We start from the raw sequence: 115,054 nt of genomic DNA, 5'->3' as shown, positions 1-115,054 counted from the left end.
GCACGCCTTCCGGATCGTCAACGGCCGCTACGCGGCGCTGCTGGTCACGGGATCCCGCGTGCTGGCGGCCACCGACCACGCGGGCTCCGTCCCGCTGTACGTGCGCCCCGAACCGGGCCGCGTCCTGGTGGCCACCGAGGTGAAGGCCCTGGCGGGCGCCGGGGCCGTCGTACGCGGCGCACCCGTCCCCGGGGCCCGCCGCGTCCGGGGCCTGACCGGACTCCACCAGGTGCCCGCCGGAGCCGTGCTCGACGTCCGCACCGACACCGGCGCGGTCACCGTGCACCGGACCTGGGCGCCCCCGTCGCACCGGCTCCTGATGCCCGAGGACGAGGCCGTCGCCCGGGTACGGACCGCCCTGGAGCGGGCCGTCGTCCGCCGCCTCCCCGCGGTCGGCCGACCGCTGGTGGTGCTGTCGGGCGGGATCGACTCCTCGGCCGTGGCCGCCCTCGCGTCCGGCGCCCTCGCGTCCGGGATCGACACCCTGTCCATGGGCACGGACACCTCCGACGAGTTCCCGCAGGCCCGGGTGGTCGCCGCGCACCTCGGCTCCGCACACCGGGAGGTCACCATCGCCTCGGCGGACCTGCTGTCCCTGCTCCCGCACACCGTCCACGCCTGTGAGTCGACGGACCCGGAGGTCGTCGAGTACCTCCTCCCGCTGACCGCCCTGTACCGCAGGATGGGCGGGCCGCCCCGCAGGGTCCTCACCGGCTACGGGGCCGACATCCCCCTCGGCGGCATGCACCGCGAGGACCGGCTGCCGAACCTGGACACCGCGGTCGCCCACGACATGGACACCTTCGACGGGCTCAACGAGATGAGCCCGGTCCTGTCGACCGCCGCCGGCCACTGGTCCACCCACCCGTACTGGGACCGGGACGTCCTGGAGCTGCTGACCTCCCTGGAAGCGGGCCTCAAACGCCGCCACGGACGCGACAAGTGGGTCCTGCGCGCCGCCATGACCGAGCTGCTGCCCGCCGAGACCGTGAACCGGCCCAAACTCGGCGTCCACGAGGGCTCCGGAACGACTGCCTCCTTCTCCGCGCTGGTCCGTCGCGCGGGCGCCGCCGAGGAAGAGGTCGCCGCCTTCAAGGCCCGCGTGGTCCAGGCGCTCTTCGACCGGACCGTGGTCGGAGGGGTCCACCCGGACGAGGTCGACATCGAGGAGATCGTCGCGAAGGCCGTGGCGGAGGGACGGGGATGAGCGGGACGAACGAGGCGGGTGCGACACACGGGCCGAGCGCGACACACGGGCCGAGCGCCACCTACGAAACGAGTGCCACGCACGGAACGAACGGATACGAAGCCTTCGCGGGGCTGCGGCTCGCGATCGTCGAGTCCATGCTGCACGACGCCTTCTACGACGGCATCCACCGCGCCCGGGACTTCGGCTGCGAGGTGTGGCTGCTCGTCCGCGGCGAGGAGTGGTACACCGGCGGTCGCCCCCTGGCCGAACACCCCCTCGGCCGGGTCGACCGGGTGCTGCACGTGGACACCCACGACTGGCGCGCCGTCGCCGAGGCCCTCACCGACGAGGACGGAAAACCCGTGGTGGACGGGGTGTTGTCGTTCTCCGACTACCACACAGAGGTGACCGCGCGGGTGGCCGAGTCCCTCGGCCTGCCCTCCCAGGGGCTCGCCGCCGTACGCGCCGCCAACCACAAGCACCTGCTGCGGGCCGCGCTCGAAGGCGACCCCGCGAACGTCCGCTGGCGCCTGGTGACCGACGCGCGCGAACTCGACGGGGCCGTCGCCCACGTCGGACTGCCACTGATCGCGAAACCCCCCTCCGAGGCCATCTCCTACGGGGTCCGCAAGTGCGCCACCCACGCGGAGGCGGCCGAGGCCTGGCGGGAACTCTCCGAGATCCGGGAGTCCCTGCGCGGACAACCCCGCCCGGGACACGTCCTCTTCGAGGAGTACGTGTCCGGCACCGAGATCAGCGTCGAGTCCATGACCGCGCGCGGCGCCACCCACTTCTTCGGCGCCACCTCCAAGGACCTCCACAAGCAGACCGTGCTGGAGGAGGCCCACTCCTTCCCCGTCGCCCTCGCCCCCGCCGTCCGGGACGCGGTCCACGCCTGCGTGGACCGGGCCCTGCGCGCCATCTCCTACCACCAGGGACCGGCCCACACCGAGGTCATGCTCACCGCCGACGGGCCCCGCATCATCGAGGTGAACCCCCGCCTGCCCGCCCACATGATCTCCACGATGATCACCGACGTCTGCGGGACCAACCCCCACCTGGACGCGAAACTCCTCGCCCTCGGCGTGGACCACGTCCCCACCGGAGCACCCGGCCGGGGCCCCGTGGGAGGAGCCGCCGTGGTCGTCCTCTTCCCCGACGAGAGCGGCGAGTTCACCGGCATCGACGGCCTCGACGCCGCCGAGGCACTCGGCGTACGGGTCCACCTCCACCACGAGCCCGGCGACATGGTCGCCGACCGCCTCGACAACTCCGCCTCCGTCGGCTTCGTCCACGCCCACGCCGACACCGCCGAAGCCGCCCTGGCCAAGGCCCGCGCGGCGGCGGCACTCATCAGCATCCACACCCGGAGGACGGCTCCGTGAGCGGTCAGATCAACTCGAACGTCTCACCGCGCTACGCGCAGATCCCCACCTTCATGCGGCTCCCGCACGACCCGGCCCCCCGGGGCGCCGACGTCGTCGTCATCGGAGCCCCCTACGACGGCGGCACCAGCTACCGCCCCGGAGCACGCTTCGGCCCGCAACAGATCCGCTGCGAGTCCGGACTCATCCACGGCGTCGGCATCGACCGGGGGCCGGGCGTCTTCGACCTGATCGAGGTCGTCGACGGCGGGGACATCAACCTGACCCCCTTCAACCAACACCTGGCCATCCGGGCCGCGCAGGAGCACCTCTCCGCCCTCCTCGTCGACAATTCCGCCTTCCTGATGCTCGGCGGGGACCACTCGCTCACCCTGGCCGCGCTGCGCGCCGTACACGGCCGGCACGGACCGGTGGCCGTCCTGCACCTCGACGCCCACTCCGACACCAACCCCGCAATGATCGGCGGGGAGTTCCACCACGGAACGCCCTTCCGGCACGCCATCGACGAGGGCCTCGTCCGGCCGGACGCCATGGTCCAGCTCGGCATCCGGGGACACAACCCCCGACCCGACAGCCTCGACTACGCCCGGGGCCACGGCGTACGCGTCGTCACCGCCGACGAGTTCGCCGACCTCGGCGTCCGGGGCGCGGCCGACCTGATCCGCGAGCGGCTCGGCGACCGTCCGGTCTACGTCTCCGTGGACATCGACGTCTTCGACCCCGCGTTCGCCCCCGGCACCGGCACCCCCGCCCCCGGCGGCCCGACCAGCCGGGAGGTGCTCGCCCTGCTGCGCACGGTCGGCGAGCTGAACCCGATCGGGTTCGACGTGATGGAGGTGTCCCCGCCCTACGACCACGCGGGCATCACCAGCGTCCTGGCCACCGAGGTCGGCGCGGAACTGCTCTACCAGTACGCACGCGCGCACCAGCCGAAGAAGAAGGAAGAGGAGGAGTAGTCATGGCGACCCTGGACGTCACCGCGCACCGGGAGCAGATGCTGTCGCTCGCGTCGAAGCTGCCCGCCGTGCCCCGCCAGGACCTGTACCACTTCCTGGACGTGGCCCACAAACTCGCGCAGGAGCTCCCGTACGAGGTCAGCGACACGCTCGACGCCTTCAACCAGGTCGGCAACGAGGACGGCTACCTGCTGCTGCGCGGGCTTCCGGTCGAGGCCGACGAGGAACTCCCGCCCACCCCCACGAGCACCCCCGCCCCGGTCGGGCGGCCCCGGCTCAACATGGAGGCCTTCCTCGCGGTCTTCGGGCGGCGGCTCGGCCTGCACACCGGGTACGCGGAGCTGCGCTCGGGCACCGTCTACCACGACGTGTACCCCTCGCCCGGCGCCCACCACCTGTCCTCGGAGACCAGCGAGACCCTGCTGGAGTTCCACACCGAGATGGCCTACCACATGCTCCAGCCCAACTACGTGATGTTGGCCTGCTCCCGGGCCGACCACGACCGCAGGGCCCGGACCCTGGTCGGCTCGATCCGCAAGGCCGTCCGGCTCCTGGACGACGGGACCGTCGCCACCCTGTACGAGAACAAGCAGCCCTGCGAGGTGGACGTGGCCTTCCGCGGCGGGGTCGAGGACCCGGGCGCCATCGCGCGGGTGAAGCCGCTCTACGGCCCCCAGGACGATCCGCTGCTCGGCTACGACCGGGAGCTGCTCAAGCCCGAACCGGGGCCGGCCGACGAGGCCGTGGCGAAGCTGTCCCAGGCCCTCGACGACGTCACCGAGGGGGTCTTCCTCACGCCCGGAGACCTGCTCATCATCGACAACTTCCGCACCACGCACGCGCGTACGCCCTTCACCCCGCGCTGGGACGGCAGGGACCGGTGGCTGCACCGGGTGTACATCCGCACCAACTCCCACGGCCAGCTCCCCACGGGCGGAGAGCGCGCGGGCGACGTCATCACCTTCACGCCGCGCCGCTGAACGGTCGCCCGGGGCCGGGCGGGGGCCCTCCGCGCTCGGGCCGGGCGGGTTCAGGCCGCGTCCGGGCCCGGCGCGCCGGCGGCCACGGCCACCGCCGAACTCCGGTGCAGGCGCAGCATCCCGAGGCCAAGGACCACGGTCGCGCCCGTCAGCAGCCACCACAGCCCGGCGGGCGCGTGCGTCAGGAAGAAGGCCACCAGCAGCGGCACGACGGCCAGCGACAGACCGACGAGCACCTGGTTGAAGGCCTGGTACACGCCGAGTTCGCGCGGCGGGGCCAACTTCACCAGCAGCACCGACAGCGCCTGTGTGGCGAGGATCTCGCCGAGCGTGTAGACGGCCATGCCCAGCAGTAGCAGGGGGAGCAGCGCGGCGAAGGGCAACAGCCCGCCCAGCCCGAGCGCCACCAACAGGGCCGCGTGCAGCACGCTGCCCACGGCGATCAGCCGGAGCGGGGGCCGGCCCTCGACCCGTCCGGTGACCGGGAGTTGGAAGATCACCATCAGCACCGTGTTCACGGCGAAGAGCACACCCACGATCCACGAGGGCGTGTCCAACTCCTCGATCAGGTAGACCGGGAGCCCCGCCTCGGTGGCGACGATGACGGTGATGAGCAGGAAGTTCGTGAGCGAGATCCGCAGGAAGAGCCCGTCGCGCCAAGGGCGTCCGGAACCCTTCGCGGCGGGCGCCGCGGCCTTCGGGCGCCGTACGGTCGCCAACGGGAGGTAGAGCAGGGCGGCCAGGACGAAACTGCCCGCGTTGAGCAGGCCCATCGCCGCGAAGCCGGAACGGTCGCCGGAGCCGACGAACGCCACCCCCGCCAACAGGCCGCCCAGTCCCATGCCCGCGTTGAACACCACCCGGGTGAGGGCGAGCCAACGGCCGACCTCTCCCTCGGGGGCGGTCCCGGCGGCCAGCACCGGCATCGACACCTGCTCCGCCCGCTGCGCCACGGCCGCGACCACCGCCAGGGCGACGAAGGCCGGCAGGTCGTGGACGAAGAGGTAGGCCACGAACACGCCCGCCCTCAGCAGCGCGGCGCTGATCAGCACCGCCTTGGTGCCCCAGCCGTCCACCAGCCGCCCCACCAGGAACACGGCGGGCAGGGCGATCAGCGTGGCGATCGTGAGACCGGCGCCCACCGCGGTCAGCGAGAGATCGGTGACCGCGACGAAGAACAGCAACTGGTACGGGTAGAAGAAGCCGGTCCCGACCGCATTGACCAGCGCGGCGGCGCCGAACCAGCCCACTCCGGCCCCCCGGGGCAGCGACGATGCACGGGCCTTCGAGGCCCCGGCCGTGCCGGGTGGTTCGCGCGTACTGCCGCCGGACTTGCCCCCGTTGCTCGTGCTGCTCATGGGACCCCCCTCGGGTCTTCGGTGACGGGCACGCGGGCGCGCCCGTACGCGGTGCGGCGGTACGAGGTGCGGCGGTACGAGGTGCGGCGGTACGTGACGCGCGGTCGGGCGGAGGGGCGCGGGCCCCGCTCAGGCGGGGATGAGCGCGCTGTCCTGCCGCAGGATGGCCTGGGCCAGGGTGCGCAGGGTGGGCCCCGGGTCGATGCCGAGTTCCTCGGCCAGGGTCCGCCGTACGCCGTGGAAGACCTCCAAGGCCTCCGCCTGCCGGCCCGAACGGTAGAGCGCGAGCATCAGGTCGGCGTGCAGCCCCTCGCGCAGGGGGTGGAGGTCGACCAGCTCGAAGAGCTCCGAGATGACCTCTTCGTGGCGCCCCAGCTGGAGTTCGAGCGAGGCCCGGTAGTGCACCGCCGCGATGTGCTCCTCCTCCAGGCGGGTGGAACAACTGCGCAGCCCCTGCTGGGTGATGTCCGCGAGGGCCGGACCGCGCCACAGCTCGTTGGCCGAACGGACCGTCATCGCGGCCTCGTTGAGACGCCCCCAGCGGTGCAACTCCCGGGCGGCCGCGACCTTCGCCCGGTAGCCCGCGATGTCGACCGAACAGAAATCGCTGTTCAGGCGGTAACCGGTGACGCGGGACTGCACCGCCTCCGCCGGGCCGCCGGCGGCCATGAGGGCACTGCGCAACATCCAGATGCCCGTCTGGATCTGCCCCATGGCCGTCCGGGGCGGCTTGTCGTACCAGACGGCCCGGATCAGGTGGTCCGTGGGCACGATGCGGCCGCTCTGGAGGGCCAACGCGGCCAGGATGCCGCGCTGGCGACGGCCGGGAACGGTGATGTGCGTCGACCCTACGCGCACTTCCAGTGGGCCCAGTACGGCGATGTGAACTGGCCGGGACATGGCCTCACTGTCGTCTGCGTCCATCTTGACCCCTTCACGAGGTGACACGCGTCGACCTGCCGTCGAGTCGTGCGTGAGAAGTAGACGGAACTCCCGAGGGGTGTGTCAATGGACGCCCGTGCGCACGGTTCGAATGGCTGATTCGGCCTTGGCGCCGCAGGTGTGCGGCCCCGGGCACCGGAGAGCGGACAGCCCGCTCGTGCGATCGGACGCGCTCCGGCGGCGCTTCCCCGACCGCCCGGGGCGCGGGCGGCCGGCGGGACCGCGCCCCCTCGTGCCACGCCCACCGGTCGGGACCGTCCGGCGGACGGGTCGTCGTGCGTGGGGCCCGCGGCGGGATTGCGGACGTGCGCGCGCAACTCCGCCCCGGCGCCGCCGCGCGGGGCGCCCGCTGACGGACCGCACCTCATCCGGCATGCCCGGACCCGCTGGACCGGCGCCGAGCGCGGCAGGGGGCCGGTTCACTCCCGGGAACGGGCGGGGGAGCGCGAGGGGAGCGGCCGTCGGCCCCTTCGAAGATCGCCCCCGGGGCCGGCCGGCAGCCCCCGCCGGCGGGGCCTATCTCCGCTCCGCACGGCGTACGGCGGCGCCCGCGCGCCCCGACCCGTGCCCAGCCGGGGGCCGTGCGGGGCCGGCCGCGCCGGCGGCGGTGATCGCGTACGGCCGTGACCGGCCCGGCCCCCGCGCCGGTGGGCGGGGACGCCAGAGCGTTCTCGGCCAATCGGCCCCGCCCCTGGGCCGTCCGCGAACGCCCGCCGAACACGAACCGGCCCCGATGCGGCATTTCACGTACGTTCCCGCCCCGGAATCGATCGAACACCGGGGACGTCCGGCCGCAACTCCCGCAGAAACGGACACCCGACCGGGGCCTGAGCGGCCCTGGCCGGGTGTCCCGGGTGGGTGGAGGTCGTCAGGTCGTCCCTAGCCGGCCGAGTATCCGAAGGCCACACCGTTGGCCGGCAGGCCGCCCGAGCCGGGCTTGTAGGTGATCACCGGGGCGACCTTCCCACCCTGGGTGACGTTGGACATCGGCAGCGCGTACAGCGCGCCGGCCGCGTTCGGCCCGAAGGGCATCCCCACGTACAGCTTGGTCGCGGTGAAGTGGATGTTCTTGCCGAGCTGCTGGTTGGCCCCGGGCGGCCCGGGGATCCCGTCGCCGTCGCCCGCCTCGATCCAGCGGTCGTTCGGTCCGGCCGAACCGGCCATGGAGAACGTGTGGATCGCACCCGCCTTGATCGTGGTTCCCAGCGCCTCGCCGGGCGTACCGACCGCGAGCCGCATGGAGGCCACGGTGCTCACCGAACCCGGGGCGGTGTTGACCGCGGTCAACGTCTCGCCCATGCGGTCACCGGTCTCGGAGGTGCCCGAGACGTCGTCGTCCGCGGTGCCCTGCTTCAGCTCGCGCAGGTAGCTCCAGCTCCCGTCGGCCTTGATCCGGATCAGCACCACACGGCCCGCGTTGAGCCGGTTCTCGGCGCCCACGACCACGCCCTCGCCGGGCGAGCCGATCGCGAGGATCGATTCGGTGGGGGCCGGGGAACCCGTGGGCCGGAAGGGGGCGATGGCCAGCGCGTAGCCGAACTGGTCGCCCGCCTCGGCGTCACCGGAGATGGCGGCGCTGTCCTGGTCGAGTCCGGCCAGCGGGACCGGGCGGCCGTCGGCGTCGAACCTGTTGGCGTCGAAGAGGACGACACCGCCCGCCTTCGCCTTGGTGCCCAGCGCCTCGTTGGGGGAGGCGATGGCGAAGTAGTTGGCGTCCGCGGTCACGGCGAAGCCGAAGTTGTCGCCCGTCTCCGGGTCACCGGGGACGCCGGGCCTGTCCTGGCTGATCGCCAGGCTCGTGTTGCCGTAGACGTAGAAGGCGCTGCCCGCGCCGGCCAGGGTGCCGAGGGCCTCGCCGGGCAGCCCGATCAGCAGGTAGGGCCGACCGGAATCGTTGACCGCCACCGCGAGCGACTGACCCATCCGGTCGTTGGCCTCGGACGCCGACCCGGCGATCGCGCCGGTGCCGGCGCCCTGCTCGAAGTGCGTGGCTTTCAGGGTGCCCGCGCCCAGGCCGCCCGCGGCGCCGTACAGGATGTCGACCGTGCCCGCGTTGGAGGCCGTGCCGACGGCTTCGCTGGGGGTGCCGACGACCAGGTCGGTGAAGCCGTCCTTGTTCCAGTCGATGGTGGCGAGGGTCTCGCCGAAGTAGTCGTCCTTCTCGGAGCCGCCCGGCACCCAGTCCAGGTCCTGGCTGAGCTCCGCGGTGCCCTTGCCGGCGCCGTACACGACACGGATCAGGCCGGCGTTGGAGTTCGTGCCGACGGTGGCCTGGGTATCGGAGATCGCGATGTCCTCGGCGCCGTCACCGTTGAAGTCGCTCATGCCGACCGGCTTGGGGGTGTTGCCGCCGCCGCCGAGCGCCGAGCCGAGGTCGATGCGGGGCGTGGTGGCGCCCGTGTAGATGATGGGCCGGCCGCTGTTCTTCAGCAGCGCCGTGAGGTCCGCGACGCTCTTGGTCGGGTAGGCCTGCTTGAGCACGGCGAAGGCGCCGGCCACGTGCGGGGCCGCCATCGAGGTGCCGTTCTTGGAGGCGTAGTTCCCGCCGGGCACCGAGGAGACGATGCTCGTCCCCGGGGCGAAGAGGTCGAGCAGCGGACCCCGGTTGGTGAAGGAGGACAGCTCGTCGTCGTCGGTGGTGGAGCCGACGGTGACGGCGGAGGAGATGCAGCCCGGGACGCTCACCGCGTCGGCGTAGCCGTTGTTGCCGGCCGCGATCACGGTGGCGACACCGGCCGCGAGCAGGTTGTCGACGGCGGCCTTGCGCGGGTCGGCGTCACAGGCGGTCGTGTAGTGGCCGCCGCCCAGGCTCAGGTTCGCCGCGATGACCGGCGTGCCCGCCTGCTTGATCTTCAACACCTTTTCCAGACCCGCCAGTTGGGCACTGGGGAAGCTGGCCACGCAGGGCGCTTCGCCCGCGCAGGAATCTGCCGTGTTGAACTGCGAGAAGACCTGGATCGCGACGATGTCGGCGCCGGGGGCGACACCTGTCTTCGGGGCCCCGGGGGCGCCCGTGCCCTTGCCCGCGGCGATGCCGGCCACATGGGTTCCGTGGTCGCAGGCGGTCAGGGCCGCGCACGGCCCGGAGTCGGTGTCGGCGGAGCCGGGACCCTCCTGCTCGGCGGCGCCGTTGGGGCAGAGGCTGGTGGCGCCCAGATCCGGGTCGATCGGCGAGAAGCAGGCCTCGGCCTTGACCCGGCCCTTCAGGAACGGGTGCTGGGTGGCGACACCGGTGTCGAGAACGGCGACCGCGGTGCCCGCACCGGTCTTCCCCGCCTTGGCCGCCACGTCACCACCGATGAGCGGGACGCTCTCGTCCAGGCTCGCCGGTTCCGGCTTGTCCTCGGTGACGGCGAGCACGCCCGGCTGGGCGGCGAGCCGGTCCAGGCCCGCCTTGTCCACCTTGAGCGTGACCACCGGCAGCGAGTCGAAGTCCTGCTTCGTCTCACCCGCGGCGGCCGCCTCGGGGAGGTCGGTGCGGCTCTTGGTGAGCACGTTGACGCGGATGGTGCCGGTGTCGGCGGCCCGCGCGTACAACGGCGGGTCGACGACCCCGCCCGGGACCGTGGCCTTGACGGCGTCGGGGACGCTCGTCGGCGCGGCGGCCCGGGCCGGTATCGCGCCGAGGGTCGTGGTCATCGCGACGGCGACGACCGTGGCCCAGATCTTCTTCTTCATGGCGCCTCGGGGAGCAGGGGGCCTGGCGTGGCCCGTGGACGGGCGGGCACGGCCGACCCGTGGAGAGGGGGGGAGAGGTGTGGGGTGCGAAGAGCGGGGTGCGAACGGGCCGGGCGACGCTGCTGCGGCGCCACCCGGCCCGGTCCCCTCCCGAGGGTGTGCGCCTCAGGAGGTCGTGCGGGGGAACATCAGGAGTCCGCGCCCGGCATCAGGTGGCGTTCGCGCCGTTCTTGGCCCGGCCGAAGGCGGCCACCGCTCCGAAGTACGTGTTGGCGAGGGAGCGGCAGGTGCTCTTCCAGAAGTAGCCGGGGCAGGTCTTGCTGTAGAGCGTGCTGTAGAACACGGCGTCCACGGACAGGCCCTTGTTGCGCGACAGGTAGTACCTGTAGCCCTTGTACGAGTTGCCGATCAGACCGTAGCCGTAGTCGTGCATGTCGCAGGCGGGGACGAAGTTGTAGCCGAGCGGCTTGTCGGGGGCGTTGGTGCAGTGGTCGTGGTTGATACCCCGGACCCAGTAGCCGGTCCTGGTCTGCTCCCACTTGGGCGAGTGCCACCCGTAGTGGGCGACCTTGGTGCTGCAGCCGGCCTTCCAGCCGTACATCCAGTGCCGAGCCCAGCTGCACTTCGACGGGTACGACGTCGGGTCGGTGATCTCGCCGCCGGGGAAGTCGGAGGCGGGCGGCGGGGTGGTGACGCCGGTGCTGCCCTCCGGGGCGTCGCCCTCCATGGGCACGCCCGGGACCGGGACGGCCTCGCCGTCGAGGGTGGCGGTCGGCGCCGCGGAGTCGGCCGCGAAGCTCAGGTCCCAGCTGCCGTTGGTGGGCGAGCTGATGTCGGAGAGGCGCTTGGTGGCGTCGTAGGCGTAGGTGGCCTGCGGCTCGGCGGCCTCGCTCGGGTTGGTCACGGTGCGCAGCAGACCGGAGGAGTCGTAGGCGTACCGGGCGAGGGTCTGCGTGGTGGCGCCCTCGGCGACGGTGATCTGCTTGACGCGGCCCGCGTAGTCACCGAACGAGGTGCCGGCGGCGGTGGTCGAGGCAGCGTAGGTGACCGAGGTGGACGTCGCGAGCCGGTCGCCCGCCGCAGGGTTCGAGATCTTGAAGACCCGTCCCTGGGCGTCGTACTGCACCGTGGTGGCGTAGGCGTTGTTGCCGACGCTGGTGACCCGCCACTTGTCGGTGCCGGTCGCGGCCTGCTGCCACTTGTACGTGGGCTTGAGGTCCGCGGCCGGGATCGGCTTGCCGGCGGCGTCGGTGAACGCGTCGTCGCCCGAGGTGATCGTGGACAGGTCCACGCCGAGCACCTCGACGATGGACGTCACCAGGGTGCCGGTGGCGTCGTTCCACTTCGAGGTCGCCGTGACCTGGGAGCCGTCGGTGGTGGCGTACTTCTTGAGGCCACCGCCGTCCGGGTAGTCGATGCTCGACTTCAGCGCGTACGTGATCTTCTCCTCGACCCCGAGGTCGGTCACGACGATGCTGTCGCCCTTCTGCTCCAGCTTCCGGTTGAGCTGACCGCCGACGAACTCGGCTTCCCAACTGGGTCCGAAGACACCCATCTCGGGGCGCGTGGCGGGTGCGGACTCGGGCTTGGCGAGTCCGCCGTCGGGCTGCGCGCTGACCGTGTGGCGACGACCGATGAGGGCCGCGTCCACGTCGTTCTCGGCGACCTGGAAGGTCTTGTCCTCGGTCGAGTACTGACCGGGGCCGATCGTGGACAGCGTGCCTTGGGCCAGCGGCGGTTCGGGTACCTCGGCCGCCACCGCCTTCGGCTGCGGGGCGGTCGCGACCGCCATGGACTGCTGCGGAAGAAGCAGTGTCAGTGACAGTGCGGCGATGGCAGGAAGCGCAATTCTGCGCACGAGTCCCCCCTCGTGTTCGTTCTCGGCTGGTGATCGATGCGGACAGTAGACGGCTCCTGATCACGTCCACAAGGCACGTCTGACGGGCAAACAGCTGCCTCGCGCTTGCTCCCGTGAAGTCCGCCACCGCCGCCGAATACCCGAGTACGACTGAGTACAGGTACTCATGTGGTGCTCAGGCCGCCGCTCCAGACTGTGCGCATGACGCACCCCCCGATCCTGCTCGCATCACTCGCTCGACCTGCGTCGATCACGATCACCGCACGGCCCGCGAACCCCCTGCGCCAAAAGGTCGGAACACGCGGCCCGACGCAGCGCAAGGGGCCCTCGCTCACCCGCGGACAGCACCCCTCAAGCATTCTCTACAGCAAATAAAAAGATCCAAACTCCGGCCTCCAGTGACCCCCATCACTTATCCGACACTTACGTCGGAAGGGATCGCATCGACTTGCAACCGCCCCAAATCGGGCGTGAGTTCCAGAATTTCTCGCTCTCCGGGAGGTTCGGTGTGACGCGGGCCCGCCGCCTTCTGGCGTCCGGGCCGATTGGTATCCAGTTGCGTCCGCAATCACAGCGTCGTTCGGGACCTCCGGCGAGCAGCTGATGGAGCACGACATCACCACGAGCCCAGGGATGGTCGACATGATCGAAGTACGTCGCGCGGGCCCGCAGGACGGGGACGTGCTCGGTGAGATCCACGTCGCGGCCTGGGCGGCCGCCCACGTCCCCTTCTTCGAGGCGGAGTTCGCCGCCCGAGCGCTCCGGGACCGGCGCGGACGGTGGCACGCGCGCGTCGGCGCCGGACCCGAGACGGTCCTCCTCGCGACGCTCGACGGGCGCCCCCTGGCCCTCTCCTTCTTCGGGCCGTCCGCCGACCGGCCCGGCCTCGGGGAGATCCACAGCTTCTACGGCCACCCCGACGGCTGGGGGAGCGGCATCGCGGGCGCGCTCATGGACGAGACCCTGCGCGTGCTGCGCGAGGAGGGGGCCGACGGAGCGCACCTGTGGACCCTGCGTGACACGCCGCGTTCGCGCCGTTTCTACGTCAAGTCCGGCTTCACCGAGACCGGTGCGCAGCGCCCCCACGACTTCGGCGACGGCAGCCCGCTCACCCAGGTCGAGTACGGGATCCGAACGTGCCGAAGCCGCGCGGCCGTCGGTCGGTTTCCCGACTGACGCCCGCGCGGCCCGGTGATGCCCGGCGCGTTCCGGTCCCGCCGTGTCCGGCGCGACGCCCCCGTTGAACGCCACGCAGAACCACGTGCGCGCCGGGTCCCTCCTGCCGGCCGGGGGCCGTCAGGAGGACATGATGAACCGCAGGGCGAAGCCCGAAGCGGTCGACCAGTAGGTCACGCGGGCACCGTCGTCGGCCCACAGCCGGTCCACGCCGGGCAGGGCGACCGGGAGCGGTTCGCCCGGCTTGTCGCCGGGCGCCGGACCCCGGAGCGCGACGGTGAGGGTGAGCGCCTGGTACTCGTCCATGTGGCCACCGCTGACGAGCAGCGCGGCGTGCGCCTGCCGGCCCGGAGCGAGGGTGAGGAGCGCCTTCGGGTCGCTGTCCTCGATGACGCCGACCGGGGCCCGGGAGTCGGCGCCCAACCGGACGGTGGGGTAGGAGTGGACGGTGCAGGCCTCGGCGCCGGTGTTGGTGACGGTGAGCAGGACGTGCCTGACGGGTCGACCCGCCTCGTCCTCGTTCGTGGAGGAGGTCTTGAGGTCCGCGTCGGCGCAGGTGGCGGCGACGGCGCCCGGGCTGCCGCTCGCCTTCGGCGAACCGGTCGCGCCGGGCTTCGGGGTGTTCGGCCTGGTCGGAGCGGTCGCACCGGGCGCCGGGGAGTTCCTCGCCGTGGGGGACGTCCCGCCGGGCGTCGGCGAAGCCGATCCACCGGCCGCCGGGGAACCGGATCCACCGGGGGTCGCGGAACCCGATGCACCGGGCGTCGCCGCTCCGGTCGCGCCGGGCCGGCCGGAGGGCCGCCCGCCGTCCGAAGCGTCGCCCGTGTTCGGGTCGCACGCCGTCGACGCGAGCAGCGCGGCGAGCGCCACCGCCCCGAGTGCGTAGGTCTTCCGGCTCCTGTGGTGCGCGCGGGCCGTAGCGTTCATGGTGTTCCCCCGTTGTCGTGCGTACGGGTTGAACGCTACGGACAGACCCCGCGTGAGCGCGCCCATCCACGGTCGTATCCCGTCCGCCCACCGTGGGTGTACGAGGGCCTACCCCCACGGGTGTAGGCCCCGCGCGCCGGATTCCCCGCTCGCCGGGCGTGGTTCAGCGGCGCAGGGCGGTGTCGACGACCATCTGGACGTGCTGTGTGGTCGCCCCGTCGATCGGGACGGTCCTCACGGCGACATTCGCGAAGTCGCGGGCTCCGCGAAGGGTTGCCCGGGTACTGATCGTGGTGTTGGCTGCGGGGGCCACTCACCGGTGCCGACATCGGCTTGCCCGGTGAACTCCCGTTCGCTGAGGCGGCCTTGCGGGGTCCGCCGTGACCGTGAAGCCGAGGCCGCGCATGACCGTGCCGACGTCGCCCTCCCGTGCAGCAGCCGCGCTGGCCCTCCGGCACCGGCTGGGCAGCCTGGAGCACACCTTCCGCCCCGAGAGCGAGGTCGGGTTCCAAGGGAAGTACCGGGTCTGGTTCGTCGTGGGCTCTCTCGTCGGCATTGCCGCCCTGCTGGGCGGTGGCGTTCTGTTGTGGGTGGAGGTGCACTGGGGGGTCGCGATGTTCCCCCTGTGGATCGGCGTGATCGCCGCCGGGGTCGCGTCCGGCAGCCCGCTCTTCCGCAAGGGCCTGGCGGCCAGGCGGCTGCACCTGTACGAACACGGGCTGGTCGTGAACACCACCGGCGGCAAACTGTTCGCGGCGCGTTGGGAGCGGGTGGTGCTCTACCAGGAGACCGTCCAGGAGGTGATCGACCACAAGGGCACGCGGACGCCGGTGGGACGCTCCCACGCCTCCGTGCTCGTCGCACCGGGTGGGGAGAAGGCCCGGATCACGGACGTCTACGCGGGCTCGCCCACCTGGGGTCCGTTGATCGCGGAAGCCGTCGCCCGCGCCCAGGTGGACAAGGTGTGGAAGCTCGTCCGGGAGGGCGGGACGGTCGGCTTCGGCCCGTTCAAGCTGTCCGGCGCAGGCGTCACCAACGGCTCCGGCGAGATGGTCCCGTGGCGGGACGTGAGCGAGGTGGCCGTGCGCGGGGGCGCGGTCTGCGTCTGGCGGGTCGGCCGCACCAAGGCATGGCAGGCGCCCCAGGCCCGGAAGGTCCCGAACCTGCTCGTGTTCCTCACCCTCGTGGACCACCTCCGGCGCGGGTAGCCGACGCCGCGCGCCCGCCAGGGATTACGGGACAGCCCTCAGCTGCCGATCGGCACGGTCAGCCCGAGGTGGTCGCGCAGGGTGGTGCCCTCGTACTCCTTCCGGTACGCGCCCCGTTCCTGCAGGAGGGGGACCACGGTGTCGGCGAACGCGTCCAGGCCGCCCGGGGTGATGTGCGGGACGAGGATGAACCCGTCGGCGGCGTCCGCCTGCACCAGGGTGTCGATCGACTCGGCGACCGTGGCGGCGGAGCCGACGAAGGTCTGACGGGCGGTCGTCGCGATGACGAGCTCCCGGATCGACAGGTTCTTGGCCGCGGCCAGCTCGCGCCAGTCGCGGGCGGTGGCGAGCGGATCGCCGAACTGCCGTACGCTCGCGCGGCCGAGGGCGATGGTGTTCTCCCCCACCTCGGGGTCGACCTCCGGCAGCGGACCGTCGGGGTCGTACGCGGACAGGTCCCTGTTCCAGACGTGCTCCAGGTACTTGATCGCGGTGGCCCCGCTAACCTGGAGCCGCCGTACCTCGTGGGCGATCTCGTGGGCCTCGGCGTCGGTGTCGCCGAGGACGAAGGTCGCCGCGGGCAGGATCTTCAACTGGTCATGCGTACGACCGTACTTGGCGAGCCTGCCCTTGACGTCGGCGTAGAAGGCCCGGCCCTCGTCGAGCGTCCCGTGCCGGCCGAAGATCGCGTCGGCGTCGGAGGCGGCGAACTCGCGGCCCTCGTCGGAGTCCCCCGCCTGGAAGATCACCGGCCGGCCCTGCGGGCTCCGGGGCACGTTGAACCGGCCCTCGATGTCGAAGTGCTGCCCCCGGTGGGCGAAGGCGCCCGCCCGCGCGTCCCGGAGGAAGGCGCCCGATCCCGGATCGGCCAGGAGCGCACCGTCCGCCCACGAGTCGAACAGCTCGTGGGCGGTGGCGAGGAACTCCCGGGCGCGCGAGTAGCGCTCCTCGCGGGGCAGGAAGCCGCCGCGCCGGAAGTTCTCGCCGGTGAAGGCGTCCCAGGAGGTCACCACGTTCCAGGCGGCCCGCCCCTCCGAGAGGTGGTCGAGGGAGGCGAACTGCCGGGCCACCTCGTAGGGCTCGTTGAAGGTGGAGTTGATGGTGCCGGTGAGGCCGAGGCGCTCGGTGACGGCGGCGAGGGCGGCGAGCACCGTGAAGGTGTCGGGCCGGCCCACGACGTCCAAGTCGTATATTTCCCCGCCCTGTTCGCGCAGGCGTAGCCCCTCGGCGAGGAAGAGGAAGTCGAACTTGGCCCGTTCGGCCGTCCGCGCGAGGTGGACGAAGGAGTCGAAGTCGATGTGGCTCCCGGCCGCCGGGTCGCTCCACACGGTGGTGTTGTTGACCCCGGGGAAGTGGGCCGCGAGGTGGATCTGCTTGAGCGGCTTGGTGGTGCTCATGGTTCGTCCTTCCGGAGGGTCCGGGTCAGGCCGCGGAGCCGGCGGCGGCGTCGGCCGCGGGCCGGGTGGCGTAGCGGTTGGCGGGGCGGTCCAGGCCGAGCAGCCCGCGCAGGGTGTTCGCCTCGTAGGCACGACGGAAGGCGCCGCGCCGCTGGAGTTCCGGCACCAGGCCCCGCGTGAGGGCGGGCAGGTCGTGGGCGATCACCCCGGGCCGCAGCCGGAAGCCGGTCAGACCCGCCGAGCGCCGCTCCAGGAGCAGGTCGGCCAGCTCCGCGGGGGTCCCCGCGAAGACGGGGGCGTCCTCGTCCGCGTACGGCTCGCCCGCCAAGGCGTCGAGTCGCGCCAGGCGGTCCCGGGCGGCGGGGCCGTCCTCGTCCAGGAACACGGTCAGCTCACCGAACAGGTGCAGCGGATCCGAGGCCGCCCCCGAGGACTCCCGCGCGCGGCGGATCCCGGTCACGGCGGCGCGGACCGTGTCGGTGTCGTGCGCGGCCAGGTAACCGATGTCCGCGGAGCCGGCGATGAGCCCGTACGCGGCGCCGCCGTCCCCGGCGGAGCCGATCACGGGCAGCCCCTGCGGCGGGCGCGGGGTGATCGACGGGCCCCGGACGGCGAAGTGCCGACCCTGGAAGTCGATGTGGTGCAGCCTGTCGCGGTCGACGAACCGGCCCGTGGCCACGTCCCGGATCTCCGCGTCGTCCTCCCAGCTGTCCCACAGCCGCCGGACGACCTCGATGTGGTCGGCGGCCTCCTCGTACAGCTCGCCGTCGGCGAAGGGCGGCGTGCGGCGGCCGAAGAGCCGGGCCTCGTGGGCGAGTTCCGACACCTGCACCGACAGGCCGGCGCGACCGCGGCTGATGTGGTCGAGCGTGGCGATGGCCTTGGAGATGTGGAAGGGCTCGGTGTGCGTGACGGTGACGGCCGGGACCAGCCCGATGTGCCGGGTCAGCGGTGCGACCCGGGCGGCGGTGAGCACCGCGTCCAGCCGTCCCCGGACCCGGTCGGTGCGCTCGTCCGGGCCGATGGGGGAGGAGGACTGGAGCGGGAGGCCGTCCTCGAACGTCACGAAGTCGAGCAGTCCCGCTTCGGCCTCGGCGACGAGGCCGGCCCAATGACGGGCGGTGAACAGTTCGGCGGGCCGGGCTCCCGGCTCGCGCCAGGCGGCCGGGTGCCGGCCCGCGCCGTCGAGGGCGACGGCCAGGTGCAGGGGTGCGGGAGGGGCAGCGGGAACGGACACGTCGAATAACGCCTTCCTGATCGGCGCGAGGAATGGAAGCCGATGCGGGATCGCGAATTCAGCCCGTCATCAATTGCTCTTCGAAAACGCTACGCCCGATGGCGGTGTCGGACAATGAGCGCACTATGAAGAGAATTTGGCAGAATTGTTTCCCGCCGCCGCCCCGGTCCCCGCGCCCGCCCCCGCGTCGGTCCGCGCCGGAGCGCGGACGGCCGTGAAGGACGGCCTCCGGCGCAGGGTGAAGCCGATCGACTCGTAGAGCCGGATCGCACCGGTGTTGCTCGCGGCGGTGTGCAGGAACGGGACGTCACCGCGCTCCCGGATGCCCGCCGCGACGGCGCGGACCAGCCGGGTGGCCAGTCCGGCGCCCCGGTGCCCGGGGTGCGTGCAGACGGCGCTGATCTCCGTCCAGCCGGGGGGCCGCAGCCGTTCCCCGGCCATCGCGATCAGCCGGCCCTCGTGCCGGATCCCGAGGTACGTGCCCAGCTCGACGGTGCGCGGCAGGAACGGGCCGGGCTTGGTCAGCTCGATCAGGGCGAGGATCTCGGGCACGTCGGCGAGGCCCAGCCGGACCGCCTCCGGGGCCGGTTCGGCCCGGAGCGCGGTGTCGACCAGCTGGACCCCCTCGATCGAGGCGACGGTCTCCCAGCCCTCGGGGGGTGTGAGCACGCCGGCGAGGGAGGCGACGTTGCCCGCGCCGATCAGCGCGCCCAGATCGGACCACGCGCGCGGATCGTCCGGGTCGGCGAGCGCGGTGAAGGGCGCGACGTCCGGGGCGTAGCGGGCGGCGTACGCGTCCTCCCGCCGCCCCGGACGCTCGGCGAAGGCCGCGTGCGCGCCGGACAGCGAGGCCCAGGCGGGGTTGTCCAGGACGTGCGCGGACACCGTCGTGCGGGCGTCCTGGCTCACGAGTTGGTCACCGGCAGGCCGGGCGGGTTGACCTGGGAGGTGGTGACCGCCTCGTTGGACAGGTTCCAGGCGCTGAGCAGCTTCGCGTACTGGCCGTTGGCGATCAGGTGGTTGATGGCCTCCGCCACCGGCTCGGCCAGCCCGCTGTCCTTCTTGGCGGTCGCGGCGATCAGGCCCTGGAGGGACTCGCCGGCGCCGGAGAAGGAACCCGCGTTGCGGGTGGGCGAGGGACCGCTCGCGCTCTGCGTGATGTGGTAGGCGATGGAGGGGTTCGGGCCGAAGTTGATGTCGATCTTCTTGCCGCTCAGGGCCAGGGCGGTGCTGTTGGAGTCGGGGAAGTACTTGACGGTGATGTCCTTGCCCTCGCCCTGGAGCTTCTTCTGCCACTCCAGCAGGATCTTCTCCTGGTTGGTGCCCGAGCCGACGGCCACGGTCTTGCCGGCGAGCGCGCGGTAGTCGCCGCCGAAGTTCCAGGGGTTGTCCTTCAGCACCTCGAAGGCCAGGTTGTCCTGCCGGTAGGAGGCGAAGTCGTACTTCTTCTTGCGTTCCTCGGTGACCGTGACGTTGGTGAAGGCCACGTCGACCTTGCCGCTGTCGATGCCGACGAAGAGGTTCTCCCAGGTGGAGTTCTTCACCACCGGCTTGAGCCCGAGGGTCGCCGCCACGAGCCGTCCGAGGTCCGGCTCGGTCCCGGTGAGCGTCTTCTGGTCGGTGCCGACGTAGGTCAACGGCGGGTACCCGGCGGGCAGGGCGCCGACCCCGACGACCAGCTCGCCGCGCTCGCGCACGGCGGCCGGCAGCTTGGCGCGCAGCGTCTCGACGGCGGGAACCGTCAGCCGGGTCTCCCGGCCGGCACCGTTGGACACGGCGCCGACGGTGACCACGTCGCCGGTCTCGCCGGAGGCCTCCGCCGAGCCGCCGCACGCGGTCAGACCGGAGGCGAGGGCGACGGTGGCGGTCGCCGCGCCGAGGCCGCGGACGAGTCTGGAGCGCAGGTGGGGCAGGTGTCGCATCGGTCTTCCTTTACGGGGGTTCACGTGGGGTGAGGAGTGGTGGCGGGCGTGACGGTGGAAGGGAGAGGGGGAGGCGGGAGGGAGCCGGCGGGGTCAGAGGACCTTGCTCAGGAACTCCCGGGTACGGGGGTGGGCGGGCCGGTCCAGCACCTGCTCGGGCGGTCCCTGTTCGACGATGCGGCCCTCGTGGAGGAAGACGACCTCGTCGGCGACCTCGCGGGCGAAGCCGATCTCGTGCGTGACGATGACCAGGGTCGTGCCGCCGTTGGCCAGGTCCTTGATCACCGACAGGACCTCGCCGACCAGCTCGGGGTCGAGCGCGGACGTCGGCTCGTCGAAGAGGATGACCCCGGGCCGCAGCGCGAGGGCGCGGGCGATGGCCACCCGCTGCTGCTGGCCGCCGGACAACTGCCGGGGGTAGGCGTCGGTACGGTCCCCGAGCCCGACCCGCTCCAGCAGCTCGCGCGCCAGCTCCTCGGCCTCGGAGCGGGGCAGCCGGCCGGTGGCCACGGGAGCCGCGGCGACGTTGTCCAGCACGGTCAGGTGCGGGAAGAGGTTGAAGTTCTGGAAGACGAAGCCGATCCTGCCGCGCTGGGCCAGGATCGCGCGCTCGCCCAGCTCCTTGAGCCGCTCCCCGTGCCGCTGGACCCCGATCGGCTCGCCGCCCACGCTGACGTAGCCGGCCTCCGGCTTCTCCAGGTGGTTGAGGACGCGCAGCAGCGTGGACTTGCCGGAGCCCGAACGCCCCAGGATCACCGTGACCGTGCCCGGCCTGACCTCCAGGTTCACCCCGTCCAGGACCCGGTGGCCGCCGAACCACTTGTGTACGTCGTGCACCTCGATCGCGGCGGGCCGCGCGGTGGCGGTGGTGCTCATCGGGCCGTCTCCTTCCGCAAGCGGGCCCGCAGGTCGCGCACGCCGGCCCGGGCCCGCTGGGCGGGGGTGGCGGGCAGCGTGCGCAGCGCCCCGCGGGCGTAGTACCGCTCGACGTAGAACTGCGCGACGGAGACGAGGCTGGTGAGGACCACGTACCAGACGGTGGCCACCAGCAGCAGCGGCACCACGTCGCCGGGATAGGTGCTGCCCAGGCTCTGGACCGAGCCGAACAGGTCGAGCAGGGACACGTAGAACACCAGCGAGGTGGCCTTGACCAGGCCGATCAGCTGGTTCACGTACGCCGGGACGATGGAGCGCAGCGCCTGCGGAAGGACGATCCGGGCGAACTGGTACCGCTTGGGCAGCCCCAGGGCGGCGGCCGCCTCGTGCTGGCCCTGGTCCACGGACAGCACACCGGCCCGGACCACCTCGGCCGCGTACGCCGCCTCGCTCAGGCTCAGGCCGACGACGGCGACCACGATGTCGGTGGCGAGGCGGGACTCGTCGAAGGTGAAGAAGGCGGGCCCGAAGGGGATCCCGAGGCTGAGGGTGGGATAGAGGGCGCTGAGGTTGTAGAGGAAGAGCAGGACCACGATCAGCGGCACCGAGCGGAAGAGCCAGATGTACCCCCAGCTGACCGAGCGCAGCACCGGATTGGCGGAGAGCCGGCCCAGCGCGAGCAGCACACCGCCCGCCAGACCGAGGACGGCGCTGTACGCGGCCACCTGGAGGGTGATCCACAGCCCGTCGAGGACGACGGGTCGGGCGAACCAGTACGCGAAGCGGTCCCATTGGTAGAAGGGGTTGGCGAACAGCCCGTGCGCGGCCTGGGAGACCAGGACCAGCACGACGAGGGCGGCGATCCACCGCCCGGGCCGGCGCAGCGGGAGCACCCGCTCGGCGGCCGTGGGCGGGCCGGAGGAACGGGACGGGTCGGATGGGTCGGCGGGCGCGGTGAGGACGAGTGATTCGGTCATGGACACTCCAGCAGCTTCGATGAATCGAAGAATCGAAGAGCAGCCGTCATGTCGGGTAAGAGGCCGCTGATGTCTTTGTCTGCGGCGTAAGCTAGGCAGCGCCGAGAAGGGCTGTCAACGGGCCGGATATCGGTATTCGCGGAACCGTGCGCCATTGTCATCCGCCGTACACAAAACGCCTCCCGGTGAAATAAATCGAGGCGTCCGCGCGGCTTTTCCCGCAGGCGCGCACTCGCCGGCGGGTCCGCCCACCCGCCCGGCCGACGCACAGGTGGACCGCCTAGGGTGAGCCGCAGGCGCAGCGAAAAGGGAGCATTCGTGGTGAGTGGGCAGGGTGCGGCCGGAAGGGGTCGTCGGCGCGGGCGGCGGGCGGCCGAGGACGGCGGAAGGAAGCCGTCCGAGGGCCGCAGGCGCAAACCGGCCGGTTCCGGGCGCGGCCGAGGGGCGGCCGGCCGCGCCGGGAGTGCCGTACGGGCGGTCGGGCGGGCCCTCGGGCCCACCCTCGGACCGGTCCTCGAACGGGCCCTGAAGGCGACTCGCCCGCTCGCCCGACGCCTGCGGCCGGCCTATCCCCGCCCGGGGCGCAGCGGCCCGCGCCGGTGGATACCCTCCTGGCGCCAGTGGCTGGGGGCGTTCCTGTACGCGTTCCTCGGCATCGCCGGCTTCGTCGGCATCGCGTACGCGACCACCGAGATACCCGACGACCTCAACTCCTTCGCCACGCAGCAGGACAACGTCTTCTACTGGGCCGACGGCTCGGTGATGGCCCGGACGGGCTGGGTCAGCCGGCAGGAGATGTCCCTCGACAAGGTGCCCCCGAAGGTGCAGGGCGCGGTACTCGCCGCGGAGAACGCCAGCTTCTACTCCGACCCCGGTGTCTCCCCCTCCGGCGTCCTGCGCGCGTTGGGGGCCGCGGGGACGGGCGGCGAGACCCAGGGCGGCTCGACCATCACGCAGCAGTACGTGAAGAACGCCTACCTGAGCCAGGACCGCACCCTCTCCCGGAAGTTCACCGAGCTGCTGCTCGCGGTGAAGCTCGATCGCCAGTCGAGCAAGCGGCAGATCCTCCAGGACTACCTCAACACCAGCTGGTTCGGCCGCGGCACCTACGGCATCCAGCGCGCCTCGCAGGCGTACTACGGCAAGGACGTCTCGCAACTCAACGCCGGCGAGGGGGCGTTCCTCGCCTCGCTCCTCAAGGGCGCCGGCCTGTACGACCCCGCCCTCGGCAAGGAGAACCACGGCCGGGCGGTCGAACGGTGGAACTGGATCCTGGACCGCATGGTCACGACGGGCCACCTCTCGGCTGCCGAGCGCGCCGGCTACACGAAGTTCCCCGAACCCAAGGGCGGCTACCTGCCCGGCACCGCCAACGCCCAGGACGGCTACCTGGTGGAGCTGGCCAAGTCGTACGCGGTCAAGTCCGCCCACATCGGGGACTCCGACTTCGACCTCGGCGGCTACCAGATCTACACGACCTTCGACAAGAACCGCATGGCGGCCCTGACCTCCGCCGTCCAGGAGACGCGCAAGGACTTCGACGCCGAACGCCGCCCCACCACCGACACCCACGCGAAGATCGGCGCGGCGAGCGTCGCCACCGACGGACGCCTGCTCGCCGTGTACGGCGGCCCCGACTACCTCAAACAGGGCTTCAACGAATCGAACGCGACGACGGTGCCGGTCGGGACGGCCTTCACGCCCTTCGTCTACGCCGCCGCGCTCGACGACGGCGTGCTGCGCACCCGGGGCGCCGCCCGCAGCCCCCTCTCCCCGTCCGCCCTCTACAACGGCAACGACCAGGTCACCGTGCAGACGCCCGACGGCCCGTACTGGGACCGCGGCGGCAAGGTGGTGAAGGGGCGCAACGAAGGCGGTCGCGACTGGGGGCAGGTGACCCTGCGCAAGGCCGTCGCCGACTCCGTGAACACCCCGATGCTGCAGCTCGGCCTCGACGTGGGTCTCGACCACGTCGACGCGCTCGCCCGGCGCACGGGCCTGCTCGGATCGAGCCTCGGGCCGCGGATCCCCACCTTCGCCCTCGGGGAGAACTCCACGCCCAGCGCGATCCGCATGGCCGGCGCCTACGAGACCTTCGCCGCCGCGGGCATGCACACCGACCCCTACTCGGTCCGCACGATCACGCGCAACGGCACCGCGATCCCGCTCGACGCCCCGAAGCCCACCCGGGCGATGTCGGCCCGGGCCGCGAGCACGGTGACCGAGGCGCTCAAGGACACGGTCGCCGTGGGCTCGGCGAAGACGGCGCAAAAGGCCCACCCGGGTGCGGCGGGCAAGACGGGGACGACGGCCGGCGGCACGGTGGGCTGGTTCGTGGGCAACACCACGGGAGAGTCCACGGCCGTGGTCGTCTACCGGATGGCCCTCACGGACCTGATCCCGCTGTCCCTGGAGGGCCTGGGCGGCGACGCCCCCGGGACCCCCGGCTCCGAGCGGGCCGTGCGGCTGTGGTCGCAGTACGTCAAGGCGGTGAAGTGACCGGCGGGTGAGGTGGCCGGCAGGTGACGGACGGGGGCACCGGCCGCCCGGTCACGGCCGGGGGCGCCGCCGACCCCGGTCGCCCCGAGGGGCTACTTGACCAGCGTCTTCCAGTCCGGCGCCTGCGCGGGGTCGAGCAGCCGCAGCTGGTTGAGGACCTTGGGGTCCTGGGCGTCGAGCCAGTCGGCCAGCTCGCGGAACGACACGCAGCGCACGTCCTTGCGCGGACAGACGTCCCTCATCATGTCCTCGACGGCCGTCATGTAGATGCCGCCGTTCCAGTCCTCGAAGTGGTTGCCGATGTACATCGGGGCCCGGCTGCCGTTGTAGACCCGGTTGAAGCCGTTGAGGTAGGACTTCCGGGTCTGGTCGAGCCAGGCCGGGTACTTCGTCGGGTCGCCCTTGGTGCTGTCGCCGGACTGGTTGTAGAGGAAGTTGAAGTCCATGGAGAGGACCTGGGCCTCCTTGCCCTGGAGGGGCACGAGCTGGAGGGGGAAGTTCCATATGCCGTTCGGCTTGGACGGCCACAGCTGGAAGTCTCCCGAGGAACTGGCGTCGTAGCGCCAGCCCAGCGGCTTGATCGCGGTCAGGAGGTTCTTCTGGCCCTCCAGGCAGGGGGCCCGGCCGCCGACCACTTCCCGGTTCGGGTCGAAGGGCAGCGGAGCCTCGCCGGTGAAGCCGGTGTTGGTCTTCCAGTTGTTCATGAACGAGTAGGCCTGGTCTATCTCGCTCTTCCACTCGGCGGGGCTCCACTCCCCGCCCCCCTGGGGCCCGCAGAAGTGTCCGTTGAAGTGCGACCCGATCTCGTTGCCGTCGGTCCAGGCTCCGCGCAGCTGCTGCAGGGTGCTCTTGACGTGCGGGACGGTCGGGTACGAGATGGCCGCCGAGCCCTGGCTGTGCTGCGGCGGGCGGTACAGCATCCGCTGGTTCTCCGGCAGCAGGTAGATGCCGGTGAGGAAGAAGGTCATGTGGGCGTTGCTCTCCCGCGCCACCTGGCGGAAGTGCGAGAAGAGGTGATCGTCCCCCTCCAGCGCGCCGTCCCAGGAGAACACCACGAACTGCGGGGGCTTCTCGCCGGGCTTGAGGCGCTCGGCCTTGAGGGTGCCGCGTTGCGGCCCGGTGTAGGACGTCGACCCGTCGCCCAGCACCTTGGTCTTGCCGTCCCAGGGCTCCTCGTCCTTCTTGGCGCCGCCCTGGCCGCCCGCCCCGCCGCCCAAGGCGGCTTCCGCGGACTTCGGGTCGCGCCCGGGATCCTCCGAGCCGCCCAGGGCGAAGGCGCAGGCGCCGGCGACGATCCCACCGAGGGCCAGCGCCGCGACACCTATCCCCAGGCGCCGACGGTCGCGCGCCTTCCTACGGGCCTTGAGGGCGGACCGGGACTCGGACTCGGCGCGCGGAGCGGAGGCCTCGGCATCGGCCATGGCGGCTCTCCCCCTGACTCACGCAGCAGGGCCGCGCATGGATGGTTCGTACGAATATAGAACGTGTCGCCCCGGTCCGTGCGGGCGGGACCACATGTTCAAGCCACTCCACAGCCCGCGCACAGCCGGCCCACAGGAGGCCGCCCCGGCGTGCGGGGCCCGGCGGCGCGCCCCCCCAGGGCGCCCCGCGGACGTTTGCGGACATGGCGACGCGGGACGGACACCCTGGTGTCCGCCCCGCGTCAGGATCAGTCGAGGACGTCCGGTATCGGGTCCGTGTTACCGCGCTGGACGGCGTTCTTGGAGCCTGCGGCCGGGCCGAGGGCCCAGTCGGAGAGCGCCATCGAGTCCGCGTAGCGTTCCTCGTCGTTGAGCAGGACCCCGATGACCGTCTTGCCGTTGCGGGTCACCGCGAAGACGAGGCACTTGCCCGCGGCCGAGCCGGTGCCGGTCTTGACCCCGATCGCACCCGGGAATCCGTACCCGGTGGGACGCGCCCGGATCAGCAGGTTGCTGTTGCCCCACGTGGCGTTGACGGAGGTTCCGCCGCTGCTGTAGGTGGTGGTCTTCACGACCGTCTGGAACAGCGTGTTGGTCATCGCGTACTGGGTGAGCTTCGCGATGTCGCGCGGGGTGGTGAGGTTCTTGCCGGTCGGCGAGATGCCGTCGAAGGTGTCGTACGTGGTGTTGGTCATGCCCAGGGACTTCGCCTTGGCGTTCATCTTCGCGATGAAGTCCGCCGTGCGGGCCGCCGTGGTCGTGCCCGCGCCGAAGGTGTCCGCGAGCGCGAAGGCCGCGTCGCAACCCGAGGGCAGCATCAGCGCGTACAGGAGCTGACGGACGGTCGGCGTGGCGCCGGCCTTCAGGTTCGCCGAACTGGCCCCCTCCCGGTAGACGTAGTCGAGGTACGCCTGCTTGACGGTGACCTTCCGGTCGAGGTTCAGGCCCGGAAGGGTCGTCACCACCGCGGCCGTCATGATCTTCGTGGTGCTCGCCATCTGGCGTTTGGTGTCAGCGGCCTTGGAGGTGAGGACGGCGCCGTTGGCGCTGTTCATCAGGAACGCGCCCGCGGCCCTGACGGGCGGCGCGGCGGCGGCCTGGGCCGGCACCGACACTGCCACCAGGGCGCCGGTGGCGATGGTGACGGCGAGCGCGCCCCGGGCGCGCCGCATCAGATTGGATATCAAGTCAGCCCTCGAATGCGTTGAAGAGTCCCGAAGGGGAAGGGGGGAAGACACCCCTCGGCGCTCCCTCCCCGCGGGAGATTATGCAGCCGATGGAGGGGTCCGACCGCCGCCGTGACGTCACGCTTCGGGAACGCCGCACACGACGAAGCGCTCCGCGCCGCTCCCGTCCCACCCGCACCGCGCACGCACCCCCTGAGCAGCGCGTACGCATGCTCCTCGAACGGGGACGCCCACCGCGCCCGCGCCGGTTGACGGTCCGCGCGGCGACCCCGCGTCCGGCGCCTCGTACGGCCCCGGGTTCGGCCCCGCGGCCCGGCCGGGAGGGGGCGCCGGTGTGATTCCGGACGCCGTCCGGGGCATCTGTGAACAGCCCGACCCTCCGCACCCGACGAGGAGCCCCGTCATGCCCGACCAGCCGGTACTCGAACCCGCCGCGCAGGCCTTCGCCGACGCCACCGCCCAACCGCCGTACCTGTACGAGATCCCGCCCGCCGAAGGCCGCAAGGCCGTGGACGACGTACAGAGCGGCGAAGGCGTCACCCCGCCCGCCGTGGACGAGGAGTGGATCACCGTCCAGGGCGGGCCCACCGGCGCCGTCCGCACCCGGATCGTCCGCCCCGCCGGCGCCACCGGCGCCCTCCCCGTCATCCTCTACATCCACGGCGCCGGCTGGGTCTTCGGCAACGCCCACACCCACGACCGCCTGGTCCGTGAACTGGCGATCGGCGCCGGGGCCGCCGTGGTCTTCCCCGAGTACGACCTCTCGCCCGAGGCCCGCTACCCCGTCGCCATCGAGCAGAGCTACGCCGTCGCCCGGTGGATCGCCCGCGAAGGGCGCCACAAGGACCTGGACGGAACCCGGATCGCCGTCGCGGGCGACTCCGTCGGCGGGAACATGAGCGCCGCCCTCACCCTGATGGCCAAGGAACGCGGCGACGTCCGCCTCCTGCACCAGGTCCTCTTCTACCCGGTCACCGACGCCGCCTTCGACACCGACTCCTACCAGCGCTTCGCCACCGGCTACTTCCTGCGCCGCGACGCCATGCGGTGGTTCTGGGACCAGTACACGACGGACGAGGCCGAGCGCGCCCTGATCACCGCCTCCCCGCTGCGCGCCACCTCCGACCAGCTCACCGGGCTGCCGCCCGCCCTGGTCATCACCGCCGAGGCCGACGTCCTGCGCGACGAGGGCGAGGCGTACGCGGCGAAGCTCCGCGCCGCCGGAGTTCCCGTCACCGCCCTGCGCGTCCAGGGGACCATCCACGACTTCGTCATGCTGGACGCGCTGCGCGACACGCGTGCCTCACGGCTCGCCACCGGCCTCGCCGCCCACACCCTGCGCGAGGCCCTCGCGTGAGCGGCGCCCGAGACACTCCGGGCGCCGCCGACGTACATCGGGAAGACGGGCGTCAGGAACCGGAGGCGGGCGGGAGCGGGCGGAAACAGGCGGTGACGTCCTTGCCGTTCGGGCACCGGTAGGCCTCCCAGCTGTCGGCGAGCGCGTCGACCAGGAACATGCCGCGTCCCCCGAGTCCGTCCTCCGTCGGCTCCCGGCGCCGGGGCAGCTCGGGGGACGAATCGTGCACGGTCACGTGCAGGCATTCACCGTCCCAGGCGAGCACCAACTGTGCGGCGTCGCGGGCGTGGACGTGTGCGTTGGTCACCAGCTCGGACACGGCCAACAGGACCGAGTCCACCGTCTCCGGAGCCGTCCGCGACCAGTCCAACGTGGCCAGATGGGCCCGCGCCCAGTCCCTGACCGACTTCACGCCGTGGCTCACCGGGAGCGAGCGCGCCCAGCCGACCGCCCTCAGCGAAGGGTCGTCCACCATCGTTCCTCCTCCCGCCCGAGGGCCGGTACCCCTACACGCCTACCCCGTCCCCGCTACTCCACCCCGTGTCACCCGGGTACTACACGACGACATCCCGGGCAGACGTGCCACGACGGAGCGCCACAGCCCCTCGAAGGAGAACGCCATGGAACAGGTGTCCGGCTCTTCCTCCGCACAACTCGCCGAAGACGCGCGCACGGCACTGGCCGACGTGAGCGACCCCTCGACCCGGGCGGCGCTGCTCGCCGCCCTCGCCGTGGTGAGCGAACTCCAGGTCCTGAACCGCTCCGCGCAGGGCATCGAGGCCCACCTCAAGCAGGTGAACCAGTACCTCGGCGGCATGGCGAACAAGCCGTAGGCCCGCCGGACCGCCCTCACCGCATGGACATATGGGTTCATGTCATCATCCGGGCATGAGCGAAGTCGAGCTAGTCCCCCTCCAGCTGACCCATCTCCACGCCGTCCTCGATCTCGGGTACCGGTCGTTCGACGTGAAGGCGATGCCGTACACCTCGTGGTCGCTGTCCTCGGTGGCCGCGCACTGGGACGCCCAACCGGACGCCTGCTGGATCGCCCGCGACGAGGAGGGACTGCTCGGCTTTGTCCTCGGCTCGCCGTCCTACGACGAGCGGGAGGACTGGGGCTACCTTGAGTGGATCGCGCTGGAGGAGCGCGCCCGGGGCCGGGGCGTCGCGAGCGCCCTGGTGGAGCGCTGCTGCGCCGCGCTCTTCGCGGCGGGGGCGTCCCGGATCATCACCGACGTGGAGAGCGGGAACGCCGCCTCGGCGGCCATGATGCGGCGCAACGGCTTCACCGAGAAGGTCACCGTCACGCTCTTCGTCCGGTCCAACCCGGACGAACACGCCGCCGCGAGCGCCCACGCCCCCAAGGACCCCGCCCGCACGCGCCTGCGCCGTGCCGCCAGGGCCACCGAATCCCGCCCCGGCCCCTCGGTCGACCCCGTGTGAGGGCCCCGGCCCTCGGGTCAGCCCTCGAAGCGGTCCGGGTCGGGTCCGGTCCGCTCGTCGCGGTTCAGTGCGGAGATCTCGCCCATGTCGGCTTCGGCGAGTTCGAAGTCGAACAGGTCGAGGTTCTCCTCGATGCGCGCGCGGGTCACGGACTTGGGGAAGACGACGTCCCCCCGCTGAAGGTGCCAGCGCAGGGTCACCTGGGCCGGAGATTTGCCCGTCCGCTCCGCCACGCGGTGGATGGCCGGGGCGTCCAGGACCTTGCCCCGCGCGATCGGCGACCAGGCCTCGGTGGCGATGTCGTGCTCGGCGCCGAAGGCCCTGACGTCATCCTGGGTGAGGTACGGGTGCACCTCGATCTGGTTGACCGCGGGCACCACCAGACTGCTTTCCATCAGTCGCCGCAGGTGGTGGGGCTGGAAGTTGGAGACACCGATGGCCTTGGCCCGTCCGGAGCGGTAGATCTCCTCCATGGCCTTCCAGGTCTCCACGAAGTCGCGGCGGGTGGGCAGCGGCCAGTGGATGAGGAAGAGGTCCAGGTGATCGAGGCCCATCGCGTCGAGGCTGCCGTCGAAGGCCCTCAGGACGTCGTCGTGGGCGTGGGCCCCGTTGTCGAGCTTGCTCGTCACGAAGACGTCGGCGCGGTCGAGGCCGGACTCTCGGACCGCCTGGCCGACCTCCTTCTCGTTGCCGTACATCTGCGCCGTGTCGATGTGCCGGTAGCCGACCTCCAGTGCGGTCAGCGTCGTCTCCCGGGTCTCCTCCGGAGGGATCTGGAAGGTGCCGAAGCCCAACTGGGGTATGCGCACGGCGTTGTTGAGGGTGATTTCGGGAACTGTGGTCACGGTGGCTCCTGGTGTTGCCGGTTTCAAGGGTGAGTACGGGGGAGCGGGGGCGTCCCGCGATGCTCCTGCGGCGCACCGCGCCCGTTCAGCGGGCGCGGCTGCCCGTCACGAGCCGGTAGAGCAGGAGCAGCACGACCGAGCCGGCGATGGCCGCGATCCAGGTCGAGAGGTGGAAGAACCCGTTGATCGAGTCCACGCCGAAGAGGACCTTCCCCAGCCATCCGCCGAGCAGGCCGCCGATGACACCGATGAGGATGGTGACCAGGCAGCCGCCGGGGTCGCGGCCGGGGGTGAGGGCCTTGGCGATGGCTCCGGCCAGCAGGCCGAGCAGGATCCAGGCGATGATTCCCATGACCCTGAAAGCTCCTTCTGTGGGGGAAAGTGGGGGCACACCCCAGAGTGTCCGGAAAAAATGTGTTCAAACCGGGTCTTTTCGGGGTGCCTGTGAAGGAGTCGAGCCTCCCGTCAACCGGTACTCACGGAGGTCGCCTCCGCGCCGGCCGCCTCGCGCAGGCGTCCCACCATCGTGTTGGCGACCGCCACGAGGGGCACGGCGATCACCGCTCCGCCGACGCCCGCAGCGAGTCCGCCCGCCGCGACGGAGAGGATGACGGCCAGCGGATGGACGCGGACGGCGCGGCCGAGGATGAACGGCTGGAGGACATGGCCCTCCAGCTGTTGCACGGCCAGGACGACGAGGAGCACGGCCAGCGCGGTGACCGGCCCGCAGGTCACCAGCGCGACGAGGACCGCCAGCGCCCCCGAGGCCACGGCTCCCGCCAGGGGGACGAACGCGCACACGAAGACCAGCGCCGCCAGCGGGACGGCGAGGGGCACGTCCAGCAGGTACAGGCCGAGACCGATGAAGAGGCCGTCGATGAACGCCACGGCCACCGTGCCGCGCACGTAGGCGGTCAGGGTGCGCCAGGCGTGCGGAGCCGCCGCGGCCACCGCGGGCCTCCCGGCACCGGGCACCAGGCCGAGGACCCAACGCCACACGCGGGGGCCGTCGTAGACCAGGAACAGGGTGGAGAAGGCCGTCAGCAGGACCCCGGTCAGGAACTCCGCCGCGAAGGTGGCTCCCTGGAGGCCGGTGGCGGCCAGTTTCGACGCGTTGGTCCCGACGGCGTCGCTGAGGCTGTGGGCGGCCTGCTCGACCTGTTGGTCGGTGACGTGGAGGGGACTGTTCAGCGCCCAGGTGCGCAGCTGGTGGATCCCCTCCTGGAGGCGGCCCGCGACCTCGTCGGAGTGGTCGACGACCTGCCAGACGACGAACCAGCCGATCAAGGTCACCACCGCGAACCCGGCCACGATGACGAGGGCGGTGGCCAGGGCGCGGTGCAGGCCGGCGCGCTCCAGGCGACAGACGGCGGGGCGCAGCAGGGCGGTGGCGAAGAGGGCGACGACGAACGAGAGCGCCACCAGCTGCACGGTGGCCACCGCGCGCGCGAGGATCCACAGCGCGGCGGCGAGGACGACCAGTCTCCACGCCGCCTCGGCGCCGACCCGGACCCCCCACGGGAGGACGGAGCTGGGGTCGGGTGCGGTGCGCCGGTTCCCCCCGTCCCCCGGCCCGGACGGACTCTTCGGGGGCGCTGCGTGCTCGTGCGTGGTCAAGGGGGCCCTCACTGGGTGCTCTGACGGTCGGGGGTCACCCGGGGTCCCCTGCCCCCGCCGGGGCGCCGAGAAGGGCGACGTTGGTCCCGGACCGGCGGGACTTTGGTCGCGCGAGCACCGCCGGCCGACCGGCCCGTCTCGCTCAGGCCTGGTGGGTGAAGCCCTGGCCCACGTGGGCTGCCAGCTCGTAGTACGCCGCCCGCGTGGGCTTGCGCAGCTGTGTGAGGTCGACCTCCGCGCCCTGGGCGAGGTGGGGGTCGAACGGGATGGAGACCACCGCCCGGCACCGGCTCGCGAAGTGCTCCACCACGTAGTCCTCGCGCACCACCCGACCGGCGTCGCGGACCCGGGAGATCACCGTCACCGAGCGCTCCACGAGCTGCCGGTAGCCGTGCGCCTCCAGCCAGTCCAGGGTCATGCTCGCGCTGGTGGCGCCGTCCACGCTCGCCGTGGCGACGACCACCAGCTGGTCGGCGAGGTCCAGCACCCCGCGCATCGCGCTGTAGAGCAGACCGGTGCCGGAGTCGGTGAGCACGAGGGGGTACTGGCCGCTCAGCACCTCCATGGCCTGCCGGTAGTCCGTGTCGTTGAACGTCCGCGACACCGCGGGATCGGAGTCGTTGGCGAGGACCTCCAGGCCGCTGGAGGCCTGCGAGGTGAACTGCCGGATGTCCATGTACGTACGGATCTCCGGGAGCGCGGTCACGAAGGTCCGGATGGTGGCCGGGGTCTGGCGCCGCACTCGGCGGCCCAGGGTGCCCGAGTCGGGGTTCGCGTCGAGCGCGAGGACCCGGTCCGACCGCTCGGCCGCCAGGATGGAGCCGAGGACCATGGTGGTGGTCGTCTTGCTGACCCCGCCCTTGAGGCTGATCACCGCGATGCGGTGGCAGCGCCGCAGCGGTGTACGGATGGCCTCGATCCGGGCCTCGTGGGAACGCCCGCCCGCACGCAGCGCGGACAGCCCGCCCCGGGGCCACCGAGAGCCCCCGGGGCGCCGCAACAGCCGGTCCGAGGACAGCTCCAGGTCGGCGGCGCGCCCCAGTTCGATGACGGCGCCGCCCGGCCGGCCCGGGTGCTCGGGAGCCGGGGTCGGCGGGGATGCGGGGGCAGGGGGCGCGGGAGTGGGCGCCGGGGCGGCCGTCGGCGCGGGGGCGGGCGGCGGCCCGGGATCGGCGGCGGGCGGCGCTGCCGGGGTCGGCTCCGCCGTGGCTTCCGAGGTGGGTTCCGCCGGCGCGTCGGCCGGGGCTTCGGCCGCCGGTTCCGCCGGGGTTTCCGCGGTGGCTGCGGGCTCCGGGCGGGGTTCCGGCTCCGCGGGGGCGACCTCCGCCGCCGCTTCGGTCGCCACCGTGCCGCCGGCCGGCTCCGCGGGGGCCCCCGCCGGGGGAGTCGCCCGTGGAGGCGTCGCGGGGGGACCCACCGTCACCGTCCCCGCCGCCGTCACGGCAATCCGGGGAACCGGCACCGTGACCGTGACGGTGGCCCGGGGCCCCGCCGCGACCCAACCCGAACCGGCCGCCGGTTGGTGTTCGGGAGCGTCCTCCCAGGACCACCGGCCCTCCGCGTCGTCCATCCTGCCCACCTTGACGGCCACGGCATGTCCTCCCTGTCCCGGGCGTGTCCGACGCGTTCGCGCGCACCCCGGCATTCTTGACAACGGATGAACCCGCCCACCGGTTCAACGGCCGGTACCACCGTCCGCCGCAGCGACGGGTTCGGCTTCCGCGACGTCACACCACCACCCCCGCCCGGGCGTCACGCGGTCGGGATCGACTCCGGCATGTCCTCCTCGTCGAGGACCACCAGCTGGGCCTCCACCGGGGAGGTCAGCTCGGTGATCCGCAGGGCTTGGCGCTCCGTCATCGCCTGGAAGACCTGGCGCGCCGTGCGTCCGTTGCCGAAGCGCGCGTCGCGCGGGATCGAGTCGAAGTGGCGGCCGAGCGCGGACCGGGCGTCCGTGCTGAGCTCGTAGCGGTGCCGCTGCGCGTGGTGCTCCACGATCCGCACCAGTTCTTCGGAGCTGTAGTCGGCGAAGAGCAGGCTCCGGGTGAAGCGCGAGGAGAGACCGGGGTTCGAGGAGACGAAGCGCTCCATGTCCCCGGGGTATCCGGCGGCGATGACGACGACCTCGTCGCGGTGGTCCTCCATGAGCTTGACCAGGGTCGCCACCGCCTCCAGGCCGAAGTCGTTGGACACCCCGGCCGGGACCAGCGCGTACGCCTCGTCGATGAACAACACCCCGCCACGGGCCCGGTTGAAGGACTCGGTGGTCCGCGGGCCCGTGTGGCCCACGTACTCGCCGACCAGGGCGCTGCGGTCGACCTCCACCAGGTGGCCCCGCTCCAGCAGGCCGAGGGCCTTGAGGAGCCTTCCGTAGAGGCGGGCCACGGTGGTCTTGCCGGTGCCCGGGTTCCCGGCGAAGACCAGGTGGCGGCTCAGCGGCGGTGCGGGCAGCCCGGCCTGCTGGCGCAGTCGTACGGTCTGCATGAGTTTGACCATGCCGCCGACGTTCTGCTTGACCCCGTCGAGGCCGACCAACTCGCCCAGCTCGGCGAGGAGTTCCTCCAGGGTCTCCGGCTCGGGCTCCGGTTCGCCGAGGTCCGTGAGGGAGGTGAGGTCGGTGAAGGGCCTGGGCGCGGCGGGGGCGGGGCCGTCGACGGCCGGGGCCTCGGGGAGCCTCGGCGGGGTGGCCGGGGCGGGGCCGGCCGCGGTGACCTGGGGCAGGAGCGGGTTCTTGACCCGGATCGAAACGCAGTCCTCGAAGACCGGTGCGGCGTCCTCGGCCAGGGCGACGTCCTGGCCGCAGTCCATGACCCGGCAGCCGGTGAACCGGGGCGTGGCGGCGCGGCCGACGTGCAGGGCGGGGAAGCTGCCTCCGGTGAGGTCGCAGTACTCGAACTCGCCGCCCGCGCCCGGTCCGAACAGGATCCCGTTCTTGGCCGCCCCGTCGATCCGCAGGCCCCGTACCGTCGCCTCGGAGCCGCCCGCGACGACCATCCCGCTGCCCCCGGGTGCCTCGATGCCGCACCCGTCCATGGTGAGCCGGGCCCCGTCGGCGAGGACCACGCCCGCGCTGCCCGCGGCCCCGATCCGGACGCCGTCCAGGGCTCCGTGGGCCTGTGGCCCGACCTCGACGCCCGCTTTGCCCGGACCGGTCACGGTGGTGCCCCGGACGGTGGCGAGGGCGGTGGAGCGCAGCCGCAGGCCGGTCTCGCCGCGCTCGATCCGGCCGCCGGTGAGGTCGAGGCGGGCCCGGCCGTCGGTGTGCACCCCGCAGACGGCGGCGTCGGCGAGCGTGGTGTCGGCCACCTCGGCGTGGGCGTCGTCGGTGACGGTCAGGGCGTGCTCCCCGCTGACGCCGACCCGGCAGCCGGTCAGGGTCGCCTCGGCCCGGCCCTCGATCCGTACGGCGGCCGCGCCGCTGCGGGCGATCAGGGTCTCGCCCACCACCGCGGTGGCCCCGCCCCCGACGACGAGGCCGTGACCGGCGGGCCCGAGGATCCAGCAGCCGTGGACGGTGAGCCGGGCGGAGCCGAGCCCGGCCACGGCGTCGGCGCCGGCCGCGACGATCCGGCAGTCGGCCAGGCCCACGGTCGCCGAGCCCTCCGCCCGGACGGCCCCGCGCGCCGGTTCGTCGATCCGGCAGTCCTCCAACAGGGCCTCGGCCTCGTCCTCGATGAGGAGGCCGTGGCGGCCGGGTCCGCTCAGCCGACTGTCGCGCAGCAGCAGTCGGGAGGAGCCGCGGGCGCGCAGGCAGGAGCCGGCGGTGCCGCTGACGCGCAGGCGTTCGGCGAGGAGGACGGCGTGGCCGCCGAGGGATATGCCGAGTCCGTCGACGGTGTCGACGCGGGTGTCCTCCAGCCGGGCCCTGGCGTCCCCTTCGAGGTGTACGGCGGCGTGCCGGGCGTCGTGCAGCCTGCCGGCGCGGATCAGCAGGACACCGCCGCCGACCGGGTCGCGCAGTGCGTCGGCGAGGGTGTCGTCGAAGGTGAGGGCCGCGTTGGCCGCGGCCCCGGTCCCTTGCGGGGAGCCTAGGACGTCGATCCTGCCGCTGCCGAGGTCGCACTCGGTGAGGGTCAGCCCGGCCGCGTCGGCGACCTGCACGGCGGCCTCGGCGGGATCACAGCCGCGCAGGTCCAGCCCGTACAGCTCGCAGCCGGGGGCGGTGACCGTGAGGAGGGGGCCGCCCGGGGAGCGCAGTTGGACCGTTCCCGAGCCGAACTCCGGCTCCAGCAGCACCCGTCGCTCCAGGCGCAGGGACTCGGTGTAGACCCCGGGCGCGATGGTGATCACGGCGCCGGCGGGGGCCGCGGCGAGTGCGGAGGCGATGGTGCGGTGGCCGCCCCAGCCCTTGGCCGCTACGCGCAGCGGTGGGGCGCCGGTGGTGGTGGTCGTCATGGGGTGCCGGCTCCCTGCGGAAGGCTGTCGAGGTCGAAGTCGAACAGGCTGGCGTAGCCGGACCGGGGTCCGGGGATGTCGGTGGCGTTCGTGACGAGGGTGGAGTTGCCGGCGCCGCCGACGGGGACGGCCGTGTACCAGCTCGGGTTGAACCAGCCGCGTACCGCGCCGCCCATGAAGAAGGCGGAGAACGACTTGTCGATGAGCTTGCCGATGGCCGGCGCGACATAGATGTCGATCATGCCCGCGCGGTGGTACCAGCGGCCCGCCAGGTTGAGGTGGATCAGGGACCGGGCGGCGCCGACACTGATGCCGCCGAGGGTGCCGCCGATCGCGCTCATCAGGCCGGCGATCGCGGCGTCGGAGTTGGCCAGGTGGACCAGTTCACCGCCCGCGGTCTTCACCCCGAAGATCGCGGCCGAGCTGGCTCCGGAGGCGAAGCCGGACAGGATGCCGGTGCCGACGCCCACGCCGAAGTCGTAGGTGCCGCCGCGCCAACGCGTCACCTTGTCGTGGCCCGCCCACTCGCCGCCCCAGTCGTCGTCGCTGGGGTGGCGTTGGTAGGCGTAGCCGTAGTCGACGTGGCCCCAGCCGTTCTTCCAGGGGGTGCCGCGGCCGGCGGCGTGGTGCATGGAGGTGACGAGGCTCTTGACGACGGAGCCCATCGCGGCGCCGAAGGCGGCCTTGGCCACGTCGGTGGGGGTGAACTTGGCTCCCGAGACGAGGGCGGCGATGCCGAGGACGGCCAGGCTGAGGGCGAAGTCGACGACGAACTCGTGGCCCGCGTCGAGGGCGATCTGTTGCATGGCCTTGGTGACGAAGGGCCGGTAGGTGGACTCGCCGCCCACGGAGGGGCCGAACTCCCACCGGTTGGGGTCCTTCCACATGCGGTTGTAGCCGCGGTACTGGTTGGCCCAGTCGATGAAGTTGGTCTCCCGGCCGACCAGCTTGAGCTGACCGAAGGCGTTGGACTCGTAGACCCAGCCCGAGACGGCCCGTTCGGCGATCACGTTCGTGCCGCCCGCGCCGTAGAGCCGCCAGTGCTTCTGCCAGCTCTCGCTCTCCAGGAAGGTGCCGTTGAGGAGTTCCTTCTTCTGGCGGACGACGGCGCCGGTGTCGAACTCCTTCCACACGTGCGCGTTGAAGTTCCCGCCGGGATCCGCCACGTACTCGCGGATCCGGAAGGGCTTGTCGCCGAGGAAATTCTGGAAGGCGCCGGCGTCGGGTCGGGCCGGGATCTCCTGGACCCGCATGTTGCCGAGGCTGGTGACCTGGTCGGACCAGCGGGCGCCCTTGGCCCAGCCGGGCAGGGCATTGCCCCCGGCGTCGATCCAGTGCCGGACCTGGTCGCCCGCGCCGGTGCCGAACATCTTGATGTTGCCGTGCTGGTCGACCTTGTTCCACTGCCAGACCTCGTTGCCGGCGGCGTCCCGGCTGACCCGCCAGGCGTCGACCGTGGTGCCGTCGCCGAGCAGTCGGTGGTCGCGGATCATCCGGCCGTCGGGGGCGAGGTCCTGGTAGGACTCGCGGTCCCAGCCGTAGTAGTTGATGTCGCGGCCGTGGGCCGTCAGTCGGACGCCGGTGCTGCCGGGGTTGGCCGCGTCGACCCAGGTCATCTTGCCGGTCGTCGGGCCCTGCGCCGTGATGTGGAGGTTCGCACCGCCGGCCGGGTCCGGCCAGCTGTCGGAGCGGGCCACGACGTACCCGTGGTGGTCGTAACGGGTCCAATCGCCGTTGTTCATGTGGAAGTTCTGGCGGAAGGCCAGATCGCCGTTGCCCGCCGCGCCGTCGGGGCGGACGGCCGGGTGCGGCCGGTACTCGATCACCGTGCCGTCGTTCAGCCCCGTGCGGGCGATCTCCCACTGCTTGGCGCCGTTGGGGGTGAACCAGTCTCCGTCACCCAGGTTGGTGGTGAACCGGTCGTGCCAGATGACCTGGTTGACGTTGATGTGGGTGCCCGCCGGGGCGTGGAAGTCGGCGTGGTTGAAGGTGCGGTGGCCCTGGAGCCCGCCCACCCCCTCGGAGAAGGGCAGGTAGTGGTTCGGGATGGCCACCGGGGCGCCCGCGGCGTTGGTGGGCACCCGGACGTTGCCGACGGTGAGGTCGTTGCCGTGGAACAACTTGCGCATCTCACGGACGATTTGACCCGTACTGGAGATGTCGGTGATCGCGGCGTTCTGCGTGAGCAGGCGGATGCCGTGGTCGCCGACCGCCGCGCCGGGCGCGGTCCGCACGCGCCACTCGTTGAGCTGCGGCAGGTTGTCGTTCTTCAGCCAGGAGAAGGCCCCCAGGTCCGTGCTGCGGTACTCGCTGCTGATGAGGTAGCGGAACCAGTTCGGCGGACGCTGCTCGGCCACCCGCTGGACCTCCAGGTAGCCGCCGTTGTTCTCCAACTGGCGCAGGCTGTCGATCTCCTTGCCGGGCGCGGACAGCGACACCGAGGTCTCCTTGGGGACCCCGTCGGCGCCCATCTCCCGCTGGAAGAGACGGCGTACGTCGTGCGTGTTGGTCTGGAAGCGACCGAACTTCTCGTGGACGACAATGCTCTGACCGCCCAGCGGGTGGTGCATCGAGTCGGTGAAGCCGCGCCCGAGACCGGGCCCGTACGTGCGGGAGCCCTGGGCGATCATCTTGAAGTCGGCGTCGAAACGGAACCACACGCCGTTGCCCGCGCTCTGGGTGAACACGTTGCGGTTCAGGGTGCCCAGGACGTGCCCCCCGTCCGGGAGTTGCTGGAAGTGCAGGACCCGGTCGACCCCGCTGGTGCCCGTGGAGTCGTACCAGCTGCGCCCGCTCTCGCCCCAGTGCCGGTCACCGTTGCGGACGAGCTGCCCCTGCGGGTCGATCTCGTGCCACTCGCCGCGCTGATTGCCCATGGAGAACGTGCTGACATCGGCGCTGGCGCTCGACTGGAAGGAGCGGAGGGTGTTGCTGCCGCCGGGGAGCGGCCGTGACTCGAAGACGGTGACCCCGGAGTGCGTGGTGAGGTGGATCCGGCCCTGGCCGAGGCCCTTGGTGTTGATCAGGCCGTTCTGGAACCACTTGCCGCCCACGCCGGCCACCGCGGCGCCGGCCCCGTCGGTGCGGACCAGCTTCCAGGTGCCGGCCGGGTTCCCACCGGCGCCGGGGGTGGCGACGTGGTACAGCTCCAGGTGGTTGTTGGCCTTGACCAGGCCCTTGGTGACCACGTTGACCCGCTGGACGGTGAGCGTGCCGTCGGCGGCGTACTCGGTGTACTCGCCCAGGCGCAGGTTGCCCGGGGGGTCGACGCGCCAGCCGCCGCCCGCCGTCGGGGTGACCGTGTGGCCCGGGACGACGGTGAGGTTGCCGTCGAGCACCCGCGCACCGCCGGGGGTGATGTCGACGAACCGGGACAGGCTCGCATCGGTGAGCTTCACGGCGTCGCCGAGCGGGACGACGGTGAACGCGTTGCCGACCGTCGGGGTGACCGTGAAGCCGTTGTTGGCGGCGCCCGCGACCGGCGCCACGTGGAAGTCCAATTGTCCCGTCGCGTCGAACAGCTTGAACCCGCCGGTCGGGTCCTCGACCCGGAAACCGCCGCCGGGCCGGACCGTGACGACCGTCGTGTCGATCACGTTCTGCCGGTGGTCCAGCAGGCGGATGCCGCCCGCGCCGTAGACCCGTACCGTCTCCGGCACGTGGGCGCCGGCCGCGTCGGTGAGGCGGAGCAGGCTGAAATCGAAGCGGCCGTCGGTGGGGTCGAAGACGCGGATGGAGTGGGCCGCGGTGACCTGGAGGGTGCCGTCCGGGCGGACGGCGACCGTGTCCGGCAGGTCGGTACCGTTCCCGTCCTTGACCTGCGGGTGCGGAACCGCGCCGGGCGCGGTCGGCCGGAAGACGTAGTGCCCGGTCCCGCCGGCCGCGCCCGCCCCCCGCAGTTCCACGGCGGTGTGCGTACGGGCGCCCTGGGCGTCGACCACCAGGTGGGTGTTGCCCTGGTCGAGTCGGAAGCCGCCGCCCTGTAGGCCCGTCTGCGGGGTGGCGTGCACCCCGGGCAGGGCGCTGAAGTCGGCGCGCACGACGGTGACGGCGCCGGCCACGTCGGTCCGCACGAAGCTCCCGTCCAGCGCCGAGCCGCCGCTGACCGGCACGTCCGTGCGGATGAGGGCGCCGGTGGTGTGGTCGAACGACCGGATCGTGCCGTGGGCGTCGGTGAGCCGGAACTCGTTGCCCACGTGCTGGACGGTGACGGTGTTGTCGACGGCTCCGTTGCCGGCGCGCGGGTGCGGGGCGGGCACGGTCGGGGTGGCGACCGGGTTGAAGACGTGCAGGCCGGCAGCCGGGACGCCCGGGCCGGAGAGCGTCACCACGTGGTGGGTGTGGACACCGGCCGTGTCGACGACGAGGTGTTGGTTGTTGTGGTCGATCCGGAAACCGCCGTTGCTCTGGGGGTGGACGACGGCCCCGGGGACCACCGTGCCGTCGCCCCGCACCAACAGGGAGCCGCCCGGGTTGGCGGGGTCGGCCCGCAGGAAGGCGCCGCCGGGCGGGACGACGGTCAGGCCGCCCACGCCGAGGGCCTGGTGGGAGTAGGCGCCGGCCTGGGTGTGGACCGAGAACCGGTTCTGGCCCAGGGACACGTGGTAGGTGCCGTCCACCCTGGCCACCTGACCGCCGGCTCCGAAGGCGCCGTTCTGGTCGCGCAGTTGCGGGAGCGGTACCTGCGGGGTGGCGACCGGGTTGAACACGAACCGGCCGGCGGCCGGCGCGCCCGGACCCCCCTGGAGGGCGACCACGTGGTGGGTGTGCGCACCGGCCGGGTCGACGACGAGGTGTTGGTTGTTGTGGTCGATCCGGAAGCCCAGTGCGCCGTGCGCGCCCTGCGGGTGGACCTGCGCCCCGGGGACGTGTGTGCCGTCCGCGCGGACGATCCCGGGCAGGCCGCCGGCGTTGTCCGCGAGCCGGACGAAGGCGGGGCCCGAGCCGCCGCCCAGGTTGACGGCGGGCACCGGCAGGGCCTGGTGCGAGAAGGTGCCGTCGGGCCGGTGGACGTCGAGGTGCGGGACGGCCGCGGTACCGGGCGCCGGGGTGGGCCGCACGTGGAACAGGCCGCCGGCGTGGGCGGGCACGGTGACCGTACCGAGCGGGGTCACGCCGTCGGCGCCGGTGAGACGGAGCGCCGGGACGGCCCCGCCCGCGGGCGCGGCCCGGGGGGTGAGGACGTGCAGCGCGGTGGGCTGCCCGTTGGCCCCGACCAGGGTCAGGCCGGTGTGGGTCTGGAGGCCGGTGGTCGGGTCGTAGAGGTGGAAGCCCCCGGCGGAGGGGATGTTGAGGGAGGCGGCGTCGATGTGGATGGGCCGGCCGCCGGTGGCCCCCACGGCGCCGTTCGCGTCGAGGTACCGGACGGTGTGGACCGCCGGGACGAGGTCGACGCTGATCACACCGCCGCTCAGGGCGCCGTCGTTGAGCAGGAACCGCCGCTCGTTGGTGACCAGGTGGTGGCCGGCCTGGTCGACGGTGAACTCCCAGCGGCGGATCTCGGCGCCGGCCGTGACCGTGTGCTCGACCCGCGCGATGTCGATCCCGCCGGCCCCGGCGCCCGGGAGGTGTTGGATCGCGACCGGGGCGCCGCCGGGCAGGACGCCGACGGAGGCGATGGAGCCCGCGGGCCCGCTCCGGATGATCGTTGTGGTGCCGTGCAGACCCGGCAGGGCCACGCCGTGCACCACGGAGGTGAACGGTGCGGGTGTCAGGCCGGCGGCGCCGGCGCCGGTACTGCCCGAACCGGAGGAGGAGCCCGCGAGGTTGCCGGTCGGGGTGGGGGCGACGACGCTGTTCGACCCGAAGGTCTGCATCTGGATGCCGTTGACCGAGACGTGGGCGGGGCTGATGGTCCGGCTGCTGAGCAGCTGGTGGTTGTTGGCCGCGCTCAGCTCGTAGTCGAGGCTCTGGATCGAGCCGTCGAGCCGGGTGTGTTGGACGCGCAACACGTCCTGGCCGTTCACGGGCACGTGGACGGCGGTGACGGCGCCCTGCATGCCTGTCGGGGTCGTCACCTGGACGTTCACCAGCTGCCCGCCCGTACCGGGATGGACCTGGACCTGCACACCGGCGGGCATGTTCGGGAGCTGGGTGAAGGTGTGCTGGAAGTTGTAGGTGATCTGGGGCGCCATGAAGACGGTGAGGGGTTCCCGGTTCATCGCCGCGAGGAGATCGCCGAGGAACTGGCCGGTCGGCGGGGAGAAGGCCGAACCGTTGAGCACCGGCGCGGAGTTGGGTGCGCCGATCAGTTGCCCGTTGCCGGGCAGGACGTTGGGGAGGTCCACCATCCTGCCGTTGATGCCGGGCGCCGCGATCGCTCCCGCGGTGAGGTGTGTGGTCGCCGGCGGGGGGACGGAGAGCGACAGGTTGTTCTGGCCGAGCCCGGGCAGGTTGACCGCCCCGGTGTTGGCGACGGGCAGGTCCACCTGGCCGAGGCCCGGAGCGAGGGTGGGGGTCTGCACCTGGCCCAGGGTCGGGTTGAGGTTCGTCAGGGCAGTGTGGCCCAGGTGCGGGGTCAGGTTCGACAGGTCGGTGTGCACCGCCCCCGTAGTGGTCTGGGGGAGGTCGATCTGCCCGAGGTGGGTCTGGCCGTGGGGGAGGGATACGTCGCTCAGCGCGGGGGTCAGGTTCGGCGAGGCGAGGTCGCCCACGGTCGGGGTCGCGTTCGCCACCGAGAAGTGCGGCATGCTCAGGCCCAAGGACGGCACGCTCACGTGGCCGAGCTGGACGGAGCCGAGCTGGACCGATCCGAGGTGACCGGCGCCGCCCACCGAGGGGAGGTCCACGACCTGCGCGTTGATTCCCGGCAGCTCGGTGCGGATCAGTCCGAGGTGGCCTCCGCCGGCGGTGCCCAGGCTCGGCACGCTGATGTGGCCGAGCTGGGGCATGGAGGGCGCGGTCACCGTGATCGACCCGAGTCCGCCGAGATTGCCGGTGACGGACGGGGTGTCGAGCGTCACGGACGGCATGTGGCCCAGGGAGTTGCCCAGGTTCGGGATGTTCACCTGTCCGAGCGCCGGCATGGTCTGGGTGACCGATCCCAGGTTCGGCAGGGCGCCCAGACCGCCGGGCATGTTGATCTGGGTCACCGCCCCCAGAGTGGGGAGGGACTGGTTGCCGCCGTTCAGGCCGAGGGAGGGGAGGTCGGTGAGCCTCGCGTCGATCGACGGCAGGTTGATCTGGCCCAGCGAGTTGAACCCGCCCTGCGCGCCGAGGTGCACGGAGATGTCCTGCGGCATCGACAGGGACACGCCCGCGGGCGGCATGGCGAACTGCCCGGGCGGGACCAGGCTGCCCGGAGCGGCCAGGCCACCGGGTCCGCCGATGTTGCCGAAGGTGCCGGGCGCGAAGTGGAAGTCGTTGAACTTGACCAGGCCGAGGCCGCCGCCGTTGCCCGCGTCGAAGAAGTTGAAGGCTCCGGCCCCGGCGCCGGAGATCTTGCTGCCCGCGCCGATGAACGCGCCGTTGACGAAGGCGCCGTAGCGGTACATGCCGAAGATGCCGCGGTCGATGAAACCGATCTTGAAGGCGAGGAAGAGGCCCTGGCCCATCTCGTCCGCGGCGACGGGCAGGAACAGGCGCAGGCCCTTGAAACCGCTCAGACCGTTGGCGATCGCACCCGCGCCCATCTTCACGCCGTTGAGTCCGACGATCAGGCTGTGCAGGCCGAAGAACGACTTGGCGCCGATGTTGTTGATCATGCCGAGCTGGACGCCGAGCGGGAAGAACTGGAATCCCTTGCCGGAGCCGCCGCCCAGGATGTGGACGCCCTGGAGCCCCTTGACCTGGTTGAACTTGATCGCGTCGCCCAGACCACCCTTGAGCCAGGAGCCGGTGGCGGTAAAGGTGTTGTCGAAGCCGAGCGTGAGCCGGCCGAAGAGGCCCAGGGAGTTGGGGCCGCCCAGGACCAGGCTCTTGCCGCCCTTCAGGCCCTGTGCGCCGAACCCCTTGATCGTCTTCCATGCCTGGCCCACGTTCAGGCCCTTGGTGGTCGGTGCGAGGACTCCGACGATGGACAGGAGCAGCTCGGTGAGGCTCGCGTCGCCCCGGGAGAAGTCGATCGCGGTCTTGATCATGATGGCCAGGTTGAGGCCCAGGGCCAGCAGCGCCAGCGGGCCACCGATGATGATCGCCGGGATGATCAGGATGATCGCGATCCAGGTGAGGGCCTTCCACAGGTCCTCGCACTCGTCGACCGGCGAGGAGATGGACTCCGACGCGGTCGCGAGCGCCGTGGCGGCGGTACTGGCGGCGGTCTCCAACGTCTGCCCGGCCGTCTCGGCGGTGGACTTGTGTGCGTCCCGCCCGGCCTGGTCGTCCTCCGGCAGGGCCTGGGCCGCGGTCAGCGCGTCCCCGGCGACGCGCTGCTGTTCGCGCATCACCCCCACATAGGTCATCAGGGCGGTGCGGACGTCCTCGTGGGCCGTTTTGAAGGTGGTGACGAAGCCGCGGATCCGTCCGTCGATCTTGCCGCGCATCGCGTCGGCCGTCTTGCCCTTGAAGGCGAGCGAGGCCTTGTCCGAGACCTCGGCCAGCCCGCTGTCGATGGTGCGGGCCAATTCGATCAGCGTGTACTGCGAGGTGAGGACCCGATCGAGCTCGTCGGGATCGCCCGGTGTCGGGTCGCTCGACAAGCCGAGCGCGCTCCAGTCACTGGGACGGGCCATACCCGGCCACCCTCCGTCGTCCGGCTCTCGGTCTCACCCGGTCCACGCACCGGCCGTCCGAACGGTTCAACCTCGAACGAAATCGGATCCACCCGAAAGCGGATTCCCAACGGGGTTGAACCAAAAGGGAGTCCGGGGCGTGGACGAAGCGAGGGCACGAGCAGGAAGGAGGCGGTCGTGGCCGACATCACCCCGGACTTCGCCATCGACTACGGGCTGCTCCACGGCGTTCAGTCCAAGCTCCGCGATCTGGCCACCCAGGCGGGCGCGGGTGCGGGCGAGGGCGCCTACAAGAGTCTGGGCGACGCGTTGCCCAGCGAGCGGCGCAGGATCCTCGGGAACGGGGAGCTGTCCGCGGAGTTCAACTACTTCTTCACCTTCTCCAAGGGGCGCCAGGGGAAGGCCAAGGACGGCCTGAACGAACTGGCCGACCTCTTCAAGAGCGTCTCGGACGTGTTCTTCGACGCCGACTCCCAGATCAGCGGCAGCGCGGGCGTGCTGGGCAAGTCCATCGGGTTGGGCGACTGGAAGAACCAGAAGGAGGCGTACGACAACTGGGTGCAGGACAAGAAGGAATGGGACGACTTCCTGACGAAGATCGGCGCCACCGACTACTTCAAGGAGCACCCGGACGACAGCATCCGCGCCGTGTGCGGCGCCGACGACGCGCCCGGCTGGTGCCAGGCGTGGCGCGACGCGGACGATCCGCCGCTGAAGCCCGGCGACGCGCCGCCCAAGCCCTCGGACACCCCGCCGACGCACTACCACTCGGAGACCACGACGGGCTCGGTCGACGTGGATCTCGTCCTCGACAAGGACAACAACGTCATCACGGAGAAGTCCACCGTCAAGACGAACGGGCAGACGTTCACCACGAGCACCACCTACGAGCAGGGCGAGCCCAAGATGGTGACGCCGCCCGACGGTGGGAAGCCGTACGACACCCGTGACTACTCGGTGACCACCACCGGCGGCGACGGCAAGACCAGCGTCTCGACGGTCGTGATCAACGACAACGGCTCCGGGACGATGAAGGTCGTCCAGGGCGACGAGACCACCGAGTACACCCGTACCGGACCCGCCGCCAAGTGGGAGGAAGTCCCGAAGCCGGAGGACGAGGAAAGCGAGTCGACCATCGCCTCCTGACCACCGCCTCCCGACCCCAGCACGCCCCACCCCCAGCCGCACACGACAGAGGGAATCGCACCCATGGTTGCCAACATCCGACTTTCCTACGCCGAGATCGACCGGGTCGCCGGCGCGCTGAACACCAGCGTCGACGTCACCCTGGTGCCCCGGATGACCGAGGCCAAGAAGGAGGTGGACAACCTCCTGACCACCTTCCTGGTACTGGAGAAGAGCAGCCCCGCCCTCCAGCAGCAGTACGAGAAGTTCAACACCGCGCTGACCGCGGCGACGGAGTCCATCAAGGGGTACGCCAAACAGTTCCAGGCGATCAAGGACTCGGTCATGGGGATGGACGCCGACCTGGCCGAGAAGGTCAACAGCAGCGGCAACTGACGAAGACGACACGCACGCCACGGACAGACAACAGAAGGGGCCACCAGGATGCCGGTCGGCAATGACGATGTCGTATTCGACTACGACGCGATCTTCAACGGTTGCACCACCATGGGCAACAAACTCACCGACATATCCCGCGAGTTGACCTCCTTGGAGGGCACCGTCAGCGGTCTGCTCCAGAACGGCCTGGTCTTCGAGAAGGCGAGCCCCGTCATGCGGGACGCCTACAACGAGTTCAGCAAGCAGATGAAGACGTCGGCCGCCAACATCGGCTCCTACGCGGAGAACTTCAAGAAGATCGCGGAGTCGATGGGCCAGTCCGACTCGAAGATCGTCGAAGAGATCAAGAAGGCACAGGCCGAGGCCGCCGCGAACAACAAGTGACGCACGGGCACAGACGGCGAAGGGGCCGGGCGTACGAGCCCGGCCCCTTCCCTCGTACGCGTCGGCTCAGCCGTCCAGCACCGTCAGCGGCACCTGTACGGCGATCGCGCTCCCGCTGTCACCCGCAGTCCAGCCGCGCCCGGCCCCCAGCATCGTACGGATCTGGTCGCCGGAGATACGGGCGCCGATGAGGTCCCCCTCGCCGGGGCTCTTCGGGCCGAGGAGCAGCCCCCGCCGGGCCCGCCGGGCCGTGCCGACCCAGCCCAACGAGTGCATGGACTCCGGCAGGCCGGCCAGCAGCAGCCCCTGCATGTGGTCCCGGCCGGAGGTGGCCACCTGCCGCAGGGTGCGGTCGGCCTCCGCCGCCAGCAACAGGTCCGCGTCGTCCACGACCACCACCACGGGCCGGCCCTCCGCCGCCCTCAGTGCCTCCGCCAGCGCCTCGTTCGACGGGTCGGGCTCACGGAAGACGTGGGCGAGGTCGTGCGCGGCCAATCGGCGCAACTGCGACTCGCGCGGGGTGATCACGATCAGCCGCGTCCCGCCGAGCAGGAGGGAGACCGCCATCGCCGCGAGGGCGGTGCTGCGGCCGGTACGGGGCGGCCCCGCCACGACGAACGAGCCGCCGCCCTGTTGGAAGTCGTAGCCGATCGGCCCGACCTCGTCGCCGCCGACGCCCAGCAGGGCCCACAGGGGGCGCAGCCCGTCCTTGGGGACCTGGTCGACGGCCTCCTGGAAGCCGATCAGCGTGGGCATCTCGCCGATCTTGAAGGGCCGCTTGTGCTCCGGCACCGCACTGTCCCGCACCGTGGTCCGCTTGCCGATGGCGCGCAGGGCGTCGCCCTGGTCGGGCCGTTGGGGGGAGGCGGTGGGCAGGAGCGCGATGTGCGCCTCGATCCCGCCCGGAGCGTGCCAGCCGCGGCCGGGCGCCACGTGGGAGGGCACCCGGTCCCGACCCATGCCGACGACGTTGTAGTCGCTGGGGTCCGTCTGTCGGAGCAACAGCCGCTTGTCGTTGTGTGCGGCCAACCGACCGCCCAGCAGGACACGTTCGGAGGTGGCGATGACGTGGACGCCGACGGCCACCCCCTCACGGATCAGCCGTACGACGTCGGCGTACACCCGGCCGCCGTCGTAGTCGTCGAGGAGCTGGCTCAGCGCGTCCCAGCCGTCGATGAAGAGGACCACGTGGGCGGGTCGCCGGCCGGCGGACAGCTTGGCGCGCAGCTCGGTGATTCCGGCGCAGTCGTGCTGGGACAACATCCGCTGGCGCAGGGTCAGTTCCGCCACCAGCCGGGTGATCAGACGCTCCATGCGTTCGGTGTCGTGGCGCGAGACCACGGCCCCGCAGTGCGGGAGCGACTCCATCGCCGAGAGACCGCCGCCGGCGGCGTCGATGCCGTACATGTGCAGGTCACCGCTGTCGATCGCCATGGCGGTGGATCCGGCGATGGTGCGCAGTACCTGGGTGCGGCCGGAGCGCGGCGCGCCGATGACGTAGAGGTGCCCGAAGACCGACCAGTCGATCGCGCCGAGCCGACGCTGCTGGAACGAGGGGATGTCGAGGAGCGCGTAGGGGACGAAGGGGAGTTCGCCCTCCGCCGCCACCGGGACGGGCGGCAGCTCCTCCAGCGCGATCTGCTCGTCCAGCGGCGGCAGCCAGGGCCGGGGCTGCGGGGTGAAGTCGTCGAGCCGGTCCGTGGCCTCGATCAGTGCGTCCACGAGGGCCTTCAGATCGGTGGGGAGTTCCTCCCGGGACGCGGACGACAGCGGTTCGGCGTCCTCCTCGGTGAACTCCGAGAGGGCCGCCGGTCGGCCCAGGCGCTGCCAGGTCAGCTCCGTGGCGCGGATCGGCCGGACGGGCCCGTCCGAGACGGCCAGCGGGTCGGGCGCCGCGCCGCCGCGCTCGGCGCCCACGTAGGCCGTCTGGAACGGCACCGGCGCGGCCGAACCGCGCCGCACCAGGGCGCGGCCGGGGTTGTTGGGTGAGATACCCGCGGCGTCGGGGGCGTTGATGATGTCCTGGCTCTCCGAGCGGTCGGTGACCCGCAAGGAGATCCGCAGGTTGGTGTTGGCGCGGATCTCGTTGCTGACGGAGCCGCCGGGCCGCTGCGTGGCGAGGATCAGGTGCAGTCCGAGGGATCGACCGCGCTGGGCCAGACTGATCAGGCCGGGCACGAACTCCGGCAGTTCGCGGACCACCGTGGCGAACTCGTCGATGATGATGAGCAGGCGGGGCAGTGCTGGCAGCCTCGGATCGCGGGCCCGCTTGGCCCGGTACTCGGGGTGGTCCTTCGCCTCGACCTCGTTGAGCAGGATCTCCCTGCGCCGCAGTTCGGCGTCCAGGGAGGCCAAGGCCCGGCGGACGAGGTGCCCGTCGAGGTCCGTGATCATGCCGAGCGTGTGGGGCAGCCGGTCGCACTCGCGGAAGGCACTGCCGCCCTTGTAGTCGACCAGGACGAAGGCGAGCTCGTCGGGACGGTTGCCGGCCGCCAGCGAGGCGATCATGGTCTGGAGCAGCTCCGACTTGCCGGAGCCGGTGGTCCCGCCGATCAGGCCGTGCGGCCCGTCGCGCACCAGGTCGAGGGTGAGTGGCCCCTCGTAGCCGGCACCGAGGACGAACGAGCTGGAGGCGGGCCGCCGGGCCCACGCCCTGACGAACGCCCCCGGGTCGGGCGGCTCCTGCCCGATCAGCGGCAGCAACTGGGTGCCGTCCGGGAGCCCGGAGTCGCCGTCGACGGTGACGTCGCGCACCGGTGCCAGCGCCCGCGCCACCTCCTCGCACCAGTCGGCGTCGACCCGGTCGGCGCGCACGCCCTCCACGGCCGGCACACCGGAGGCCCGTACGGTCAACCGGTTGCCGGAGGTGGTGACGACGGCGGTGCACTCCTCGGGCAACAGGCGCTCGCGCTCGTCCACACAGAGGCTGAACACCCGCGCCTGGGGGCCCGCGGTGAGGAGGTGGACGACGCCCGGCACGTCGCGGAGGCGACGCGCGCCGTCGAGCACGACCATGATGTCGGGCTCCCGCTGGAGGGAGCTGCCCAGTGCCGAGGTGTTCGTGTCCGAGCGGGTCTGGATCTCGCCGAGCAGCTCGTTGACCCGGTGGGCGGTGCTCTCGGGGTCGTTGCCGAGGCTGACGACCGCGGCGCCCGGGCGGCCCGAGCGCAGGTGCGGCAGCCAGCGCACCCAGTTCCAGGCGTCCGCGTGCTCGCGGTCGGTGAGGACGACGATCCGCAGGTCGCGGGGGCTGTGCAGGACGGCCGCCTGGGCGACGGCCCAGCAGGCCAGGGAGCGCGGGGCCGCGCCGGAGCCGCTGACACCGACGACGCCGTGCTCGGCGAGTTCGATGCCGAAGGGGGCGTCGGCGATCCGCCAGTGGACCTGACGGTGGTTCGATTCGCGGGCGCCGTCGTCGATGCGTTTGAGGGAGGGTCTGGTCAACGTGCCCATGCGCAGCGTGAGGTGGTCCGGGTCCCGGCGGCGCCGCTGCCACAGCCCCTTGCCGGGACCGGACGCTGTCAACAGCAGCGAGGCCGGATCGGGGAAGGTGTCGGCACGCAACTGCCGTTCCTCGATCGTCGACTGGCGCATCTCCAGTTCCAGCCAGGAGCGGCGGACGAGGAAGACGCGCATGTTCTCCTCGTGCTGCTTGCGGCCCGTCCGCCGGCCCGAGACCCAGTTGCCGACCGCCATCAGGGGCGTCAGCAGGATGAAGACGACGAAGTAGAGGCTGCGGAACAGGAACATCATGACCAGGCCCATGATGAGCGGCGAGACCATCATGAGGAACGGGAAGGGTCGCTTGGTGTTGTCGGCGGGCGGCCCCTGCATGGACATCGACTCGGTGTCCAGGTGCGGCACGATCCGGGGCGGCCGGTTGTACTCGATGCCGATGCCGTCGGCGGCCCGGTTCACGGCGGCGTCGGGCTCGAACGGCGTGCACAGGCGCAACAGGTGGTCGCCGAGCGACAGGTCCGCGTACGTCGGCCACGGGACGGAGCCGTCGTCCGGCAGCGGCAGCTTCCCGACGGGCGGCAGCGGCTCCGGGACCGGATGCCCGTCGGGTCCGGGCGGGGCCGGCTCGGGGGTGTGGCCGCCCGGCCCGCCGTCCTGCGGACCGGCGGGCTCCTCGGCGGTGAGCGGGGTGCCGGTGGTGGGATCCACCGGCGGGGGCGGGGTCAGACTGCGCAACCCGCAGGCCTCGTCCCCGACGGCGTCGGCGGGCAGCCGGAAGGCCACCGCCCCGTCGGCGCCGACGGTGATCCAGACCCCGAGTTCGGGCGCCCCGCCACCGTCCAGGCGCAGTGCGCACCCCCGGTCGGTGCCGACTTCGTGGCCGCCGGGGCCCAACCGCCACACCCGGCCCGCGCCGGGCCCGCCGACATGGCGGACCTCGACGAGGACCGGGTCGGAGGCGGGGGGCCTCCAGGCCTCGGAGCCCGCGGCCGGGGGTGGTACCGGGGCTCCGAGGCCGAGCACCGAGCCCTCGCGCAGACCGCTGGCCCGAACGGGGAGATCGGGACTCAGGATTCGGCCGTCGAGGTACAGCTCGGTGGCTCCCAGGGCCGCCCCGAGGGCGGCGATGTCGGCGCCGTCGGGGAGGTCCAGCATGTGGTCCGCGAGGTGGCCGCGGGGGTCGACGGTGGAGAGGGTGAGCCTCACGGCGCTCCTTGCATCGCTTCGGTCACGTCAGTGCGGGCCGTGCGGGCCGTTCGGCCCGGTGGGTACTCCCGCGTCGGGATCGGTCCCGTCGGCCCGGTCCCCGGAGCGGTCCCGGTCGCCGGCGGGATCCGGATCGGGACCGGGTGCGGTCGGGTCCGGGCCGGGTGGTTCCGCCGACGGGGAGCGGGGGTCGGTGCCGGGCCTGGGCCGGGGAGGGGCGCCCACGAGGCCGGTCCACACGCCCGGGTTCACATCCGACCCGGCCCAGATGACGGGCCCCGCCGGGGCGGTCCCGGCTCCGGTGGTCGCCGGGGGCCCCGCCTGCGAGGGCGCGGGGGCGGGGCCCGGGGTGGGGTCGGCGTCGGGGGCGGGGGCGGGGTCCGCGTCGGGGTCCCGGTGCGGGCCGGTGTCCGGGCCCGGGGCCGGCGGGGAGCCCGGGTCCGGGGCCCTCCGCGAAGCCGGGGCGGATCCGTTCGGGGCGCCGGAGCCGGCGCCGGACCCGACTTCGGGAGCCGCGCCGGACCCGGGACGGGAAGCCGCGCCGGACCCGGGTCCGGACCCCGTGCCCGTGCCGGAGGCCGCGCCCGTCCGGTGTGCCGGGGCGACGCCCGCGTCCGGATCGGCGACCGGCTCCGCCGCCGGGCGCCCCGCGGTGGCGGGAACGGGGGCCGCCGGGAGCGGGGCGGCGGCCGCCGAGGTCCCCCGTGGGGCGGAGCCGGCCCGCCGCGCGCCGTGGCGCGGCTCGGGAAGGGCGGTGCGACCGGGACCCGGGGCGACGGCGCCGCCCGGGGTCGTCACGACGCCCGCGTCCGGGTCCCGTTCCGCTTCCCCCGCACCGGTGCTGACGTCGACGTCGGCGTCGGCGTCCTCGGACTCCACGAAGACGCCGAGGGCGCTCTCGCCCGCCGGAGCCGGCGGATGCACGGGCGGGATCCGCTTCAGCGTCCGGGCCACCGCCTTCGGCAGGGCGTGCGCCATCAGCAGCAAGGGCGTTCCGGGCACGACCAGTTGTCCGTGCCGGTCGGCGTACAACCGCCGTACGTAGCCGCGTCCCGGCCCGAGGACCAGCACCCGCAGACGGGGGACGTCCTGCGGTCGCCCCGCGAGCTCCGGCGGCAGCGGGTCCGGCAGTTCCGGGGTCACCAGTACCGGCGCGATCCCGAGCCGGGGCGGGGTGTCCTTCGCCGCCCGGTACGCCTCGCGCACCGGCTCGCCCTGGAACCCGCGGTGCACCCCCTTGGCCACGATGACCTGGCCGGTCGGCAGCCGTACGCCCAGTTGCACGGCGAGCGCCGGCAACAGCGCCGTACCGGCCCGGCGGTCACCGTCCAGCGCCACGGCCGGCGGCCCCGACGCGGTGTCCAGGAAGGCGCAGCGCCCGTACGGGCCGTCCTCGCCGCCGATCGCCACGATCACGGGCCGGTTGAGACCCGCTCCGGGGACCACGGCGGGAAGCTCCGACCTGGGCACGGACCACTGTCCGGGCACGTCCTCGTCGGCCTCCCACGGGGCCGGCGGCGCCGGCAACCGGTGCCCGGCCAACAACACCGAGACGTAGGAGTCGTCGACGAGCGCGGCGTACGGAAGGGTCGGCGCCGCCGCGAGACGCGCGGCGGCCAGGGCCCGTTCGGCGTCGCGCCAACTCTCCGGGTCGCCCATCCGCCGGACGAGCATCCGCAACACCCGCCGGTAGCGGAGCCACGCCCGTACGGGAGACGCGAACGCGGCGCCGGTGAGCGCCAGTTCCCTCATCAGCCTGCGCCAGGCCGCCCGCCAACCGCCCAGCCTCATGGCGAAGTAGCGGATCAGGAGGAAGACCAGGAAGGCCGCGCCGAGCATGATGGACCATCGGATGATCGCCTCGCGGTGATCGACGATCCACGCGACGGGGTCCACGTTGTTCACGCGGCCAGCTCCCGCCTCAGGGCACGCAGGGCGTAGTGCGTGCGGGATTTGACGGTGCCGGGGGATATCCCGATCTCCCGTGCGGCGTCCCCGCCGGCCCGGTCGCACAGGTGGACCCGGACGATGACCTCACGGTGTTCGTCGGAGATCCGCGTCAGCGCCGTCCGGACGACCTGCCGGTCCACCACCTGCTCGGCCAGATCGCCGTCGGCGGCGCGGTTGAGCAACTGGAGCGGCACGGCCCCCACCGGCACCGAGCGCTCCCGCCGGTACATGTCGATCGACAGGTTGCGGGCCACGGTGTAGAGCCAGGCGAGGAGTCGTTCGTCGTCGTCCTGCCCGGTGACGGGCGGTCGTCGCCAAGCGCGCAGGAGGGTTTCCTGGACGATGTCCTCCGCCCGGTAGCGGTCCCCGTCGGTGAGCCGCCCCGCGTACCGCATCAGCAGGTTCCGATGTCGCTCGGCCGCCGACATGAAGGGGGTGGAACCGGAAGTGCGGTGAGCGTCCATGATGTATGCCCCACAACGCGATGGAAGGCAGCGAAACGGGACACAAGTCCCTGCATTCGCTGGTCAGTTATTCGGTGACGCGCAGTCAACATAGAACACGAATCGTGTGTACGGGCTCAATAGAAGCTCAGAATTTCACGGCGTCCGAAATAACACCGAGCAGGTCAGCGGGTGTTGGGTCCCATTTGGCCGATCTTGGTGCCTGCCTCACGCGTGGCGCACGACGACGGCGTGGTCGTCCGCGCCACCGGCTACCCTGACGCCAGATCCGCCGATGACCGCACCACCCGTCAGGCCGACCGCCTGTGACGGTGAGCCCACCGCGGCAGGGTCGTGGAGCCCCTCGCTCCGCCCCGCCCGGCCGGCGCAGATGGACGAACGGCACTCGCCGTGAGCACCCGACTGGAGCCTCAGGACCATGAAGCCGCAGCCCAGGAAGTCGCCGCTAAACGAACCCGCCGAGCAGAGCCTCGCCGACGCGTTCCGCCGTCGGCCGACCCGTGCCCCGCGCGGGCTGGCACCAGGACGCCGGGTCTGGATGACCGTGGGATGGGCGGCCGTCGCCGCCGTTCCCGTCGCCGCGTCGGTGACGCTGGCCCAGGCGGGCGTCCTGGACTTCGGCAACGCCCACGAGACGGCCGCCGTACGCGATCTCCCCGCGTCGGCGCTCCCCTCCACCCAGGGCAAGGCCGTGCCCCCGGGCCTGCCCCCCGCGCCGGTCATCCCCTCGGAGCCGGCCACGCCCAAGACCGAGCAACCCACGCCGACGGCCGAGACCAAGACCGAGCAGCCCGCCCCCGCACCCCCGGCCGCCCCCGCGCCCCCACCGGCGCCCACCACGCCCCGGACCACGCCCCAGGTCGCCGAGGCGCCGATACCCCTCGCACCGAACACGGCGGCGAGCACGGTCGCCCGGCTCGCCGCCCAGACACCCGGACGGCACATCTGCTACCGGGCCTTCGTCGAGGGCGTCGGCTGGCAGAAGGCCGTGTGCGACGGCGCCACGGCCGGCACGGTGGGACAGAAGAAGAAGATCAAGTCCCTCAACATCGCGGTCTCGGGCACGAAGGGCACGGCCGCCAACGCCTTCGTCCACAAGGAGCACTGGAAGACCCCGTGGAGCAGCGCGGCCAACGGGGTCGACCTGTACGTCGGCGGCACGGCCGCCTCCTACCCGTACATGTTGGGCTTCATCATCAACGTCGGCGACGGCGCGGTCTGCCAGAACGCGCACGTCCGCGACCAGGGCTGGTTGGGGCTGGGCTGCGACAAGCCGCTCGGCCAGGCCGCCGGCAACTACATCTTCGGCGGCACGCTCGACGACAACCGCTGGCTGGAGGCCGTCCGCTTCACCGTCTGACCCCGGGCCGGCCCACCCCACCCGGGGTGGGCCAGGACCATCCGGACCGCTACGATCCGGCCAAATCCGCAGGGGTTGCCGGTCGAGACGGGTCCTTTCCGTTCGGCCTTGCGGCCTAGAAGAAGCCCAACTTCTTGGGGGAGTAGGAGACCAGGAGGTTCTTCGTCTGCTGGTAGTGCTCCAGCATCATCTTGTGGGTCTCGCGGCCGATGCCCGACTGCTTGTAGCCGCCGAACGCCGCGTGGGCCGGGTAGGCGTGGTAGCAGTTCGTCCAGACGCGGCCGGCCTGGATGGCGCGGCCGGCGCGGTAGGCGGTGTTGATGTCGCGGGTCCAGACGCCCGCGCCCAAGCCGTACGCCGTGTCGTTGGCGATCCGGACCGCGTCGTCGAAGTCCTCGAAGGAGGTCACCGACACCACCGGGCCGAAGATCTCCTCCTGGAAGATCCGCATCCGGTTGTCCCCCTCGAAGATGGTCGGCTGGATGTAGAACCCACCCGCCAGGTCACCGCCGTGGTCGACGCGTCCGCCGCCCGTCAGGATCTTCGCGCCCTCCTCCTGGCCGATCCGGACGTACGAGAGGACCTTGCGCAGCTGTTCCTCGGAGGCCTGCGCCCCGATCATCGTGTCCGTGTCCAACGGGTGTCCCGGCACGATCAGTTCGGTACGGGCAACGGCCGCGTCCAGGAAGTCGGCGTAGCGGCCCCGCTCGATCAGGGCGCGCGAAGGGCTCGTACAGACCTCGCCCTGGTTCAGCGCGAACATCGTGAAGCCCTCCAGGGCCTTGTCGCGCAGGTCGTCGTCGGTCGTCCAGATGTCGTCGAAGAAGAGGTTCGGGCTCTTGCCGCCCAACTCCAGCGTGACCGGCTTCAGGTGCTCCGCCGCGTACTGCATGATCAGCCGGCCCGTGGAGGTCTCCCCGGTGAAGGCCACCTTCGCCACGCGCGGGCTGGACGCGAGGGGCTTGCCCGCCTCCTCCCCGAAGCCGTTCACCACGTTCACCACACCCGGCGGCAGCAGGTCCGCCACCAGGCTCAGCCAGTAGTGCACCGAAGCCGGGGTCTGCTCGGCCGGCTTGAGGACCACCGTGTTGCCGGCGGCGAGGGCCGGAGCCAGCTTCCACACCGCCATGAGGATCGGGAAGTTCCACGGGATGATCTGGGCGACCACGCCCAACGGCTCGTGGAAGTGGTAGGCCACCGTGTCGTCGTCGATCTGGCTGAGCGCGCCCTCCTGGGCACGCAGCGCCCCCGCGAAGTAGCGGAACTGGTCGACCGCCAGAGGGATGTCCGCGGCGAGGGTCTCGCGGATCGGCTTGCCGTTCTCCCAGGTCTCGGCGACCGCGAGGGCCTCCAGGTTCTGCTCCATCCGATCCGCGATCCGGAGCAGGACCGTCGCGCGCTCGCCCACTGAGGTGCGCCCCCAGGCCGGCGCGGCGGCGTGCGCCGCGTCCAGGGCCAGTTCGATGTCCTCCGCGGTGCCGCGCGCCACCTCCGTGAACGGCTGCCCCGTGACGGGCGAGGGGTTGGCGAACCACTGCCCGCGCACGGGATCGACGTACTCGCCGCCGATGAAGTGACCGTAGCGGGACGCGTACGACATCAACGCGCCCTCGGTACCGGGCGCCGCGTAACGGGCCATGGTGGACTCCCTCTGCCGGGCGCCGGCCGCCGTTGGACAGCGCTCGGCGAGGAGGCTAGGAGCGGTGGGGTTGCGGCTACGTTGCACCCCCGGCCACGGGCACCCCCCCCGCCACGGGCACCCCCGCCGCGCGCATCCCCGGCCACGGGCACCCCCGCCACGGGCCCGTGCCAGGGCGGCGCACCCGCGCTACCGTGCGCCCAGTTCCGCGTCCAGGGCGCGTACGCGGGCCCACGCCACCGGCCTGTCCCGGGCCGGCAGCGCCGCGGCCAGCGCCCGCCACACCACCGGGTCGTCCGCGCCCCACGGCCCGCACACCCAGTCCGTCAACAACCCCGCGTCCGCCCGGGCGATCACCGCGGCCCGCGCCTGGTCCTCGATGCGCCGCCGCAGCCGGACGATGCCGGGCGCCCCCGACGCCGGCAACAGTGGCCCCGGGTAGCGGGTGAGGGCGGCCGACACCGCGCCGCCCGCCAAGTGCCGGGTCACGGCGGTGAAGTCGGCCTCCAGCGGCGCGGCCGTCCGGTAGGGGCGCGACAGCAGCCGACCGGCGCCCAGGAGCGCGCGCAGCCGGGACACCTCCGCCCGCACCGTCACCGCCGCGACCGCCTCGTCCTCGTACAGGGCGCAGGCCAGTTCCTCTCCCGACAAGCCCTCCGGATGGTGCGCGAGCAACGCCATGATCTCGCTGTGCCGCCGCCCCAACTCGATCCGTCGACCCCCGAGCACCAGCAACGCCTCGTCACGGCCCAGCGCGGCCAGCGTGTCGGGAGGGTCGGCCGACCGAGGTGCGAGCAGGGCCAGTTGGGTTTCGGCGGCCCGGGCCACCGCCTGGACGAACGCCAGCGAGTGGGGGTGGGCCAGACCGTCGCCGCCGGTGATGTCCACCGCCCCGAGCACCTGCCCCGTGCGCGGATCCCGCACCGGCGCCGCCGCGCAGGTCCAGGGGTGGACCCGGCGGCTGAAGTGCTCCGCCCCGAAGACCTGGACGGGCTCCCCGAGCGCGACCGCCGTGCCGGGGGCGTTGGTCCCCATCGCGCTCTCCGCCCACCGCGCGCCCGGCACGAAGCCGAGCCCCTCCGCACGCCGCAGCGTGGCCGGCTCCCCCTCCACCCACAGCAGCCGGCCCCGCGCGTCGCACACCGCCAACAGGTGGGCCCCGTGCGCCGCGAACGCTCCCACGAGGTCCCGGACCAGCGGCATCACCCGGGCGAGGGGGTGTTGTGCCCGGTAGTCCCGCAACTCCGCTTCGGCCAGCTCCAGTCGGGGCACGCATTCCGGGCTGACCCGGGCCCGCGCGCACCGTCGCCAAGACCTCGCGATCACCGCCCGGACCGGCGGCTCGACCGACCCGTCCCGGGTGAAGGCCGCGTGCGCCCGCCGCAGCACGCGGAGGCGTTCGACGGGATCGACCCCGCCCGGCAGCGCCAACGACGGATCGCCCATGTCACCCTCCGGGGGTCGCGGCGCCGCGAGACGCGGAGCGCCCCCATCGTCGTGCGGGCCCGGAGCCCCGGCAAGGGCCCGCGTCGGCCGGCCCGCGCCGGAATCAGCCGGTGCGGTCAGCGGTCCGGTGGCTCCCCGTCGCGGGACGGCGCCCTGTCCGCCTGGTCCGCCCAGTCCGTGGATTCCGCCGCGTCCGCCGAGTCCAGCACCGCCAGTGCCGACGCCGGGTCCGGGGCCGCCGGGCCCGCCAGGTGCCACCGGCCGGCCGTCCGGCGCAGGGGCCACCAACGGCCCTCCCGGTCCAGCCGGAGCCCGTGGTCCGTGTCCGGGACCGTCCAGCGGGCGCGGACCCGGTGCGGTTCCGGGGCCCGCTCGTCCGGCCGGGCCGCCGCCAGGGCGGAGCGGGCCCGGGCCAGGGTCGCGCGGTCCGGCGTCCAGTCGTCCTCCAGCGCCGCGAGGGCCGGGGCCCCGCCGAAGCCCCAGGCCCGGACGGCCCGCTCCAGCGCTGCCCGGTCACGTCCGGAAGCCACCGCCAGACGGAAGCGGACCCGGAAGTCGCCACCCTCGGCGATGAGGCGTACGGCGTCTTCGGCCGCCGGCAGCGGGGGCCGCAGCGCGCGCTCCGCATGGCCCGGAGCCAGCGCCTCCGCCAGCAGCCGGTACGCCTCCGACGCGGCCGCCTGCGCCAGGAACTCCACCGCGTCCACGTCCAGCCCGTCCGGCGGGGCGGCGCCGTCGGTGTCCAGCGTCGGCGGCTGCCCCGGGCCCTCGGGCAGGGCCGGCGGCGGGGGCAGCGGCGGTAGGATCCGCCCGGCCGCGAATACGTCCTCGGCCGCGACCCCCGGATCAGCCGCTTCCGGTTCCGCTTCCGCCTCCCCGTGCGGGCCGCCGGCCGCCGCGCTGCGCTCCTCCAACGCAGCGACGAGGTCCCGCTCAGGGCGCCCGCGCAGCAGCAACAGCACGAAGGGGTCCTGGTCCAGCAGCCGCGCCACCTGGTAGCAGAGCGCCGCCGTGTGCGCGCAGTGATCCCATTCCCCGCAGTCGCACTGCGGGTCGAGGTCGGCGAGCCCGGGCAGCAGGTCCACCCCGGCCGCGGCCGCCTCCTCGGCCAGCTCCGGCGGCACCTCACGGTCCAGCAGCGCCGCGATGAACCCCGCCTCGGACGCGGCCGACCCGATCACCCGGTCCCATTCCGCTTCCGTGAACTCCCGGACCAGTACGTCCGTCCGGTGCGCCGTACCGTCCCGGTCGCGCACCACCGCCGTCACCCCGCCGGGACGCACCGACACGGCGCCGACCGTGCCCGTGCGCGCGTACCGCCGCCCCTGGCGCACCTGCTCCCCGTCCAACGCGCCCTCCTCCAGGGCGCGCAGCCAGGCACGGCCCCACCAGGTGGTGGCGAAGGCGCGCCCGGCGTGCGCGGGCAGGGCGGGGAAGACCCGCTCGTAGGGGTTGGGGGCGTCGTGCCCGCCGTGCGTACGGTGCTTCACGGCCGGCTCCCGGAGATCGGGCGCAGGGAGACGAGGTCGGCCAGCGCGCTGTCGGTCAGTTCGGTCAGTGCGGTCTCGTCGCCCGCGAGGACGGCGTCGGCGAGTGCCTTTTTGCGGACGAGCAGTTCGGCGATGCGGTCTTCGACGGTGCCCTCGGCGATGATGCGGTGGACCTGGACGGGTTGGGTCTGGCCGATGCGGTGGGCGCGGTCGGTGGCCTGTTCCTCGACGGCGGGGTTCCACCAGCGGTCGTAGTGGACGACGTGGCCGGCGCGGGTGAGGTTGAGGCCGGTTCCGGCGGCTTTGAGGGAGAGCAGGAAGACGGGGACCTCGCCGGATTGGAAGCGGTCGACGAGTTCCTCGCGGCGCGGCACCGGCGTGCCGCCGTGCAGGAGTTGCGTCGGGACGGCGCGGGCGGCGAGGTGCTTCTCCAGGATCCGGGCCATGGCCACGTACTGGGTGAAGACGAGGACGGAGCCGCCCTCGGCGAGGATCGTGTCGAGGAGCTCGTCGAGGAGGTCGAGCTTCCCGGACGGGCCGGAACCGGAGCCGGGACCGGAATCGGCACCGGCGCCGGATCCCGCACCGGATCCCGCACCGGGTCCCTGGCCGGGGCCGGTGGCTGTGGCGGTGGAGGACCGGTCGCCGAGGTACTGCGCCGGGTGGTTGCAGATCTGCTTGAGCGAGGTCAGCAGCTTGACGACGAGCCCGCGCCGCTCCATCCCGTCCGCCTCCGCGATCGCGGCGAGCGTCTCGCGCACGACGGCCTCGTACAGCCCGGCCTGTTCGGGGCTGAGGGACACCGGGTGGTCGGTCTCGGTCTTGGGCGGGAGTTCGGGGGCGATCCCGGGGTCGGACTTCTTGCGGCGCAGCAGGAACGGCCGTACGAGAGCCGCCAGACGGGCCGCGGCCTGCGGATCGCGACCGCTCTCGACGGGCTCCGCGTACCGCGAGCGGAACCTGCCGAGCGGGCCGAGGAGGCCGGGGGTGGTCCAGTCGAGGAGGGCCCAGAGTTCGGAGAGGTTGTTCTCGACGGGGGTGCCGGTGAGGGCGACGCGGGCTGGTGTGGGGATGGTGCGGAGGGCTTTGGCGGTGGAGGAGCGGGGGTTCTTGACGTGTTGGGCCTCGTCGGCGACGACCATGCCCCAGGCGTGGGTGGCGAGGTGGGGGGCGGTGGCGCGCATGGTGGCGTAGGTGGTGAGGACGAATCCGCCGGGCGGGAGGTCGTCGAGGGTGCGGCCGGCGCCGTGGAAGCGGCGTACGGGGGTGGCGGGGGCGAATTTCTCGATCTCGCGTTGCCAGTTGCCCAGGAGGGAGGCGGGGCAGACGACGAGGGTGGGTTCGGGGCGGTCGCGGTGGAGGTGGAGGGCGATGAGGGTGACGGTCTTGCCCAGGCCCATGTCGTCGGCGAGGCAGCCGCCGAGGCCCAGGGAGGTCATCAGGTCGAGCCAGGCCAGTCCCCGCAGTTGGTAGTCCCGCAGGGTCGCCTTCAGCGCGGCGGGCGCCGCGATCGGCTCGGGATCCCCTGCCAACCGGTCCCGCAACCGCGCCGACGAACCGGTCGCCGTGACGTCGAACCGCGCCCCGTCGATCTCGGTCGACCCGGTGAGTACGGCGGCCAGTGCGTCGGCCGCGGCCACGGGGACGGGGCGGTCCCGCAGGGTGCGGGCGCGGCGTACGGCGGCGGGGTCGATCAGGACCCACTGGTCGCGCAGCCGGACGAGGGGGCGGTTCGCCTCGGCGAGCCGGTCGAGTTCGGCGGCGGTCAGGTCACCCGCCGGATGGCCCAGGGAGTGGCGCCAGCCCAGGGCGAGCCCGGCGCCGGACACGGCTGCGGCGGTGGATCGGGGCGGGGCCTTCGCGGGGGCGGAGCCGTCGCCGACCAGGATCCCGGAGGTGAGGGTACGGGCGAGCGCGCGGGGCCAGTGCACCTGCACCCCGTCGGCGGCGAGCGCCGCGCAGGCCTCCCCGAGCAGCTCCGCCACCTCCTCGTCGGCGAGGTCCACGGAGTCCGGTACGGCGGCCCCCAGCAGCGGGGTGAGGGGCGGCCACAGCCGGGCGGCCCGGCGCAGCGCGCGCAACGCGTCCAGCCGGGCGCGGGGCGGGAAGGCGGCCCCGACGGACCCCGAGGCGGCCCAGACGTCGACGGCGTCGGCGACGAGGGAGGCGTCGGCGAGGCTGTGCATCTGGAGCACGGCGCGAAGGCGGGGCGGGGTCTCGGAGCCGCCGGGACCCTCGTGGTCGGCGGGGCCGTGCTCTGAGCGGTCGGCGGCGCCGTGCCCTTGTCCGGGCGCCGCGCGGACTTCCACGCGCAGGGAGATCCGGACCCCGGCGTCGTGGCCGGCCGCCACCTCGTCGGCCCAGGCGCGCAGGCTGGGGCGGGGATCCGGAGCCGCCTGCGCCCCGGCCGCCGCGTAGACGGCCGCGCCGGTGGCGGCGGGCGCGGCGGGGGAGCGGGGCAGGGTGTCGGCGACGGCGTCGAGGAAGGCGCGCAGGAGGGGCTCTTGAGCGGGGAGGCGGGGCGGACCGTGGGGGCGCCGGGGGTGGGAGGTGCCGTCGGGGCCGCCGATGTCGTCGGGGCCCTCCGGGCCGTGTGCGCGCAGGGGGACGGCGTGCGCCGCGGGCGGCATGGCGGCCGCCAGTTTCCGGATCTCCTCGACGTCCTCCGCCTGGAGGGGCCCGACCCGCCAGGCGTCGTGGCCGGTGGGGCTCAGTCCGGGCAGCAACAGTCCGCGGGCGGCGAGGCCCAGGGCGAGCAGGGCGGCGGCGCCCCAGAAGGCGACGCTCCCGTCCGGGACGGCATCGGCATCGGCGCCCGTGGTGGGGCCGGAGGGGGCGAGGGTGGCGGCTCGGGCCCGGGTGAGGAGGGGCAGCGCCTCCCCGACGGGCAGGACCACGGCCGGGACGACCAGGCGGTCCGCGCCCGTGGTGACGACCTCGATCTCCTCGGTCCGTCCCGCGCCGTGACCGGTGGGGAGGGGAAGGCCGTCAGGGCGCCAGAGGGCGATCCGGCCGCCGCGGGGCGGGTCGGAGGGCAGGAAGACGGCGGAGCAACGCAGGAGGCCGGAGATCTCTGGAAGCACGCATTCCTCAAACTTGACCACTGGGCAAAGGGTGGCCGAGCGTACCTCAAGGCCGGGCGGCGGGGGAACGACTGTCCGCGGCCGCGCGTTGAGGAGGTGGCAGTCGACGTAGAGGGAGGTGTCCGCAGATGTCGAAGAGCGGAAAGATCGCGGTGACCGCGGTCGTTGCGGCGATCGTGTTGTACGCCCTGTTCGGATTCTGGGTGGGTTTGGCGGTCCTGATCGGGATCCCGGCCGTGGCCTACCTGCTGCTCGACCCCTCCCAGCGTCGTCGTCTGCGGGGCATATCCAGGAAGCAGATCGGTCGCTGAGAGCGGCAGGGGGGAACTCGTTCATGAACAACACCGCACAGGTCGCCGCCGTGAGCAGCAACGCCGTGTACTCCTTCACCAAGCCCAACCGGGACAGCATCACCCTGCTCGCCGGTCTGGGTGTGGAGGGGGACGTGCACGCGGGGGTCACGGTCAAGCACCGCTCGCGGGTCGCGGCCGACCCGACCCAGCCGAACCTCAGACAGGTGCACCTGATCCACCGGGAGCTGTTCGACGAGGTCGCCGACGCCGGGTTCCGCGTCGCACCGGGACAGCTCGGGGAGAACGTCACCACGCAGGGCATCGACCTCCTCGCCCTGCCGACGGGCACGCTCCTGCGCCTCGGGGAGGAGGCCGTCGTGGAGATAACCGGCCTGCGCAACCCCTGCCCGCAGATCAACGCCTTCCAGGACGGGCTGCTCAAGCAGGTGGTCGGGCGCGACGAGGAGGGCCGCGTCGTGCGCAAGGCGGGCATCATGGGCGTGGTCCACCGAGGCGGCGCGATCCGCCCCGGTGACACCATCACGGTCACGCTGCCGGAGCTCCCGCACGTCCCGCTCGAACGCGTCTGACGGAGCGGGGGCGGCGCCCGCCCACGTGGTTCAAGCGGTGCGAGCGGGTCAAGCCGGTGGTTGGGACGGGGCGCCGGTCGCGACGCGGTCCAGCGCCGTCAGCAGCTCGGGCAACTCCGGCCGCTCCGCGTTCCCCTCGCGGGGCACGGCCAGGACCTCGCCGGGCTCCTCGTCGAGCAGGAGGAACGCCCCGCCGTCGGTCCGGGCCACCATCGACCATCCCGGCCCGTCCGCCCTGAGGGTCCGTGCCTCCTCGCCCGCGAAGACGGAGCGGACCCGTCCGGGCGGCGGAGCCTCCCGCGTGTAGGCGGCCGCCTCCCGCAGCGCCCGCGCCAGCCCGGGGTGTGCGGCTGCCGCCGCCCCGCCGTCCGTGGCGACCCGCTCGCGCCAGTCCGCCCACTCCCGGGCGATCTGGTCCGCCCCCAACCGCCGCTGCACGGGACCCCATCCCGCCGCCGAGGGCGGCGCCAGTGGCACCCGTCCCGTACCGTCCGCGCCCTGCGGGGGGTCGTACGGCTCGGGGACGCCCGGAGCGGAGACCGTCAGCTCCAGCGGCCAACCCGCCAGCGAGACCACGATCGTGCGCTCGTCGGGCGACAGGTCGTACTCCATGCCGCAGTCCCAGGCGGCGATGGCGGACGCCACCAGCGAGACGTCGTCCACGACGACCGTCCAGCGCGCGCCCTCCTCGTCCTGCCCGAGCACCAGCCCGTACCCGTCGGCGACCGGCCGGACTCCCAGCAGCCCACAGGCCTCCGGGAAGTCGTCACCGAGCACCGTCGGGAACCGCATGGGGGTCAGCAGCACGGCGGTCAGCACGTACAGCGAGCCCCCGTCATCCTCGTCGGACACCTGGCCTCCCGATCGCTCTCTCGTCGGCGCACCTTAACCAGCGGGTAACACGCGCGTCGAGAGCCCGTAGGTGACGATTTCCAAGCCCACTACCTGCACGTAGAGTTGGGGCCCCGCCACAGAAAGGGACATCGGTGCAGCGTTACGACCGGCTCAGGGAGATCCTCCGGCTCGATCCGGAGGAGGACTTCCTGGCCATCTACCGGCTCACCGCCGCCCACGAGTTCCCCTGGGACTTCACCCGCGCCCTGGAACTGGCGCTCTTCCGGACCTACGCCGTCCCGTCCATCGGCTCCCTCCTCGCCGAGACCGGCGAGTTCACGCTGCGAGCCCAGAAGCGCTACGACGACACCTCGCTCCTCCTCGACGCGGTCGTGGAGCACGGGTTCGACAGCGAAACGGCGCGCACCGCGATCCGCCGCGTCAACGCGATGCACCGCGGTTACGAGATCTCCGACGACGACATGCGCTACGTCCTGTGCACGTTCGTGGTGATCCCCGCGCGCTGGATCGACGCCTACGGCTGGCGCCCGCTGACCCACCACGAGCGCCGGGCCTGCGCGAACTACTACCGCGCCCTCGGCCACCACCTCGGCATCAAGGAGGTCCCGGCCTCCTATGAGGAGTTCGAGGCCACCCTGACCGCCTACGAGGAGGCCCACTTCGGCTGGGACCAAGGCGGCCGGGCCGTCGCCGACTCCACCATCGAGCTGATGGCCTCCTGGTACCCGGCGCCCCTCGCCCCCGCCGTGCGCGCGCTGAGCCTCAGCCTCCTCGACGAGCCCCTCCTGGCGGCCTTCCGCTACGAGCCACCGCGCCCGGCCGTACGTCGGCTGGTCCGCGGCGCCCTGCGGCTGCGCGGCCGGGCGGTGCGGCTGCTGCCCCCGCGCGCGGCCCCCCACTACGCCCGCCAGAACCGGGAGGTCAAGGGCTACCCCGACGGCTACGACGTGGGGGAGCTGGGCACCTTCCCGGTGCCCGGTCGAGGCGGCTGCCCCGTGCCGCACCCCCGCCGCCCGGCCGGCGCCGAGGCCCAGCCGCCCGCGTAGGCCGGCCAGGTCCCGCACGGCCCGCCGGTGCGGCTCAGGGGCGGCGTACGGCCAGGGCCAGGAACCGGGCGTCCTCGTCGGCGTACGAGGTCAGTTCCCACCCCGAACCGGACAGCAGCGGGCCGAGGTTGTGCTCGGCCCGCAGGTCGTCCGGGGCCAGCTCGCGGCCGTGGCGCGCGGCCAGCGCCGCCCGCCCGATCGGGTGGAACAGGGCGAGCCGTCCGCCGGGGCGCACCACGCGGGCGAGCTCGCGCAGGTTCGCGGCGGGCTCGGGCAGGTGGGCGATCAGCCCGGCCGCGAACACCGCGTCCAGCGCCCCGTCCCGTAGCGGCAGCCGCGCCACGTCCGCGCGGATCAGCGCCGCACGGCTCCCGCGACCGGCCTGCCGGGCGGCGTCCAGCATCTGAGCGGTCATGTCCATCCCGAGCACGCTCCCGGTGTCCCCGACGGCCGCGCGCAGCTCCGGCAGCGCCCGCCCCGTCCCGCAGCCCGCGTCGAGCACCCGGTCCCCCGGGCGCAGCCCGAACTCGGCGACGGCGGCCGCGAAGGCGGGCCCGTCCCCGGGGAACTTGCGGTCCCAGTCCGCGGCGCGGGCCCCGAAGAACTCCTGCACGTGCGCGTGGTCCTCGTTGGTTCGGCTCATAGGGCTCATGGGTCCATGATTCCGCACCCGCGCCGTTGTTCACGGAGTCCGGCGTCGGGCTTCCCGTTGCCCGCGTCCGGCTCCGCCCTCCGGATCCCGTCGCCCGTGCCTGCGGTCCGTGCGCAAGCTGGCACGCGGGGTGATCGAAGATGAAGGTATCTCTGTCATATTCCAGCAGTTACAGCTGCTTTCGAAATGCGCCCCTTGTTCGTGGCCTCACCCGGACTAGCGTCCGGTGGCCATGGGACACCTGGACCACGCCGCCTACGGCTGGCTGACACCCGCGCTGTCGTACGCGATGGCATCGATCGGCGCCGCCCTCGGCCTGCGCTGCACCGTCCGCGCGCTCGCCACGACCGGCGCATCGCGCCGCAACTGGCTCCTCACGGGCGCCTCCGCCATCGGAACCGGCATCTGGACGATGCACTTCGTCGCCATGTTCGGCTTCCACGTCACCGGCACGGAGATCCGCTACGACGTGCCGCTGACCGTTCTGAGCCTGCTCGTCGCCGTGCTCGTGGTCGGCGCGGGCGTCTTCGCCGTCGGCTACGGCAAGCGAAGGGGACGCGCCCTCTTCCTCGGCGGCCTGACCACCGGGCTCGGCGTCGCGAGCATGCACTACCTCGGAATGGCGGCCCTGCGCCTGCACGGCACGGTCGACTACCGGCCGACGGTGGTCGTCCTGTCCGTCGCCATCGCCGTGGCCGCCGCCACCGCCGCGCTCTGGGCCGCGCTCAACATCAAGTCCCCCGCGGCCGGAGCCGTCGCGGCCCTCGTCATGGGCGCCGCCGTCAGCAGCATGCACTACACCGGGATGCTGGCCGTGGTCGTCACGGTCTCCCCTTCGGACCAAGCCCTGTCCGGAGCCACCACGATGCAGTTCGTCTTCCCGCTCGCCGTCGGACTCGGCTCGTACCTCTTCGTGACCGCCGCCTTCGTCGCCCTCTCCCCGACCGCCGACGAGCGGGCCGCCACCGCTTCCGCCGTCGCGTCGGCCGTCACCTCCGCCCCGTCGGCCCCTGCCGCCCCACCCACGGCCCCCCTCAGGGCCGGAGGTGCGCTGTCGGCCCACCGGACCCCCGCCTCGTAGCCCGGCCGCCCGCCGCCGGCCCCCACCCCCCCAGCCCGACACCGAGTCCAGTCGTACCGCCCGGAACGAGGAGCCCATGCGCATACCCCGCAGAAGACCGGAAGCAGCGGCGCCGGAGTCGCCCGCGCCCCCGGTGCGCGGCCGCCGGGCCCACGCCGGTCCCCCCGCCGAGGAAACGCCGGGGCCGCGGACCCCTCCGTCCCCCACCGGAGGGGCCGGGGGCGGCCCGGCCGGCCCGCGGCCCCGGATCCGGCTGAGGCCCGCCACCGTCCGGGCGAAGATCGTCTCCCTGCTCATGGTCCCGGTGGTCTCGCTCCTCGCCCTCTGGGGCTTCGCCACCGTCAGCACCGCCCAGGACATCGCCGACCTCAGCCGCGCCCGACAGGTCGACGCCGAGATGGGCACCCCCGTGGCCGCCCTGCTGACCGAGCTCCAGGCCGAACGCCGGGCCTCCGTGAGGTTCCTGGCGGATCCCGTGTCCGACCAGGCGAGCGCCCTCACCCGGCAGGCCGGCCGTACCGACGCGGCCGTACGCCGCCTGCGGCTCGGCGACCGGCACACCGTGGCCGACTCCGGCGACTACCGGGGCGTGGTGGTGACCCGCCTGCGCACGCTCGTCGCCGACGCGGAGGCCCTCACCGGCACCCGCGAGGACATCGTCGAACGGCGGCTCGCCCCGGACGCGGCCTACGAGGCGTACACCCGCGTGACCGAATCCGCCCTCACCGTCGAAGGCGCCCTGTCCGGCGGCGAAGAGGCCGAACCCGGTCCCGACGCGAGGATCCTGCTGGAGTTCGACCGGGCCGGCGAGCTGCTGTCCCGGGAGGACGCGCTGCTCGCGCTGCCGGGACCACGCTCCGCCGATGCCCTGCGCCGCCTCACCGGCACCGTGGCCACCCGCCGCGCCCTGACCGAGACGTCCACCCGCGACCTGCCCGCCGCCCAACGGGCCGCGTGGGAGTCCGCGTCCAAGACCGCCGCCCACGCCGACCTCACCGCCGCCGAGGACAAGGTCCTGGCGGCGACCCCGGCCGTCCCGAACCCCGCCCCACCCGCCTCCTCGCCGGCCACCGTGCCCCCGGCCGGCTGGGAGTCCGCGTACACCGACGTCAGCGCCTCGATGCGGGAGGTGCGCGACGCGGTGCACCGGGCCGCCATCGGCCGCGCCGACCCCGTCTCCGCGGGTGTGCTCAGCCCCGCAGGCGCCGCCGTCCTGCTGGGCCTGGTCGCCGTCGCCGCCTCGCTCGTCATCTCCGTACGCATCGGTCGCGCCCTCGTCGTCGAACTGGTCTCGCTGCGCAACACCGCCCTGGACATCGCCCACCGCAAGCTCCCGGACGCCATGGACCGGCTGCGGGCGGGCCAGGAGATCGACGTCGAGGCGGAGACCCCGCCCGGGCCCCCCGCGGACGACGAGGTCACCCAGGTCGGCGCGGCCCTGGCCACCGTCCACCGGGCCGCGCTCAGCGCCGCCGTGGAACGGGCCGAACTGGCGAGCGGCGTCAGCGGGGTCTTCGTCAACCTCGCCCGCCGCAGCCAGGTCCTCGTGCACAAGCAGCTCAACCTGCTCGACTCCATGGAGCGGCGCGCCGACGACCCGGGCGAGCTGGGCGACCTCTTCCGGCTCGACCACCTCACCACCCGGATGCGCCGCCACGCCGAGAGCCTGATCATCCTGTCGGGGGCCGCACCCGGACGCGCGTGGCGGCTGCCGGTCCCGCTGACCAATGTCGTGCGGGCGGCCGTCTCCGAGATCGAGGACTACCCGCGCGTCGAGGTGCGCCGACTCGCCGAGGCCGCGGTCGTCGGCGGAGCCGTCGCCGACCTGACCCACCTCCTCGCCGAACTGATCGAGAACGCCGCCCAGTTCTCCCCGCCCCACACCAAGGTGCGCGTCAGCGGCGAGCCCGTCGGCGCCGGCTATGTGCTGGAGGTCGAGGACAGGGGGCTCGGCATGGGCCGCGAGGCCCTCGCCGACGCCAACCGTCGCATCGAACACTCCGAGGACCTCGACCTCTTCGACAGCGACCGCCTCGGCCTCTTCGTCGTCAGCAGGCTCTCGGCCCGGCACGGGATCCGCGTGCACCTGCGCACCTCGCCCTACGGAGGCACCACCGCGGTGGTGCTCCTGCCCAACTCCCTCCTCCAGAGCGCCGTCACGACCGCCCCCGCCACCTCGGAGCCCGACCGCGAGCCCGAGCCCGACCGCGAGCCCGAGCCCGGTTCCGGGCGGCAGCGGGCGGCGGACCGGACGGCCCGCGCCCGCGCCAGGGGCGCCGCACCGGAGGCGGCACCGCGCCCGGCGGCCCCCGCCCCCGCCCCGACCTCGGCCCCGACCCCGGCTCCCGTCCCCGCCGGGCCGGGCGGGCCCGAGCCGGAGCCCGCCCTCGGATCCGCCCGTGCCCGGGCCGGCGCGGACCAGGCGGCCACGTCCGAAGTCGGCCGCCCGCAGCCTCCGTTCCCCGCGATGAGCGTCGTACGGGACCCCGCGCGCGGCACCCGGCCCGACCCCGACGCGCCCGCTCCGGCCTCGACCCCCGCGCCCGTCCCCGAGCCGCGCCGGCCCCGCCCCGCACCGGTGGCCCCCCTGCGGCCGCGCGGCGGCCCCGTGGGCCCGGTGACGGAACTCCCGCGCCGGGTGCGCCAGGCCAGCCTGGTCCCGCAACTGCGCGAGGCCGCCGAGACCGGGCCGTCGACCGGGACGCGGACCCCCGGCGACCCGCCGGGCCGCACCCCCGAACAGGCCCGGGACCGGATGGCCGCCTACCGGGCCGGGTGGGCGCGGGGCACTCAGGACGACTCCCCCCACGCAGAACGCGAAGGAGAAGTGTGATGATCGAACACCAGAGGCTCGACCTCGACGGGGGCCGCCGCTCCGGCGAACTGGACTGGTTGCTGGACGACCTCGTGCACCGGGTCCGCGAGGTCCGTCACGTCGTGGTCCTCTCCAACGACGGTCTCGCCGTGGGCTCCTCCAGCGCCCTCGACCGGGAGGACGCCGAGCACTTGGCCGCCGTGGCCTCCGGCTTCCACAGCCTCGCCAAGGGGGCGGGCCGGCATTTCCACGCCGGGGGCGTGCGCCAGACGATGGTGGAGATGGACGAGGGCTTCCTCTTCGTCGCCGCCGCCGGCGACGGGTCCTGCCTGGCGGTCCTCAGCGCGGCGAGCGCCGACGTCGGGCTGATCGCCTATGAGATGGCCCGGCTGGTCAAGCGGGTCGGCGAACACCTCCACACCCCACCGCGCTTCGCGGCCCACCCGCCGGCCGCCGGGTGAGGGCGGCGGTCCGGAGCGTGGACGGCCACTGGTACGACGCAGCGGCGGGTCCGCTCGTACGCCCGTACGCGATGACGGGCGGACGGACGAAACCCGGGCCGCACGGGGTCCGGTTCGACCTGATCGCCCTGGTGGTGGTCGACCCGGACGCCGACGGGGTGGGCGAGGACTCCCTGCTCGGCCCCGAACACCGCTCCCTGCTCGGCCTCTGCCGGGCCGAGACCCAGTCCGTCGCGGAACTCGCCGCCGACGCGGACCTCCCGGTCGGGGTGGTGCGGGTGCTGCTGGGCGACCTGCTGGAGGCGGGACACGTCAAGGTCAGCCGGCCGGTTCCGCCCGCGCAACTGCCGGACGAACGGATCCTGCGGGAAGTCATCGAGGGATTGCGAGCGCTGTGATGGGACTGCACGACGACGGACCGGCCGGGCCGCCCGGTTCGGGGACGGACGATGAACTCGCCGCGCTCGCCCTGAAGATCCTCGTGGCCGGGGGCTTCGGGGTGGGCAAGACCACGATGGTCGGCGCCGTCAGCGAGATCCGCCCGCTGCGCACCGAGGAGGCGCTGAGCGAGGCCGGCGAACTGGTCGACGACACGGGTGGGGTGGACCAGAAGACCACGACGACGGTGGCGATGGACTTCGGGCGGATCACCATCCGCTCCGGCCTGTCCCTCTACCTGTTCGGGACGCCGGGGCAGGATCGTTTCTGGTTCCTCTGGGACGAGCTGTCACAGGGCGCGCTGGGGGCCGTCGTCCTCGCCGACACCCGCCGCCTGGAGGACTGCTTCCCGGCCGTCGACTACTTCGAGCACCGGCGGATCCCCTTCGTGGTGGCCGTCAACTGCTTCTCCGACTCGCGCCGTTACGGGGCGAACGAGGTGTCGCTGGCCCTGGACCTGGAGCAGGGGACGCCGGTGGTGCTGTGCGACGCGCGCGACAAGGACTCCGGGAAGGAAGTGCTGATCAGGCTGGTCGAGTACGCCGGGCGGGTGCACACCGCCCGGCTGCTCGACTCGGTGGGCCAGTAGGGTCCCGCCCGTCCCGCCCACCTCGGTCGGGGGGCCTCAGTCCGCCACGGCGGCCATCGCGTTCACCTTGTCGATGGAGACCCGGACGAGGAGTTCGCCGGGGACCGCGTTGCGGCGACCGAAGGCCTCGCCGCGCTCCTCGCCCATGTAGCGGCTGCCGATCCGGACCGCCCACGGGAGCATGTCCTCCAGGTCCTCGCTGATCTCGGCGCGGCCTTGGAGGATCACGTAGGAGAAGGGGGGCCGCTCGTCGTCCACGCACAGGGCGACCCGGCCGTCGCGGGCCAGATTCCGCCCCTTGACGGTGTCCTTCCCGGTGTTGAACACGAAGGAATCGCCGTCGAGAACGAACCAGATGGGAGCGATGTGAGGGCTTCCGTCCTCACGGACCGTGGACAGCTTCCCGGTGCGGGTGGAGTGCGAGACGAAGGCCCGCCATTCCTCTTGAGTCATCTTCTGTGCCATGGGTCCATCCTCCTTGCCCGAAAGCCGCTGGTGGGGAAGGCTTGCGGCACGACTACGCGGGGTGGGGCTCGGCCAGGTCGGCCGCGCCGACGGGGAGGGGCTTGAAATGGCACTGGACAAGCAGCTCGACTGGTTGCTGGACGATCTCACGCGCAGGGTCCCGCAGGTGCGGCACGCGGTGGTGTTGTCGAACGACGGGCTGGTGACGGCGGCGACCGCGGGCCTGGCCCGGGAGGACGCGGAACACCTGGCGGCGGTCGCGGCCGGGCTCCAGAGCCTGGCGAAGGGCTCCGGACGGCACTTCCGGGCGGGCGAGGTGCGCCAGACGATGGTCGAGTACGACGAGGGCTTCCTCTTCGTGGTGGCGGCCGGTTCGGGGAGCTGCCTGTGCGCGCTGAGCGCCGCCGAAGCCGACATCGTGCAGGTCGCCTACGAGATGACGTTGCTGGTCAACCGGGTCGGCGAGCACCTCGGCGTCGCGGAACGACGGATCACCGGGGGCTGATGGGCGGGCTGTCCGTCCGAGGGTTATCCACAGGCCCCACATGGATGCGTAGCGCTGAGTTACGGTCTTCACACAGAGTGATCGCCACTCGTGGGGGAGGACTGTGATGGAGCTACGAACGGCTGAACCGCTGCTCGGTGGGGTCCGGGCGGCGCAGGAGCTGGGGCTCGGCCGGAGCGAGTTGGCCCGCGCCGTCCAACTGGGCCTGGTACGCCCCGGCGTTCGCACACCCGGCGGCGCCGCCCGCTTCCCGCGGGCCGAGCTGGACCGGGTCCGGGCGGGCGAGGGATTTCCCGAGGAACTGCGGGCGAGGGTCGAGACCGTGGCCGGCGCCGACGCGGGAGCCCGGGTGTTGGGGATCGGGCCCAGCCGGTTCACCCGGCTCGCCCGCAGCGGCCACCTCGTACCGGTCGGCTACCGGATCAACCGCTACCGGGCCGTCGTCTGGGTCTATCTCATCGCGGAGCTACGGGAGTTCGCCGCGCACCGGCCGGGGATGCTGCGCGGGGTCGCGCCGCCGGCCGACCGGGAACTGTTGGCCGCCAAGGGCGACCTGCGCCCCCGCGCCTGGCGGGACCGGCATGTGGGGCTGCTGCTGAGACGAACCGCCGACCCGTGGGAACGGGCCGCCGTACTGGCCTCCGTCCTGCCGGAACACGAGGTGCTGCGGGCCGTCCCCGACCCGGAGGAGCGGATCGTGCTCGCCGCGCTCGCGCCACCCCCGCCGTACGGGCATCCCCAGGTCCCGGCCGCCGCCGCCGTGGCCACCGCACTGCTGCTGGCCGGGCCGCCCGAGGAGACCGACCACTACCGCGCCGGCCTCGACCTCGCGCTGGCCGGCGCCCGGGGTCAGTCGAACTCGACGGGGGAGAGGGGGCCCACGTAGACCCAGGAGCCGTCCTCGCGCACGAAGGAACTGTGTTCGCGCAGCGAGCCCGTGTGTCCGTCCTCGCGGTAGTGGGCGCGGAACTCCACCGCCCCCTCCGTCTCGAACATCCCGCCGCGCTCGGTGGAGAGGATCTCCAGCCGCTCCCAGCGCTGCCCCGGATCCGTTTCCAGCCGCTCCGGCCGCGTCGTGGAGTGCCAGGACCGCAACAGGTAGGCGGCGTCGCCGACCGCGAAGGCGCTGAAGCGGGACCGCATCAACAGTTCGGCGGTGGGAGCCGATCGGGCACCGGAGTGGAAGCGGCCGCAGCACTCCGGATACGAGGCGGGCAGCCCGCAGGGGCAGGGGAGGGCCGGGGTGGGCATGGGTGCGCTCAGCTCTTCGGTGAGGAGGTGGCCAGGGGAGGGGAAGGGAGAGAAGAGGGAGAGGTGTCGCTCAGGTCCGGGGGGCGTACGGACGGAAGAGGCCCTCTTGGACCACGGAGACCAGCAGCCTGCCCTCCAGATCGTAGATGCGGCCACGGGCCAACCCCCGGCCACCGTGCGCGATGGGCGACTCCTGGTCGTACAGGAACCACTCGTCGGCCCGGAAGGGTCGGTGGAACCACATGGCGTGGTCCAGTGAGGCCATGTCGAAACCGCGCATCCCCCACAGCGGTTCCACGGGGATCCGCACGGCGTCGAGGAGGGTCATGTCACTGGCGTAGGTGAGGGCGCAGGTGTGCACGAGCGGGTCGTCGCCCAAGGGGCCGACCGCCCGCATCCACACCGCGCTGCGCGGATCGGCGTCCTTGAGCTCCTGCGGAGTCCAACGGAGCCGGTCCACGTACCGGATGTCGAAGGGTTGGCGGCGGGCCATCCGCTCCAGGGCCTCCGGCAGTGCGCCCAGGTGCTCGCGGATCTCCTCCGCGACCGGCGGGAGCGTGTCCGGATGCGGGAAATCGAGGCGAGGAGGCAGCTGGTGCTCGATGCTGCCCTCCTCCGGGTGATGGAAGGAGGCGGTCAGGTTGAAGATGGTCTTGCCCTGCTGGACGGCGGTGACCCGGCGCGTGGTGAAGGAGCGTCCGTCACGGACCCGTTCCACCTGGTACACGATCGGCACCCCGGGGATGCCCGGGCGCAGGAAGTACGCGTGCAGCGAGTGGACCGGTCGGTCGCCCTCGACCGTCCGGCCGGCGGCCACCAGCGCCTGGCCGGCGACCTGGCCGCCGAACACGCGCTGGAGGGACTCCTGGGGGCTGACCCCCCGGAAGATGTTGACCTCGATCTGCTCCAGGTCGAGCAGATCGACCAGTCTCTCGGCAGGGTTCGTCATCAGGGGTTCTCCACGTGGTCCAGGGTGGCCGCTCGGGCCGGCGGGTTGTGGGGTCGGGTCAGAGGACGCCGAGCTCGCCGACCGAGGTGACCCGGATGACGGCCCGACCCTCCTCGTCGGAGGCCGCGAGGTCGACCTCGGCGCTGATGCCCCAGCCGTGGTCCCCGTTGGGGTCGGCGAAGGTCTGACGGACGCGCCACAGGCCGTGCGCCGCGTCCTCCTCGATCTGGAGGAGCTTCGGGCCGCGCGCGTCGGGGCCGGTGCCGAGGTCGTCGTACTCGTCCCAGTACCCGTCCATGGCCTCGCCCCAGGCGTCGGCGTCCCAGCCGGACTCGGAGTCCAGCTCGCCCAGGACGTTGACGTGGTCCAGGGCGGCGAGCTCCACCCGGCGGAACATGGCGTTGCGGACCAGCACGCGGAAGGCGCGGGAGTTCGCCGTGACCGGCTTGACCTGGTCGGCCTTCTCCTGGGCCTGCTCCGCCGTCTCCACCTCCGGGTTCGCCAGCTGCTCCCACTCGTCGAGGAGGCTGGAGTCGACCTGGCGGACCAGCTCGCCGAGCCAGGCGATGAGGTCCTGGAGGTCCTCGGACTTGAGGTCGTCGGGGATCGTGTGGTCCAGCGCCTTGAAGGCACCGGCCAGGTAGCGCAGCACGATGCCCTCGGTGCGGGCGAGTTCGTAGAAGGAGGTGAACTCGGTGAAGGTCATCGCGCGCTCGTACATGTCGCGGATGATCGACTTCGGGGAGACCGGGTGGTCGCGGACCCACGGGTGGCTCTTGCTGTACACGTCGTAGGCGTGCAACAGCAGCTCTTCGAGCGGCTTGGGGTAGGTGACGTCCTGGAGCCGCTCCATCCGCTCCTCGTACTCGATGCCGTCGGCCTTCATCTGGCCGACCGCGATCCCGCGCTCCTTGTTCTGCTGGGCGGCCAGGATCTGGCGCGGGTCGTCCAGCGTGGACTCCACGACGGACACCATGTCCAGCGCGTAGGAGGGGGACTCGGGGTCCAGCAGGTCGAAGGAGGCCAGCGCGAAGGTGGACAGGGGCTGGTTCAGCGCGAAGTCCTGCTGGAGGTCGACGGTGAGCCGGATGGTGCGGCCCTCGGCGTCCGGGGTGTCGAGCTTCTCGACCACGCCGCCGTCCAACAGCGAGCGGTAGATCGCGATGGCCCGACGGATGTGGCGCAGCTGGGCCTTGCGCGGCTCGTGGTTGTCCTCAAGGAGATGGCGCATCGCCTTGAAGGCGTCGCCGGGCCGGGCGATGACCGACAGCAGCATGATGTTGGTGACCTTGAACCGCGAGGTCAGCGGCTCCGGGTCGGCGCCGATCAGCTTCTCGAAGGTGATGTCCGACCAGGCCACGAAGCCCTCGGGTGCCTTCTTGCGGACCACCTTGCGGCGCTTCTTCGGGTCGTCGCCCGCCTTGGCGAGGGCCTTCTCGTTCTCGATGACGTGCTCGGGCGCCTGCGCGACCACGTAGCCCGCCGTGTCGAAGCCGGCGCGGCCGGCCCGACCGGCGATCTGGTGGAACTCGCGGGCGCGCAGGGTGCGGACCCGGGTGCCGTCGTACTTGGTGAGCGCGGTGAACAGCACCGTGCGGATCGGGACGTTCACGCCGACGCCGAGGGTGTCGGTACCGCAGATGACCTTCAACAGACCGGCCTGGGCCAGCTTCTCCACCAGGCGCCGGTACTTGGGCAGCATGCCGGCGTGGTGTACGCCGATGCCGTGCCGGACGTAACGGGAGAGATTCTGACCGAACTTGGTGGTGAAGCGGAAGTTGCCGATCAGCTCGGCGATCTTGTCCTTCTCCTCGCGGGTGCACATGTTGATGCTCATGAGCGACTGCGCCCGCTCGACCGCCTGGGCCTGCGTGAAGTGGACGATGTAGACCGGGGCCTGCCGGGTCTCCAGCAGTTCGGTGATCGTGTCGGTGATCGGTGTGGTGACGTACTCGTACGACAGGGGGACGGGCCGGGTCGCGGAGCGGACCATCGAGGTCGGCCGGCCGGTGCGGCGGGTGAGGTCCTCCTCGAACCGCTTCATGTCGCCGAGCGTCGCCGACATCAGGACGAACTGCGCCTGCGGCAGTTCCAGGATCGGGATCTGCCAGGCCCAGCCACGGTCCGGCTCCGCGTAGAAGTGGAACTCGTCCATCACGACCTGGCCGATGTCGGCGTACTTGCCGTCGCGCAGCGCGATGGAGGCCAGCACCTCGGCGGTACAGCAGATGACGGGGGCGTCGGCGTTCACGGAGGCGTCGCCGGTGAGCATGCCGACGTTCTCGGTGCCGAAGAGCTTGCACAGGTCGAAGAACTTCTCCGACACCAGGGCCTTGATCGGCGCGGTGTAGAAGGTCACCTTGTCCTGGGCCAGCGCGGTGAAGTGCGCGCCCGCCGCGACGAGGCTCTTGCCGGAGCCGGTGGGCGTCGACAGGACCACGTTCGCGCCCGAGACCACCTCGATCAGCGCTTCCTCCTGAGCCGGGTACAGGGTGATGCCCTGGCCCTCCGCCCACGAGGAGAAAGCCTCGAAGAGGGCGTCGGGGTCGGCGTTCGGCGGGAGCTGATCAATGAGGGTCACGCCCCCCATCTTGCCTGGCTTCCGACCGGAAGAGGGAACCGGAGGCCGGAAGGAAGATCATCGAAGGTACGCTGTGCCGTCGACGCGGCCCGACCGAATCGTTCGACGGGGCCCGAGCAGCACACCACCGGGGCGGGGAACGACCATGATGGGTCCGGCGCACTCACTTTCCGGGGCGGCGGCGTGGTTGGGGGTGGGCGCGGCGGCAGCGGCCGCCGGGCACGCGATGCCCTGGCCCGTACTCGTCGTCGGCGCGCTGATCTGCGCCGGAGCCGCCCTGGCTCCCGACCTCGACCACAAGTCCGCGACGATCTCACGCGCTTTCGGGCCGTTGTCCCGGGGCCTGTGCGAGGTGGTCGACAAGATCTCCTACGGCGTCTACAAGGCGACCCGCGCACCGCGCGACGCCCGCCGTACCGGCGGCCACCGCACCCTGACCCACACCTGGCTCTGGGCGGTGCTGATAGGCGCGGGTTCCTCCGCGCTCGCCGTCACCATCGACCGGTGGGGCGTTCTCATCCTGCTCTTCATCCACCTCGTGCTGGCCGTCGAAGGTCTGCTGTGGCGGGCCGCGCGGATGTCCAGCGACATTCTGGTCTGGCTGCTCGGCGCGACCAGCGCCTGGATCCTCGCCGGCGTCCTCGACCAGCCGGGCAACGGCGCCGGCTGGCTCTTCACCGGCCCCGGCCAGGAATACCTGTGGCTCGGCCTGCCGATCCTGCTCGGCGCCCTCGTCCACGACATCGGCGACGCCCTGACGGTCTCGGGGTGTCCCATCCTGTGGCCCCTACCCATCGCCGGGAAGCGCTGGTACCCCATCGGCCCGCCCAAGATGATGCGCTTCCGGGCGGGCAGCTGGGTGGAGCTCAAGGTGTTGATGCCCGTGTTCATGCTGCTCGGTGGGATCGGCGGCGCGTCCGCCCTCGGCTTCATCTAGACCGTCCTGGTCGAATCCCGGAGGGGGCCCGTCCCGTCGGGGCGCCCCCCGGGCCCGGGACCGGGGCCCGGGGCCGGCGGTCAGCCGTGCCAGGAGCGCCACAGGGCGGCGTAGGCCCCGTCGGCGGCGACCAGTTCCTCGTGCGAGCCGAGTTCGCTGATCCGGCCGGCCTCGACCACCGCGATCACGTCCGCGTCGTGCGCGGTGTGCAGCCGGTGGGCGATGGCGATGACCGTGCGGCCGTCCAGCACCCGGGCCAGCGAGCGTTCCAGGTGCCGGGCCGCCCGGGGGTCCAGGAGGGAGGTCGCCTCGTCGAGCACCAGCGTGTGCGGGTCCGCCAGCACCAACCGGGCCAGCGCGATCTGCTGGGCCTGCGCCGGGGTCAGCGCGGTCCCGCCCGACCCCACCTCGGTGTCCAGCCCGGACTCCAGGGCCCGCGCCCAGCCGTCCGCGTCCACCGCGCCCAGCGCCGTCCACAGCTCGGCGTCCGCCGCGCCCGTACGGGCCAGCCGCAGGTTGTCCCGGAGGGAGCCCACGAACACGTGGTGCTCCTGGTTGACCAGGGCCACGTGCGCGCGCACCCGCTCGGCGGTCATCCCCGACAGTCGCGCCCCGCCCAGGGTGACCTCGCCGGTGCGGGGCGCGTAGATCCCCGCCAGCAGCCGGCCCAGGGTGGACTTGCCCGCGCCCGAGGGGCCGACCAGTGCCATCCGGGTGCCCGGCGGCACCGCCATCGACACCCGGTGCAGGACGTCCACGCCCTCCCGGTAGCCGAACCGGACCTCATCGGCCCGCACCTCACGGCCCTCGGGGTCGAGGGTCGCGTCGCCCGCGTCGGGCTCGATCTCGTGCACCCCCACCAGCCGGGCCAGGGAGACCTGGGCGATCTGGAGTTCGTCGTACCAGCGCAGGATCAGGCCGATCGGGTCGACCATCATCTGGGCCAGCAGCGCGCCCGTGGTGAGCTGCCCCACCGACATCCAGCCCCGCAGCACGCAGTAGCCGCCGATCATCAGCACGGAGCCGAGGATGGTCACGTAGGTGACGTTGATGACGGGGAAGAGGACCGTCCGCAGGTAGAGCGTGTACCGCTCCCATGCCGTCCACTCCTTGATCCGGCGCTCCGACAGGGCGATCCGACGCCGCCCCAGACGGTGCGCCTCCACCGTGCGGCCCGCGTCGACCGTCTCGGTGAGCGCCGCCGAGACCGCCGCGTACCCGGCCGCCTCGGACCGGTACGCCGAGGGCGCCCGCCGGAAGTACCAGCGACAGCCGAACACCAGCACCGGCAGCGACACCAGCGCGGCCAGTGCCAGCGGCGGCGCGGTCACGGCCAGCGCCCCGAAGAGCAGCCCGACCCAGACCACGCCGATGGCCAACTGCGGTACGGCCTCGCGCATCGCGTTGGCCAGCCGGTCGATGTCGGTGGTGATCCGGGACAGCAGGTCACCCGTGCCGGCCCGCTCCAGGACTCCCGGCGGCAGGCCGACCGACCGGATGAGGAAGTCCTCGCGCAGATCGGCCAACATCTGCTCCCCGAGCACCGCCCCCCGCAGTCGGACCAGCCGAACGAAAAGGGTCTGGACGGCCAGCGCCACCGCGAACAGCAGCGCCACCTGCCCCAGATGGAGGTCGCGGGCTCCCGCCGAGAGCCGGTCGACCACCCGGCCCAACAGGTACGGGCCGACCATCGACGCCACCACGGCGACCGAGTTGACGGTCACCAGCACCACGAGGGCCCGCCGGTGCCTGTGGAACAGCTCGCGCACATAGCCCCGTACGGTCGTCGAGCTGCCCACGGGCAGCGTCGCGGCCGTTTCGGGGGCTGCGGGGTCGTACTGCGGCGGTGCCACGCCGATCATGCGGATTCCTCGATCCCGGTGAGTTCTTCTTCCAGTGCCCGCACCTCGGAGAACTTCTCCTCCGGCTCCGTCTCGCGGGTCACCACCGCCCGGTAGAGCGGCTCGCCGCGCATCAGCTCGCGGTGCGTGCCGGCCGGCAGGGCCCGACCCTCGTGGACCAGGACCACCCGGTCCGCGCGGTCCAGCAACAGCGGCGAGGAGGCCAGCACCACCGTCGTGCGCCCGGCCCGCAGGGCCGCGATGCCCTCGGCGATCCGAGCCTCGGTGTGCGAGTCGACGGCCGAGGTCGGCTCGTCCAGCACCAGTACCTCCGGATCGGTGACCAGCGAGCGGGCCAGCGCGATCCGCTGGCGCTGCCCGCCCGACAGGGACCGGCCGCGTTCGGTGATCCGGGCGTCCATCGGGTCGTCCACCCCGTCGGGGGCGGACTGGAGCAGCGCGTCCAGGACGTCCGCGCACTGCGCGGCCGCCAGCGCCTGCCGCGCCGTGACCGCTCCGGAGGCCGGTACGTCCAGCAGCTCGCGCAGCGTCCCCGACAACAGCACCGGATCCTTGTCCTGTACGAGGACCAGCTCGCGCGCCACCTCCAGCGCGAGCCCGTCCAGGGCCACCCCGCCCAGCAGGGCCGAAGCGGTCTCCTCGGCCGCGTCCACGGGATGCCCGCCCAGCCGCTCGGCGAGCCGGCCCGCCAGATCCGGGTCCCCGCACACCACCGCCGTGAACTGCCCGGCCGGGGCCAGCAGTCCGGTCGCCGGGTCGTACAGGTCCCCGCCCGCAGCGGGCGGCGCAGCGGGCGGCGCGACGGGCCCGACACCCTGCCCGCCGGCCTCGGTCCGCGTCAGCGACAGCACCCGGGCGGCCCGGTCGGCGGACGGCCGGGAGAAGGAGTACGCCATCGCGATCTCCTCGAAGTGGCGCAAGGGGTAGAGCATCGTGGCCACCGCGCTGAACGCCGCGACGAGTTCACCCACGTCCAGGCGACCGTCCAGCACCAGCGCCGCGCCGTACCAGACCACGGTGATCATCAGGGCGCCCGGGAGCAACACCTGGATCGCCGAGATCAGGGCCCACATCCGGGCGCTGCGCACCGCCGCCTCACGGACGTCCTGCGAGGCCTCGCGGTAGCGGCTCAGGAACAGTTCCTCGCCGCCGATCCCGCGCAACACCCGCAGTCCCGCCACGGTGTCCGAGGCCAGCTCGGTGGCCTTGCCCGCCTTCTCCCGCTGGACGTCGGCGCGGCGGGTGGCGTGCGGCAGCAGGGGCAGCACGGACAGGGCGAGCACGGGTACGCCGGCGGCGACGACCACGCCGATCGCGGGGGCGTAGAACAGCAGCCCCACACAGATCGCGACGACGGCGAAGGCGGCGGCGAGGAAGCGGGAGACCGCCTCCACGAACCAACCGATCTTCTCGACGTCACCCGTGGAAACCGCCACCACTTCTCCCGCCGCGACCCGTCGGGTCAGCGCGGCGCCCAGTTCGGCCGTCCTGCGGGCCAGCAGTTGCTGCACCCGCGCGGCGGCGGTGATCCAGTTGGTGACGGCGGTGCGGTGCAGCATGGCGTCGCCCACCGAAATGGCGACCCCGATCACGAGGAGCAGCGCGCCGACGAGCAGGAGCCCGGTCCCGTCGCGCCGGACGACCGCGTCGATGCCCAGCCCCAGCGCGTAGGGCAGCCCGGCGATGCCGCAGAAGTGCACCAGCCCCCAGGCCAGACTCTTGGCCTGGCCGCCGAGTTGGCCCCGGCCGAGCCAGAGCAGGAACCGGGGGCCGGAACGGGCGTCGGGTACCCCTGGGTCCGGATACGGAAGATCACTGATCTGCATGACGCCCCACGACTGGTCGACGAGTCCAAACCACGCAAGGTTCGCCTTCCGGACCCGCTGCGGGCAATCGATTTTCCGGCAGGGGGCATGGGCCCGGCGCGTGTTTCCGCTCGTCGCAGGGGTGTCAGGGCCGGGTGGCGCGCTCCAGTTCGATGAGCGCCGAGTGGTAGCTCCGTCCGGTCGCCCGCTCCATGCCGACCTCGCACATGCGGTTCGCCGACAGGTGCGCGTCGAACTCCCGCGCCGTCACCTCCCTTGCCTCGTGGGCCGTCGCGGAGTCGGTCAGCTCCGGGTGCAGCATGCCCCGGTCACCCGCGAAGGCGCAGCAGCCCACGTCGTCCGGAATCACCACTTCCGTGGCGCAGGCCTCGGCGACCGTCCGCAGCCGGTCCTCGTCCGCGAGGTGCCGCATCGAGCAGGTGGGGTGCAGGACCGCCGAGCCGACGGTGCGCAGGATCTCCAGGCGCGGCAGCAGCTCCTCGGCCGCCCAGACCACCGAGTCCACGATCCGCAGTTCCGCGTGCAGGGCGCGGTTGTCCTCCGTCAGGTAGGGGACCACCTCGTGGGCGATGCCGAGGGTGCAGGAGGAGGCGTCGACCACGAGCGGCAGCCGCCCCCCGGCCGTCCAGCCCCAGGCGGCCTCGACGATCCGGTTGGCCATCAGCCGGGTGCCGTCCTCGTAGCCCTTGGAGTGCCAGATCGTCGCGCAGCAGGTCCCGGTGACATCGCGCGGGATCCACACCGGCCTCCCGGCGCGCTCCGACACGGCCACGATCGCTTCCGGCAGGGAGGGCCCCGGATCGTCCTCGGGGCCGCCGAAGATCCGGTTGACGCAGGCCGGGTAGTACACGGCGGCCGCGCCGACCCGTCGCGTGGGCGGCGGCCGGCGCGCCGCCGCGCCGGGCACCTGCGGCAGCCACCGGGGGACCAGGTCCGGACGTACGACCTTGCGCGCCGCGTCCGTCACGGCGCTCAGCACGTCGTCCCCGACCAGCCCGGTGATCGTGTCGGCGGCGGCCACGGCCAGCCGCGCGGCGGCCTCGACGGTACGGAACCTCCGCGCGGCCAGGGCGGCGGCCCGTTCCTCGCGGGGGCCGTGACGACGATGGCGGAAGTCCCTCATCAGGGCGCCGGTGTCGATGCCGACGGGGCAGGCGAGCTTGCAGGTGGAATCGCCCGCGCAGGTGTCGACGGCGTCGTAGCCGTAGGCGTCGAGGAGCCCGTCGAGCACGGGGGAGCCGGGTTGTTGCCGCATCATCTCGCGGCGCAACACGATGCGCTGGCGCGGAGTGGTCGTCAGGTCCTCGCTGGGGCAGGTCGGTTCGCAGAACCCGCACTCGATGCAGGGGTCGGCCGTCGCCTCGACCCGGGGGATCGTCTTGAGCCCGCGCAGATGGGCCCGGGGGTCGCGGTCGAGGAGGATCCGGGGGGCGAGCACCAGGTCGGGGTCGACCAGCCGTTTGGTGCGCCACATCAGTTCGGTGGCCCTCGGCCCCCACTCCAGTTCCAGGAAGGGGGCCATGTTCCGGCCGGTGGAGTGCTCGGCCTTGAGGGAGCCGTCGAACCGTTCCACGGTGAGCCGGCAGAAGGCGTCCATGAAGGACCCGTACCGCTCCACGTCGGCGGGGGAGGCGGCGTCGAAGGCCAGGAGGAAGTGCAGGTTGCCGTGGGCGGCGTGACCGGCGACGGCCGCGTCGAAGCCGTGCCGGGCCTGGAGGGCGAGCAGTGCCTCGCAGGCCTCGGCCAGCCGGGACGGGGGCACGGCGAAGTCCTCGGTGATCAGGGTCGTTCCGGGGGCGCGGGCCCCGCCGACGGCGGTGACGAAGGCCTTGCGGGCCTTCCAGTAGCCGGCGATGGTGCCCGGATCGGAGGTGAAGGCGTTGCCGACGGAGGCCACCGGCGCGACGAGTTCCAGACCGGCGAGCACCTCGGCGGCGCGCCGTTCGTACGCGGCGCGGCCCGCCGCGTCGGACGCGCGGAACTCCACCAGCAGGGCGGCGGTGTCCTTGGGCAGCAGTGCCCAGGCGGCGGGTACGCCCGCGACGCTGACGGAGGCCCGCAGGGTGTTGCCGTCCATCAGCTCGACGGCGAGCGCGCCGGCGTCGTTGAACAGCGGTACGGCGGCGGCCGCGGCGGGCAGGGACGGGAAGAAGAGCAGGGCGGTGGTCAGCTCGCGGTCCAGGGGGAGGGTGTCGAAGACCACCTCCGAGATGAAGCCGAGGGTGCCCTCCGAGCCGACCGCCAGGCCGCGCAGGATCTCCACCGGGGTGGAGCCGTCGAGGTAGGCGTCGAGCCGGTAGCCGGTGGTGTTCTTGATCTCGTACTTGGCGCGGATGCGGGCGACGAGGGCCGGATCGGCCTCGATCTCCCCCTTGATCTCCATCAGCCCGCGGCACAGGCCGGGCTCGGCGCGTGCCAGCTCCTCGTCGGCGAGCGGATCGGCGGTGTCCACGACGGTGCCGGTCGGCAGGACGAGGGTGAGGGAGGAGAGCGTGCGGTACGAGTTCCTCGTGGTCCCGGCCGTCATGCCGGAGGCGTTGTTCGCGACCACTCCGCCGAGGGTGCAGGCGATGGCGCTGGCCGGGTCGGGGCCCAGCACCCGGCCGTGCCGGGCGAGCGCTGCGTTGGCCCGGAACACGGTGGTCCCCGGTCGGATCCGGGCCCGCCGGCCCTCCTCCAGGACCTCGACCCCGGTCCAGTGGCGGCGTACGTCGACCAGGATGTCCTCGCCCTGGGCCTGTCCGTTCAGGGAGGTCCCGGCGGCCCGGAAGACGACCTCGCGCTGTTTGCCGTGGGCGTAGGAGAGGACGGCGGAGACGTCGTCGATGTCCTCGGCGATGACGACCACCTGCGGAACGAACCGGTACGGGGACGCGTCGGAGGCGTAGCGGACCAGGTCGGAGACCTTCCACAGCACCTTCTCGGCGCCGAGAAGCTCGATCAGCTCGGCGCGCAGGGGCTGCGGGGTGCCCGCGGCCAACAGGTCGGGGACCCGGTCCGGGGCCGGCGGACGGTGGCCCGAGGGCCGCAGCGCGTCCGGGTTCGGTTCCAGCAGCGGCATGAGCGACCCCTTTTCCGTCGGCGTACGTCGGCGCAAGACGACGTACGCCGGTGTACGGCAGCGCCCGTCAGCAGGGGCGCTCCGCCGGAGCGTCCGCCAGGGCGTTGAGCAGTCCGCCGAGCACCTCGCGCTGCGCGGCGGTCAATGGAGCCAGGATCTCCTCCGCGGCGTCGGTCCGCGCGCTGCGCAGACGGCGCAGCGTGGCGCGACCGGTTTCGGTGAGCTCGATGCGGATCACCCGGCGGTTCGCGGGGTCGGGCGCGCGGCGGACGCAGTCGGCGGTCTCCAGACCGTCCACGAGGGTGGTCACGGCGCGCGGTACGACCTCAAGGCGCTTGGCCAGATCCGCCATTCGGGGCGGCTGGTCACCTCCGTAGTGCGCGACGAGCCGGAGCAGTCGACCCTGGGCCGGGGTGATGCCGAGCGGCTCCATGTGGCGCTTCTGGATGCGGTGGAGCCGGCGCGTGAGGCGCAACAGCTGCTCGGCGAGGACGCCGTCGGTGGAATCGCGGGTGTCGGTCTCGGAACCGGTGCTCATACTGGGAACAGTACCAGGACCGGATTCATTGTGAGTATAGGTAACAATGAGCTATGCTCATCGGAGTCTCGTCAGAAGGAGGCCCATGCGCCCCGAAGAACCGAAGTGGACCCCATCGAACGAATCCCTGGACCCCACTCGCCCCGCCCCGGCGGAACGCCCCCGGGAACTGCGCCGCATCATCGCCCTCTTCCGCCCCTACCGCGGTCGCCTCGCCGTGGTCGGCGCCCTGGTCGCCGCCTCCTCGCTGGTGGGTGTCGCCTCGCCCTTCCTGCTCAAGGAGATCCTGGACGTCGCGATCCCCGAGGGGCGGACCGGGCTGCTCAGCCTGCTCGCCCTCGGCATGATCCTCACCGCGGTCGTCACCAGTGTGTTCGGCGTGTTGCAGACCCTGATATCCACCACGGTGGGGCAGCGGGTCATGCACGACCTGCGCACCGCCGTCTACGCCCAGCTCCAGCGGATGCCGCTGGCCTTCTTCACCCGCACCCGCACCGGTGAGGTGCAATCCCGCATAGCCAACGACATCGGCGGCATGCAGGCCACCGTCACCTCGACGGCGACCTCCCTCGTCTCGAACCTGACCGCCGTGATCGCTTCCGTCGTCGCGATGCTCGCGCTCGACTGGCGGCTCACCCTCGTCTCCCTGCTCCTGCTGCCCGTCTTCGTGTGGATCAGCCGCCGCGTCGGCCGCGAGCGCAAGAAGATCACCATGCAGCGGCAGAAGCAGATGGCCGCCATGGCCGCCGAGGTCACCGAGTCCCTCTCGGTCAGCGGCATCCTGCTCGGCCGGACCATGGGGCGCTCCGATTCCCTGACGGAGTCCTTCGCCGCGGAGTCCGAGAAGCTGGTCTCCCTGGAGGTGCGCTCCAGCATGGCCGGGCGCTGGCGGATGTCGACGATCGGCATCGTCATGGCCGCCATGCCCGCGCTCATCTACTGGGCGGCGGGCATAGCCCTGCAGACCGGTGCCCCCTCGCTCTCCGTGGGCACCCTGGTCGCCTTCGTCAGCCTCCAGCAGGGCCTGTTCCGGCCCGCCGTCAGCCTGCTGTCGACCGGAGTGCAGATCCAGACCTCCCTGGCCCTGTTCACCCGCATCTTCGAGTACCTCGACCTGCCCGTGGACATCACCGAGCGCCCGGACGCGGTGAAGCTGGGGCGCGCGAAGGGCGAGGTCCGTCTGGAGGACGTGCACTTCGCCTACGAGGCCAAGAACGGCCCGACGCTGACCGGCATCGACATCACCGTCCCGGCGGGCGGTTCGCTGGCCGTGGTCGGCCCGACCGGCTCCGGCAAGAGCACCCTCAGCTACCTGGTGCCCCGGCTCTACGACGTCACCGGCGGACGCGTCGCCCTCGACGGGGTGGACGTGCGTGACCTCGACTTCGACTCCCTGGCCCGCTCCATCGGTGTGGTCTCCCAGGAGACCTACCTCTTCCACGCCTCCGTCGCCGACAACCTGCGCTTCGCCAAGCCGGACGCCACCGACGAGGAGATCGCCGAAGCGGCCCGTGCCGCCCAGATCCACGACCACATCGCGTCCCTGCCCGAGGGCTACGACACCCTCGTCGGCGAACGCGGCTACCGGTTCTCCGGCGGCGAGAAGCAGCGCCTGGCCATCGCGCGCACGATCCTGCGCGACCCGCCCGTGCTCATCCTCGACGAGGCCACCAGCGCCCTCGACACCCGCACCGAGCACGCCGTGCAGCGCGCCATCGACAACCTCTCCCAGGGACGCACCACCATCACCATCGCCCACCGCCTCTCCACCGTGCGCGACGCCGACCAGATCGTGGTCCTGGACGCCGGACGGATAGCCGAGCGCGGGACGCACGAGGAACTGCTCGGGGCCGGCGGACGCTACGCCGCGCTGCTCCGCCGCGACCGGGACGCCACGCAGGCACCGGAGCGGGAACGGGTGCGGGCGGACGCGGGACCGGGGGCCGCCGGGGAGGCGGTACCGACTCCGGTGAACGTGTGAGCGTGTGATCGTATGAAAATAGTGGGAGTGTGATGCCCGGAATCTACCGACATGCCGGTTAGCGTTCCGGCATGCCTCATGAGTACCGGCCGCCCCAACACCGCTCCCGGCTCACCCGTAGAGGTCGCCTGGCGCTCTTCGCCTGCGCGCTGCTCGGATTCGGCGCGGCGGTGGTCGTCCCGATGCTGCCCGCCGCGCAAACACCCGAGAAGCCGCGGCACCTGCTCGTCGCCGAGGGCTGGCGGGCCGCACAGGTGTACGCCGCCGTCGACCGTGAGCTGAAGCTCCCGGCCGGGACGACGAAGAAGGCCGTCGCCGCCGCGCCCTTGGCCCTGCCGGCGGAGGCGAAGGGAAACCCGGAGGGGTACCTCTTCCCGGCGACGTACCCGGTGACTTCCAAGTCCACCCCGGTCGCCCTGCTCACCCACATGGTGCAGACGGCGAACCTGAAGCTCGCCACGAAGGCCGTCGCCGACGGGGGCAAGGCCCACGGCATGACCGCCTACCAGACCGCCACGCTCGCCAGCATCATCGAGGCGGAGGCCGACAACCCGGCCGACATGGGCAAGGTCGCGCGGGTGGTGCACAACCGGCTGGCGAAGTCGATGCCCTTGCAGATGGACTCCACCATCAACTACGCGCTGAACCGCAGCACCGTCGACACCAAGATCGGCGACACCCGGATCGACCACCCCTTCAACACGTACGAACGCCAAGGCCTGCCGCCGACCCCGATCGACAGCCCCGGACTCCAGGCCATGGCGGCGGCGGTCGCGCCGACCCCCGGGGACTGGCTGTTCTTCGTCACCGTAAAACCGGGGGACACCCGCTTCGCGGCCACCTACGAGGAGCACAAGAAGAACGTGGCGGAGTTCAACCGACTGCGCGCGGCGGCGGGAGCACCGGCGGCCACGGGAGCACCGCCCGACGCGGAGGCGAAGGGGGCGCAGGCGAAGGGCGCGGAGGCGAAGGGCGCGAAGCCTCCGAAGGACCCCAAGGACCCCAAGGACCCCAAGGACCCCAAAGACCCCAAGGCCCCGAGCCCCAAGGAGCCCAAGGACCTCAAGGCGGTGTCGGCCGCCAAGGGGGTCAAGCCGTCGCCGACGGCGAAGGGCTCCTGAGGCCCCTCGGGCCTCAGGAGGCCCAGGGCAGGCGGACGGCCTCGATCTCGGAGTCGTCCAGGAGGGCCTCGACGAGCGGCGCGGGGCCGGCGACCTTGGTGGCCCAGAGGTCGTAGTCCGTGCAGAAGACCCAGGAGCGGTCCTCGGCCCAGAGGTTGGACGGGCTGAAATTCGTGTCCGGGTGGTCGTACAGGGCCTTCGCGTCACCGAGCCGGCCGCGCAGCACGCGCAGGTCTTCGAAGTCGAAGACCTGCACCGACAGCGGGTTGAAGTAGGCCAGGCAGGGGGTGTCCGGGCCCTGCGGGCTCTGCTCGACGAGGATCTCGACCAGCCGGTTCCAGGTGTCGCGGTCCAGGCTTCCCTCGGTCGGCGGGGCGATCCCGATCGGCCAACTCCCGGACTTCCGGGCCGAGGGGAAGCAGCGGTGGCACGGCAGCGTCCCCTCCGGGACCAGGGGGTCGCCGGTGCGTCGGGCCAGTTCCGCCCAGCGCAGCCGACGCCACTGCGGTCCGGGGTGCTCGGCGCGGCCCAGGCCGCCTCCGGTGGCGACGGTCGATTCGGCCAGGTCGAAGCCCGCGATCGTTTCGGGCGGCATGCTGCCGTCCGCCACCCGGGCCCGCCGGTACGCGTCGTACGACACGTCGGCCGGGCCGTGCTTGTGTTCGTACATGGCGTTGAGCACCCAGGCGGCGTCCGGCAGGGGCGGTGGCATGAAGCCGGTGAGTCCGTCGTCTGCGCTCAGCTCGCGCAGTCAGTCGGTCTCACCGGACGGCGCGAGCGGCCACCGGGCGGTCGCCGGGGCGGAGGACTCGGACACCCGGCCATGATCTCATCCGACGCCCCGGCCCCGGCCCCGGCCCCGGTCCGGCGTGGGGACGGGCGCCGGGACCGGGGCGCGGGCCAAGAGGCGGCGGATCGCGCGGGTGGCCGCGCCGCCCGCACGGTTGGCCCCGACGGTCGAGGCTGAGGGGCCGTACCCGACCAGGTGGACGCGCTCGTCGCGCACCGCCCGGGTGCCCTCGACCCGGATTCCGCCGCCCGGTTCGCGCAGCCGCAGCGGGGCGAGGTGGTCCACGGCCGCCCGGAAGCCGGTGGCCCACAGGATGATGTCGGCGTCCACCCGGGTGCCGTCCGACCAGGCCACGCCCGTCGGGGTGAGGTGGTCGAAGGCCGGCCGGCGTGCCAGGACCCCCGAGTCGAGTCCCGCCCGGACGGCGGCGTTGAGCGGCAGCCCCGTCACGCTGACCACGCTCTGCGGCGGCAGCCCCCGCCGGACCCGGTCCTCGACCAGGGCCACCGCCGCGCGTCCCTCGGCCTCGCCGAAGCCGCCGTCGCGGAACACGGGGGGCCGGCGGGTCACCCACGTGGTCCCGGCCGCCACCTCGGAGATCTCCAGGAGGTGCTGCACCGCCGAGGTGCCGCCGCCCACGACCACCACCCGGGCCCCGGCGAACTCCTGCGGGCCCGGGTAGTTCGCGGTGTGCAGTTGGCGCCCCCGGAACAGCTCCTGACCCGGATAGCGGGGCCAGAACGGCCGGTCCCAGGTGCCCGTGGCGTTGACCAGCGCCCGCGCCGACCAGCTGCCGGACGCCGACTCGACGAGCAACCGCCCCGGCCCGGCGGAGCCCCCGTCGCGCACCGCGCTCACGTCGACGGGGCGACGTACGCGCAGGTCGAACCGCTCCTCGTACGCCGCGAAGTACTCCCCGATCACCTCGGAGGAGGGGCGCAGCGGATCGGCCCCGACCAGTTCCATGCCGGGCAGCGCGTGCATGCCGTGCACCTTGCCGTAGGTGAGCGAGGGCCAGCGGAACTGCCAGGCCCCGCCCGGGCGCGGCGCGTGGTCCAGGACCACGTGGTCGATGCCGGCCCGGGCCAGGTGGTAGGCGCTGGACAGGCCCGCCTGGCCGGCGCCCACGACCACCACGTCCACCTCTGCCGGCGCTTCCGCGTACCCCGCCATTTCGTTCACGGTTCTACCAACCTCGGGCGGCCACCGGATCTTCCCGCCCGGCGAGGAGCCCGCGCGACGCCAGCTCCGGGGTCACGCCCTCGCCGAACCAGTACGCCTCCTCCAGGTGCGGGTAGCCCGAGAGCACGAAGTGCTCGATCCCGAGGTCGTGGTACTCCTCGATCCGGTCGGCCACGTCCGCGTGGCTGCCGACCAGGGCCGTTCCCGCCCCGCCGCGGACCAGACCGACGCCCGCCCAGAGGTTCGGCGAGATCTCCAGCTTGTCCCGGGAGCCGCCGTGCAGGGCCAGCATCCGCTGCTGGCCGACGGACTCGCTGACCCCCAGCAGGGACTGGGCGGTGGCGATGTCCGTGTCGGAGAGGTCCCCGAGCAGCCGGTCGGCCGCCGTCCAGGCCTCCTTCGCCGAGTCCCGAGAGATCGTGTGCAGCCGGATCCCGAAGCGCACCGTGCGTCCACGCTCCTCGGCCAGCCCGCGGATCCAGTCGATCTTCTCCTTGACCTCCTGCGGTCGCTCGCCCCAGGTGAGGTACACGTCCGCGTGCTCGGCGGCCACCGGCCCGGCCGCCGCCGAGGAGCCCCCGAAGAAGATCTCCGGCAGCGGGTCCGGCGGCAGCGCCGTCAGCCCGCCGTCGATCCGGTAGTGCTCGCCCTGGAAGTCGTACGGCGTGCCGCCCCACACCCCCCGGACCACCGAGAGGAACTCGGCTGTCCGCTCGTAGCGGCGGTCGTGGTCGAGGTGGTCGCCGAAACGCCGCTGCTCGGCGGAGTCCCCGCCCGTCACCACGTTCAGCAGCAGCCGCCCGCGGGTGATCCGCTGGTACGTCGCCGCCATCTGCGCGGCCAGCGTGGGCGAGATGACCCCGGGCCGGAAGGCGACGAGGAACTTCAGCCGCTCCGTGTGCTGGGCCAGGGCGACCGTGGTCAGCCAGGCGTCCTCGCACCAGGTCCCGGTCGGGGTCAGCACGGCCTCGAAGCCGAGCCGCTCGGCCGCCTTCGCGATCTGGGCGAGGTATTCGATGTCGGGGGCGCGCACCCCGGCGGTGGCCGTGTTGTGGGCGTAGGCGTGCCGGTCCACGAGGGTGCGGCCGTCGCCTCCGGTCGGCAGGAACCAGTGCAGTCGGACGGTCATCAGGAGTCCTTCCCGGACACGCGCGGGGCGGTGGTGGAGGGCGGCAGGTCGCGGTTGAAGCGGGTGTCCACGAAGTCCTTGAAGACGACCTTGCCGGGGATCAGCTTCAACTCGGCGAAGGTGTCGGCGATCTTCTGCTCGGAGGCGACGGCCGCGTCGTCGACGGCCACCGTGACCCGGCTGCCGTTGCTGCGCTTGACGGCGTCGAGGGCCACCTCGTACGGGAGGCCGGTCTCCTTCGACCAGACCTTCGCCCACTCCTCCGGGTGCGTGAACACCCAGTCCTGGGCGCGCTGGAGGCGCTGGAGGTAGTCCGCGATGGCCTTGCTCTTCGCCCCGTTCGCCAGGGCGGAGGGCGCGGCCACCTGGAAGCCGAGTCCGTTGACGATGCCCTCGCCGTTGGTCAGCACCCGGGCGCCGGCGCGCAGCACCTGGGAGGTGTACGGGTCCCAGACCGCCCAGGCGTCGACCTTGCCGCTGTTGAAGGCGGCGAGCGCGTCGGCGGGCTGGAGCAGGGTGATCTGCACGTCGGTGGGGGTCAGGCCGGCCGCCTGGAGGCCGGCGATCAGCTGGAAGTGCGCCGAACTGCCCTGCGCCACCGCGATCTTCTTGCCGCGCAGCTCGGCCGGGGACTTCAGCGGGGAGTCCTTGGGCACCAGGATCGCCTCGCCGGCCGAGGAGCCGTGGGTGGCGGCCACCACGGTGATCTTCGACTTGGCGGCGGCGGCGAACACGGGCGGGGTGTTGCCCACTCCGCCGATGTCCACGGCCTTGGCGTTGACCGCCTCCAGCATCGGCGGACCGGAGGTGAAGGTGGACCACTTGATCGTGTAGTCGAGCTTGTCCAACTCGCCGGCCGCGCGCAGCAGCGACTCGGATCCGCCCTTCTGGTCGCCGACGTTCAGCGTGACCGAGGCTCCGCCCGCTCCGCCGGCCTTCGTGCCCTCCTGGCCGGCCGGCTCGGAGCTGTCGGCGGCGGAGTTGCCGCCGCAGGCGGACAGGGCCAGCGACAGCGGGATCAGGGCGGCGAGCAGGGGCAGGGAACGGCGTCTCATGTCGGTTCTCTTCGATCTCTCGTACGGGGCGGGCGGAAGGGGATGCGGCGAATCGGGGTGCGGCGAATCGGGATGGGGCGGGAGGAGGTGGGGCGCCAACGGCCTCAGTGGACGCCGAGTTCGGCGAGGAGTCGGCCGCGCAGTTCGGCGAAGCCCGGGTCGCCGGCCGAACGGGGCCGCTCCAGGGGCACGCGGACGTCGTAGGCGATCCGGCCCTCGTCCATGACGAGGATGCGGTCGGCCAGGAGCACCGCCTCGTCCACGTCGTGCGTCACGAGCAGCACCGCGCAGCCGCGCCGCTGCCACAGCTCGGACACCAACCGCTGCGCGTTGATCCGTGTCAGCGCGTCCAGCGCGCCGAACGGCTCGTCCAGCAACAGCAGATCGGGCTCGCGCACCAGGGCCCTGGCCAGCGAGGCCCGCTGGGCCTCGCCGCCCGACAGGGTCTTGGGCCAGGCATCGACGCGGTGCTCCAGTCCCACCTCGGCCAACGCCCGTTCGGCGCGCTCCCGTTCGGGCCGACCGGGGAGGCCGAGCAGGACGTTGCGCCATACCCGCTTCCACGGCATCAGCCGGGGCGCCTGGAAGGCCACCGCCCGGCGTTCGGGGACGAGCACCTCGCCGGAGATCTCCCGGTCCAGGCCGGCCAGGATCCGCAGCAGGGTGGACTTGCCGCAGCCGCTGCGCCCCAGCAGGACGGTGAACTCGCCCGCGTGCAGGCTCAGGTCGAGGCCGTCGATGACGGCCCGTCCGGCGAAGGACCGCGTCAGCCCGTCGACGCGTACGGCTGTCCGGGGGATCACTGACCCGTGAACGTCGGTCGCCATTGCAGCAGCAGCCTTTCGAGAGCGCGGACGACGAGATCGGCGGTGAGGCCGAGGAGGGCGTAGACCGCGAGGCAGACGACGATCACGTCCGTACGGAAGAACTCGCGCGCCTGGTTCATCAGGAACCCGATGCCGGCGTCCGCGTTGATGGACTCCCCGAACACCAGGGCGAGCCAGGCGGTGGCGAGGGAGTAGCGCAGCCCGGTCATGAAGCCGGGCAGCGCGCCCGGCAGCACCACGTGTCGGACCAGACCCCAGCGGCCCAGCCCCAACGCGCCGCCCGCTTCGATGAGTTGCTCGTCCACGCCGCGGATCCCGGCGTAGACGTTCAGGTAGAGGTGGAAGGCCGTGCCGAGGGCGATCAGGGCCACCTTCGGAGCCTCGCCGATGCCCATCCAGATGATGAACAGGGGGATGAGGCCCACCCACGGGACGGTGCGCAGCATCTGCACGCTCGCGTCGATCAGGTCCTCCCCGAGCCGGGACAGCCCCGACAGCAGCGCGAGGGCCGTACCGGCCGCCCCGCCGATCAACAGGCCGATCGCGACGCGCTGGAGGGATATCCACATCGCGGACGGCAGGGTGCCGTCCCCGATCAGGTCCGCGCCGGCGGAGGCGATGGTCGACGGCGGCGCGAGGGTCTCCGGGGCCAGGACCCCGAAGGTGCTGGCGAGTTGCCACAGTGCGAGCAGCGCCAGGGGGCCCGCGGTCCGGCGCAGCCAGCGGGGCGGGGACCCACGACGCACCGAGGTCGGTACGACGGGGACGAGCGTGGGGGCCCGGCGGTCGGGGGTCGAGGCGGAAGTCGGGGTGGGCTCGGCGGAAGGATCGATGGTGTGGGATACCGATTTGGGGGATATGTCGGGCGGTGCGTGGTCGAGGCTCATCGAGGCTCCACGGAGGAGGAGGGGCGGAGGGGACGGGAGTGCCGTGCGGGACGGACGGGACGAGCGGGGGAGGCGTACGCGTCAGGCCGCGGACGCCCGGCCGGACGCGTACGCCGGTACGGCGGAGCGGTTCGGGGGCGTGGGCCTCAACGGCCCGTGCGGCAGGGGGTGTTCAGGGCGTGCGACAGCCGAGCGCGGAGCGCTGGTGGCACGGAGGGAAATTGGGCGTCAGCAGCCGCGGCGACACGCGGCGGAGGCCACCCGCAGCAGGTCGATGTGACCGCGCGTGGTGAGCATGGCTGAACGCAACATGCGGCAGAAGGTAGCCGGCCGGCGGGGCGCCGGTCAATGGTGTCTCGCCTGTCGGACGACGCGTCTCCGATATTGGGATGCCAGGCGTCAGGAGCCGGGCGCCGGGTGTCAGGAGCAGGGTGTCAGGCATCAAGCGCCCGGCAACGAGGCCGCCCCCGTGCGGCGATGGAGTGCATCGCCGCACGGGGGCGGTGGGGTGGTGTCCGGGCCCGGGCGCGGGCCGGCCTCCTCGCTCAGGCGGATTCCGCGATCCAGGCGGCCAACTGCTCGGGCGTGGTGGACGGGTCGGCCACCAGCGTGGCCAGCGCGTCCTCCTTGAAGGTGGCCGTGGTGACCGCCGGGCAGCGGTGGCACGCGGCCACGCCCGACTGCTGCCACCACTGGCACCGTGCGCGCAGGTGGCACCGTGGGACCGCGCGGGCGTCCGGCGCCGCCTCGGGCAGGGTCAGGACCCGTTCCACCAGGGAGCAGTCGTTCCCCCGCCGGTTGGCGCACGCCGAGACGCAATGCGAGGCGAAGCGCAGCACCCGCGTCGGTTCGATCCCCTCGGGGAGCGAACCGAGCACCTCGGCCGCCGGAACCGGATCGGCCAGGTAGGTCACCCGACCGTCGACCGCCGAGCGGACTCCGAGGACGAGGGACTCGGGCGCCCGCGCCTCACCGCTCGGACACCAGGTGGGCGGCTCGGCCGCCGTCGTCGTCCGCTGCTCGCTTCCCACGGTGCTCACCGTCCCGTCAGCTGTCGAGCGCGTCGGCCGACGCGAGGACCTCACGGCCGATGGGGTCGCCGAGGGTGCCCTGGAGGCCGAGGGCCTGTTCCTGGGCCACGGCCTGCGTGAGGTTCGCGTGGAGCTGCTCCACCGAGGTGATCCGCGCGCCGCCGACGGGGGCGGCGTTCGCCGTCCCGGCCGCCGCGATCGCGATGCCGGCCGCCATGACGACCGCCGCGCCGCCCGTCGCCAGTCTGTTCCTCTTCATGTGCATCAAGCCCTCTCCTGGTCCGGAGCGGCGTGCTGTCGCGCCGCCGGGGCCGAGCGTAGGAGCGGGGCGCCGGTACGAGGGGCAGTCCGCGGGGGCAGTTTCGCCGGCCGGTGTGCCCCCGGGCCGTGCGCCCCCTCCGGCCGGTGCGCTCGGGCCGGGTGCCGCGGATTCCTCAGGCCGTGCGCCGTTCGGTGAGCCAGTCGTGGGCGGCTTCCGCGCTGAACTCCGCCTGGCCGCCCGCGAAGAGCAGGTCCGCGGCGGCGAAGGCCGGGTCGCCGGCGGACAGCGCCACGTAGGGGATGGCCACGCAGCGCATCCCCGCCGCCCGCGCGGCCTCGGCGCCCGGGGCGGCGTCCTCGACGACCACGCAGTCGGCGGGAGCCACCCCGAGTCGCCGGGCCGCCTCCAGGAACACGTCCGGGGCGGGCTTGCCGTGGGCGACCTCCTCGGCGGAGACCACGGTGGTGAGCACCGCGTCCAGACCGGTGCCCGCCAGCACGGCGTCGATGGCCTCCCGGGAGGAGCCGGAGGCCACGGCCATCGGGACGCCCTCCGCGTGCAGCCGCTCGACGAACCTGCGCATCTCCGGGAAGGCGTCCGTACGCCTGCGCGCCAGCTCCAGGTAGGCGGCGTTCTGCTCTTCGAGCAGTTGCCCGACGGGGGCCCGCAGGGCGTGGCGCTCCTTGAGGATCTCCAGGGTCTCCAGCGTCCCGATCCCGATGAACCGGGAGTGCTCCTCCCAGGTGAAGTCGGGGACGCCGTGGCGTTCGAGGGTGACGCGACCCGACTCGTAGTAGTTCGGTTCGCTGTCCACGAGGGTGCCGTCGAGGTCGAATATGACGGAAATCATGCGGAGTGCCCGTCCTGCCGTGCGTGTGCCTGTCTCCACCATCCTGTCAGGGTTTGCCCGCCGCTCGCCCCACGGCTTCCACGAGCGGCAGCAGCCGGTGGGCGACCCGTTCGCGCAGGGCGATCTCGGTACGGGTGCGGACCACGCCCGGAAGGCGGATCAGGCCCTGGATCACGTCCTCCAGGTGCGCGTTGTCCCGCGCCACCACCCGGGTCAGCAGGTCGCCGCCACCCGTGATCGAGAAGGCCTCGACGATCTCCGGGACGGCGGACAGGGCGTCGCCCACCTCGTCCAGCCGCCCCTGGGTGACCTCGATGTGCACGAAGGCCAGCACCGGGTGCCCGAGCGCGGCGGGGGAGAGCGCCGGACCGGTCCCGGTGATCACGCCGGTGCGTTCGAGCCGGTCGAGGCGGGCCTGGAGGGTGCCCCGGGCCACGCCGAGGATCCGGGCGTACTCGCGCACGCTCGTGCGCGGCTGTGCGATCAGCAGGCCCAGGATGCGCGTGTCCAGCTCGTCCACCGGCATGTCCGGACTGTACCAATGGCCCGGTTGGCGCCGCTCGCGGCCCGGCTCACCCGGCCCCGTCCGCGGACGGCTCCCGCCTCGGCGGCCACGGCAGGAAGCCGCTGGTCCGCGCCCGGTACTCGGCGTACCCGGGCCGCCCGGCCATGTGCCGCTCCAGCAGCCGCTTCCCGCTCCCGGCGATCAGCAGGTACGACATGACCAGCGGGGCCACGAGGGACACCGCGGCCGCCGCCGGCGACCCGCAGGCGACCAGGTAGATCCCCCACCACACGCAGAAGTCCCCGAAGTAGTTCGGGTGCCGGGTCCAGGACCACAGCCCGCGGTCCATGATCCGGCCGCGGTGCGCGGGATCGGCCTTGAAGCGGGCCAGCTGGTGGTCGCCCACCGCCTCGAACGTGACGCCCGTCAGCCACAGCAGGACCCCGACCAGCGCGAGCGGGCCGAGCCGGCCGCCCGCGTACGCACCCGCCTGCACCGGGAGCGACACCAGCCACACCAGCGCCGCCTGGAGCAGGTACACCTTCCGCAGCGCGTACAGGCTCCGGCTGCCCGGGGCCCGGGCGAGCATCCGCTCGTAGCGCGGGTCCTCCCCGTGGCCCCGCCCCCGCCACGCGATGTGCCCGGCCAGCCGCAGCCCCCACGCCACCGTGAGCACCGTCAGGAGGAGGACCCGGCCCCCGCCCCCGCCCGCGGTGGCGTACGTCGCCACGGCCACGGCCGCGAAGGCCAGGCCCCAGGCCACGTCGACCACCCGGTGCAGGTGTCTGCGCACCCCCACCGCGAAGGCGAGCAGCATCACGGCGAGCGCCGCGAGGGCGGAGACCGCGAGGTTGACGCCGAATCCGGACCAGTTCACTCCCGCTCACCCCCGTCCCGGCCACCCGCACCCGTCAGTAGAATCTGGTGGACGTCGAGGTAGCCCGAGGCGAAACCGGCCTCGCAGTAGGCCAGGTAGAAGGTCCACATCCGGCGGAAGGTCTCGTCGAAGCCCAGGGCGGCCACCCGGTCCGCCCGCTCGGCGAAGCGTTCCCGCCACAGCCGCAGCGTCTGCGCGTAGTGCGCCCCGTAGCCCTCGCAGCGGGTCACCCGCAGTCCGGTGTGCGCCCGCGCCATCTCCTCGATCACCTGGACCGAGGGGAGCATCCCGCCCGGGAAGATGTACTTCTGGATCCAGGTGTACGTGTCCTTCGTGGCCAGCATCCGCTCGTGCGGCATGGTGATGGCCTGGAGCGCGACCCGCCCGCCCGGCGCCAACAGCCGGTCCAGCGTGGCGAAGTACACCGGCCAGTACTCGGCGCCGACCGCCTCGATCATCTCCACGCTGACGACGGCGTCGTACCGGCCCGTCGCCTCGCGGTAGTCGCACAGCCGGACCTCCACCCGGCCCTCCAGCCCGGCGGCCGCGATCCTGCGCAGGGCCAGCTCCCGCTGCTCGTGCGAGAGGGTCAGCGTCACCACGCGGGCCCCGCGCCGGGCGGCCCGCAGGGCCAGCTCGCCCCAACCGGTCCCGATCTCCAACAGCCGTGTGTCCGGGCCCACCTGTGCCAGGTCCAGCAGCATGTCGATCTTCCGGTGTTGGGCCGCGGGCAGCTCCTTCCAGGAGGCGGGCAGGGCGCGGAACACCGCCGAGGAGTAGGTCATCGTCGGGTCGAGGAACTCCCCGAAGAGTTCGTTCGACAGGTCGTAGTGCCGCCGGATGTTGCTCCGCGAGCCGTCCGGGGTGTTGCGTTCGAGGGTCGGGTGCCGGGCCGCCCACAGGCCGCGCAGACGTTGCAGCGGGGCGGGCACCAGTGCCTCCACGTGGCCCGCCAGAACCGTCAGCACGGCCACCGGGTCCCGGGCGTCCCATTCCCCGGCGACGTAGGACTCGCCGAAGCCGATCAGGCCCTCGGCGGTGATGCGCCGCTCGAAGGCGGCCGGATCGTGGACGGCCATGGCGGGACCGCCGCGGCCGAGGAGTTCGGCCCGGCCCATGCGGACCTGGAGCGGGAGCCGGTCCAGCGCCCGCCGGATGATCATCCGGCCGACGGCCGCCTTCGTGCGGGAACACGGCGGCACGGCCGGAAGGGTCGAAACGCTCACTTCACACCCTCCTGGGGTACGTGTGGGGGGCACGGCCGCACGGCGAGGCCGCGCAGCCACAGCCGGACGCCGTGGAATCGGATGCCCACCGCCACGCCGACGGTGGACCAGGGATGACGCAGGGCGGCCCGCAGCAGTCCGGGCGCCGTGGCCGGGCGGCGCCCGCCGCTGACGGTCGCCGTCAGCCGGGCGCCGTCCGCGGTGCCGGACAGTCGCACCGACAGCGAGATCCGCTCGTCGGGCACCGGCAGGCGCATCAGGTAGTCGCCGTCCACCCCGAAGAAGGGGGAGACGTGGAACTCCTTGGCGGTCCGCCCGCCCGACTGCGCGACCTCGGGGCCGAGCAGGTAGACGTGTCGGCCGCCGTAGGTGTTGTGCACCTCGGCGACCACGTGCAGGAGCCGCCCGTCCGGGGCGTGGCACCAGTACACGGACAGCGGATTGAAGACGTACCCGAACACCCGCGCGTGGGCCAGCATCAGCACCCGGGAGTCGGGCGGGAGCGCGGCCCCGCGCGCCGCGAGGAACGCGTCCAGGCCGGCCCGGATCGTGGGCAGGCCGCCGCCGAAGTGGTCCCGCGCGTCGAAGCCCGCGAGCAGCCGCAACGGCCCGGGTGGGCGCGGGAGTTCCGCCAGGTCGACCAGCCACATATACGTGCGGTGCCGCAACCGGTACGAGGGCCCGCGGCCCGCGCGCACGTGCCGTGTCTCGGTGTCGTAGAGCGCGGGCCGGCGCGGCGCCACCACCCGGGGCCCGGCTTCGGGCAGGACGGCGCTCACCACTCCACCCCCAGGGCCGCGGCCGCCTCCACGCCCGAACGGCAGCCGTCCTCGTGGAACCCCCACCCGTGGTAGGCCCCGGCGAAGGCCGTCACCGGCCCCGACAGCTCCGGCAGTCGGCGCTGGGCGGCGACCGACTCGGGCGTGTACAGCGGGTGTTCGTACTCCATCTCGGCGATCACCCGGTCCGGGCGCACCCGTTCGTCGCCGCCGAGCGTGACCACGTACGGCTCCGGGGCGTCCAGGCCCTGGAGGCGGTTCATGTCGTAGCTGACCTGGACGGGGACCTCGGAGGGTCGGCAGCCGTCCAGCCGGTAGTTCCAGCAGCCACGCGCACCCGGGGCGCGGGGCAGCACGGAGGCGTCGGTGTGCAGCACCGTCCGGTTGCGGGAGTAGTGGAAGGCGCCGAGCGTCGCGCGCTCGGCGTCCGTCGGATCGGCCAGCAACCCCAGTGCCTGGTCGGCGTGGACGGCCACGACCACCGAGTCGTACGCGTCCGAAGCCCCGTCGGCCGTGGTGACGAGCACCCCGCTCCCGGTGCGGGCGAGGGACCGAACGGGCACGCCCTGACGGACCGCGCCGAGACCCAGCTCCTCCCGGACCCGCTCCACGTACCGGGCCGAACCACCTTCCACGGTCCGCCAGTTCGGGGAGCCGCCCACCGCGAGCATCCCGTGGTGGGCCAGGAACCGGAACAGGTAGCGGGCCGGATAGGAGAGGGCGCCGCCCGGCGGGCAGGACCACACCGAGGCCACCAGCGGGATCGCGAAGTGCCCGGTGAAGTACGGCCCGAAGCCGCCCCGCTCCAGGAACTCGCCCAGGGTGATCTCGTACGTCCCCGCGGGTGTCGCCAGCAGCCGCCGGGCCTGTCGGTGGAAGGCCGGCACCTGTGCCAGCATCCGCAGGTACGCGGGACGCAGCGCGTTCGACGGCCGGGCGAACAGGCCGCGCGGCCCGCGCGCCCCCGCGTACTCCAGGCCGCACCCCTCGCAGCGCACCGACAGGCTCATCGTGGTCGGCCGGGTGGCCACCCCCAACTCGCCGAACAGGCGCAGCAGGTGCGGGTAGGTGCGGTCGTTGTGCACGATGAAACCGGAGTCCACCGGGCGCACCAACCCGTCGGGTCCCTTCACCTCGTGGGTGTGGGCGTGCCCGCCCAGGCGTTCGTCCGCCTCGTACAGGGTCACCTCATGGGTCCTGGCCAGCACGTACGCCGCCGTCAGCCCCGAGACACCCCCGCCGACCACGGCGGTGCGCGGTCGTCCTCGCTCGGTCATCTCGCTCCCTCCTTCATGCCTTCGCTCCCTCTTCGGAGCGAGAGGGGGTCTTGGATGTGTCCTGCGGCGAACCGGGCCACCACGAGATCGGCCCCAGGTCCCTGACCAGGGCCGGGACCAGCAGGGAGCGGACGATCAGCGTGTCCAGGAGCACCCCGAGGGCGACGATGAAGGCGATCTGCACCAGGAAGGCGAGGGGGATCACCCCGAGGGCCGCGAACGTCGCCGCGAGCACCACCCCGGCGGAGGTGATCACCCCACCGGTCGAGGTCAGTCCCCGCCGGACACCTTCGCGGTGGCCGTGCGCGACGGTTTCCTCGCGGACCCGGGACATGAGGAAGATGTTGTAGTCCACACCGAGGGCCACCAGGAACACGAACCCGTACAGGGGCACCGAGGCGTCCGTCCCGGTGAAGCCGAACACGCCGCGGAAGACGAGGGCCGACACACCCAGCGTGGCCAGGAAGTTGAGCGCCACGGTGGCCACCAGCAACACCGGCATCACCAGCGAACGCAACAGCCCCGCGAGGATCACCAGGATGATCGCCAGGACCACCGGGACGATCAGCATCCGGTCGCGGGCGGCGGTGGCCTGCGTGTCGTGGCGCTGGGCCGTGTAACCGCCGACCAGGGCGTCGGCGCCCGGGACGGAGTGCACCGCGGTGCGCAGCCGGACCACGGTCGCCTCGGCCGCCGGGCTGTCGGCCGGGTCGGCCAGGGTGGCGTCGATCCGGCCCCGGCCGCCGGGACCGGGCGCGCCGACCACCGCCGCGCCGGCCACCCCCTCGGTCGCCCCGGCGGCCGCCACCACCCGCGCCGCGCGGTCCGCGTCGGCGATGACCACGGCCGGGTTGCCCGCCCCGCCGGGGAAGTGCGCGCCGAGCGCGGCCTGCGCCGAGACGGAGGGGGCTTCCTTCACGAAGATCTCGTCGAGCGGCACCCCCTTGGACTCCAGCGTCGGAGCGAAGGCCGCGCAGGCCAGCAGACCCACCAGGGTCAGGGCCCACACCCGGCGCGGGGCCCGGTCCACCAGCGCGGCGACCCGTGCCCACAGCCGATGACCTCCGTCGGGACCCGCCTGCGGTCGGGCCGGCCAGTACGCGGCCCGCCCCAGCAGGACCAGCGCGGCGGGCAGGAAGGTCAGCGCGGCCAGCACGGCGCAGGCGATCCCCACCGCGCCGACCGGCCCCAGCGCCCGGTTGTTGGTGAGGTCGCTGAGCAGCAGGGCGAGCAACCCGAGGGCCACCGTCGCCGCGCTCGCCGTCACCGGGCCCCACGTGCGGCGCCAGGCGGCGCGCATCGCCTCGAACCGGTCGGAACGTACGGCCAGTTCCTCCCGGAACCGGGCCGTCAGCAGCAGCGCGTAGTCGGTCGCGGCGCCGATGACCAGGATCGACAGGATCCCCTGCACCTGGCCGTCGACCCGTACGAGCCCCCGGTCGGCCAGCGCGTACACCACCGCGCAGGCCAGTCCGAGCGCCAACACGGCCGCGAAGACCACCACCAGGGGCAGCAACACGCTGCGGTACACCCCGAGCAGGATCACCAGCACGGTGCCCAGTGCCACGCCCAGCAGCAGGCCGTCGATCCCGGCGAAGGCGTCCTTGAGGTCGGCCTGGGTGGCCGCCGGACCGGCGATCCGGACCGTCGTCCCGGGCACCCGCGAGGCTGCCGCCCGGACCTCGTCCAGGGCGCCGGGCAGCCGGTCCCCGAGGTCCGGCCGCAGCGGGACCACCCCGCGCAGGGCCCGCCCGTCCGGCGCGGGCAGCGCGGGCGACGGGGGTCCGGCCAGGTCCGGCCGGGCGGCGAGAGAGGCCAGGGCGGCTCCGGCGGCCTCCCGTTGCCCCGCGGTGACGGTCCGGCCCTCCGGGACCGTCCAGACCACGACGGCGGGCAGCGCTTCGGCCTGCCGCAGCTCCCGCTGGGCCTGCGCCACCCGGGTGGACTCGGCGCTGCGCGGCAGGAAGGCGGCCTGGTCGTTGGTCGCGACCTCGCCGAGCTTTCCGGCGTAGGGGCCGAGGACTCCGCCGATGGCGAGCCAGCCGACCAGGAGGACGAACGGAATCACCAGACGGGTGATCCGGGGGGACGGGGACATGGCACTCCCGGGTGCGGGACGGAAGGGGTCGGACGGGACGGAGGTGACCGGCGGTGGGACGGGTGTGCCGGGGGATTGTGTGTTGAGCTGGGACGAGCGGGCAGTCGGACGCAGTCGGGTGCGCCCGACCACGACCGGCCGCCGTCGACCGGTTCGCCGGGGATTCGGCCGCGACGCCCCGCCCGGATGCACCGAACGGGTGAACGTTCAAGCGGATCGGGCGCATCCGAACCCGGCCGCCCGGTGGAAGTCCCGCAGGGGGCACCAGGAGCGACAAAAGGAGCGGAGACACCCATGACCGACGTGTCACCCACGCCCGACGTGTCACCGACCACCGACGCGACCACCGACGCGACCGCCGAGTCCGGTCTGCACTGCCTGGTCACCGGCGCCACCGGCTACATCGGAGGCCGTCTGGTCCCGGAACTCCTCGACGCCGGACACCGCGTCCGCTGCCTGGCCCGTTCACCCGAACGGCTGCGCGATCACGAATGGGCCGGCCGCGCCGAGGTCGTGCGCGGCGATGTCACCGACGCGGACACCCTGGCGCCCGCCATGCACGGCATTGACGTCGCCTACTACCTCGTGCACGCCCTGGGCACCGGCTCCGGCTTCGAGGAACGCGACCGCGCCGCCGCCCGGACCTTCGGCGAGCAGGCCCGCGCGGCCGGGGTGCGCCGGATCGTCTACCTCGGCGGCCTCATCCCGAAGGACGTCCCGGCCCACGAACTGTCCCCGCACCTGCGCTCGCGCGCCGAGGTCGGCGAGATCCTCCTCGACTGCGGGGTCCCGGCCACCGTGCTGCGCGCCGCGGTGATCATCGGCTCCGGCTCCGCCTCCTTCGAGATGCTGCGCTACCTCACCGAACGACTGCCCGTCATGGTCACGCCCAGCTGGGTCGGCACCCGCATCCAGCCCATCGCCGTCCGGGACGTCCTGCGCTACCTCGTCGGCAGCGCGGGCATGCCGCCCGAGGTCAGCCGGACCTTCGACATCGGCGGCCCCGACGTGGTCACGTACGAGGTGATGATGCGCCGCTACGCCCAGGTCGCCCGGCTGCCCAAACGGCTCATCGTGCGCGTCCCGATGCTGACGCCGAGGCTGTCCAGCCACTGGATCGGCCTGGTCACCCCCGTGCCCCGGGCCCTGGCCCGGCCGCTCGCCGAATCGCTGCGGCACGAGGTGGTCTGCGACGAGCACGACATCGCCCGCTACGTCCCCGACCCGCCCGGCGCCCCGATCGGCTTCGACCAGGCCCTGGAGCTGGCCCTGCGGCGGGTGCGGGAGGCCAAGGTGACCACCCGCTGGTCCTCCGCCTCCCTCCCCGGCGCTCCCAGCGATCCGCTGCCCACCGACCCCGACTGGGCGGGCGGCAGCCTCTACAGCGACGAGCGGGAGTTGTCCGTGGACGCCTCCCCGGCCGCCCTGTGGCGGGTGGTGGAGGGCATCGGCGGCGACAACGGCTGGTACTCCTTCCCGCTGGCCTGGGCCGTACGGGGCTGGCTGGACCGGCTCGTCGGCGGCGTTGGCATCCGCCGGGGGCGGCGCGACGCCGCCCGGCTCAGGGTGGGCGACTCCCTCGACTTCTGGCGGGTGGAGGAGATCGAGCCCGGCCGGCTGCTCCGGCTGCGCGCCGAGATGCGGCTCCCGGGCCTGGCCTGGCTGGAGCTCCACGCAGACCCGGAGGGCACCCCGAAGCACGACCCGGACGGGAACCCGAAGCCCGCCCCGGGCGGCGACCCCGACCCCGCCTCCGGCGCTCCCGACGGCGCCTCCCGCTACCGCCAGCGGGCCCTGTTCCACCCGCACGGCCTCCTCGGCCACCTGTACTGGTGGAGCGTGTCGCCCTTCCACGCCGTCGTCTTCGGCGGGATGGCCCGCAACATCGCCCACGCCGCCGAACGCCAGGAAGCCGCGCCCGGCCAGGCGTCCGACCGGGCTTCCGACCGGGCGTCCGGGCCGGCCCCCGACCGGGCCCCCGCCCCCGCCGCCGGCCGCCCCGGGCCCACCGCATCCGGACCGGCCCCCCGAGCCGAAGAACCTCCCGACAGTCGCCGCCCCCACCCCTGACGCGGAGCCGAGCGCCATGAACATCGCCGTGGTCCTGTACACCTCAGACCTGCGCCTGCACGACCACCCGCCCCTGCGCGCCGCGCTCTCCTCCTGCGACAGCGTCGTCCCGCTCTTCGTCCGCGACCGCGCCATCGGCGACACCGGCTTCGCCGCCCCCAACCGGCTGGCCTTCCTCGCCGACTGCCTCGCCGACCTCGACTCCGGCCTGCGCGAACGCGGCGGGCGGCTCGTGATCCGCTCCGGCGACCCCGTCGACGAGGTCTGCGCCCTCGTCGAGGAGGCCGACGCCGACGAGGTGCACATGGCCGCCGGAGTCAGCGGCTACGCCCACGCCCGTGAGGAACGCCTGCGCACCGCCCTGGAGGACCTGGGCCGCAGGCTGTACGTCCACGACACCGTGATCACGGCGGTGGCCCCGGGCGCCGTCCTCCCCTCCGGTTCCGGCTCCGACCACTTCGCGGTGTTCACCCCCTACCTGCGCCGCTGGACGGAACTGCCCCTGCGCCCCGTCACCGCCGCCCCGCGCGCCGTCCGCGTGCCCGAGGCCATCGGCTCCGAGGCCGTGCCCGCCCGCTCCGCCGTCACCGGGACCTCTCCCGGGCTGGCGCGCGGCGGGGAACTGGAGGCGCGCAAGCTGCTCACCCGGTGGCTGCGCGCCGGCATCACCCGCTACGAGGACGTCCACGACGACCTCGCCGCCGACGCCACCTCCAAGCTCTCCCCGCACCTGCACTTCGGCACCCTCTCGCCCGCCGAGGCGGTCCAGCGCTCCCGCGCCGCCGGCGGACCCGGCGCCGAGGCCTTCGTACGTCAACTGTGTTGGCGCGACTTCCATCACCAGGTTCTGGCCGCCCGCCCCCGCGCCGCCGCCGAGGACTACCGCCCCCGCCAGGACCGGTGGCGCACCGGACCGGCCGCCGAGGAGGAGGTCCAGGCCTGGAAGGAGGGCCGCACCGGCTATCCGGTGGTCGACGCCGCGATGCGCCAACTCGCCCACGAGGGCTGGATGCACAACCGCGCCCGGCTGCTCGCGGCGAGCTTCCTCGCCAAGACCCTCTACGTGGACTGGCGCATCGGAGCCCGCCACTTCCTCGACCTCCTCGTCGACGGGGACGTCGCCAACAACCAGATGAACTGGCAGTGGGTGGCCGGGACGGGCACCGACACCCGCCCCAACCGGGTCCTCAACCCCGTCCGCCAAGGACTGCGGTACGACCCGGAGGGCCGCTACGTCCACCGGTGGATCCCCGAGCTGGCCGAACTGCCCGCGCCCCACGTCCACGAACCGTGGAAGCTTCCCGGGCTCGAACGCCTCCGCTACGACTACCCCGATCCGCTGGTCGACCTCGCCGACGGCCTCGGCCGCTTCCGCCAGGGCCGCCCCGGCCCCGTATCCTGAGTCGGGTGGACCCCGTGCCGCCGCTCCCCGAACCCGCCCTCAGCACCGGCGCGGTCGCTCGGCGCCTGGGCGTCTCCCCGACCACGCTCCGCTCCTGGGAGCGCCGCTACGCCATCGGCCCCGCCCAGCGCGAGGACGGCAGGCACCGCCGCTGGACCCCCCGGGACATCGCCCGCCTCGAAGAGATGTGCCGGCTCACCGCACACGGCGTCCCCCCGTCCGAGGCGGCGCGGGCCGCGCTCGGCGAAGCCCCCGGCGCTCCCGCCGCGAGCCCGGGAGCGGCCATGAACCCGGGCGGGCCCGGCGCCCTCCCCCTCGGGGAGGTGCGGCCGGAGGCGAGGGGGCTCGCACGGGCCGCCGTACGCCTGGACGCGCCGACCGTGGCCGACCTGCTCGACGCCGCCCTCGCGGAGCACGGTCCGGTCACCGCCTGGGAGGAGATCATCGCGCCGACCCTGCACGCGGTGGGCCGCAAGTGGGCCTCGGCGGGGGAGCGTTACATCGAGGTGGAGCACCTGCTGTCGTGGCAGGTCTCCGCCGCCCTGCACCGAGTGCGGCCCGCCCCCGAGCTTCCCGGCGCGGCCCCCGTGCTCCTCGCCTGCGTCCCCGGCGAGCTGCACTGCCTCCCCATAGAGGCCTTGGCCGCCGCCCTCGGTGAACGGGGCGTCCCGGTACGGATGTTCGGCGCCGCCCTGCCCGCCGAGGCGCTGCGCGACGCGGTGCGGCGTACGGGGCCCCGGGCCGCCGTGCTCTGGTCGCAGTCCCGAACGACCGCCGACCGGGCGCTGGTGCGTTCCGTGGCCGGCATCGAGTGGGGGCTGCGCGGGGCGCGCGGCCGATCGGCGCTGTTCCTGGCCGGGCCGGGCTGGGGCCCCGAGGTCCAGGAGGCGCGCACCGAGCGGCTGTTCGGGCTCCGCTCGGGCCTCGCGGTCATCGCGGGACGGACACCCGGCCGGCAGGGCCCGGAAGCGGGCCGAGCGACTGACGCAGGACGTGCAGCGCCCGCCGCATGTGGCTCTTGACGGTGCCCAGCGGGAGCCCCGTGCGGTCGGCGATCTGGCTCTGGGAGAGGTCGGCGTAGAAGGCCAGGGCGAGGACCCGCCGCTGCGCGAACGGCAGCCGGGCCAGTTCCCCGAGGACCAGGACCCGGTCGACGGCCTGCTCCGGTTCGGGGCGTCCGGCTCCGGCGGGGGAGCGCTCGCCCCCGGGGGCGGCGAGCGCGGCGGCGGCGGCCACCCGGGCCCGCCGGGTACGGGCCTCCAGCGCGTCGGCGATCTTGTGGCGGGTGATGCCGGTCAGCCAGGCCCCGAGACCGCCGGGGCCCGGACGGTAGCCGGCCCGGCCGCGCCAGGCCGCGAGGAACACCTGCTGGGTGACGTCCTCGGCCTCCCGCTCGTCCCCCAGCGACCGCCGGGCCAGGGAGTGCACCAACGGCCCCCAGCGCCGGTAGACCGCCTCCATGACGCCCTCTTCGCCCGCCCGGAACCCTGCCGACAGGGCGGTGTCCCGGTCCGGTGCGGGGGCGGTGGCGGCGGCGGTGAGGGTGTTCTCGTCCATGCAACGAGCCTCGCCGGCGAGCCACCCGGGGCCAAGTTGCAGCGTTTTCGCAGCGAATTCCCGACCCCCGAAATCGCCCGCACACCGCCTCCCGCACGCCGATTGCTCCGGCGCCGAAACGCCGCAGGGCATAGGGTTCCCAGGATGAGCGATCTTCTGCTGGTGCGGCACGGGGAGACGGCCTGGAGCGCCGACGGACGGCACACGGGGCTGACCGACGTCCCGCTGACCGCCCAAGGCGTCGAGGAGGCCATCTCGCTCGCCCCCTTCTTCCGCGACCGCCACCCCGCCCTGGTGCTGACCAGCCCGCTGAGCCGGGCCGTGGCCACCGCCCAACTCGCCGGCCTGAGCGACGGTGTCCCCGACCCCGACCTGCACGAATGGGACTACGGCGGCTACGAGGGCATCACCACCGCCGAGATCCGGCGGACCCGGCCCGACTGGTCGCTGTGGACGGACGGGGTCCCGCAGGGCGACGTCCACCACCCCGGGGAGAGCGCCGTGCAGGTCGGCGCCCGCGCCGACCGGGTCCTCGCCCGCGCCGGAAAGGTGCTGCGCGAGGACCGGGGCACCGTGGTCCTCGTCGCCCACGGCCACTTCCTGCGCGTGCTCACCGCCCGCTACCTCGGCCTGCCCCCGACCGAGGGCCGCCTCTTCCTGCTGCGCACCGGCACCGTCAGCGTCCTGTCCACCGAGCACGGCCTCCCGGTCATCGCGGGCTGGAACACGCGCGCCTGACCCCGCCCGGCCACGCTCCGCGCGGTGACGCCCCGCCCTGACGGACACACCCGGTCCGGCTCACCTCGCGCGTCGGCACCGGGTGCGTGACGATGCGTACATGGACGAGGGCGACGGCGACCAGGGCCACGGCGGCACGGGCGGTGGCCGCGCGGGCGGCGGCGGACCGGCGGGGGCCATGCTCCCGGACGACCCCGACGGACCCGGCCTCAAGGCGAACGCGATCGGCTTCCTCGACGCCCTCGTCATCGGCCTGAACTCCACCTCCCCGGCCTACTCCCTGGCCGCCGTCATCGGCCCCATCGTGGCGCTGGTCGGCCTCTACGCCCCGGGCGTGATGCTGGCCTCCTTCGTCCCGATGCTGCTGATCGCCGCGGCCTTCTACTACCTCAACAAGGTCGACCAGGACTGCGGGACCACCTTTTCCTGGGTGACCCGGGCCATGGGCCCGTGGGCGGGCTGGCTCGGCGGCTGGGCCATCGCCATGACCGGCGTCCTGGTCATCGGCTCCCTCGCGGACGTCGCCGTCCACTTCGGGCTGCTCGCCGCCGGCCTCGACGACTGGGCGACGAACGCCTGGATCCGCCAGGGCCTCGCCATCGTGGTGATCCTCGCGATGACCGCCGTCTGCGTCATCGGCACCGAGATGTCCGCCCGGCTCCAGGACGTCCTCATCCTCGCCCAGGTCTTCTTCCTCCTCGCCTTCGCGGTGGTCGCCCTCTACCGCGTCTACGCGGGCACCAGCAGCCTCGACGGCACCACCCCCTCCCTCTCCTGGCTGAACCCCTTCGGGGCGGGCGGGTCCGCCCTCACCGGAGGGCTGCTCCTGGGCGTGTTCATCTACTGGGGCTGGGAATCCGCCGTGAACCTCACCGAGGAGGTCGAGAACTCCGCGACCGCCCCCGGCAAGGCGGGCATCTGGTCGACCGTGGTGCTGTTGGTGACGTACCTGGCCGTCGGCTACGCCGTCGTCGCCTACGCGGGCACGCGGTTCCTCGCCGAGAACGCCGGCGAGGAGGAGGCCGTCTTCGCCACCCTCGCGCACGAGGTCATGGGAGGCTGGGACTGGATGGTGCTCCTCGCCGTCTGCACCTCGGCCCTCGCCTCCACCCAGACCACGATCATCCCCGCCTCCCGCACCGCCCTGTCGATGGCCCGGCGCCACGCCCTCCCGCCGCACCTCGCGCACATCCACCCCCGCTTCCGCACCCCGGACGTCAGCACCTGGTGGGTCGCCGGCATCGCCATCGCCTGGTACCTCGTCGTCAACCAGATCAGCGAGAACGCCCTCCTCGACTCCCTGACCGCGCTCTCCCTGCTCATCGCCTTCTACTACGCGCTCACCGGGGTGGCCTGCGCCGTCTACTACCGCCGCCACCTCCTGGAGAGCCCGCACAATTTCCTGCTCATCGGCGTCGGACCGCTGATCGGCGCCGGCTTGCTCGCCTGGCTGCTGGTGGAGTCCATCGGCGACATGTCCAACCCGGAGAACTCGGCGGGCGGAACCTCCTGGTTCGGCCTCGGTCCGCCCCTGGTCATCGGCATCGGGATCGCCGTCGTCGGCGTCCTGCTCATGTGTTACTGGCGGATCCGGGACGGCAGGTTCTGGCAGGAACGACGCGGGGTCGTCGACCCGGCGCTCGTCCACGGCGGAAAGAACTGAGGAGGTCCGATGTCCGTGGTCCTCGGCTACGACGAGTCGCCCGGCGCCGAACGCGCGCTGCGCGTGGCGCTGGAGGTGGCCACCGCCTTCGGCGAGCCCCTCGTCCTCGTCTACGGGGCCGCCGCCCCCGGCAACACGGGCGAGGAGTACCGCGCCCACCGCGAAGCCCTGCTCCAGGCGGGCCGCACCGCGCTCGCGCGGGCCGTCGCCGAGGCCGACGAGGCCGGGGTGCCCTCCGCCGTGGAGGTCGTCGACGACCGACCGGCCCAGGCGCTCCTCGCCGCCGCCGAACGCCACCGCGCCCGCGTCATCATCGTCGGCAGCTGGGGCGACAGCCCGCTGCGCGGCGCCCTCCTCGGCTCCACCCCGCACAAGCTCCTGCACCTCTCGCCGGTGCCCGTGCTCTGCGTCCCGACCGAGCCGCACCCGTAGGGACGGCCGTGACGACCCGGGCGACGCCCACCGGGGGCCGGCGGCGCCGGTTCGACCGGCGCGACCGGGCGGTCATCGCCGCCGCCGCCATCTCGATGCTGCTCGTCCAGATGGACTGGTTCGCGCTCAACCTGATGCTCCCCGTCATCGGCCGCGACTTCCACACGCCCACCACCGACCTCCAGTGGCTGGTCAGCGGCTACATGCTCACCCTCGGGGCCCTGATGATCACCGGCGGTCGGGCCGCCGACCTGCTGGGCCGCCGCCGCGTCCTCGTCACCGGGCTCATCGGCTTCGCCCTCGTCTCCGTCGTGTGCGCGGCCGCCCGCGGCACCGCCTGGCTGACGGCCGGCCGCGCCGTCCAGGGGTGCACGGCCGCCCTGATCCTGCCCGTCTCCGTCGCGGTGGTCACCGCGTACTTCCGGGACGCCCGCCAGGGCCGGGCCGTGGCCACGGTGCTGGCCTTCAGCGCCATCGGCACCGCCCTGGGACCCTTCGTCGGCGGAGCCCTGGCCGAACACGTCAGCTGGCGGGCGGTGTTCCTGCTGAACGTGCCCTTCTGCCTCGTCGCCGTACTGCTCCTGCTGCGTCACGTGCCCGAGACCCGGGACGAGGAGGCCGGCCGGGCCCCCGACCTCCCCGGCGTACTGACCCTGGCCGGAGGCCTCACCGGCATCATGATCGCCGTGGACCAGGGGGCGCGGTGGGGCTGGACGTCCCCCGCCACCCTCGGCTGCGCGGTCGCCGGCGTCGTCCTCCTGGCCGTGTTCGTCCTCGTCGAGCGCCGCTCCCCGCACCCCCTGCTCGACCTCGCGCTCCTGCGCAACGGCCCCTTCGTCGCCGTCACCCTCGCCGGATCCGTGTCGAACATCGTCTACTGCCTGGTCGCCGTGTTCTCCGCGCTCTACCTCCAACAGGCGCGCGGGCTCTCCCCCCTCGATTCCGGGCTGATCTTCCTGTCCCTGTCCGTCGGGGCGGGGGCCGCCAGTTACGGCGCCGGTCACCTGGCCGAACGGATCCGCCCCGAAACGCTGATGGCCGCGGCGCTGCTGCTCAGCGGAGTCGGCCTGTACGCCCTGACCTGGATCGAGAACCTCGCGCTCTACACGGCCGTCTTCGCCGTCGTCGGGGTGGGGGTCGGCCTCGGCTGGGCCCTGACGAACGTCGCCACCCAGTCCTACGTCGCCCCCGGCCGCCTCGCCGCCGCGTCCGGCCTCGTCCTGACCTCGCTGGTCCTGCTGGGAGCGGTCTCGGTGGCCGTGGCCTCCACCCTGCTGGAGGTGATCAGCGGCTCCGCCGCCCACGCCGCCTCCGACGGCCCGGCCATCGAGACGCTGCTGCGCTGGACCGCCGTCCTGTCCGTCCTAGGAGCCGCCGCGATGGCCCTCGTCGTACGCCGCGACCGGGCACGCTCCCTGCCGCCCCGCAGGGCGTGACCTCCGGGAGCGGCGTGCCCCGTCAGTCCCGGAAGACCCCCGCCAGATACGCCCCCAGGCCCTCCCGCGTGGGCGGTTCGAGCCGGGCGCCGAGGTAGCCGTCCGGGCGGACCACGAAGGCGGTCGGCCCGCGCACCCCGTAGAGGCGGGCGAACTCGCCGCCCGCGTCCCGGAACACGGGCGGGGCGGCTCCCGACCGCGCGGTCCCGCCCTCGGAGAGGACCGCGTACGCCGTGAGCCGTCCCGCCGCCGGCAGCCCGTCCGTCAGGGCGGGCAGTCCGTCCCCCTCGTCCCCGTACAGGAGCAGTACGTGATCGCGCTCCCGGAGCAGGTCGTACAGCCGCTGCGGGTACGCGGCGATCTCCCCGACCAGCCCGCCGCAGTCCGGGGCCCGCTCCCCGGCGCCCGGCCCGGCCGCGCCGGCGCGCCCGGGATCCGCGTCGGGCCGCAGCACGACCGGGCTCCCCGGGTAGGCGACGAGGAGCTGCGCCTCCCGCAGCATGAGCGTCGCGGGGTCCTCCGCGTCGGCCCGCACCCCCTGGGCGGCGTGCCGGACGGTCCGCCCGACCACCTCCTCGCCCACCGGCCGGCGTTCGGCGTCGTAGCTGGGGAGCAGCGCCGGGTGGTCGGCGCCGTCGACGGCCAGGGCCAGCTTCCAGGCGAGGTTCCAGGCGTCCTGGATCCCGGTGTTCATGCCCTGCGCGCCGGTCGGCGGATGGATGTGCGCCGCGTCCCCGGCGACGAAGACCCGGCCCTCGCCGTACCGGTCCACGAGCCGGTGGCTGATGCGGAACACCGAGGACCAGCGCAGGGTCGAGGCGGTCACCGGCCGCGGCGACAGCCGGTCCAGCACGGCCTGTACGTCGGCGAGGCCGGGGGAGCGGGAGCCGTCCCCCAGCCCGTGCGCCACCCCGTCGGCGGGGTCGGCGCCGGAGCCGGCGGAGAGTTCCGGGGGCGCCTGCATGGACACGCGGTAGCGGCCCTCGCCGGGCAGCGGGACGCACACCAGGAGGTCGTCGACCTTGCCGTCGCCGTCCAGGTGCATGGAGCGCACCGCGTATCCGGCCGGCAGGTCCCAGCCGATCTCCACGTCGGCGAGCATGTACTCCTCGGCGAAGGCCCCGCCCTCGAAGCTCAGCCCGAGCCCCTTGCGGACCGCGCTGTGCGCCCCGTCGCAGCCGACCAGGTAGTGGCTGCGGACCTCCTCCTCACCGGTGGCGGTGCGCAGCACGGAGCTGACCCCGCCGGCGTCCTGGACGAAGGAGACCAGCTCGGCGCTCCGCTCGATCAGGGTCCCGAAGCGGGCCAGGAACTCCTCCAGGATCCGTTCCGTCTCGTATTGCGGCAGGGCGGCGAACCCGTACGGCACCTCGGGGGGCAGCGCCAGGTCGATCCGCTCGCCCTGCACCCCGTCGACGTAGACCAGTTGCCCCCGCATCGGGACCGACGCGTCCAGTGCCGCCCGGACGAGGCCCATCCGGTCCCACAGCTCCAGGGTGCGCGGCTGGATGCCCACGGCCTTGGCGTACGGGAGGCGCGCGGGCAGCCGGTCCACGATCCGGCAGGAGACCCCGCGTCGA

88 protein-coding genes and 1 pseudogene (2 of these 89 running past the window's edge) are annotated in these 115,054 nt (G+C 73.0%); 34 read left to right on the top strand and 55 right to left on the bottom strand.

Annotation, left to right across the window (positions count from 1 at the left end):
- The 4 genes in view from ACIOD1_RS13675 to cs1 are tightly spaced (at most 53 nt apart) and all read left to right on the top strand, a layout consistent with a single transcriptional unit that may run on beyond the window.
- Positions 1-1,207 carry the 3' portion of an asparagine synthase-related protein gene (locus ACIOD1_RS13675; protein WP_401902245.1) on the top strand. Its footprint begins 317 nt before the window's first position, so 1,207 of the gene's 1,524 nt are visible here — the last part of the coding sequence; its start codon lies beyond the left edge, outside the window; its stop codon occupies positions 1,205-1,207.
- Entirely contained in the window at positions 1,204-2,574 is a 1,371-nt protein-coding gene (locus tag ACIOD1_RS13670) for an ATP-grasp domain-containing protein (protein ID WP_365624946.1), read from the top strand. Before ACIOD1_RS13675 ends, ACIOD1_RS13670 begins: the two co-directional genes overlap by 4 nt.
- A gap of 53 nt (positions 2,575-2,627) precedes the next feature.
- Positions 2,628-3,530, top strand: coding sequence for an agmatinase (gene speB, locus ACIOD1_RS13665; protein ID WP_365625161.1), 903 nt, complete (start codon positions 2,628-2,630; stop codon positions 3,528-3,530).
- 2 nt (positions 3,531-3,532) lie between these two features.
- Positions 3,533-4,510: a clavaminate synthase Cs1 gene (gene cs1 / locus ACIOD1_RS13660; protein ID WP_401902242.1), complete on the top strand. Its 978-nt coding sequence runs from the start codon at positions 3,533-3,535 to the stop codon at positions 4,508-4,510.
- 50 nt (positions 4,511-4,560) lie between these two features.
- On the opposite strand, the gene ACIOD1_RS13655 is transcribed toward cs1, so the two are convergent.
- From ACIOD1_RS13655 to ACIOD1_RS13640, 4 genes are all read right to left on the bottom strand, one after another.
- Positions 4,561-5,868: an MFS transporter gene (locus ACIOD1_RS13655; protein ID WP_401902240.1), complete on the bottom strand. Its 1,308-nt coding sequence runs from the start codon at positions 5,866-5,868 to the stop codon at positions 4,561-4,563.
- Positions 5,869-5,997: 129 nt separating this feature from the next.
- Positions 5,998-6,792 carry an AfsR/SARP family transcriptional regulator gene (locus tag ACIOD1_RS13650; protein WP_365624937.1) on the bottom strand — a complete coding sequence of 265 codons (795 nt, stop codon included), beginning with the start codon at positions 6,790-6,792 and terminating at the stop codon, positions 5,998-6,000.
- Positions 6,793-7,689: 897 nt separating this feature from the next.
- Positions 7,690-10,488: a S8 family serine peptidase gene (locus ACIOD1_RS13645; protein WP_365624934.1), complete on the bottom strand. Its 2,799-nt coding sequence runs from the start codon at positions 10,486-10,488 to the stop codon at positions 7,690-7,692.
- Positions 10,489-10,696: 208 nt separating this feature from the next.
- Complete coding sequence (locus ACIOD1_RS13640; RefSeq protein WP_365624931.1) at positions 10,697-12,346, bottom strand: phospholipase A2; 1,650 nt, start codon at positions 12,344-12,346, stop codon at positions 10,697-10,699.
- A gap of 642 nt (positions 12,347-12,988) precedes the next feature.
- Here ACIOD1_RS13640 and ACIOD1_RS13635 point away from each other — a divergent pair.
- The gene (locus ACIOD1_RS13635) at positions 12,989-13,522 is read left to right on the top strand and encodes a GNAT family N-acetyltransferase (protein WP_365624928.1); all 534 of its coding nucleotides are present in this window, start codon (positions 12,989-12,991) and stop codon (positions 13,520-13,522) included.
- A 120-nt stretch (positions 13,523-13,642) separates the two neighbouring features.
- Here the strand turns inward: ACIOD1_RS13635 and ACIOD1_RS13630 are convergent, their stop codons facing one another.
- Complete coding sequence (locus ACIOD1_RS13630; RefSeq protein WP_365624925.1) at positions 13,643-14,449, bottom strand: DUF4232 domain-containing protein; 807 nt, start codon at positions 14,447-14,449, stop codon at positions 13,643-13,645.
- A gap of 404 nt (positions 14,450-14,853) precedes the next feature.
- Between ACIOD1_RS13630 and ACIOD1_RS13625 the strand changes: the two genes are divergently transcribed.
- The gene (locus ACIOD1_RS13625) at positions 14,854-15,657 is read left to right on the top strand and encodes a DUF6585 family protein (RefSeq protein WP_365624922.1); all 804 of its coding nucleotides are present in this window, start codon (positions 14,854-14,856) and stop codon (positions 15,655-15,657) included.
- 38 nt (positions 15,658-15,695) lie between these two features.
- Here the strand turns inward: ACIOD1_RS13625 and ACIOD1_RS13620 are convergent, their stop codons facing one another.
- The 6 genes from ACIOD1_RS13620 to ACIOD1_RS13595 all read right to left on the bottom strand — a co-directional run bounded on the left by ACIOD1_RS13620 (position 15,696) and on the right by ACIOD1_RS13595 (position 22,066).
- Positions 15,696-17,054, bottom strand: a complete 1,359-nt coding sequence (locus ACIOD1_RS13620; RefSeq protein ID WP_365624919.1) for an NtaA/DmoA family FMN-dependent monooxygenase — start codon at positions 17,052-17,054, stop codon at positions 15,696-15,698.
- 25 nt (positions 17,055-17,079) lie between these two features.
- A complete protein-coding gene (locus tag ACIOD1_RS13615; RefSeq protein ID WP_401902237.1) occupies positions 17,080-18,291 on the bottom strand; it encodes an LLM class flavin-dependent oxidoreductase in 1,212 nt (403 codons plus the stop codon).
- Between the two features lie 123 nt (positions 18,292-18,414).
- Positions 18,415-19,200 (bottom strand): GNAT family N-acetyltransferase, encoded by a 786-nt coding sequence (locus ACIOD1_RS13610; RefSeq protein ID WP_401902235.1) that lies wholly within the window; start codon positions 19,198-19,200, stop codon positions 18,415-18,417.
- The gene (locus ACIOD1_RS13605) at positions 19,197-20,213 is read right to left on the bottom strand and encodes an ABC transporter substrate-binding protein (protein ID WP_365624910.1); all 1,017 of its coding nucleotides are present in this window, start codon (positions 20,211-20,213) and stop codon (positions 19,197-19,199) included. The genes ACIOD1_RS13610 and ACIOD1_RS13605 overlap by 4 nt, the downstream gene beginning before the upstream one ends.
- A gap of 93 nt (positions 20,214-20,306) precedes the next feature.
- Positions 20,307-21,089 carry an amino acid ABC transporter ATP-binding protein gene (locus ACIOD1_RS13600; protein WP_365624907.1) on the bottom strand — a complete coding sequence of 261 codons (783 nt, stop codon included), beginning with the start codon at positions 21,087-21,089 and terminating at the stop codon, positions 20,307-20,309.
- Positions 21,086-22,066, bottom strand: coding sequence for an amino acid ABC transporter permease (locus ACIOD1_RS13595; protein ID WP_401902232.1), 981 nt, complete (start codon positions 22,064-22,066; stop codon positions 21,086-21,088). Before ACIOD1_RS13595 ends, ACIOD1_RS13600 begins: the two co-directional genes overlap by 4 nt.
- 321 nt (positions 22,067-22,387) lie before the next feature.
- On the opposite strand from ACIOD1_RS13595, the gene ACIOD1_RS13590 reads away from it, so the two are divergent.
- Positions 22,388-24,565, top strand: a complete 2,178-nt coding sequence (locus ACIOD1_RS13590) for a transglycosylase domain-containing protein (protein ID WP_401902230.1) — start codon at positions 22,388-22,390, stop codon at positions 24,563-24,565.
- 92 nt (positions 24,566-24,657) lie between these two features.
- Here the strand turns inward: ACIOD1_RS13590 and ACIOD1_RS13585 are convergent, their stop codons facing one another.
- Together ACIOD1_RS13585 and ACIOD1_RS13580 are read right to left on the bottom strand one after the other, a co-directional pair.
- Entirely contained in the window at positions 24,658-25,986 is a 1,329-nt protein-coding gene (locus ACIOD1_RS13585; RefSeq protein WP_401902229.1) for a hypothetical protein, read from the bottom strand.
- A gap of 248 nt (positions 25,987-26,234) precedes the next feature.
- A complete protein-coding gene (locus tag ACIOD1_RS13580; protein WP_401902351.1) occupies positions 26,235-27,158 on the bottom strand; it encodes a D-alanyl-D-alanine carboxypeptidase family protein in 924 nt (307 codons plus the stop codon).
- A gap of 418 nt (positions 27,159-27,576) precedes the next feature.
- Between ACIOD1_RS13580 and ACIOD1_RS13575 the strand changes: the two genes are divergently transcribed.
- Positions 27,577-28,530 (top strand): alpha/beta hydrolase, encoded by a 954-nt coding sequence (locus tag ACIOD1_RS13575; RefSeq protein WP_365624892.1) that lies wholly within the window; start codon positions 27,577-27,579, stop codon positions 28,528-28,530.
- A gap of 52 nt (positions 28,531-28,582) precedes the next feature.
- Here ACIOD1_RS13575 and ACIOD1_RS13570 read toward each other — a convergent pair whose 3' ends face one another.
- The gene (locus tag ACIOD1_RS13570) at positions 28,583-29,005 is read right to left on the bottom strand and encodes an ATP-binding protein (protein WP_365624889.1); all 423 of its coding nucleotides are present in this window, start codon (positions 29,003-29,005) and stop codon (positions 28,583-28,585) included.
- Between the two features lie 145 nt (positions 29,006-29,150).
- Here ACIOD1_RS13570 and ACIOD1_RS13565 point away from each other — a divergent pair, with 145 nt between their 5' ends.
- A complete protein-coding gene (locus ACIOD1_RS13565; RefSeq protein ID WP_365624886.1) occupies positions 29,151-29,363 on the top strand; it encodes a hypothetical protein in 213 nt (70 codons plus the stop codon).
- A 55-nt stretch (positions 29,364-29,418) separates the two neighbouring features.
- Positions 29,419-29,973, top strand: coding sequence for a GNAT family N-acetyltransferase (locus tag ACIOD1_RS13560; RefSeq protein WP_401902226.1), 555 nt, complete (start codon positions 29,419-29,421; stop codon positions 29,971-29,973).
- Between the two features lie 17 nt (positions 29,974-29,990).
- On the opposite strand, the gene ACIOD1_RS13555 is transcribed toward ACIOD1_RS13560, so the two are convergent.
- The 6 genes from ACIOD1_RS13555 to ACIOD1_RS13530 form a co-directional block, all read right to left on the bottom strand.
- Positions 29,991-30,818: an aldo/keto reductase gene (locus ACIOD1_RS13555; RefSeq protein WP_365624880.1), complete on the bottom strand. Its 828-nt coding sequence runs from the start codon at positions 30,816-30,818 to the stop codon at positions 29,991-29,993.
- An 85-nt stretch (positions 30,819-30,903) separates the two neighbouring features.
- Positions 30,904-31,170 carry a GlsB/YeaQ/YmgE family stress response membrane protein gene (locus tag ACIOD1_RS13550; protein ID WP_365624877.1) on the bottom strand — a complete coding sequence of 89 codons (267 nt, stop codon included), beginning with the start codon at positions 31,168-31,170 and terminating at the stop codon, positions 30,904-30,906.
- 113 nt (positions 31,171-31,283) lie between these two features.
- Complete coding sequence (locus tag ACIOD1_RS13545) at positions 31,284-32,435, bottom strand: AI-2E family transporter (protein ID WP_365624874.1); 1,152 nt, start codon at positions 32,433-32,435, stop codon at positions 31,284-31,286.
- Positions 32,436-32,577: 142 nt separating this feature from the next.
- Positions 32,578-34,026: a MinD/ParA family protein gene (locus ACIOD1_RS13540; protein ID WP_365624871.1), complete on the bottom strand. Its 1,449-nt coding sequence runs from the start codon at positions 34,024-34,026 to the stop codon at positions 32,578-32,580.
- A gap of 161 nt (positions 34,027-34,187) precedes the next feature.
- Positions 34,188-36,830 carry a right-handed parallel beta-helix repeat-containing protein gene (locus ACIOD1_RS13535; RefSeq protein WP_365624868.1) on the bottom strand — a complete coding sequence of 881 codons (2,643 nt, stop codon included), beginning with the start codon at positions 36,828-36,830 and terminating at the stop codon, positions 34,188-34,190.
- Positions 36,827-45,499, bottom strand: coding sequence for a hypothetical protein (locus ACIOD1_RS13530; protein WP_401902222.1), 8,673 nt, complete (start codon positions 45,497-45,499; stop codon positions 36,827-36,829). The genes ACIOD1_RS13535 and ACIOD1_RS13530 overlap by 4 nt, the downstream gene beginning before the upstream one ends.
- Before the next feature lie 177 nt (positions 45,500-45,676).
- Between ACIOD1_RS13530 and ACIOD1_RS13525 the strand changes: the two genes are divergently transcribed.
- From ACIOD1_RS13525 to ACIOD1_RS13515, 3 genes are all read left to right on the top strand, one after another.
- Positions 45,677-46,645, top strand: a complete 969-nt coding sequence (locus tag ACIOD1_RS13525; protein ID WP_365624862.1) for a serine/arginine repetitive matrix protein 2 — start codon at positions 45,677-45,679, stop codon at positions 46,643-46,645.
- A gap of 63 nt (positions 46,646-46,708) precedes the next feature.
- On the top strand, positions 46,709-47,020 hold the full coding sequence (locus tag ACIOD1_RS13520) for a hypothetical protein (protein WP_365624859.1): 312 nt from the start codon (positions 46,709-46,711) through the stop codon (positions 47,018-47,020).
- Between the two features lie 48 nt (positions 47,021-47,068).
- Complete coding sequence (locus ACIOD1_RS13515) at positions 47,069-47,407, top strand: hypothetical protein (RefSeq protein WP_365624856.1); 339 nt, start codon at positions 47,069-47,071, stop codon at positions 47,405-47,407.
- A 66-nt stretch (positions 47,408-47,473) separates the two neighbouring features.
- On the opposite strand, the gene ACIOD1_RS13510 is transcribed toward ACIOD1_RS13515, so the two are convergent.
- The 3 genes from ACIOD1_RS13510 to ACIOD1_RS13500 are packed head-to-tail and all read right to left on the bottom strand — an operon-like array spanning position 47,474 to position 54,486.
- Positions 47,474-52,072: an FtsK/SpoIIIE domain-containing protein gene (locus tag ACIOD1_RS13510; RefSeq protein WP_401902219.1), complete on the bottom strand. Its 4,599-nt coding sequence runs from the start codon at positions 52,070-52,072 to the stop codon at positions 47,474-47,476.
- Between the two features lie 27 nt (positions 52,073-52,099).
- Positions 52,100-53,977: a hypothetical protein gene (locus ACIOD1_RS13505; protein WP_401902217.1), complete on the bottom strand. Its 1,878-nt coding sequence runs from the start codon at positions 53,975-53,977 to the stop codon at positions 52,100-52,102.
- A complete protein-coding gene (locus ACIOD1_RS13500) occupies positions 53,974-54,486 on the bottom strand; it encodes a sigma-70 family RNA polymerase sigma factor (RefSeq protein WP_365624847.1) in 513 nt (170 codons plus the stop codon). The genes ACIOD1_RS13505 and ACIOD1_RS13500 overlap by 4 nt, the downstream gene beginning before the upstream one ends.
- Positions 54,487-55,024: 538 nt before the next feature.
- Between ACIOD1_RS13500 and ACIOD1_RS13495 the strand changes: the two genes are divergently transcribed.
- Positions 55,025-55,846, top strand: coding sequence for a hypothetical protein (locus ACIOD1_RS13495; RefSeq protein ID WP_401902212.1), 822 nt, complete (start codon positions 55,025-55,027; stop codon positions 55,844-55,846).
- 115 nt (positions 55,847-55,961) lie between these two features.
- On the opposite strand, the gene ACIOD1_RS13490 is transcribed toward ACIOD1_RS13495, so the two are convergent.
- The 4 genes from ACIOD1_RS13490 to ACIOD1_RS13475 form a co-directional block, all read right to left on the bottom strand.
- Positions 55,962-57,485 (bottom strand): aldehyde dehydrogenase family protein, encoded by a 1,524-nt coding sequence (locus ACIOD1_RS13490; protein WP_365624841.1) that lies wholly within the window; start codon positions 57,483-57,485, stop codon positions 55,962-55,964.
- A 189-nt stretch (positions 57,486-57,674) separates the two neighbouring features.
- A complete protein-coding gene (locus ACIOD1_RS13485; RefSeq protein WP_401902209.1) occupies positions 57,675-58,931 on the bottom strand; it encodes a GAF domain-containing protein in 1,257 nt (418 codons plus the stop codon).
- Between the two features lie 116 nt (positions 58,932-59,047).
- A complete protein-coding gene (locus ACIOD1_RS13480; RefSeq protein WP_401902207.1) occupies positions 59,048-60,421 on the bottom strand; it encodes an SWF or SNF family helicase in 1,374 nt (457 codons plus the stop codon).
- Positions 60,418-63,525 carry a DEAD/DEAH box helicase gene (locus ACIOD1_RS13475; protein WP_401902205.1) on the bottom strand — a complete coding sequence of 1,036 codons (3,108 nt, stop codon included), beginning with the start codon at positions 63,523-63,525 and terminating at the stop codon, positions 60,418-60,420. The genes ACIOD1_RS13480 and ACIOD1_RS13475 overlap by 4 nt, the downstream gene beginning before the upstream one ends.
- 107 nt (positions 63,526-63,632) lie before the next feature.
- Here ACIOD1_RS13475 and ACIOD1_RS13470 point away from each other — a divergent pair, with 107 nt between their 5' ends.
- A complete protein-coding gene (locus ACIOD1_RS13470) occupies positions 63,633-63,815 on the top strand; it encodes a hypothetical protein (RefSeq protein WP_365623823.1) in 183 nt (60 codons plus the stop codon).
- Positions 63,816-63,838: 23 nt separating this feature from the next.
- The gene (locus ACIOD1_RS13465; RefSeq protein WP_365623821.1) at positions 63,839-64,387 is read left to right on the top strand and encodes an MOSC domain-containing protein; all 549 of its coding nucleotides are present in this window, start codon (positions 63,839-63,841) and stop codon (positions 64,385-64,387) included.
- 48 nt (positions 64,388-64,435) lie between these two features.
- On the opposite strand, the gene ACIOD1_RS13460 is transcribed toward ACIOD1_RS13465, so the two are convergent.
- The gene (locus ACIOD1_RS13460) at positions 64,436-65,239 is read right to left on the bottom strand and encodes a hypothetical protein (protein ID WP_401902203.1); all 804 of its coding nucleotides are present in this window, start codon (positions 65,237-65,239) and stop codon (positions 64,436-64,438) included.
- Between the two features lie 134 nt (positions 65,240-65,373).
- Here ACIOD1_RS13460 and ACIOD1_RS13455 point away from each other — a divergent pair, with 134 nt between their 5' ends.
- The gene (locus tag ACIOD1_RS13455) at positions 65,374-66,288 is read left to right on the top strand and encodes an oxygenase MpaB family protein (protein WP_365623819.1); all 915 of its coding nucleotides are present in this window, start codon (positions 65,374-65,376) and stop codon (positions 66,286-66,288) included.
- 34 nt (positions 66,289-66,322) lie between these two features.
- Here the strand turns inward: ACIOD1_RS13455 and ACIOD1_RS13450 are convergent, their stop codons facing one another.
- Entirely contained in the window at positions 66,323-66,931 is a 609-nt protein-coding gene (locus tag ACIOD1_RS13450; protein ID WP_401902349.1) for a class I SAM-dependent methyltransferase, read from the bottom strand.
- 241 nt (positions 66,932-67,172) lie between these two features.
- Here ACIOD1_RS13450 and ACIOD1_RS13445 point away from each other — a divergent pair, with 241 nt between their 5' ends.
- The 5 genes from ACIOD1_RS13445 to ACIOD1_RS13425 all read left to right on the top strand — a co-directional run bounded on the left by ACIOD1_RS13445 (position 67,173) and on the right by ACIOD1_RS13425 (position 72,324).
- On the top strand, positions 67,173-68,021 hold the full coding sequence (locus ACIOD1_RS13445; RefSeq protein WP_365623817.1) for an MHYT domain-containing protein: 849 nt from the start codon (positions 67,173-67,175) through the stop codon (positions 68,019-68,021).
- A 295-nt stretch (positions 68,022-68,316) separates the two neighbouring features.
- Positions 68,317-70,854, top strand: coding sequence for a nitrate- and nitrite sensing domain-containing protein (locus tag ACIOD1_RS13440; RefSeq protein ID WP_401902201.1), 2,538 nt, complete (start codon positions 68,317-68,319; stop codon positions 70,852-70,854).
- Entirely contained in the window at positions 70,854-71,297 is a 444-nt protein-coding gene (locus ACIOD1_RS13435; protein WP_365623813.1) for a roadblock/LC7 domain-containing protein, read from the top strand. Before ACIOD1_RS13440 ends, ACIOD1_RS13435 begins: the two co-directional genes overlap by 1 nt.
- Positions 71,294-71,695, top strand: coding sequence for a DUF742 domain-containing protein (locus tag ACIOD1_RS13430; protein WP_365623811.1), 402 nt, complete (start codon positions 71,294-71,296; stop codon positions 71,693-71,695). Before ACIOD1_RS13435 ends, ACIOD1_RS13430 begins: the two co-directional genes overlap by 4 nt.
- Entirely contained in the window at positions 71,695-72,324 is a 630-nt protein-coding gene (locus ACIOD1_RS13425; protein WP_365623809.1) for an ATP/GTP-binding protein, read from the top strand. Before ACIOD1_RS13430 ends, ACIOD1_RS13425 begins: the two co-directional genes overlap by 1 nt.
- Before the next feature lie 36 nt (positions 72,325-72,360).
- On the opposite strand, the gene ACIOD1_RS13420 is transcribed toward ACIOD1_RS13425, so the two are convergent.
- Complete coding sequence (locus tag ACIOD1_RS13420; protein ID WP_365623807.1) at positions 72,361-72,789, bottom strand: PPOX class F420-dependent oxidoreductase; 429 nt, start codon at positions 72,787-72,789, stop codon at positions 72,361-72,363.
- Between the two features lie 106 nt (positions 72,790-72,895).
- On the opposite strand from ACIOD1_RS13420, the gene ACIOD1_RS13415 reads away from it, so the two are divergent.
- Positions 72,896-73,294: a roadblock/LC7 domain-containing protein gene (locus tag ACIOD1_RS13415; protein WP_365623805.1), complete on the top strand. Its 399-nt coding sequence runs from the start codon at positions 72,896-72,898 to the stop codon at positions 73,292-73,294.
- 106 nt (positions 73,295-73,400) lie between these two features.
- Positions 73,401-74,180 (top strand): DUF6397 family protein, encoded by a 780-nt coding sequence (locus ACIOD1_RS13410; protein ID WP_365623803.1) that lies wholly within the window; start codon positions 73,401-73,403, stop codon positions 74,178-74,180.
- Here the strand turns inward: ACIOD1_RS13410 and ACIOD1_RS13405 are convergent.
- From ACIOD1_RS13405 to ACIOD1_RS13395, 3 genes are all read right to left on the bottom strand, one after another.
- A complete protein-coding gene (locus ACIOD1_RS13405) occupies positions 74,144-74,545 on the bottom strand; it encodes a YchJ family metal-binding protein (RefSeq protein ID WP_365623801.1) in 402 nt (133 codons plus the stop codon). The genes ACIOD1_RS13410 and ACIOD1_RS13405 overlap by 37 nt on opposite strands.
- A gap of 70 nt (positions 74,546-74,615) precedes the next feature.
- On the bottom strand, positions 74,616-75,494 hold the full coding sequence (locus ACIOD1_RS13400) for an acyl-CoA thioesterase (protein ID WP_401902197.1): 879 nt from the start codon (positions 75,492-75,494) through the stop codon (positions 74,616-74,618).
- A 58-nt stretch (positions 75,495-75,552) separates the two neighbouring features.
- On the bottom strand, positions 75,553-78,075 hold the full coding sequence (locus tag ACIOD1_RS13395; RefSeq protein ID WP_365623797.1) for a DUF3516 domain-containing protein: 2,523 nt from the start codon (positions 78,073-78,075) through the stop codon (positions 75,553-75,555).
- Positions 78,076-78,220: 145 nt separating this feature from the next.
- Here ACIOD1_RS13395 and ACIOD1_RS13390 point away from each other — a divergent pair, with 145 nt between their 5' ends.
- Positions 78,221-79,012, top strand: coding sequence for a metal-dependent hydrolase (locus ACIOD1_RS13390; RefSeq protein WP_365623795.1), 792 nt, complete (start codon positions 78,221-78,223; stop codon positions 79,010-79,012).
- A gap of 80 nt (positions 79,013-79,092) precedes the next feature.
- On the opposite strand, the gene ACIOD1_RS13385 is transcribed toward ACIOD1_RS13390, so the two are convergent.
- The 4 genes from ACIOD1_RS13385 to ACIOD1_RS13370 form a co-directional block, all read right to left on the bottom strand.
- A complete protein-coding gene (locus tag ACIOD1_RS13385; protein ID WP_401902194.1) occupies positions 79,093-80,874 on the bottom strand; it encodes an ABC transporter ATP-binding protein in 1,782 nt (593 codons plus the stop codon).
- A complete protein-coding gene (locus ACIOD1_RS13380) occupies positions 80,871-82,700 on the bottom strand; it encodes an ABC transporter transmembrane domain-containing protein (RefSeq protein WP_401902193.1) in 1,830 nt (609 codons plus the stop codon). Before ACIOD1_RS13380 ends, ACIOD1_RS13385 begins: the two co-directional genes overlap by 4 nt.
- Before the next feature lie 124 nt (positions 82,701-82,824).
- Positions 82,825-85,761 carry an FAD-binding and (Fe-S)-binding domain-containing protein gene (locus tag ACIOD1_RS13375; protein WP_401902191.1) on the bottom strand — a complete coding sequence of 979 codons (2,937 nt, stop codon included), beginning with the start codon at positions 85,759-85,761 and terminating at the stop codon, positions 82,825-82,827.
- A gap of 67 nt (positions 85,762-85,828) precedes the next feature.
- On the bottom strand, positions 85,829-86,299 hold the full coding sequence (locus ACIOD1_RS13370) for a MarR family transcriptional regulator (RefSeq protein WP_365623787.1): 471 nt from the start codon (positions 86,297-86,299) through the stop codon (positions 85,829-85,831).
- A gap of 85 nt (positions 86,300-86,384) precedes the next feature.
- Between ACIOD1_RS13370 and ACIOD1_RS13365 the strand changes: the two genes are divergently transcribed.
- Positions 86,385-88,280, top strand: a complete 1,896-nt coding sequence (locus ACIOD1_RS13365; protein WP_401902189.1) for an ABC transporter ATP-binding protein — start codon at positions 86,385-86,387, stop codon at positions 88,278-88,280.
- Between the two features lie 71 nt (positions 88,281-88,351).
- Positions 88,352-89,179, top strand: a pseudogene (gene mltG, locus ACIOD1_RS13360) (endolytic transglycosylase MltG); the annotation flags it as partial.
- A gap of 235 nt (positions 89,180-89,414) precedes the next feature.
- Here the strand turns inward: mltG and ACIOD1_RS13355 are convergent.
- From ACIOD1_RS13355 to ACIOD1_RS13280, 16 genes are all read right to left on the bottom strand, one after another.
- The gene (locus tag ACIOD1_RS13355) at positions 89,415-90,113 is read right to left on the bottom strand and encodes a hypothetical protein (protein WP_401902187.1); all 699 of its coding nucleotides are present in this window, start codon (positions 90,111-90,113) and stop codon (positions 89,415-89,417) included.
- A gap of 117 nt (positions 90,114-90,230) precedes the next feature.
- A complete protein-coding gene (locus ACIOD1_RS13350; protein ID WP_401902347.1) occupies positions 90,231-91,364 on the bottom strand; it encodes an FAD-dependent oxidoreductase in 1,134 nt (377 codons plus the stop codon).
- Positions 91,365-91,377: 13 nt separating this feature from the next.
- Positions 91,378-92,502, bottom strand: a complete 1,125-nt coding sequence (locus ACIOD1_RS13345) for an LLM class flavin-dependent oxidoreductase (RefSeq protein ID WP_401902186.1) — start codon at positions 92,500-92,502, stop codon at positions 91,378-91,380.
- On the bottom strand, positions 92,502-93,557 hold the full coding sequence (locus tag ACIOD1_RS13340) for an ABC transporter substrate-binding protein (RefSeq protein WP_401902185.1): 1,056 nt from the start codon (positions 93,555-93,557) through the stop codon (positions 92,502-92,504). Before ACIOD1_RS13340 ends, ACIOD1_RS13345 begins: the two co-directional genes overlap by 1 nt.
- A gap of 104 nt (positions 93,558-93,661) precedes the next feature.
- Positions 93,662-94,384: an ABC transporter ATP-binding protein gene (locus ACIOD1_RS13335; RefSeq protein WP_365623777.1), complete on the bottom strand. Its 723-nt coding sequence runs from the start codon at positions 94,382-94,384 to the stop codon at positions 93,662-93,664.
- On the bottom strand, positions 94,357-95,271 hold the full coding sequence (locus tag ACIOD1_RS13330) for an ABC transporter permease (protein ID WP_401902183.1): 915 nt from the start codon (positions 95,269-95,271) through the stop codon (positions 94,357-94,359). Before ACIOD1_RS13330 ends, ACIOD1_RS13335 begins: the two co-directional genes overlap by 28 nt.
- Positions 95,272-95,499: 228 nt before the next feature.
- Positions 95,500-95,568, bottom strand: coding sequence for a putative leader peptide (locus ACIOD1_RS13325; RefSeq protein ID WP_351286961.1), 69 nt, complete (start codon positions 95,566-95,568; stop codon positions 95,500-95,502).
- Positions 95,569-95,816: 248 nt separating this feature from the next.
- Positions 95,817-96,302 (bottom strand): hypothetical protein, encoded by a 486-nt coding sequence (locus ACIOD1_RS13320; protein WP_365623773.1) that lies wholly within the window; start codon positions 96,300-96,302, stop codon positions 95,817-95,819.
- A 16-nt stretch (positions 96,303-96,318) separates the two neighbouring features.
- Positions 96,319-96,561: a hypothetical protein gene (locus ACIOD1_RS13315; RefSeq protein WP_401902181.1), complete on the bottom strand. Its 243-nt coding sequence runs from the start codon at positions 96,559-96,561 to the stop codon at positions 96,319-96,321.
- A 175-nt stretch (positions 96,562-96,736) separates the two neighbouring features.
- Positions 96,737-97,414 (bottom strand): HAD family phosphatase, encoded by a 678-nt coding sequence (locus ACIOD1_RS13310; RefSeq protein WP_365623770.1) that lies wholly within the window; start codon positions 97,412-97,414, stop codon positions 96,737-96,739.
- Between the two features lie 46 nt (positions 97,415-97,460).
- A complete protein-coding gene (locus ACIOD1_RS13305) occupies positions 97,461-97,940 on the bottom strand; it encodes an Lrp/AsnC family transcriptional regulator (protein WP_365623768.1) in 480 nt (159 codons plus the stop codon).
- A 46-nt stretch (positions 97,941-97,986) separates the two neighbouring features.
- The gene (locus ACIOD1_RS13300) at positions 97,987-98,796 is read right to left on the bottom strand and encodes a DUF1295 domain-containing protein (RefSeq protein WP_401902177.1); all 810 of its coding nucleotides are present in this window, start codon (positions 98,794-98,796) and stop codon (positions 97,987-97,989) included.
- Positions 98,793-100,055: a class I SAM-dependent methyltransferase gene (locus ACIOD1_RS13295; RefSeq protein WP_401902176.1), complete on the bottom strand. Its 1,263-nt coding sequence runs from the start codon at positions 100,053-100,055 to the stop codon at positions 98,793-98,795. The genes ACIOD1_RS13300 and ACIOD1_RS13295 overlap by 4 nt, the downstream gene beginning before the upstream one ends.
- Positions 100,019-100,801 carry a DUF1365 domain-containing protein gene (locus ACIOD1_RS13290; RefSeq protein WP_401902174.1) on the bottom strand — a complete coding sequence of 261 codons (783 nt, stop codon included), beginning with the start codon at positions 100,799-100,801 and terminating at the stop codon, positions 100,019-100,021. The genes ACIOD1_RS13295 and ACIOD1_RS13290 overlap by 37 nt, the downstream gene beginning before the upstream one ends.
- Entirely contained in the window at positions 100,798-102,078 is a 1,281-nt protein-coding gene (locus ACIOD1_RS13285; protein WP_401902173.1) for an NAD(P)/FAD-dependent oxidoreductase, read from the bottom strand. Before ACIOD1_RS13285 ends, ACIOD1_RS13290 begins: the two co-directional genes overlap by 4 nt.
- Positions 102,079-102,091: 13 nt before the next feature.
- Positions 102,092-104,176 (bottom strand): MMPL family transporter, encoded by a 2,085-nt coding sequence (locus ACIOD1_RS13280; RefSeq protein ID WP_401902171.1) that lies wholly within the window; start codon positions 104,174-104,176, stop codon positions 102,092-102,094.
- 294 nt (positions 104,177-104,470) lie between these two features.
- Here ACIOD1_RS13280 and ACIOD1_RS13275 point away from each other — a divergent pair, with 294 nt between their 5' ends.
- From ACIOD1_RS13275 to ACIOD1_RS13265, 3 genes are read left to right on the top strand one after another with little or no spacing between them, the layout of a single operon-like run.
- Positions 104,471-106,246 carry an SDR family oxidoreductase gene (locus tag ACIOD1_RS13275; RefSeq protein ID WP_401902170.1) on the top strand — a complete coding sequence of 592 codons (1,776 nt, stop codon included), beginning with the start codon at positions 104,471-104,473 and terminating at the stop codon, positions 106,244-106,246.
- Between the two features lie 16 nt (positions 106,247-106,262).
- Positions 106,263-107,648 carry a deoxyribodipyrimidine photo-lyase gene (locus ACIOD1_RS13270; protein WP_365623760.1) on the top strand — a complete coding sequence of 462 codons (1,386 nt, stop codon included), beginning with the start codon at positions 106,263-106,265 and terminating at the stop codon, positions 107,646-107,648.
- A 5-nt stretch (positions 107,649-107,653) separates the two neighbouring features.
- Positions 107,654-108,670, top strand: a complete 1,017-nt coding sequence (locus tag ACIOD1_RS13265; protein ID WP_365623758.1) for a MerR family transcriptional regulator — start codon at positions 107,654-107,656, stop codon at positions 108,668-108,670.
- Here ACIOD1_RS13265 and ACIOD1_RS13260 read toward each other — a convergent pair.
- The gene (locus ACIOD1_RS13260; protein ID WP_365623756.1) at positions 108,579-109,205 is read right to left on the bottom strand and encodes a sigma-70 family RNA polymerase sigma factor; all 627 of its coding nucleotides are present in this window, start codon (positions 109,203-109,205) and stop codon (positions 108,579-108,581) included. The genes ACIOD1_RS13265 and ACIOD1_RS13260 overlap by 92 nt on opposite strands.
- A 144-nt stretch (positions 109,206-109,349) precedes the next feature.
- Between ACIOD1_RS13260 and ACIOD1_RS13255 the strand changes: the two genes are divergently transcribed.
- From ACIOD1_RS13255 to ACIOD1_RS13240, 4 genes are all read left to right on the top strand, one after another.
- Positions 109,350-109,943, top strand: coding sequence for a histidine phosphatase family protein (locus ACIOD1_RS13255; RefSeq protein ID WP_401902168.1), 594 nt, complete (start codon positions 109,350-109,352; stop codon positions 109,941-109,943).
- Positions 109,944-110,121: 178 nt separating this feature from the next.
- Positions 110,122-111,606, top strand: coding sequence for an APC family permease (locus tag ACIOD1_RS13250; protein WP_365623835.1), 1,485 nt, complete (start codon positions 110,122-110,124; stop codon positions 111,604-111,606).
- A gap of 9 nt (positions 111,607-111,615) precedes the next feature.
- Positions 111,616-112,038 carry a universal stress protein gene (locus ACIOD1_RS13245; protein WP_365623752.1) on the top strand — a complete coding sequence of 141 codons (423 nt, stop codon included), beginning with the start codon at positions 111,616-111,618 and terminating at the stop codon, positions 112,036-112,038.
- An 8-nt stretch (positions 112,039-112,046) separates the two neighbouring features.
- Positions 112,047-113,474, top strand: a complete 1,428-nt coding sequence (locus ACIOD1_RS13240) for an MFS transporter (RefSeq protein ID WP_365623750.1) — start codon at positions 112,047-112,049, stop codon at positions 113,472-113,474.
- A 22-nt stretch (positions 113,475-113,496) separates the two neighbouring features.
- On the opposite strand, the gene ACIOD1_RS13235 is transcribed toward ACIOD1_RS13240, so the two are convergent.
- Positions 113,497-115,054, bottom strand: partial view of an FAD-dependent monooxygenase gene (locus tag ACIOD1_RS13235; protein WP_401902166.1) — the 3' portion only. Its footprint extends 77 nt past the window's final position; the window shows 1,558 of its 1,635 coding nt (coding positions 78-1,635); the start codon falls outside the window, past its right edge; the stop codon is at positions 113,497-113,499.

Origin of the sequence: Streptomyces sp. NPDC088097, from assembly GCF_044741845.1 — a bacterium.
Lineage (GTDB): Bacteria > Actinomycetota > Actinomycetes > Streptomycetales > Streptomycetaceae > Streptomyces.
This window is presented reverse-complemented; position numbering and strand designations above follow the sequence as displayed.

What these genes read in the sequence shown, in the direction of transcription:
- ACIOD1_RS13670 (WP_365624946.1), top strand. Translation starts at nt 1,204, where the DNA reads ATGAGCGGGACGAACGAGGCGGGTGCGACACACGGGCCGAGCGCGACA.
- speB (WP_365625161.1), top strand. Translation starts at nt 2,628, where the DNA reads ATGCGGCTCCCGCACGACCCGGCCCCCCGGGGCGCCGACGTCGTCGTC.
- cs1 (WP_401902242.1), top strand. Translation starts at nt 3,533, where the DNA reads ATGGCGACCCTGGACGTCACCGCGCACCGGGAGCAGATGCTGTCGCTC.
- ACIOD1_RS13655 (WP_401902240.1), bottom strand. Translation starts at nt 5,868, where the DNA reads ATGAGCAGCACGAGCAACGGGGGCAAGTCCGGCGGCAGTACGCGCGAA.
- ACIOD1_RS13650 (WP_365624937.1), bottom strand. Translation starts at nt 6,792, where the DNA reads ATGGACGCAGACGACAGTGAGGCCATGTCCCGGCCAGTTCACATCGCC.
- ACIOD1_RS13645 (WP_365624934.1), bottom strand. Translation starts at nt 10,488, where the DNA reads ATGAAGAAGAAGATCTGGGCCACGGTCGTCGCCGTCGCGATGACCACG.
- ACIOD1_RS13635 (WP_365624928.1), top strand. Translation starts at nt 12,989, where the DNA reads ATGATCGAAGTACGTCGCGCGGGCCCGCAGGACGGGGACGTGCTCGGT.
- ACIOD1_RS13630 (WP_365624925.1), bottom strand. Translation starts at nt 14,449, where the DNA reads ATGAACGCTACGGCCCGCGCGCACCACAGGAGCCGGAAGACCTACGCA.
- ACIOD1_RS13625 (WP_365624922.1), top strand. Translation starts at nt 14,854, where the DNA reads ATGACCGTGCCGACGTCGCCCTCCCGTGCAGCAGCCGCGCTGGCCCTC.
- ACIOD1_RS13620 (WP_365624919.1), bottom strand. Translation starts at nt 17,054, where the DNA reads ATGAGCACCACCAAGCCGCTCAAGCAGATCCACCTCGCGGCCCACTTC.
- ACIOD1_RS13605 (WP_365624910.1), bottom strand. Translation starts at nt 20,213, where the DNA reads ATGCGACACCTGCCCCACCTGCGCTCCAGACTCGTCCGCGGCCTCGGC.
- ACIOD1_RS13600 (WP_365624907.1), bottom strand. Translation starts at nt 21,089, where the DNA reads ATGAGCACCACCGCCACCGCGCGGCCCGCCGCGATCGAGGTGCACGAC.
- ACIOD1_RS13595 (WP_401902232.1), bottom strand. Translation starts at nt 22,066, where the DNA reads ATGACCGAATCACTCGTCCTCACCGCGCCCGCCGACCCATCCGACCCG.
- ACIOD1_RS13585 (WP_401902229.1), bottom strand. Translation starts at nt 25,986, where the DNA reads ATGGCCGATGCCGAGGCCTCCGCTCCGCGCGCCGAGTCCGAGTCCCGG.
- ACIOD1_RS13580 (WP_401902351.1), bottom strand. Translation starts at nt 27,158, where the DNA reads ATGCGGCGCGCCCGGGGCGCGCTCGCCGTCACCATCGCCACCGGCGCC.
- ACIOD1_RS13575 (WP_365624892.1), top strand. Translation starts at nt 27,577, where the DNA reads ATGCCCGACCAGCCGGTACTCGAACCCGCCGCGCAGGCCTTCGCCGAC.
- ACIOD1_RS13570 (WP_365624889.1), bottom strand. Translation starts at nt 29,005, where the DNA reads ATGGTGGACGACCCTTCGCTGAGGGCGGTCGGCTGGGCGCGCTCGCTC.
- ACIOD1_RS13565 (WP_365624886.1), top strand. Translation starts at nt 29,151, where the DNA reads ATGGAACAGGTGTCCGGCTCTTCCTCCGCACAACTCGCCGAAGACGCG.
- ACIOD1_RS13560 (WP_401902226.1), top strand. Translation starts at nt 29,419, where the DNA reads ATGAGCGAAGTCGAGCTAGTCCCCCTCCAGCTGACCCATCTCCACGCC.
- ACIOD1_RS13550 (WP_365624877.1), bottom strand. Translation starts at nt 31,170, where the DNA reads ATGGGAATCATCGCCTGGATCCTGCTCGGCCTGCTGGCCGGAGCCATC.
- ACIOD1_RS13535 (WP_365624868.1), bottom strand. Translation starts at nt 36,830, where the DNA reads ATGACGACCACCACCACCGGCGCCCCACCGCTGCGCGTAGCGGCCAAG.
- ACIOD1_RS13530 (WP_401902222.1), bottom strand. Translation starts at nt 45,499, where the DNA reads ATGGCCCGTCCCAGTGACTGGAGCGCGCTCGGCTTGTCGAGCGACCCG.
- ACIOD1_RS13520 (WP_365624859.1), top strand. Translation starts at nt 46,709, where the DNA reads ATGGTTGCCAACATCCGACTTTCCTACGCCGAGATCGACCGGGTCGCC.
- ACIOD1_RS13515 (WP_365624856.1), top strand. Translation starts at nt 47,069, where the DNA reads ATGCCGGTCGGCAATGACGATGTCGTATTCGACTACGACGCGATCTTC.
- ACIOD1_RS13500 (WP_365624847.1), bottom strand. Translation starts at nt 54,486, where the DNA reads ATGGACGCTCACCGCACTTCCGGTTCCACCCCCTTCATGTCGGCGGCC.
- ACIOD1_RS13495 (WP_401902212.1), top strand. Translation starts at nt 55,025, where the DNA reads ATGACCGTGGGATGGGCGGCCGTCGCCGCCGTTCCCGTCGCCGCGTCG.
- ACIOD1_RS13490 (WP_365624841.1), bottom strand. Translation starts at nt 57,485, where the DNA reads ATGGCCCGTTACGCGGCGCCCGGTACCGAGGGCGCGTTGATGTCGTAC.
- ACIOD1_RS13485 (WP_401902209.1), bottom strand. Translation starts at nt 58,931, where the DNA reads ATGGGCGATCCGTCGTTGGCGCTGCCGGGCGGGGTCGATCCCGTCGAA.
- ACIOD1_RS13470 (WP_365623823.1), top strand. Translation starts at nt 63,633, where the DNA reads ATGTCGAAGAGCGGAAAGATCGCGGTGACCGCGGTCGTTGCGGCGATC.
- ACIOD1_RS13465 (WP_365623821.1), top strand. Translation starts at nt 63,839, where the DNA reads ATGAACAACACCGCACAGGTCGCCGCCGTGAGCAGCAACGCCGTGTAC.
- ACIOD1_RS13450 (WP_401902349.1), bottom strand. Translation starts at nt 66,931, where the DNA reads ATGAGCCGAACCAACGAGGACCACGCGCACGTGCAGGAGTTCTTCGGG.
- ACIOD1_RS13445 (WP_365623817.1), top strand. Translation starts at nt 67,173, where the DNA reads ATGGGACACCTGGACCACGCCGCCTACGGCTGGCTGACACCCGCGCTG.
- ACIOD1_RS13440 (WP_401902201.1), top strand. Translation starts at nt 68,317, where the DNA reads ATGGTCCCGGTGGTCTCGCTCCTCGCCCTCTGGGGCTTCGCCACCGTC.
- ACIOD1_RS13435 (WP_365623813.1), top strand. Translation starts at nt 70,854, where the DNA reads ATGATCGAACACCAGAGGCTCGACCTCGACGGGGGCCGCCGCTCCGGC.
- ACIOD1_RS13425 (WP_365623809.1), top strand. Translation starts at nt 71,695, where the DNA reads ATGGGACTGCACGACGACGGACCGGCCGGGCCGCCCGGTTCGGGGACG.
- ACIOD1_RS13420 (WP_365623807.1), bottom strand. Translation starts at nt 72,789, where the DNA reads ATGGCACAGAAGATGACTCAAGAGGAATGGCGGGCCTTCGTCTCGCAC.
- ACIOD1_RS13415 (WP_365623805.1), top strand. Translation starts at nt 72,896, where the DNA reads ATGGCACTGGACAAGCAGCTCGACTGGTTGCTGGACGATCTCACGCGC.
- ACIOD1_RS13410 (WP_365623803.1), top strand. Translation starts at nt 73,401, where the DNA reads ATGGAGCTACGAACGGCTGAACCGCTGCTCGGTGGGGTCCGGGCGGCG.
- ACIOD1_RS13405 (WP_365623801.1), bottom strand. Translation starts at nt 74,545, where the DNA reads ATGCCCACCCCGGCCCTCCCCTGCCCCTGCGGGCTGCCCGCCTCGTAT.
- ACIOD1_RS13400 (WP_401902197.1), bottom strand. Translation starts at nt 75,494, where the DNA reads ATGACGAACCCTGCCGAGAGACTGGTCGATCTGCTCGACCTGGAGCAG.
- ACIOD1_RS13390 (WP_365623795.1), top strand. Translation starts at nt 78,221, where the DNA reads ATGATGGGTCCGGCGCACTCACTTTCCGGGGCGGCGGCGTGGTTGGGG.
- ACIOD1_RS13385 (WP_401902194.1), bottom strand. Translation starts at nt 80,874, where the DNA reads ATGATCGGCGTGGCACCGCCGCAGTACGACCCCGCAGCCCCCGAAACG.
- ACIOD1_RS13380 (WP_401902193.1), bottom strand. Translation starts at nt 82,700, where the DNA reads ATGCAGATCAGTGATCTTCCGTATCCGGACCCAGGGGTACCCGACGCC.
- ACIOD1_RS13375 (WP_401902191.1), bottom strand. Translation starts at nt 85,761, where the DNA reads ATGCCGCTGCTGGAACCGAACCCGGACGCGCTGCGGCCCTCGGGCCAC.
- ACIOD1_RS13370 (WP_365623787.1), bottom strand. Translation starts at nt 86,299, where the DNA reads ATGAGCACCGGTTCCGAGACCGACACCCGCGATTCCACCGACGGCGTC.
- ACIOD1_RS13365 (WP_401902189.1), top strand. Translation starts at nt 86,385, where the DNA reads ATGCGCCCCGAAGAACCGAAGTGGACCCCATCGAACGAATCCCTGGAC.
- ACIOD1_RS13355 (WP_401902187.1), bottom strand. Translation starts at nt 90,113, where the DNA reads ATGCCACCGCCCCTGCCGGACGCCGCCTGGGTGCTCAACGCCATGTAC.
- ACIOD1_RS13350 (WP_401902347.1), bottom strand. Translation starts at nt 91,364, where the DNA reads ATGGCGGGGTACGCGGAAGCGCCGGCAGAGGTGGACGTGGTGGTCGTG.
- ACIOD1_RS13345 (WP_401902186.1), bottom strand. Translation starts at nt 92,502, where the DNA reads ATGACCGTCCGACTGCACTGGTTCCTGCCGACCGGAGGCGACGGCCGC.
- ACIOD1_RS13340 (WP_401902185.1), bottom strand. Translation starts at nt 93,557, where the DNA reads ATGAGACGCCGTTCCCTGCCCCTGCTCGCCGCCCTGATCCCGCTGTCG.
- ACIOD1_RS13335 (WP_365623777.1), bottom strand. Translation starts at nt 94,384, where the DNA reads ATGGCGACCGACGTTCACGGGTCAGTGATCCCCCGGACAGCCGTACGC.
- ACIOD1_RS13330 (WP_401902183.1), bottom strand. Translation starts at nt 95,271, where the DNA reads ATGAGCCTCGACCACGCACCGCCCGACATATCCCCCAAATCGGTATCC.
- ACIOD1_RS13315 (WP_401902181.1), bottom strand. Translation starts at nt 96,561, where the DNA reads ATGAAGAGGAACAGACTGGCGACGGGCGGCGCGGCGGTCGTCATGGCG.
- ACIOD1_RS13310 (WP_365623770.1), bottom strand. Translation starts at nt 97,414, where the DNA reads ATGATTTCCGTCATATTCGACCTCGACGGCACCCTCGTGGACAGCGAA.
- ACIOD1_RS13305 (WP_365623768.1), bottom strand. Translation starts at nt 97,940, where the DNA reads ATGCCGGTGGACGAGCTGGACACGCGCATCCTGGGCCTGCTGATCGCA.
- ACIOD1_RS13285 (WP_401902173.1), bottom strand. Translation starts at nt 102,078, where the DNA reads ATGACCGAGCGAGGACGACCGCGCACCGCCGTGGTCGGCGGGGGTGTC.
- ACIOD1_RS13280 (WP_401902171.1), bottom strand. Translation starts at nt 104,176, where the DNA reads ATGTCCCCGTCCCCCCGGATCACCCGTCTGGTGATTCCGTTCGTCCTC.
- ACIOD1_RS13275 (WP_401902170.1), top strand. Translation starts at nt 104,471, where the DNA reads ATGACCGACGTGTCACCCACGCCCGACGTGTCACCGACCACCGACGCG.
- ACIOD1_RS13270 (WP_365623760.1), top strand. Translation starts at nt 106,263, where the DNA reads ATGAACATCGCCGTGGTCCTGTACACCTCAGACCTGCGCCTGCACGAC.
- ACIOD1_RS13260 (WP_365623756.1), bottom strand. Translation starts at nt 109,205, where the DNA reads ATGGACGAGAACACCCTCACCGCCGCCGCCACCGCCCCCGCACCGGAC.
- ACIOD1_RS13255 (WP_401902168.1), top strand. Translation starts at nt 109,350, where the DNA reads ATGAGCGATCTTCTGCTGGTGCGGCACGGGGAGACGGCCTGGAGCGCC.
- ACIOD1_RS13250 (WP_365623835.1), top strand. Translation starts at nt 110,122, where the DNA reads ATGCTCCCGGACGACCCCGACGGACCCGGCCTCAAGGCGAACGCGATC.
- ACIOD1_RS13245 (WP_365623752.1), top strand. Translation starts at nt 111,616, where the DNA reads ATGTCCGTGGTCCTCGGCTACGACGAGTCGCCCGGCGCCGAACGCGCG.